This is a genomic window from Lysinibacillus sphaericus OT4b.31 (genome assembly GCF_000392615.1).
Lineage (GTDB): Bacteria > Bacillota > Bacilli > Bacillales_A > Planococcaceae > Lysinibacillus > Lysinibacillus sphaericus_B.
In genome coordinates, this window is the sequence record NZ_KB933398.1 from 3,209,705 (window position 1) to 3,325,047 (window position 115,343).

Sequence of the window (115,343 nt, forward strand, 5' to 3'; positions counted from 1 at the left end):
GTCGCCACGGACACCCTTGCTCTTGGCTAACCTCTACTTCTGTCTTCGGAGTTCGGGACTTGCACCCTATAGTTCATACGCATGCCGGGCGCACATCAAAAGGTTTCGAGAATGCTGAGCACTCTCGAAACCTTTTTTCTTCAAACTGAATTTAAATCAGATTGGGCAATTTGCTATTTGGTGTACGGGGAAACCATTTTTTGGAATTCCGCAAATGATGTTTTTTGATCGCTATACAAACGTTTAATTTGATAGGCATCATCATATGGATTATTATAGCCAGGCATTGTTGAAAACGCCATTGAAAATCCAGCTTCTTTTACAGCGTAAATCGTATTGGAATTGTATTGACCAAAAGGATAGGCAAATGCCTTGGCACCAGGAATGATCGTTAAGCTACGTTTTAAATCCTGTACCACTTCATGATATGGAATGAGCAACATTTTTCCTTTATTCCCCACAATATCATGTAAGTTATACGTATGTGACTCATACGTAAAAACATCTTGCATATTAGCCATATCTTGTCTTGAGATTGCCTGTAAGTCTGTATAATCAAACATTTGCTCCGCTGGCGAATGTTCATTACGATACGTAATTAAAAATTGCGTCGCTTGAAAACCATGTTTTTTTAGCACAGGATATGCATATTCACGTGTTGATAATAAGCCATCATCAAATGTTAATACGATGGAATACGCAGGCAATGTAATTTCATTTCGCATAAAACGTAATAATTCATCTATACTTACTGTTTCATAATTTTTACTTTTTAAATACTGCATTTCATTGGCAAACTGAACGTCTGTCATCGTTGTACTAACATTTTTAAAGCGACCAAGCTCATGTTCTTTTAAAAAATGGTGATACATCATCACAGGTACTCCTCGGTCTAATGCTACCTTTGAACTGTGAATATAGCCTTCACGTCCTCCAAGCGTAGTCACATACCAATTCGCTTCTTTTCGCAAAATCGGATATCGGCGATTTACATCTAGTTTCGCAAATGGTTGTAATTTACCTGAAGAACGATCATAAATATCACTATTAGCAGAAATAGGAATGAAATATTGGTTTTGCACCACATTATCTTTCCCTATATTTTTATAGGCAGGTGTATGAACAAATTTCACTTTCGATCTTTCAGCATAGACGAAGGTTTTGCCCCAACGCACTTGTACATAGGTCGCATCTTCCGCATTTGTCACCTCTAGCTGTTGTCCCTTTAATAAAGTAGCTATTGCCATCACATGATTTTCTCGACGCAAATCATAGAGTATGGTGTTTTCTAACGCTTCAATATAGCCATTTTCTTTACTTGGCAGTGTTGGCGTAGGTTTCTCAGTCGGTTTAGTCGATGGATTTGTTGTGTCTTCACCTTTTTCTTCTTCAACAAACTTACTATGTACATATCCAAGTCGGCCGTTCACAGCAATACCATACCAACTGCCCATCTTACTATAAATAGGGAAACGAACACCTTCTGACAGTGTTGCAAACTGTACCAGCTTGTTACCAGTATTATCATAAATCGGCGTGACGCTCGTAGCCACTATATAATCTTTTATCTGTACAACTGATGGTACGGTATTTTTATAGGTTGTAGTTGGCACAACTGTTGTAATACGTTTATCAACATACCCATAATTACCGCCCCATCTAATTTGCCACCAATTGGCTCCGTAATCTTTTGTTACAACAAAGGTTTGTCCAGCTGATAATGTTCCTACTTGTACAAGTGAGCCTGAACGATTATCAAAGACTGTTGCTTCCTCATTTACCTGAATGACCGTATTATTTGCATGTACTTCTTGCGCTAACGGCAAAAGCAGCATAAATAGGAGCAATAAAACGATGCGTTTCACTTTCTTCACCTCATAAATCTTTTATTTAATTACTTTCATCCATAAAATTATACGGTGTAACACCATCCATTCCAATCATTGGATGAATATGTGGCATTGTGTCTACCGTGAGCTGTGTAGGACCAGATTGCTTCTCTTCCTGCACAGTTGCATCAGTTGGAGATGCTTCTACTACTTCAATCATTTCCTCAGTTGCTTCCATCGGATTAAGTCGGGCACGCAACGAGGTAAAACGTTGTAAATCATCTGTACGCTGTAAACCACGCGCTAACACATCAGGTTCCCCACATAAAATGAGAAAATTTTTCGCCCGTGTAATGCCCGTATATAACAAATTACGACGTAGCATTTTCGAATAGCCACGCACTACCGGCATAATAACTGTTTGAAACTCCGAGCCCTGCGATTTGTGAATAGAGCAGCAATAAGCAAGTGTCAATTGGTTAAGATCACTACGTTGATAGGTCACTTCAATACCATCGAAAGACACAACGAGTAAGTCTTGCTTGTCGATCGTTTCCTTTGCTTTAATGATACTAATCACTTCACCCATATCGCCGTTAAAGACATTACTTTCCGGTTGATTGACGAGCTGAAGCACTTTATCCTTTATCCGATAGGTTACATCACCAAAGACAAGTTCTTTTCTTGAGCCTGTATCATTTGGATTAATAAGCTCTTGAATCATTTTATTTAAATTATCAATTCCCGCTGGTCCTTTATACATTGGCGCTAGTACTTGAATATTTCGAATTTCTTGCCCTTTTGCCACAGCACTTTTGACAACCTGTGTGACGACATTTGCCACTTGCTCTGATGAGGCTTTAATAAATGAACGATCTGATGTTTTAACTGTTAAATCATGTGCTATCGTGCCGCGTTTTATTTGGTGGGCTAGTTCAATAATTGTCGAGCCTTCTGCTTGACGATAAACGTCTGTTAATTCTACGGTAGGAATTTGCTGAGAGGCAAGTAAATCCTTTAAAACTTGTCCAGGCCCTACTGGTGGCAACTGATCCTGATCACCTACAAATACTACCTGTACGTCCTCATGTAATGATTTCAACAATTGATGAGCAAGCCATGTATCAACCATTGACATTTCATCAACAATAATAAGCTTACCTGTCACTTCACGCTCAGTTTCCTCTTCTTTTTCTTGCCCTGTAAAACCTAATAAACGATGAATCGTCATTGCAGGTAGCTCAGTCGACTCTGATAAACGCTTCGCTGCACGGCCAGTAGGTGCACATAAAATAATAGGAAAGGGCTCTTCTTTTTGCGCGTACTCTTTTGGATTAAGTGATAGCCCATGTAGTTTTGCATAGACCTCCACGACACCTCTTACAACGGTTGTTTTCCCTGTTCCTGGTCCACCTGTTAAAATCATCACTGCTGAATTGAGGGCTTGCTCAATCGCGAAGGCTTGTGTTTCGGCATATGTGACGTTTAGTAACTCTTCCGTTTCACCGATTGCCTTACGAATCTCATCCTTACTAAAATGTTCAGCCTTACTGTTACGTTCGGTTAACGCTAAAATTTTGGAGGCAATACCGACCTCTGAAAAATATAAGGATGGCAAATAAAGCCTCGTTTCTTCGCCATAAATCTTACTTTCCTCTCGCATTTCAATACAAGCCCTTGAAATTGCCTCAAAAGGAATTTCCTCACGTTGACTTTGTTCCAGCATGTCTTTTACTTGTGGTAATACATGCTCAGCATCTAAATACACATGTCCATCTGATAGTGCTGCTGTATTTAAGATGTGTAAAATCGCAGCCTTGATACGGTCAGGGTGATTGCCCTTAATACCTAATTTTTCACCAAGCTCGTCCGCACGTAAAAAGCCAACACCCTCGATATCTTCAATAAGGCGATAAGGATTCTCTGTTAATAATTCAATTGCTTCGGTACGATATGTTTGGTAAATTTTCATTCCGAGCTGTGGTCCAAAGCCCCAGTCATTGAGCTGAATCATGACACGTTCTAAACCAAGATTTTGTTCAATTGTACGATGGATAATCTCTTTTTTTTCAGCGGATAAACGAGGTACGACATCGAGTGCACTTGGATCCTCTAGAATAAGACGCAACGCATTGGCACCAAGCTTTTCAACAATTGTTTCTGCTGTTTTTCTACCAATACCAACAAATAGGTCACTTGATAAGTAATGGACAATCCCCTGTTCAGTGGCTGGCACTTCTTTTGCAAACGTCTCAATTTGAAATTGTACACCATATTTTGGATGTTGTCTCAATATTCCAGTAAATCGGTACTGTTCATCCATTTGCAGTGGCGGAAAATAACCGACAACTATAATTTCCTTATCGTCATATTGTAAATTCGTTTCTTGAATTTTCACACGGACGATGGAATACATATTTTGCGCATTATGAAAAATTGAGACGATAGGACGTCCGAGAATAAAAAATTTATTCAGCTCAAATAAATCTAGGTTTTCTGCCATTTGTCGTTCGTCCCTTTCTCGTTCATTTCAATCTTTTTATTTTACCACAGCATGCCTAGAAAAATCGTTTTAAGATAGAAATCCGTAAAATCTTTTATCATTATTTTGACAAATGACAATTCACGGCTATTTTAACAATTTCCATGCTATGATATAAAGAATGAAAGTGTTGTACGGGAAGGATTGTGGAACTATTGGAATTTAGACCTTGCATTGATTTACACGATGGCAAAGTAAAGCAAATAGTTGGCAGTACACTTGGACATGAAGATCAAGCAGTTGTTGAAAATTTCATTTCTACGCATGATTCTCATTACTATGCCAATATGTTTGCGAAAGACCAGTTAACGGGTGGTCATGTCATTATGCTTGGTAGCGGGAACGAAGAAGCCGCGTTTGCAGCGTTAAGTGCTTATCCCGGTGGTTTACAGGTTGGTGGTGGCATAAACAGTAAAAATGCACAACAATATATTGATGCAGGTGCTTCACATGTGATTGTGACTTCATTCATTTTCCATGATGGCAAGCTCGATATTGGCCGCCTAGAACAATTAGTAAACGCTGTGGGAAAAGAACATCTTGTTATCGATTTAAGCTGCCGTATGCGTGATGGCAAATGGTTTGTTGTCACTGATAAATGGACGAAGTTTAGCGATTTTGAAGTGAATGCTGCTTCCATTGCATATATTGAAGGCTTTTGCGATGAACTTCTAATTCACGCTGTTGATGTAGAAGGAAAAAAAGGTGGCATGCAAGAAAGCTTAGTACATGATTTAGCGGCTTGGACTTCGATTCCAACAACCTATGCAGGGGGTGTTCGTTCTCTAGACGATTTGGCAACCTTCGAGAAAATCGCGAACGGTAAGCTGCATGTGACAATCGGTAGTGCCCTATCTATTTTTGGAGGAGACTTACTTTATTCAGATGTTGTAAATTATTGTGAAAAGGCGGGCTATGATGAAACTAATATATAAAGATTATGTTTTTCCATTCAAAGAAACCAATTTAGAGCGCATCATTGATGGCAAGTATTTTAAAGTGAATACTTTTGATGATTCTTTATCCTTACACGTACAACTTGATAACGAGCAAATGCTGTTAGAATTTTCGAAATCATTAAAAGCGACATGTGGTTTCTTGCGTGATCAAGAAACTGAACCTTATATCGGCACCTATATCGATTTACAGTTATTTGTCGAGGAGTTTAATAAACGATACAACTTAAATGCTGAAATTATCGTATAATGCGAGAAAAACCTATCTTCCCTGTTGAAGATAGGTTTTTCTGTTTGGAGCACTTATTTCTAATTTCATGTAAATTTTGTTAAGCTTAAAAGTGGGAAGTTTAAAGGACTAGCGAAAACTGATGAAATGTACAGCTAAATAAAACCACCATAAGCAACCTCGTAACTCGATACATTAATTTACTACGTGTGGGACTCCCACTACCAATCGTTTATTTTATCTTAGAAAGGATTTCACAATATATGAAAAACGAATTCGAAACAACTACCTTAAAAACCTTCCAAACAGAGCTAACGCGTTTCTTTTTAGGATATAAATTTGCACTGAATGAAATTGAGACGAAAATAAACATATTAAAAGAAGAATTTAAGCTCATTCACGACTATAATCCGATCGAACATGTGTCAACTCGAATAAAATCACCAAAAAGTATTTTGTTAAAAGTGAAGAAAAAGGAATTAGAGCCTTCAATTAACGCTATTCGCGAAAATATTCGTGACATTGCTGGCGTACGTATTACTTGCTCATTTGTGGAGGACATTTATAAAGTGAGTGCTATGCTTCAGGCGCAAAGTGATATTGAAGTCGTTGATGTAAAGGATTATATTGCCGAACCAAAAGAAAACGGCTATCAAAGCTTACATCTCATCATTACAATTCCTATATTCATGTCGGACCGTGTGGAAAAAGTATTCACTGAAATTCAAATCCGCACAATTGCGATGGATTTTTGGGCCAGCTTAGAGCATAAAATCTATTATAAATATAATAAAGAGGTCCCTATGCATATTCGGACGGAACTAAAAGATGCAGCACTTCAAGCAGCTGAACTTGATCGCAAAATGGAACGTCTTAATAAGGAAATAAATATATTAAAAGCCAATGAAACAGAATCATCGTTTATAGACGAGACACCTGTTGCTCATTTAGCAAAATATTTGTCTCTTTTAATATCTGACCAGGAAGTCGTTGAATAATGCAGAAAGGAATTTCCTATTATGCAAAAAACCCTGACCTTTTTAAAGACAATTGATACTGAATTATATCGCTACATTGTTGAATACGGTATCGTTATGTATATCGTGTTATTTTTCATCATTTATGCCAAAACAGCATTTATCTTATTAACCTTTCTCCCTGGTGATTCTACAGTCTTTGCCAGTGGTACAATTGCTGCGATTGGTCATTTAAATATTTGGTTGTTGTTTCTATTATTTTTCATCGCTACCGTTGTAGGTGATGCACAAAACTATACAATCGGTAAATTTTTAAATAATACAAAAGCAAAATCATGGCGTTTTTCTCCACTTCGCTTTATTCCAGATAAGACAATTTTGAAGGCTACAAATTTTTTAGAACGCTATGGGAAAATTGCCATTACTTTTTCCCGCTTTGTGCCATTAATGCGCACCACCGTACCGTTTGTAAGTGGTTTTACTTCCTACAGTTTTCAAAATTTCTTTATTCACAATTGTCTAGGTGCACTTATTTGGACAATCGTATGGCTGTTTTCAGGCTTTGCACTCGGCAATATCCCATGGATTGCAGATAACTTATTTTTATCTTTAATGTTTATTTCATTAACAGCTTTTATCCCTGCAATTGGCGCTTTTATTTTTGAATATATAAGAAAGTACACAAAAAAAACTCGTCATCTACAGTAGTAGAGACGAGCCAGACTCACGACAAAAGGTATTCGAACTGATCACATTCCGAATACCTTTTGAAATTTCATCAGAAATAGTAGTTACAAATAATCCCTATGAACGACAGGAGTACGCTACGAGCAACTGTTTTCTGACATTCGGTAAACTTTACCATGTTCAATTAGATAGCTTCTTCAAACTCATGGCAAAAAGTAAGCATCGCCTGCATGAAAAAATATTTATCCATAGTAAAATTTTCAGACGTATACCATGATTTTCTTTCACAAAACACGTTTAATGATTTTCTGATGTCAGCATTTCTAATGGATGTCGTTCATTATTACTATTTTTCGTCATCCTATCCATCACCTCAATCATTTATAGTTACACTCGTTGATTGGAGCGCAGGCGGCGACTTCTGCGGGAATCGCATGAGCTGAAGGCCTCGCAGGAGCGTAGCGACGAGGAGACTGAAGCCATGCCCGCGAAAAGCGTCCGCCGTAGCGGAAATCAACGGGTTCATATAAATATTTCTATTTTTAAAAGAAAACAAACTGTAAACAACTCAATTTTTTGAGTTGACTACAGTCTGACGAGCTTTTTCATTAATTAAATCGTTGTGCTATCATGTCGTAAATATAACGTGCCTGTTCGTATTCAGGCTGTAACGTAAAGGCTTGTTTTAAGTGATACATGGCATCTTCTGTTTGCTCTGTCGATACCGCGTAAAGTACACCTAAATTGTAATGCGCATCTGCATTATTCCAATCCTGTTCGATTAAGAAGTCCAATTCTTTTTTACCTTCGTCGAACATTTCTAATGCACAAAGTACAATTGCGTAAGCTAAACGAATTTGTGTATCCTCTGGCGAAAGCTCCGCTGCACGTTGTAAATATGGTAAGGCTAGCTTGGGATTTTCCATACGTTCAAAGCATTTACCCATCATGTAATACACGTCGGCACCCTCGATTTTATGTGTCACCGCTTGCTCATAAAGTTTCAACGCTTCGGCAAAACGCTCGGCATTAAAATATAAATTAGCTAAGCCGTAGTAAGCCGTTGCAGCCGAATTATCCACTGTAATAGCCTTTTGGAAAAAACGCTCTGCGCGCTCTGTGTCCTCTAGTACCGCTAACAAATTACCAAAATTCACATATCCAATTGCATTTTCAGGCTCAGCTTCTATTGCCTGTGTAAAAAGCTGGGCCGCATCTTCATAACGTTTTTCTTGAAATGCTAGAATGCCCTGTTCATTAAAATCCATTTTTTCACCTCTATGTAGCGAAAGACTGCTCGTTCATTACCTACGGATATTAAACTATGCAAGCACTGTTCAATATCCGTGGCATTCACCAGAGAGTATATCACTTAACTCAATTTTGTACCCTTCCACTGAATGAAAACACATATCATCAATAGTTGGGAAATATATACTACATCAGGTTAACGGCAGCCTAATCACAAGTTATCCAACATATGTTAATTTTTCATTATTTTTAAAGACTTCATCTATTGTCCCGCCGCCTAAGCACACTTCACCATCATATAATACAACAGCTTGTCCAGGCGTAATAGCACGTACAGGGTCAGCAAATGTAATATGTGTACGACCGTCCTCTAAAATTTCCACTTCTACTGGTGTATCCGTTTGTCGATAACGGAATTTCGCCGTGCATGAAAATTTCCCGGGCAATTTTTTTGTCGAAGTATAGCTCATTTTTACAGCTGTTAGTGAAGTAGAGTACACTGCATCATGGTGGAAGCCTTGTCCAACAAGTAGCACGTTTCGTTCTAAGTCTTTGCCGAGCACAAACCAAGGTTCACCGTCTCCACCAATACCAAGGCCATGACGTTGACCTAGTGTATAATACATTAAGCCATCATGTTGACCCATTACAACGCCATCCATCGTTTCCATTTTACCAGGTTGAGCGGGTAAATATTGACTTAAAAATCCTTTAAAATTACGCTCACCGATGAAACAAATGCCTGTCGAATCTTTTTTCTTGGCAGTAGCAAGACCAGCTTCTTCTGCAATTTTGCGCACTTCTTTTTTCTCAATATCACCAATTGGGAACATTACATGACTTAGCTGTTCCTGAGATAATTGGTTGAGGAAATAAGTTTGATCTTTATTGTCATCAACACCACGAAGCATTTGAACTTCGCCCTCACCACTACGATCGATGCGTGCGTAGTGCCCAGTCGCCAAATAATCTGCACCCAAATTCATCGCGTGCTCAAGAAAAGCTTTAAACTTAATTTCCTTATTGCACATGACATCAGGATTTGGTGTACGCCCTGCTTTATATTCTTCTAAAAAGTAAGTGAAAACCTTATCCCAATATTGCTTTTCAAAATTCACTGCATAGTAGGGTATACCGATTTGGTTACATACTTTAATGACATCATCATAGTCTTCTGTAGCTGTACAAACACCATTTTCGTCTGTATCATCCCAGTTCTTCATAAAAATCCCGATTACTTCATAACCTTGCTGCTTTAACAAGTATGCCGCAACCGAAGAATCTACCCCACCCGACATGCCGACAACGACTCGAATTTGTGATGGGTTACGTGTTTCTTTCATTTGCTGTCACCTTTTCTTTCAATCAATTTCACCACAACGAACAACAAAAGTGATATTCGTCAGAGTTGTTAAATTATCTGCTCATTTTAAAAACAGTGTAGTTGTCACTTATTAATTTGCGAGTCTTCGTACAATTGTTGCTGTTTTTTCTGCGGCTTGTCGTACATCATCTTCCGTTAAACCTTCACCAAAGCTAAAACGAATTGAATTGCGTAATTCCTCAGCGCCTTGCCCAAACATCGCAACTAACACATGTGAAGGTTCAATTGAGCCCGCTGTACACGCTGAACCACTTGAGGCACAAATGCCCGCCATATCAAGATTTACTAAAAATGATTCTACTTCCATGCCTGTAAAGCTTATATTCAATACATGTGGTAGTACATCTTTTGTATCTCCATTTACATGGAATGACAGTTTTCCTTGTGTGAAAACATCAAGCATAATTTGCTTAAAGTGATTGTACAGTGCACGCTTGTCTGAACGCAACTCACTTGCACTTTGGACGGCTGCAGCAAAAGCAAGAACAGCAGGTACATTTTCAGTACCCGCACGACGTTTTTTCTCCTGTGAACCACCAAGTATATAACTAGCGAGCGGCGTACCTGTCTTGTGATAAAGGAAGCCAATTCCTTTAGGTCCATTCATCTTATGTGCAGATACACTTAACAAATCAACTTGTAACTCTGTTACATCAAATGTCTCTAATCCATAGGCCTGTACAGCATCTGTATGGAATGTCGCTTGATGGTTGCGTAACAACTCACCAATTTCAGCAATTGGTTGAATGGTACCAACCTCATTATTACCGTACATAATCGTTACTAGTATCGTTTCCTCACGGAGTGCCCTCTGAACCGCTTCTACAGAAACGCGCCCCTCGGTATCTACTGGTAAATATGTCACATCAAAGCCTTCTCGCTCAAGCTTTTCGCACGTATGTAACACTGCATGATGTTCAATTTGTGTTGTAATAATATGCTTACCTTCAGTAGCGCGTGCATAAGCTGTACCTAGAATCGCTGTATTATCAGCTTCTGTGCCGCCACTTGTTAGAATAATTTCACCTGACTTTGCACCGATGGACTGCGCCAGTACTTCACGTGCATCATCTAATTGTTTGCGTGACTCTCTACCTGCACCATGAATGCTTGATGCATTCCCATATACCGCACGCATCGCTAAAGTCATAGCGTCAATTACCTTGTCATTCATTGGTGATGTCGCTGCATGATCAAGATAGATGTATGAATTCATGTTGAAAACTCCTTTATACGAAAAGCGCTAAAGTGCCCTTTTACCCTCGACGATCAGTTGCCATAAAAACATCACACCTTGGATGATTACCGAACTCCCAGCATGTCGAAAAAATCACAGTAAAGTGCGAATTCACACTTCTACAGGGGATTTCTTGACACCATGAGTCCACAGCTATGTGGCAACAATTAACATCTCGAAGGGTGGCGCTTTAGCCTAGACTTTTTTAAATATAGAACATATAGCCATCTACTACATTTCCTTCTGTGTATTGTGCTAAATCTTCAATTGTCGTTGTATCTAAAACATTTTTTACAGCGTCACGGATTCGAAGCCACAACTCACGTTGAGGTGCTTCTTCATTTTCGATTCCTTCTACCGGCTGGATTGGACCTTCTAAGACACTAATAACACTCGCTGCCGAAATTTCACTTGGTGGATTCGCTAACATATAACCACCGTATGCACCGCGCACACTTTTTACTAAGCCTGAGTTACGTAATGGCGATACTAATTGCTCTAAGTATGCTTCAGAAAGTTCCTTTTCTGCGGCAATTTTACGTAGTGGAATTGGACCTTCACCATAATGTTTTGCCAATTCAATCATAATTGTCAGCCCGTAGCGGCCCTTTGTTGAAATTTTCATTTTATCACCCTCATTAGTCTAGTCAAAATACTAAAGACAGTATATCATAATATCCGCTCGTAGAACTCGGAAATAGTCCTATAACGATATGATATACTATAAATTAGAACAAGCGTACGAACGGAGGATGACTTTTGCATAATGAACCACTTGCTTATCGCATGCGACCACATACACTCGATGAAATCGTTGGTCAACAAGATTTCGTCGGACCTGATACCGCTCTTTATAAAATGATTCAAAATGGACATGTCCCGTCCATGTTACTTTATGGTGAACCAGGTATTGGCAAAACGTCAATTGCCAATGCAATTGCTGGTAGCTCGCAGCTGTCATACTTTTCTTTAAATGCGACTCGCGCAGGGAAAAAAGATGTGGAGGACATTGTACAGGAAGCAAGAATATCCGGTAAAGTCCTACTTTTTTTGGACGAAATTCATCGCTTTAATAAATTACAGCAGGATACGTTATTACCACACGTTGAAAACGGCTCCATCGTGTTGATTGGAGCCACTACAGAGAATCCATATCATGATGTGAATCCAGCTATTCGCTCGCGCTGTGGGGAAATCCACCAGTTAAAACGGCTAACTACTGAGAATTTAGTTGAGCTCATCAAAAAGGCCCTTACTGATGAGAAGCAAGGGCTTGGTAAATATGAATTTGTGCTATCGGAAGAACAAATTGAACAAATTGCAACAGCGGCTAATGGTGATGCTCGTAAAGCACTTACTTTACTTGAATCGATTTACTATGCGAGCGATGAAGTAAATGGACAAACAATTGCCTCAAACCATATCATCGAACACCTCATCGGGCGAATAGGTGTATACGGTGATAAAAACGGGTCTCATTTTTATAATTTACTGTCCGCCCTGCAAAAATCAGTGCGTGGAAGTGATACGAATGCCGCATTATATTATTTAGCACATTTGTTGGAAAGCGGTGATTTAGTAGCTGTTAGTCGACGCTTACTCGTTATGGCTTATGAAGATATCGGACTTGCTAATCCAGATGTCGGTGCCCATATGCTCGCCGCCGTGCAAGCAGCAGAACGGCTCGGCTTACCTGAGGCCCGTATCCCCCTAGCAAGTGCTGTCATTGAAATGTGCCTTGCTTCGAAATCAAATTCTGCCATTTTAGCAATTGATGCGGCCATTGCCAGCATCAACGAGGGGAAAACAGGTGATATTCCACTTCATCTACGTGACGCTCATTACAGTGATGCACAAGATTTAGGTCATGTTGGCTACAAATACCCTCACAATAGCCCTCTCGGCACTTTCGGCGGCTGGGTGGATCAGCAGTATTTACCTGACGCACTGGTTGACACAGAATTTTACAAGCCCGTTATTGCAGGCGAAGAGAAACGAATGGCAGGTATCTACGAAAAATTGAAAACGTTTCAGCATAATAAGAAGTGATGCCGCTGGAAGTCGCATCACTTTTTTTACTATTTAACTTGTAATTTTGATACTGAGTGGGCAAGCGTACCGATCACAAGTGATACACGTTCCATATCAAAACGCACGTGTTGAATTTGCGCCATCATCTTCCTCCTTTGACTTTGATACCAGATTGACAACACAGACATTAAAAGGTATCCAATCAAAAGTACCACTCGTGAAGTCGCCGTCTTACGCTCCATCAAAAAAATTAATTCACATAACAACGGATTAATTTTTCTGATAATAAGAAAAACAGGATAACTGTTTTTGGCAATCATCCTGTAAAACCTGCTTTATTGTTTGTGTATCGATTACTATAAAATAAATTTAATGTTTCGGCTACATTTCGCATTGAAGGTAATGTTGTCATTTCTTTGGCATCAACTTTTTCATGTAAATAGTTAACAAAATTATATGTTTGAAACAGTAAGCTAGCAAACTCTTGATTATTATTCTGTACCTCTAAGCGTATTGATTTCACTGCAATTGCTTGAGCCACTGCCTGTTCTCTCGTTATGGAAGTTTGGTCGTCATCAGCATTATCATCTGTCGTTCGATATAGGAACTTTAAAGCATCGTAAACCGCCTGATTGTCGCTAAATCGCTCCTTTAGCCACTGCATCACAAATTGTAAAAAGATAACGGCATAAATGAGTGAAAGACATTCATTTTCACGAGACTTTGCTGCCAAACGTTTAAAGTGCTCCTCTTGCGTCACTAACTCGAAAAGAATCAAACGAATCGGATACAACATTGCATGTCCGCTATTGATAAATAATTTTTCAAGGTCTTTGTACATTGCCAGCCAAATATCCCTCACCAACGAAATAGATTTTCTAGTAGATAGCGCCAATTGACATTGTATGAGCCCCTGTTCAAGCGTTGGTTTTATAAGTTGATTAAACAATAATTCATCCTCTTTGCTGACTAATAGAAGCGGTTTTTCTAAATCAAACAAATCGATTTCAATGCCGTTTACTAACATTGCTAAGCCCCCTTCCTACAAAGTGATATGTTGAGCTCTACTACTTTTTCACATTTCTACTTCATGCATTTATCCTATATTAACCTTGTTGATTGGCATCTTTCTGCTTTTTTTATCTATATTTCGACATAAAACTTTAAATACCTCTATTGGCTGTAGCTTACATATCAGCAAAATTCCTTGCCTTACAAAAAGACCGTACGCTAATTTTAAAGATAAAGTGAAACTTCAAGCAGTGGGAGTTCTTCATCCCCACTGCTTGTTTCGGGCTTTTACGGTCAGTTGATCGTCCACCCCGTTCACTTATTGTCATCTTTCCACTTGGCGTCGGCTTACTGACCGTTATGGCGGGATCAAAAAAACCATTGCCTCTTTACTAATGACAATGGTAAAAATTCAATATTATTCAGTGGTTTCCTTCTCAACAAAGACTTTAAATTGATGTAAACATTGTTTCACATCACCTTTTTGCGCTAAAACTCCTTCGCGCAGTGCAGTAGTCTTTTCATCATCTCCAACAACTTCATGATAGAGTGCAAAAATAGCTGTCAAAAATTCTTCATTTTCTTCCTGTTCAATACTTGGTAATGAGTAGGCAGCAATAGCCAATAATCGCTCCACTTTTTCTGGTGTTTTTTGCAGCTCATTTGTTGCATAATAGGTAGATGCTGCTAAAAAATAGCAAAGCTTTGCACTACAATCTATAAACAGGTGCCAATACGTATTCGCAGTCGGTAATTCACCAGCCAGACCAGCCACATGCTCTTTATAAAAGGTTGTTACTTGTACATATAAAGGTTTTAGTCCTCGCATTGCCTTTGTATAATTGTTAGATGTGTCCAGATAGTCAAATACAATACTATTCATTTTGTCTTGGAGTTTTACAATATCTAAATGATCACGAATTACTTGTATTTCCATTTTCCCACTCTCCCATGTTCTCATTTGTTTTATCAAACGCCAGTCCAACTTCCCCTAAGTAGTCCTGTACATTCCAAACAAATTTACTACTTGTGTATATATATTGGAATTATTCAAATTATAGCAATAAACCAAAAGAAGAAGTGAGCTCATGAAAAAAATAAGGCAATTTCGTGAATTCTTAGCATTTTGCGAACGTGAGATTTATTATCTTGGTAAAATTAAACTCTTTGCACGTAGACATCAAACAGGAATTGTTCTTTTTCTCCATCAATTATTTCTACGATACAGCCATTGACATACTTTTTAATTCTATGTTTTGGACTATAAAAATACGCATTATTGGAAATTAGCCATTCGCTTAACGTCAGTTCACTGGCAGGTTGTTGCTCTGTTAATATACGTTTATGACGAAGTATATCAGCCATTTTATAAAAACCATCTGATAATTCATAAGCAGATACATCAAAATTGAAAATAGGTGTCACAACCTGTCCAACATCAAAAATATGTATTGTCCGTCTAGCCTCATCAATTGCTAACTCCACTGTGCTAATTTCATCGAATAGATTCAAGCCTCTATATTCCATTTGATAAATTTGCTCCATTATAATGCCTCCTCATTTTTCAACTGTCCTATTGTAACATAGAAAAAGTAGCCGTCTCTAAAGTCACTTGAGACGACTACTTTCTGTTTCAAAAAAACTCCAGTATATAGCACTTACTTTTTGGAAAGCACTCCTCATCAAAACGAAATGACTCATCATTTTTCAGAAGTTAATACTAAAAGAAATATTGTTTGAAGCTATATACTATAGAACACTGAATTAGCCTTGCACACGTGTAATTTTCACATCTGCTAAAATGGTGTTCACTACCCAACTTGCGGCAATTAAACCTGCAACTGAGGGTACAAAGGCATTGGAAGATGGGGGCATTTTCGCCTTACGAATGGCTGCATCAGGTTTTCCTACATGTTCTACAACATCTGGACGCACCACAATCGGACTTTCATCGGAGAACACGACAGTTATGCCTTTATGAATGCCATCTTTCCGTAGTTTTGTGCGTATGACTTTTGCCAATGGATCTGTATGTGTTTTAGAAATATCGGCAATTTTGAAGCGTGTTGGATCCATTTTATTTGCCGCTCCCATGCTTGATATAATAGGGATATTACGCTTTAGGCATTCTTTCATAATATGGATTTTATACATCACTGTATCACTCGCATCAATGACATAGTCAATGCCCTGTGCAAAGAATTCCTCATATGTTTCTTCCGTATAAAACATATGCATATCAATCACTTCACACTCTGGATTAATATCAGCTATGCGCTCTTTCATGGTACCTGATTTTGATTTACCTACCGTTGAAAGATATGCGACTAGTTGACGATTGACGTTCGTAATATCTACATTATCCTTATCTACTAAAATGATACGGCCAATACCACTGCGTGCACATGCCTCCGCTGCAAATGACCCGACACCACCAACACCTAAAATGGCCACTGTTGTATTTTTTAAAAGTTCGAGTCCCTCTGTGCCAATTGCGAGCTCGTTACGTGAAAATTGATGTAACATTCCTACACTCTCCATTTATTGAAATTTTTATTAGTAAACCTAGTTATATACTAAGATAAAATCAAACCTATATTACATTTTATCACGATATTCATCAAGTGAAAATTACTACGAAAATAAGTTGTTAGGCAAATTCGATAAAAATAGCGCTTTTTTCATATTAAATAAACGAGAATTGAAATTCGCCCGATTCCCCAAATGTGGGAAAATGGGACTTTTACATTCAGCATTTTAGCAGTAATAATCTTTCTTCCAAGAGTACAAGGCTTTGATAAGTCAGTTCTTACTTTTAAAAACCTTTTTCGCAACTGCAAGAAATTCTCTAACTGCAGGGGACGCTTCTTTTACAGAAGGACAAGCTAAAGCCACATGACGCCAATGGGTTAAATTTAAGGTACCTAATTGAACGTTTGGCTGCGTTTTTAAAAATAACTCCGGACCAATTGTAATGCCAAGACCTTCCTGTACCATATTTGCTATTGTATTACAATCATGCACTTCAAAACGAATAGTTGGGTGTATATTTTCTTGCTTAAACAAAGCTTCAATATGCCGTTGATACATCCCTGTTGGCATAATAAAAGGTTCTTTTTGCAAATCTTGAATATTTATAATTTCTTGGTAATTCAACATATGATTACGGGGAAATGCTACAACCATTTTATCTTTAATAAGAGGTATTATTTCAAATGTCGAAGTTGAATCCATTTCTACAACAAACCCAATGTCAATAATACCAATATTTAGCCATTCTGTTATTTCCTCATATGAACCCTCATAAAATTTAAACTCTATTTGTGAATGCTTTTTCTGAAATTCAGAAAGTATTTTCGGTAATAAACAGGATGATGCACTGGCAAAAGTACCGATACGAATCGTACCTATTTCTAGATTTCTAACTAATGCAATCTCCTGATTAATATGTTCCATTCTATTTAAAATTTCTCTGATGTGAAGAAGTGATTTTTGCCCTATCTCAGTCAGTGTAATCCCCTTTCTTCGATCACGATTTATTAATAAAACTCCCCACTCTGATTCTAAACTCGTCATAGCATGACTCACTGCAGACTGGGTCATATTTAATTGTTGAGAAGCTTTCGTAAAGCTTCCAAGCTCTGCAATTTTACTAAATACTTCAAAACGCGCAAAACTCATGAGTAAACGCTCATCTCCTTTATGAAAAATATCAATTTTACTCATGATATCATGTTAGATAAAATAAAAAACACGATAGAAAAAGGAGTGGAGAATTTTGAATCATTTTGCCATATATTTATTAACTTTAGGTGCCTTTGTAACAGGGACAGCGGAATTTGTAGTATCAGGAATTTTAGAAATAATTTCTTCTGATTTAGATATATCTGTTTCAGTCGCTGGACAATTAATCACTATATATTCCTTATGCTATGCAATAGGTGCCCTTATTTTAGTAATGGTCACTTCTAAGTTTGATCGAAAAAAAGTTCTACTCTATTCCATGGTTATCTTCTTAACAGGAAATATCATCGCATACATTAGCCATAATTACACAATTCTAATGTTTTCCCGAGTTGTGCTAGCTTTGAGTGGAGGATTATATATTGTCGTAGCAACGAATTACGCAGCTCACCTTGCTCAACCTGGCAAGCGCGGAAGTGCAATGGCAACCGTCATTACAGGATTTACTGTTTCTTTAGCGTTTGGAGTCCCGATTGGAACTTTTACTGCAGCATATATAGACTGGCGGAATATCTTTCTTATTATCGGAGTTGTAACATGTCTCAATATCATGTTACTTCAAAAATTTATTCCTAAATTAGATGGGAATAAACCAATGCCCATAAAACAACAATTGATTCTAATAAAAGATAAACGATTACTCATTGGGTTATTTATTACAGCTTTTTGGATTCTCGGATACACCCTTGTTTTCGCTTACATTTCTCCTATTCTAAGCCTGTATGCAGGTTTTTCAATAGAAATGATAAGTATGACTCTTTTAATTTTAGGAGTTTCTGCCTTTATCGGTTCACGTTTTGGAGGGTATGCTGTTGATAAGTGGGGATCGTACCTAACAATAACTATCAGTTTAGTAATTCATACAATAGTGCTAATGGTTTTAACATTTACTATACACTCTACTATAGGAACACTAATCACTATCATGATTTGGGCAATTGCAGCTTGGACAACAACTCCAGCAAACCAATTCTATCTGACTTCTTTAAAACCACAATCGTCAGAAATTATTTTAAGTTTCAATACCGCCATTATGAACATTGGTATGACATTAGGAGCTGGATTAGGTGGATTGGTAATAGAATATACAGAAATTATTTACTTGATATGGTTAGGAGGCCTAATGGTATTCATAGCCTTAGGAATAGCATGTTATTCCTTTAAACTGGGTAAAAAAACAGCCTAGTACTAAAAATCATATCATAACTTTTTTATTAAAATTTATATCTCCTAAAGATAGAATACGGAACTTGTAAACTAAAATCTAAATTCGATAAATTATAAGTAATACTAATCAGGTCCGGAAAAGCCACCTGTTTTCCACTGACGAGCCAGCTAGCCTCCGCTTACTTGTGTTGCAATGAATTTGAAAAAACTCGCTACTTGGACATGGCGAGATACACAAACAGCGTAAGCAGCACTCGTAAGAGACACTAACTCTACAGACCAACACGTGTTTTGTACAAAAAACCACAGAAAAAACTAAAAGGTATCGGGAATACTGGGCATTTCCGATACCTTTTAGTTTTTTAACTACCAGTCACCTTAACTTCTCCATTGTTTATAATTTTTTTGAAATGCTTCTACAAAATAGGAATCGAGCTGGACATTCATCTGTTTAAAAGCTCCTATGACTGCCCCTCCAATTGGTTGTAAAACCGGTATCATAAATCGCAAAGGTAGTGCATCCTCTTTTGCGAGTTGCTGTAATTTTGGCATAAAATAGGCTTCATTGGTAAAGACCCCACCTGCTAAAACAACAGGCACATCCTTTAGCCCCCATATCATGCGAGTGTAACATGCTTTTATCGCCGTGTAATATTTTTCACATGCACCCTCAATTATGCTAACTGCAACATTGTCCCCCTTGTCTGCCACATCAAAAACATATTGACTTAACGGTGCAATCACTGTTCGTGGATGATCCTTACCATAAATACACTCTATTAATTGCGGTACATGTTCAACAGAAAAATGATGCAATATGACATCGGTTAAGGCTGTTGGCTTCGCCCGCCGATCATAGCTTTGAAATACGGCCTTGAGCGCCTGATTGCCTAAGTCATAACCACTCCCCTCATCATCAAAAAGGTAACCCCAACCACCAACACGATGATAATTCCGCTGACTATCGTAGCCCATTGTGATAGCACCTGTCCCGGCTATTTGTACAATGCCCTCCTGTCCGAGTGTACCTGCATACAGGGCAATACAAGCATCATTTTCAATCACAATAGCCGTCGTCTTGTCAACATACTGCTGCATAATCGCTTTCACTTTTTGCTCAGCTTGTCGCTCTTTCACCCCTGCCATACCTGCAAAACAACTATGTAGCGCAGCAAATACTTGTGGATTTTGTGCCTGTAATTGTTGTAATAAATCATGAATCGTTGACTCAAAGCTATGGGCATCCATCGCAGTTGGGTTGCTTCGTGACGTGACTACTTTGGCATAAATACTGCCATGTTCATCACAAATAACTGCAGATGTTTTTGTGCCACCGCCATCAATTGCCAGTATATACATCCTCTTCTCCCCTTAAAAAAGGATTGAGCGCAAACGCTGTTGGCTCAATCCTTAGTCCAGTTTTCAATTATTTCGTAAAGCCAAATGACGCCCACGGTTGAATCTGCTTTATTAAAAATTGCTCTTCTTCTACAACTCTCGCTACTACATTTGTTGAGCCCGCATTCGGTATTTCTTTTAAGACTATTTGTAGCTCCCCTTTATAGCGAACATCCAAATTATTATCAATTGTGATATCACCTGGCTTCAATGGTTGCGTATCATGGACTTGAAAATCTCCATTTTTATACTTAACACGAGACTGTGTACTACGAATAACATATTCTGAAACATCTCCACGGTTAAAATGGGGTTCTTTATATAGTATAGCTTGCTCTAAAATACTTGTTTCGGGTGCCTGCACAACTTTCAGCTCTAGCTTGTGTCGATTCAATTGCCCTAATGCCCGTATCTCTTCTTCAGAAGCATACATATTGCCGATAATACAATCATCGATTAAACCAGTGTGCCATAAATCTTTCGCTTGCACAGTAATTGGCAGATGACGATGCTCCTCTAATGTTGGTAAGCCATGCAGTGTTTTTTCCCAAGGACCAAATATTGCATGCTGAGAGGAAATCATAGCAGCTGTACGAACGTGATTTGCTTTAAATAGGTTGGAGGTCTCTAAAAAATGCTGACGTGAAAGACCTGTAAACTGTCTAGGATAAAAATTATGGCAACCAATAATATTATCTTTATTCGGTTGGTAGGATAATATATTTTCTAGATATTTTGTGCCATTACTAATATTTAACTCTATTTTCAAATTACTAGCATCTAGTGACATAAATGCTTCCTCTTGACCTGAAAATCCCATGTCTAAACGCAATGCCGCTAGATGATATTGTTCTTTGAAAACAGCTATGTCTTTATACGTTAAGCCAAGCTCCTCAAAAACGGCAGGTGCGATATCAGCAGATATATCAAATCCCAGTTGCTTTGCAATAGCATTAATTTGCTGTAATTTTATTCGTTCATCCTCATTGTTCAAGGACATCAGACAAGTAAAAATACGATCAAAGCCATTGTCATGCGCTAGCTGTACATACTGTTTCATTTCTTCTAATGTACTATGCTGAGGATATAGTGAAATACCTAATCGTCTCAATTCAAATACCTCCATCACTAAGCTTTTACACTTCTACATTTTGAGTTTCTGATTCCGGTTTTTGTTCTTGCTTTGCTACGCGATTTGCCATCGCTAGGAATGGTAAGTAAATACAAACTGCTACAACAATCAGTATGATACTTAATACAGCCCCACGCCAAGATTGAGTCACTAAGAAACCATTGATAATCGGTGGTGTCGTCCACGGTACTGGAACCGTCGCCGCTGGAACCCAACCCCATTTTGTGGCAAAGAAAGCAATTGTTACATTAATCATCGGTGTTAAGATAAATGGTATAAATAAAATGGGGTTTAATACGATCGGTAGACCAAAAAGCAACGGTTCATTAATATTGAAAATACCTGGTGCAGTTGATAATTTTCCAACCGTATTATATTGTTTATTCTTTCTTGCAATAATGAAAATAGCGATAATAAGTGCAATTGTCGTACCCGATCCACCCATATTGATAAAAGCATCAAAGAATGGTTTATTTACGATATACGGCGCTGCTTTACCAGCTGAAATCGCTGCAACGTTCGCATCGATTGCCGGTAGATTAATAGATTGCATAAATGGTTCGATGATGTTCGCACCATGAACACCCAATGTCCATAAAAACGTAGGAATAAACGCTAATATTAGTGCTGCAACCCATGTATTCGTTAAGCCCATAAATGGCTCTTGAATTGTTGCGTAGAATGAACCCACAATATCAGGAATATCAAAGCCAGCCGAAATGATTGTACGCACTAAAGCAAATATGCCAATTGTAATAATAGCAGGTAGTAATGCTGCAAACGATTTAGAAACAGCTGGTGGTACACCATCTGGCATTTTAATCAGCAGTCTACGATTGCCTGACAATCTACAAAATACTTCAGTAGAGAGTAATGCAATGATAATGGCTATAAATATACCACCTGTACCTGTTGTTAAGCCTGTTAAACCACCCTCACCAAAAGTACCGAAAGTCATGTAACTTGAAAGACTGATGACCCCTGCTGACAGTCCATCCTTGTCATAACCTTTTGCGAGGTGATAAGCAATAGAAAAGGCTAATAATAGTGAGATTATTCCGAATGTTGCTCCCCACATATTGCCGCCCCATTGTGTCCAAGTTTCATGTTTCCAAATGGAGTCAAGTGCATTTTGATACAGGTCTATAGGTAGGTTATTAATTAATACCGCTAGCGATCCCACTATTGTCAATGGCATTATCGTGATAAAACCGTCACGTATGGCAACTAAATGACGCTGATTCCCAACTCTTGCAGCTACCGGAACAAATTTTTCTTCTAAAAAACGGAACATTTCACACACTCCCTTTTGCTTTTTATTGTGACATCAAAAGTTGATGCTACTCCCCTGTGATACGTTCATATAGCTCTATCATTTCTTGCGCTAAATCACGGAATGTAATGGCATTCATTAAGTGATCTTGTGCGTGAATTAAGAGCATCGAGACTTCCACTTTTTCTCCCCTTGCTTCTTGCGTCAATAAAGCTGTCTGTGAATGATGTGCTTCTGTAAGCGCTTCATTCGCCATGTTTATTTTTTCCTTTGCTTCACTGATAAGCCCCTTTTTTGCTAACTGAATGGCTTCCATACATTCACTCTTCGTATTACCACTATGCACAATTAAGCCCATAATGGCCTGCATCATAACTGTTTCTTCCATTGGTCAGCCTCCTTCATCCAATCAGCTTTAGTGCCTGTTTTAAAACATTTTCACCATTCATCATGCCGTAATCAGCCATATTAATGACATCGATTGGGAAATTCTTTTCCTTATATTTTGTTTCAAATGACCCCTTTAAGTAACGCACTTGTGGGCCCAGTAAAAGTACATCAGCCGCTTTATTTGCTAATACTTTTTCAACCTCACTTTCAGCAATGGCATAAATATCAGCCTCAATATTTTGTTCTTGTGCTGCCTTCTGCATTTTTGACACTAGTAAACTCGTACTCATCCCTGCTACGCAAACTAACATAATATTTTTCATCGTTCGCACTCCTTTTCTTTTCTCAAATTGTCTGCTCGATTGAACGCCATTTTACAACTATCACATGTCATGTAATCGCTTTCTTAATATGAGAATAGCACCAATTGGTATATACCACAATATACTTTTTACATGCTTTTCTTTACTTGAAATGGGTATTAATAATTGGGCTATCGCTTCATAACTTGCTAATAAATGGATTAACCAAACTGGTATAGTCCAGAAAAAACTTTAAAAATTTTTTGATATTTTAAAAATATTCATAGAATACTGGTCGATTACGCGGAATCGCTTGTCGCCACGTATCCACCACTTCTTTTATAGCATCCTTTTTTGCATAAATTAGCGCTTCCTGAACCGGAAGATAACCAACCATCATTGCAGAAAATAGATTGATTGGTAATGCTAGCATATGCTTATCCGAGATCGAATTTGCCTCGATTATGGAGACATTACCATCTTTATTTATTTTGTATACACATTCATTCCAAGGACAAAAAGCATCCTCTAAAGACACATATAGTGGTTCTTGTATGTCCTCCCACGGATAACGCTGCATAAAAGCAAAAGCATCGACTATTCTTACCATTACATCCATTTTGACTTCTCTTTTAAATTGTGGTTCCTGAAATTGAAAACCAAAATGATGGTCATTTGCAGTGATACCTTCAATCGTGTATACGCTTGATGCATGTGACGTTATAAAACGCCAGATTGCCTGTTCTGCTAGCATATCCTTAGCTATAAAATCATGAATCATAAATGTTTCCTCTTGCATTGTATAGCGAATATAGCCTGCTACTTTATCTTCTTGAAAATACGCAGCGAAATGGCTATCAGGTGCTCTTCTCTCAATTCTTTTCCACCAAGCTTCGTCGCGCAGCATACTACCATTGTTAAGCAGTGCTTGTGTATTATGAAAACCCTGAATAGCTTGGAAGAGATCTTCATCTCGCCATTCAAAACTCATGCGTTTCACAATATCTACTTGTTTTCCTAGGTTTGGAAACAAGGAATGTGGAATTGAATAGTGAAGTTTCTCAAAGAATAGTTCCCAGCCAAAATAACGATAGAAGGATACTGAAAATGGTGCTAATACAGAAATGGCTTGCCCATTTTGTCGCATTTCCTTAAGCGCTTCTAGCATAAGTTTTTTAATAATCCCCCGCTGACGATACTCAGGATAAGTCGCCACAAATCCAATACCACCCATTTTATAACTCTCACCATGCACCGTCATATTTAGCGGAAGAATGAAGAGCTGCCCGACAACTTTATCCCCATCATAGGCTCCAAGTGTTGTACTTTGCTCAATCCAATATTGAAAATCCTCACGGCGAGTGCCAACATATTTATTCGGAAAACAATAATCCCTTAGTCGATGTACTTGCGTATAATCTTTTGGAGGAATTATTTTTATATCCATAACCTATTCACCCTTATCTAATTTTAGAATATTCTAACTATTAATCATGTTTTAATAGGGACTTCCTTACATATTCTTCCACATCTGACGCAGTAGCTAGCATTAAAATTTTTTCAACATGTTGTTTAAGTTGCTTTTGTGAATAGTTAGAAATTTGTGCACGTGTTTTTAAAATTGAAGACGCAGTCATGGAAAACTCATCTAATCCAAGCGCCAGTAATATCGGAATTGCTATTTCATCTCCTGCCATTTCGCCACACATACCGACCCATTTGCCGTGCTGATGGGCAGCATCAATAACATTTTTAACCAACCTAAGAATCGCTGGATGGTATGGCTGATAGAGGTACGAGACGTTTTCATTCATACGATCTGTTGCCAATGTATACTGAATTAAATCATTTGTCCCTATTGAGAAAAAATCCACTTCCTGCGCAAATAAGTCCGCAATCATTGCTGCTGATGGGATTTCAATCATAATGCCAACTTCGATTGTATCCGATACGATGAATCCTTCGCTTTTCAACTGGTCCTTTTCCTCAAGCAATAATGTTTTCGCCATTCTAAATTCATCTATTGTGGCAATCATCGGAAACATAATTTTCAAGTTGCCGTATGCACTTGCTCGTAGTAATGCGCGTAGCTGGGTACGGAACATTTCTGGATGCGATAAACATATACGAATCGCACGATAGCCCAAAAATGGATTCATTTCAACGGGTAGTTTAAAATAAGGAAGGTTCTTATCGCCACCGATATCTAGTGTACGAACAATTGTTGGTTTACCCTGCATTTTTTCAAGTACTGTTCGGTACGCAACGAACTGCTCTTCCTCATTCGGTAACTCCTGACGCTCCATATATAAAAACTCTGTTCGAAACAAGCCGATGCCATCGCCACCAGCGCTATTTACCATATCTACATCATCAGGTTTTCCGATATTGCCAGCAATTTCTACACGCAATCCATCAGCGCTTATACTTGGTAGTGACCGAAATTGCTCAAGCTCGCTTTGTCCCTGATTATGTATCTGTTGCTGGCGGACATAAAATTGTGATATTTCTGGCGTAGCATCAATAATGATTTTGCCGTTTATGCCATCAATGATAATAGGTGTTCCCTGTGTAATAACTTGTGTGGCAGTTTTTGTTCCTACTATCGCTGGAATTTCTAATGTACGTGCGAGAATCGCAGAATGAGAAGTCCGTCCGCCAATATCCGTAACAAATCCTTTGACATGCTTTGTATCTAACTGTGCTGTCATAGATGGCGTTAAATCTTCAGCTACGATAATTACATTCGAAGATAACCGACTAATATCCGGCATTTCTACACCTAATAGATTGGCTAATACTCGCTTCGATACATCTCGTATATCTGCTGCTCGCTCCTTCATATAGTCACTGTCTATTCCTTCAAACATCGCTATAAACATCTTAGTTGCTTCATCCAATGCAGATTCAGCATTAATGCCTGTGTTAATTTTGTTTTCAATAGTAGCTAACATTTCTGGATCCTCTAACAATAATTGATGTGCAGCAAAAATAGACGCTTCCTCATCACCAAATTTCGTCTGAGCGCTTGTATAGATTTCTTGCAGTTCTGCTTTCGATTGAACTACTGCTGCTTTAAATCGCTTAAGTTCTGCCTGTATATCCGTGATTGTTATTTTTTCAAACGATAGATCTGGTTCCATTAAACAATAGGCATTTGCAAAGGCAATGCCCTCAGAAACGGCAATTCCCTGTATTTCTAGCATTCTTCACCAATTCCTTTAGTTATCATAACGTCTGTTACCGTTTGGAAAAGCTTGTCAGCATCTGTCCCTTCTGCTGAAATATCAACAATGCTTCCTGGCGTTATGCCTAGTGCCATGACACCCATAATGGATTTTAAATTGACGGCCTTTTCCTTATAGATTAGCTGAACGTCACATTCGAATGCTGTTACGGCAGTTACTAGTAAAGCTGTTGGTCGCGCATGTAGACCTTCCGGTGTTGTAATTTTATATGTCTTCTTCATCTTTACCCCTCCAATTTTCACTTGAAATTAATACGTTTTTGATAATTCGCAATCATGACTTCGTTATGATGCAGATTAGCTTCTACATTGTTACTTTCAAAAACAGGCAAGATGCCATGTTCATCTGCCATTTGCTCAATGACTTGACTAAAAATAGCATTCAGTATAGCCGAGCCAATAACCGTTGAAGCGGGAGCATACTGCATATTTTGGCGATGTAACAAACCATCACCAACCGGTATATGTGTATTTATGATGACATCGACCACATCTTCTAAACGCTTCCCACTACTGTGGCGTGACTGCTGCTCTTGATAAGCAAGTGATTGTAGCGACATGACAAGTACATCTGCCTCCTTTGCTAGCAATGCAGCATCTATAGGTGCATAATTTCGTCCCGAAGTCGAAATCACGATGAAAACATCATGTTCTTGAAAATCAAAATAATGTTTATGTCGTTCGATTATAGTAGGATCTTTTTCATTTTTTGAAGAAGTTAATGCCCCTGCATTTAATGTTAATGGCTCAATCGTAATTGGATGTACAGGTACAAGCCCACCTGCACGGTAAAATGCATCTTGTGCTAACAGGTGAGAATGGCCACAACCAAATAATTGAACAATTCCACCACGTTGAATTCGTTGAACGATCATTTGTGCAGCATCTGCTATATGCGCTTGCTCCTGCACAATCACCTCTTGTAAAAGTCTCTGTATTTCCAGAAAATAATCATGCATAGTATCACCTTTTAATTTCACTAATGAATTTGTATCGATCTGCACGATAAGTACTACGCACCAGCTCAAATGGAACACCATCTGCTAAGTAACTTATTCGTTTAATAATTAAAACTGGAGCTGTACCATTAATTTGTAAATACTTACTATCTTCCTTAGCGACAATGGCTGCCTCCATTTGTTGAATGGCATTGCCAATTTTTTGATGAAATTTAGCTTCAATCAACGCATATAGCGAGCCCATAATTTTCTTTTCATCTAATTCAGGATATACTTTTACAGGAATATACGTTCTTTCAATTGCCATAGGCTTTGAATCAGCGTTACGTATCCGCACAACAAAGAATACCTCTTCACCTGGTGCTATCAATAAATCTCCTGCTACATCTACGGGTGGAATAATTTTTTCAAAGCGTAAGACCTTACTACTTGGCTCCATTCCACGCGCACGCATATCCTCAGTAAAACTCGTTAATCCCATCAGTGGTTGCTCTAATTTTGGATTGGCTACATAAGTACCTCTCCCCTTTTCGCGGTACAAAAGCCCACTGTTCACTAAATTTGTAATGGATTGACGTACTGTCATGCGACTAACATCAAACTGCACTGAAAGCTCCCGCTCAGAGGGAATATTTTCGTCGATTTTGTATTCCTCTAAATAAATGCGCTGCTTTAAAATTTCTTCTATTTGTATATAGATTGGTATATGAGAATTTTTATCTAACAAGCCTTGCACCGTCCTTATCTACTCCTACTTTGATTTCTCAAATACAACTTTACCTCGACAAATAGTTTTTTGTACATTTAATTTTCCATCCAGTAATACAAAATCTGCATCATAACCTTCTGCAATTCGCCCTGTTGTTTCTAGTTGTAATTGTTGAGCTGCATTTGCAGATGACATGGCGACAAGCTCCTGTAAAGAACAATTTGTTACCGCTTTCATATTTTTCACGGCTTGTTCCATCGTCAAAACGCTACCGGCGAGGGCTCCATTCGATAAATGTGCGCCACTTTCTGACACATGAACCGTTTGACCACCTAAATCATAATCCCCATATTGAAGCCCCTTTGCACGCATTGCATCGGTAATTAATATAATCCCTGTCGCTCCTTTAATACGATAGGCTAGTCTCACAGACTGTGGATGACTATGCACAAAATCTGCAATTAACTCAACCTTCACCCTATCTTCTAAGAAAACGCCCCCTACAACGCCTGGACTCCGATGATGGAAAGGACGCATTTGATTGTATAAATGAGTCGCCTGTTTTACCCCCAATGTTATCGCCCTGTTGACCTCTTCTATTGTTGCATCAGAATGTCCAATCGAAACGAGCACCCCTTGTTTACTTAATTCTTCAATAAATGCAAATCCACCCTCTACCTCAGGAGCTACAGTCATTTGTTTAATGCGTTTTTTACTTAGTTGTTGCCAGTGAGTAAATTGCTCAATAGAGGGTAAAATGATATGTTCTACTGGCTGTGCACCTGCACGTTGCTTTGACAAATATGGTCCTTCAACATGTATGCCTAACATTCTCGCTTCTTCAGCACCAGTTTCGAATTGAGCTAAATTAACGAATACATTTTCAATCGTTGGAATAGATTGTGTCATTGTCGTAGCAAGGAAACCTGTAACACCTTCTTTTACTAATGAACGAGCCATTTGATGAAGCGATTTCTGAGTAGCATCCATCGTATCATGTCCTGCAGACCCATGAATATGCATATCAATATATCCAGGAAGTAGCAACCAGTTTTGATCCTTGCCATCAATATATTGCTCCGCCTTGTCGGTTAATTCATGACTTATTTTAATAATCTGACCATTCTCAATAAATAAATCACCCTTAAATGGCGTCTCATCATGATTAACAATTGTGACATTGGAAATTAACAACGTATTTCCCAACCGTACACCCCCTCAGCATTTATTTTTTAGAAGGCATTCTTTAAGGTAAAGACAAGCTATTTACTCAGTTGGTATAGTTGTCTATACCAATTATATAATGTTCATACAAAAATAAACAGATAATTTTTCTATTTTTCTAATTTTTTATCTTAAGGTTACATTTCTATGTATCTTGAAAAGCTGCTTTTGTTCTAAAAAAAGAAGCATCTTTATGAGTCCGTTGATTTCCACTTCGGCGGACGCTCTGCGGGGCCTTCAGCTCATGCTATTCCAGCAGAAGTCGCCGCCTGCGCTCCAATCAACTAGTGTACGTTTATAAATGATTGAGGTGATGGATAGGTTGACGATCAAAAGTAATAATGAACGACATCCATTAGACATGCTGACAATTGACCAAATGGTGCCTGAAGACCATTTAGTTCGCAAATTGGAATTTTCTTAAGTATTTATATGAACCCGTTGCTTTCTACTACGGCGGATGCTTTTCGCGGGCACGGCTTCAGTCAACTAGTGTATCCTATTCAACGACAACGAAAAAAGGCAGAAGACATTATAAATCCTGTCCATTTCAATGCGCAAGTTCTCCGTTATTGGCTCCATGTACGACGAATAATTCGGAAAATCATTGAACGTAATATTTGAACACATCATGTGGAAGAACCCGATCATTTATTTCAACAAAGTGACATGTAACAAATCTATGCACGACGTAAAGAGACGATTGAACGAGTAAGTGTGGATGCTAAAGAACCTTACGAAGGATTAAAAAATTGTCCATCCAGACAATGCTTAATGCCATGAATTTGAAGAAGCTAACTAATTGGACGTGGCAAAGTCCAAAAATGGCAGAAAATAGTTGATTGTAGCGTACTACTATCGTTAAGAGGGGCTATTTGTTACGAATATTACTCCATAAAAATTTCAAAAGGTATTCGGCATGTGATCATGCCGAATACCTCTTGTCGTAAATCTGAAGTAGCCATAACATTTAAAGGCTACTGATTTCTTATGTATGGACGAATCCCGATAGTGCCGTAATGCCGATGAAACATTCGTTTTGAACCCGCAATTTGCAGGTGGGTGCCCGCTTCATAGCGTTAAACTTCCCTCTCCGTATGGGGCATGTTTGCAACTACAAAATGGAAGGCTCCCGACGATATAGTGTTGGTCAAAACTGTTTAATATAGTTAGCAGTTAGACAAACACATCAGGATTCGTGTTACAGTTATAATAACATCATATTTCAGATAATTCAAACGATTTTCTATTAAAAATTTAAAATTCTTGCAAAAACGCAAAAAATACCTAGATTTCCAACAACTTTTGCTAGAGAATCAAGGTATTTAGCATTATATAACTCCGGTTTTGATATACTTCTGTAAACTTTATAGCTGGGTTAATTGGCGTGCCTACAACTCGACTCCAAGAGGCTTAGCTGCAGCCTCCAGGAAAGCGAGCGTATATAGACACGAAAATCCACAGTTGGAAGATACCTGAGCTTATTTTTTAAACGGTTTGATCGCTAAACTTAGCTCACTCAATTGGTCAGGAGATACTGTACTTGGTGCATTTGTCAGTAAGCAGCTTGCACTTGCTGTTTTCGGGAATGCAATTGTATCACGCAAGTTTGTACGACCCGCAAGTAGCATCACAAAGCGGTCAAGACCAAATGCAAGACCAGCATGTGGCGGCACACCGTATTCAAATGCTTCTAATAAGTAACCGAATTGTGCTTGTGCTTCCTCTACTGTGAAACCAAGTAATTCAAACATTTTTTCTTGTAGTTCACGCTCGTAAATACGTAACGAACCACCACCAAGCTCATAACCATTTAACACGATATCATAAGCTTGTGCACGAACTGCTGCTGGATCTGTATCCATTAATGCAATATCTTCATCAAATGGACGTGTGAATGGGTGGTGCGCTGCTTTGTAGCGACCATCTTCTTCAGAGTACTCCAATAATGGCCAGTCTGTAATCCATAAGAATGCAAATTGTGATTCATCAATTAGTTCTAAATCTTGACCCAATTTTGTGCGAAGTGCACCAAGAGAAGCTGCAACAACAGAAGCTTTATCGGCAACAAATACTAAAATATCGCCAACTTCAGCACCCATACGTTCGACTAATGCTGCTGCTAATGCTTCATCAAAGAACTTTGCGATTGGACCATTTAAGCCTTCATCCGTTACTTTTAGCCATGCCAGACCTTTAGCACCATAAATACCAACGAATTTTGTTAACTCATCCATATCCTTACGTGAGTATTTGTCTGCTGCACCTTTTATGTTGATACTTTTTACTTGTTTGCCCTGCGCCACTGTATCAGCAAATACTTTGAAATTACAGCCATCAAAAATATCGTTAAGCGCCACTAGCTCTAAACCAAAACGTACGTCAGGTTTATCTGAACCATAACGATCCATTGCTTCTTGATATTTCATACGTTGGAATGGTGCAGGGATATCGATGCCTTTTACATTTTTCATAACGGCTTGGATAAGACGCTCGTTCATTTCTAAAATTTCTTCCTGTGTGAGGAAGCTTGTTTCGATGTCGACTTGTGTAAATTCAGGTTGACGGTCAGCGCGTAAGTCTTCATCACGGAAACAACGTGCAATCTGGAAGTATTTCTCAAACCCAGCAACCATTAATAATTGTTTAAATAATTGAGGTGATTGTGGTAATGCATAAAATTCACCTTCATGTACACGAGATGGCACTAAATAGTCACGTGCCCCTTCAGGAGATGATTTCGTTAAAATTGGTGTTTCGACTTCTAAGAAGCCTTCGTTTTGTAAAAAGTTACGAATGGTACGCGTTACGTCTGAGCGCATTTTGAATGTATCAAACATTACAGGGCGACGTAGGTCAAGGTAACGGTATTTTAATCGTAAGTCCTCTGATACATCCGTACGGTCTTCAATTTGGAACGGTGTTGTTTTCGCTGTATTAATAACGACTAAACTTGTCGCTTCCACTTCAATTTTTCCGTTTGGCACATTTGGGTTAATTTGATCTTCTGAACGGAGAATTACAGTCCCTTCAATTTCGATAACGTACTCACTACGTACTTTATCAGCTAAAGCATGCGCTTCTGCTACATCCGGGCTAAAGACAACTTGTGTAATACCTGTACGATCACGTAAATCAATGAAAATTAAACCGCCCAAGTCACGGCGACGTTGCACCCAACCTTTTAATACGACTTTTTCGCCTTGTAACGCTTCCGATAGCTCGTTACTAGCATGTGTTCTTGTTGCCATTTGTAATTCCTCCAAAGATTATTTATTTAATAGATAGTTAACTAATTCTGAGAAAGCAATCTTTTGTTGCTCCCCTGATTCCATGTGTTTTACAGCTGCTACTTGCTCTTCTAGCTCTGTTTCACCTAGGACAATTGTAAATTTAGCGCCTAAACGGTCAGCTGATTTCATTTGAGCTTTCATTTTACGGTCTAAATAATCCATCTCCGTCGAAATACCTTTTGCACGAAATGAACTTGTTAACTCTACCGCTTTTCGTTTCGCTTCATCACCCATAGCAATCATGTAGACGTCAAGTGCCGAGGCTGTTTCCAGTTCTACATTCTCTGCTTCAAGTGCTAACAATAAGCGTTCGATACTCAAGGCAAAACCGATTCCTGGTACGTTTGGTCCACCGATTTCTTCTACTAAGCCATTATATCGACCACCACCACAAAGCGTTGTAATGGAACCGAAACCTGCAGCTGTTGACATAATTTCAAATGTTGTGTGATTGTAGTAATCTAGACCACGTACTAGGTTTGGATCTACTTCATACGTAATACCAAGCGTATCTAAATACGTTTTCACCTGTGCAAAATAGGACGCTGAATCCTCTGTTAAAAAGTCTGTTAAAGCAGGAGCAGTGAACATTAATGAATGCTCACGATCTACTTTGCAGTCTAAAATACGCAGTGGATTTTTTTGTAGACGGTTTTGGCAGTCAGCGCAAAATTCCTCTATATGCGGCTCAAAGTGGTTGATCAATGCTGTACGATGTGCATCACGCGTTTCTTTATCTCCAAGTGAGTTAATCACTAATTTTAAGTCCTTTAAACCTGCTGATTCGTAAACATCCATCGCCAGTGCAATAACTTCCGCATCGATTGCTGGATCTGCTGACCCGATAGCCTCAACTCCAAATTGCACAAATTGACGATAACGTCCAGCTTGTTGACGCTCATAACGGAACATTGGTCCTAAATAGGAAAGCTTTACGGGTTGATCTGGCGCGCCAAACATCTTATGTTCCACATACGCACGAACAACACCCGCAGTATTTTCTGGTCGAAGCGTTAATGAACGACCGCCACGATCTTCAAATGTATACATTTCCTTTTGTACAACATCCGTTGTTTCACCGACACCACGAGCAAATAATTCTGTTTGCTCGAAAATAGGTGTACGAATCTCGTTGTAACGATAAACCCTACATAAATCACGTATAATGGCTTCAACCTTTTGCCATTTTTCTGATTGGCCTGGCAGGATATCTTGGGTACCACGTGGCACTTTAAAACTCATGGAAATACCTCCTTTATTGATTGCTTATGAGCGAGTTTACCTTACTGGATTGAGGGGATCCTTCGCACGGATCTTTCCAAACCAATAAAAAAAGCCCTCGCCTCCTTGCATAATTGCAAGGGACGAGAGCTATATAAGCTTCCGCGGTTCCACCCTAGTTGACGCATTAACTGCATGCGCCCTCCTCATAATCGGATAACGGCCGATTCCGTTTTTTCCTACTAAGCATCCCTTTTCAGAAAAAAGCCTCACAAGTGTTGTTCACGCTATACATTTTTGTAGGAAAGATTGCAGCCTAGGTCTTTCCCTCTCTTTTCCAATAGAGGTATACGCTACTCGCTTGGTCATAAGCGATTAATCATTTTTTGATTACCTTTTATGTTAGTCACAACAACAGGTAATGTCAACTATTTTCGTATTTTTCATGCAACTGTTGTCAAAATAACGAATTCCATTACCTTTTTCCCACGAACAAATTAATAAAATCATGGTAAAATAGCTCAAGAATAGGAGGAATCTGATGACGACGAAACTTTTACACTTAACCATCATCTTCGTACTATTGTTAACAATTACGATTCCAAGTATACATGATGGTCAAAGAGCTCTTGCCGACACCAGTGATTTAAAAGTATCAGGGACCATTCTTCATCTGCGCGAGGGACCAGGACTTTCTTACCCGATTATCACGACATTAGAAGAAGGTGACTCGCTAACCTCTATCGGTCGTGAGGGTGATTGGATTCAAGTAAAAACAGAGGATTATGAAGGCTGGGTAGCATCATGGCTGACAACTTCTACAAACGCTAAACAGACCATTGAAAAAACAGTCATCTCGCAGGTTGATCGTCTGAATATACGAACAGAACCAGATATTTCTTCAGCAGTTCTTGGCCAACTTTCAACTGGTAATCAAGCAATTCTAATAAAGGAAAGTGGCGAGTGGGCAAAAATCAATTGGAATGGACTAGTCGGTTGGGTATCCTCAAGCTATGTTACGATTAACGAAACAACAGAAAAAACAACTGCGAAACCAAAAGTTGAAGTATCTACTGCCAGTAAAGATAAAAGTACAACCTTTACCGTTTTAGTTGATTCGCTTAACATACGTAAAAAGCCGGATTTAACAGCTAAAAAAATAGCGACCGTTTCAAAAGGGCAAAACTTTAAAGTACTTGCTCAAGAACATAACTGGGTACAGATTCAGTACAATGATAAAAAGTCAGGATGGGTATATAGTTTCTATGGTACGTTTTCAAACATAGTGAACACACCCTCTAAAACTTCATCTGCTAAGGAACTAGAATCTGTAACAATTATTTATAATGGGACAAACCTACGAACTGACGCTACAACAGCAGCAGAAGTGGTTGAACGTGTAGATGCTGGTGAATCTTTTCAAATTGTGGGCACTAAAGATGATTTTTATGAAATTCAATTAGATGACAAAACCGCCTTTGTGGCAAATTGGGTCGTTTCTACTTCCAAAAATAAATCGATAACAACAGTAGAAAAGACTGAAACACGTAAGAAAGGAACATTAAAAGGCATTACAATCGTCGTTGATGCTGGACATGGTGGTAATGACCATGGTACGACAGGGCAACGCGGGACCGATGAAAAAAACATCACTTTAAAAACAGCATCGCTATTAGCCTCAAAATTAAGTGCCGCTGGAGCAAACGTCGTCATGACACGTGAATCAGACGAATATGTCGCGCTGCGCAAACGGGTTTCAGTTGCTCATCAGCATGAAGCCGATGCATTTATAAGTCTACACTATGATGCAACTGATAATAGTTCCATTTCTGGCTTTACTACTTATTATTTGAACGGCAATCAGAAAGGACTTGCGGATTCTATACATAATGGACTTGCAAGTAAGATTGATTTAAAAGATCGTGGTACACAGCAAGGGAATTACTTAGTACTACGAGAAAACCGTCAAAAAGCAGTATTAATTGAGCTTGGATTTTTAAGTAATGCGAATGAGGAACGTGTTATTACAACAGAAAAATTCCGAGAACAAGCAACACTTGGTATCTATCAAGGCATTCTTGATTATTTTGAGGTAAACGAATAAGGGGAAACAATCGAGTAGGAGGGAGTGATTAACTCCCGACCTCTCACACCACCGTACGTACGGTTCCGTATACGGCGGTTCAATTAAGATGAATAACGCAAAGTTTCGTAACGAACTTGCAGACTTTTCAGCCCTTGGCCATTCCAATAGGAATTGCCGAGGGTTCTGTGTAATATGGGGCTTTTTGAGATGCGCCAGTATCCTTTTCGGGTATTACCCCATTCGTACGCTTTTCCGTATGGAACTTTTAAACGAATGAGATTTCTGACTCTCGTTCGGGGTTTCTTCCAATTTTTTCAAACTCCTCTGGCCCAATACCTGGTGCAAATTCTTCTGGCATCTCGTCTAAATTTGGGATATCATAGCCCTTTGGCGAACCTTCCTGTACATATAAACGTTGACCAGAGGTAGGATTTGTTCCTTTCCATATTCGATCGATATCTTTATAATCACCAACATTATTCCAGGTAAACAGGACATTGCCATAGCCCATATCCTCGTATTTTCGTGCATAATCGAATACACGATTATCAAGATTTGGAATTGGAATTAACTTAGAGACATTGACACCTGTAGCCATTTCAAGCGCCCTCGCATAAGCAAGTACATGCGTTCCACCACGGACAAGTAAATAGCCAATCATTTCTCTTGCTGTTGGATGATTGGTCATTTCATAAACACGCATTTTATGGGTTCTAGCACCGCATTCCAAAAAGAAATTATGCAATAAATCTAACACTAAATTACCACTCGTAAATACATTAGAACCTGTCCAAGGCATCCCCATAGAATCAACAGCAAGTGATGTTTGAGCAGAGGCAATAAATGCTGCAGTTGAGCGCATATCCTTGCCGTTTTCCAATGGTGTTAAATCAGGTGGAGCCGTAAATGAAGATCCTTTGTTCAACAAGTTTATTGTATTCGCCACCAGCTCAACATGCCCAAATTCCTCAGCGGTAATACTTGCCACCAAATCGTAAAAAGGCTTTAACTTCTTTTTTCCTCTAAAATTAAAAGATTGGTACATATAGTTATTTAATGTCGACATTTCTCCAAATTTCCCACCAAGTAACTCTTGTACCGCACTCGCTGCATTTGCATCACCATATTCGACTTCAGGTAAATCAATCACCAATTTGTTTACACGTTGAAACAAAAAAAGCACCTCCAATTCACATTATGTGAACATGAAGGTACTTATGCACTTATTTTCTTCTCGTTGCCAATGTAACCCATACAATCTCTTCCATACGAATAAAGAAGGGTGTACGACAAACCTCTACAACGATATGGTCAGGTAAAACAGAGGTTAAAATACCTTGCTGAATATTTTTCACCGTTTGAACGACAATTGCCTGACCAATCATCATTCTTATTGTTTCATATAAATATGGATTCGATATGCTTCCCAACTGCGACATTACATATGCACTTCCTTCCAACAAACTAACCATTCATTTTTAGTGTATGAAGGAATTACAGGAAATGTACCATTATTTTGACTCTAGCAGTATTGTTACAGGCCCATCATTCGTAAAAGCAACGTCCATCATGGCACCAAAAACACCTGTTTCAACCCGCAACCCATGTTCGCGCAAGGTATCGTTAAAGGCCACCCATAATGGTTGTGCTACTTCTGGTCTTGCTGCGCCCGTAAAGCTCGGACGATTTCCTTTTTTTGTATCCCCATACAAAGTAAATTGTGAGACGGATAGTATGGCTCCTCCGTGCTCTAAAATGGAATGATTCATTTTTCCTTCAGCATCTTCCCATAAGCGCAGATTAGCGATTTTCTTTGCTAAATAGGCTACATCCTCCGTTGTATCCTCATGTGTAATGCCAACAAGAAGTACATAGCCTTTATCTATAGCGCCTGTTACTTTTCCGTCAACAGTAACAGATGCCGCTTTACTACGTTGTAATACCACTTTCATTTTTTAAAACCTCTATTCTACCAAGTTCTGTACCAGCCACTTTATCAGTACATAAAAGCTCCGTGTCCCTGTCACTAAAACTCATCATAAATATCTGCAGCATGCATATCAGTGACTTACTATACATCACTAGCTCTACTGCATGATATTAATTGATGACTCGCTGCACAGAGTATATATCCGGCGTTTGTTTAATACGTTCTACAACCTTATGCAAATGCGAAATATTAGAGATCGAAATTGTTAAATGAATCGTCGCAATTTTATCGCGATCTGCACGACCACTAACTGCTAAAATATTTGTTTTTGTTTCACTCACAATATGCATGACTTCGTTTAAAATGCCAGGTCGATCAAAAGCAGATACTTCAATATCAACAGGGTACTCTTTTTTCTCAGGTGTTAGTCCATGCTCCCATTCAACCTCGATTAAACGCTCTTGCTCATCTTCCACTTGGATATTCGGACAATCTGCACGATGCACAGAAACGCCTCTTCCTTTGGTAATAAAACCTACAATATCGTCACCCGGCACTGGGGTACAGCAGCGGGATAATCGAATGAGCATATTATCTATGCCTTTCACGATAACGCCTGACTCCGTACGTTTTTGCGGAAGTGGATTTTTCATTTTTTGCTCAATTTTTTCAAGCGCTTCTTCCTGTTCACGCTCTTTACGGCGTTTTTCTGCCAAACGATTGACCACTTGTTGTGCAGTAATACCATTTACACCAACAGCTGCGAATAAATCATCTTCATTAGTGTAGTTAAATTTATCGAAAACACGTTTAAAGTTTTCTGCTGACATTGTTTCTTTTATGTCAAAGTCTTGTGCACGAATTTCCTTTTCAATCATCTCTTTACCTTTGATGATGTTTTCTTCACGAAGATGGCGTTTGAAAAATTGCTTAATTTTATTCTTCGCTTGGGATGATTGAGCAATTTTTAGCCAATCACGGCTCGGGCCAAATGATTGTTTCGATGTTAAAATTTCGATAATGTCACCTGTTTTCAGTGGTGTATCGAGCGGTACCATTTTGCCATTAATTTTTGCACCGATTGTACGATTTCCGACCTCTGAATGCACGCGGTATGCGAAGTCGATAGGTACTGAACCAGCCGGCAATTCAATGACATCCCCTTCAGGCGTAAAAACATACACCATATCAGAGAATAAATCGAATTTTAAAGATTCCATAAACTCCTCTGCATTGGAAGACTCGTTTTGGAATTCTAAAATTTCCCGGAACCATGTTAATTTTTGATCGACATTTTGTTTTTCGCTATCAATATTTTTACCTTCTTTATATGCCCAATGTGCTGCAATCCCGTACTCCGCAATTTTATGCATTTCCTTTGTACGAATTTGCACCTCTAGTGGGTCACCATAAGGACCAATTACAGTCGTATGCAGGGATTGATAAAAGTTTTGCTTCGGCATCGCGATATAGTCTTTAAATCGTCCAGGCATCGGCTTCCATAGCGTATGAACAATTCCTAACACAGCATAGCAATCTTTAATGCTATCAACGAGGACGCGTATAGCTAATAAATCATATATCTCGTTAAATTGTTTCTTTTGCAACACCATTTTACGATAAATGCTGTAAATATGTTTGGGACGACCATAAACATCAGCATCAATTTCGACATCTGTCAGCTGAGATTTCATTTCACCCATGACATTGTCTAAATAGGCTTCACGTTCATCTCTTTTCTTTTTCATAAGACTCACGATACGATAATATTGCTGTGGGTTTAAATAACGAAGTGCTGTGTCCTCAAGCTCCCATTTAACGGTTGAAATTCCCAGACGGTGCGCAAGTGGTGCGAAAATTTCCAGCGTCTCTTTGGAAATACGGCGTTGTTTTTCAGCAGGTAAATGCTTTAACGTGCGCATATTATGCAGGCGGTCTGCAAGTTTTATTAAGATGACACGAATATCCTGTGCCATTGCAACAAACATTTTTCGATGATTTTCTGCCTGTTGTGCTTCTTTCGATAAATATTTAATTTTCCCCAGCTTCGTCACGCCGTCTACGAGCATTGCAACTTCTTCACCAAATTCACCTACTAAGTCATCACGCGTAAATTCCGTATCTTCGACAACATCGTGTAAAAAACCTGCTGCTACTGTTTCAGGATCCATTTGTAATTCTGCTAAAATTCCGGCTACTTGCACTGGGTGAATAATATACGGTTCACCAGAGCTACGGAATTGCTCAATATGCGCATCTCGTGCCAGTTCATATGCTTTTTTCACGAATGCGACATTTTCATCATTCATGTAGGATTTGACTAAATCAAAAACGTCTTCAGGAGTCAAAATTTGCTCTTTCGCCATAATATGTCCACCTTGCCCGTCAAATTTTTCAGATTAGATATAAATTTAATTGTATAAAAAATAGAGGTCGATTGTAAAGGGACTGTGTCATTTAGTTTAGTTAATCTCGTGAACAGCTTACTTCAATGGAAAATTTATTCATTTAGATAAATAAAAAGACCCCCTGCTACGCCGGTAAGCTTCACAGAGAGTCGTAATATGTTTAGTTTGCTTTATTATAGGCTACGGCAATTTTTGAACCGATTACTGCATTGTTTTTCACTAATGCGATATTCGCATCAAGGCTCTTACCTTCTGTTAGTTCTTTCACTTTACCAAGTAAGAATGGCGTTACGTTTTTACCCTGAATACCATTTTCCTCAGCTTCTTGTAAAGCCTTTTCAATGATGTTAGTGATGAATTCGTGCTCTAGCGCTTCAGCTTCTGGTATCGGGTTTGCAATAACCGCTCCACCACGTAAACCTAATTGCCATTTTGCACGAAGCATTGCTGCAACTTCTTCAGGTGTATCGGCCTTGAAGTTTACTTCAAAACCACTTTGGCGTGTATAGAATGCTGGAAGTTCATCCGTACCATACCCAACTACTGGTACACCTTTTGTTTCAAGATATTCAAGCGTTAAGCCAATATCTAAAATTGACTTCGCACCTGCACAAATTACCGCTACATTTGTTAGCGATAATTCTTCTAAGTCTGCTGAAACGTCCATTGTAGTTTCTGCACCACGGTGTACACCACCAATACCACCTGTAACGAAGATTTCAATGCCTGCAAGCTCTGCACAAATCATCGTTGCAGCAACCGTTGTCGCGCCTAATTTTTTTGTTGCTAGTAAGTAGGCTAAGTCACGGCGAGAAGCTTTTGCCACACCTTGTGCATTGCCAAACATTTCAAGTTCTTCTTCTGATAAACCGATTTTAATTTTCCCATCTATTAATGCGATAGTAGCTGGTACTGCACCGTTGTCGCGAATAATTTGCTCCACTTCACGCGCTGTTTGTACATTTTGTGGATATGGCATACCATGCGAAATAATTGTTGATTCTAATGCAATAATTGGTAGACCTTTCTCTTGACCTGCTTTTACCTCTTCTGATAATACGATGAATTCTTTCATGATGTTATTCCTCCATTTCATTTTTCAATAATTCTTCTGATAATTCAGGTCTTACTGTGTACGGAGACGCCAATGTTTTTTTGGCGTTTGTTAAGCCCGCATCTATACATGTTGCTAAGGGTTGTCCCCTTAACCAACTGTGTATGACCGCACTCACAAAGGCATCGCCCGCGCCAGTAACATCTTCAATTTTTTCTATGGCCTTAGCCGCAAAATGACTTGGTGCAATTGAAGTTGACGCTGCAAATACACCTTTTCCACCTGCTGTGATAATCACATGTTCAGCGCCTAGTTGCAGAAGCTGCTGAAGCGCTTTTTCATAATGTGCTGCGTTGTCAATTGCATGACCGACAATCGTCTCTGCCTCATCTGTATTGCAAATAAACCATGTGACTCCTTGCAATGTATCCGGAAGTCGATTCATTTTCGGAGAAGATACTGGCACAATTACTAGTGGAATTCCACGAGCAATCGCTACTTGCTGGATGTATGCAACTGTTTCTTTTGGACAATTTAAGTCCATAATAAAGCTGCCGGCATTCATAAGCATTGCCTCGTGTTGCTTTAACAAACTTGGCACCAATAAGTCATAGACTTCCATATTGGCAACAGCTAAAGCTAGCTCACCCTGCTCGTCCATAATTGCGGTATACGAGCCTGTTGCAGCATCAGGTAGCTGTTCGACATAGCGTAAATTCATGAATGGTTCGGAAGCTTCTTGAATCACCAGCCAGTCGGCATCCTTTCCAGCTGTCGTCAGTAGCGTAACCCCATGATTAAGTCGGCCTAAGTTTTCAGCAATATTTCGACCTACGCCACCTACACTAAATGAAGAACTAGCAGGGTTTGATGTTCCGAGTTGCACGGTTCCCTTTACATGAAATTTACGGTCGAGATTTGCGCCACCGATGCAAATAATTTCATTTTCCTCAGGTAAAATATATGCACGTCCAACAATTTTGCCTTGCTTTGTTAAGCTCGACACTAAATTTGCAAGTACTGGGCGAGACAAGTTCATTTTATCTGCCATCTCTTGTTGAGACATAAACGGATTTTGGCGAATTAATGCGAGTACCGCCTGTTCTCTTTCATTCATAGCATCACCTTTTGTTATATTTGTTTATATTATAAACTTTTGTTTAATTTAAGTCAAAAGTTTTCTTTGCATAAAGCAAAAACACCCGTAAAATTTAGATTCGATCTAACTTTTACGGGTCAGTTTAATTCGCTTATTCTGTTAAACTTTCATTTACACTAAATTCACAGTATTTGGTTGTTGTTTTTTAACAACTATTACAAATAGACTTGCTAAAACACAGAAAACGCCTGCTAAGAAAAATGCCCATGTGTAAGAATCGAAATATTTATAGATAAGGCCGCCGCCATATGCAGCTACCGCAGCACCCGCCTGATGAGATGCAAAAATCCAACCGTAAATAATTCCACTTTTATTCGTACCAAAAATCTGCCTTGAAATACTGATTGTTGGTGGGACTGTAGCAATCCAATCTAATCCATAAAATACTGTAAAAATAACGAGCAAGGTAAATGAACCTTGTACTAATGCATAAGGTAGCAAAACGAGAGAAGCTCCTCTTAAAAGATAATACCAAAATAATAACCATCGATTATCGAAACGGTCAGATAGCCACCCTGATAAAGTTGTGCCAACGAGATTAAAGATTCCCATAAAAGAAAGAAACGAAGCAGCTGTCACTAAAGGAACGCCGAAACTAATACAGTATGAAACAAAATGAGTACCAATTAAACCACTAGTTGAAAGCCCACAGATAAAGAAGCTACCGGCCAATAACCAAAATTCTTTCACTTTCACTGCGCGAAAAAGGCCGTTGAAAGCAATAATAATAGGATTATTCTTTTGCGCTACATCGTTAACTTTTAACTCCTTTTCACGCCCATAAGGAAGAATGCCCACATCCTTTGGTTTGTTTTTCATAAATAATAAAATAATGATAAACATGATGGCACTTAGAACCATAATTAATGCAATCGCCCATCGCCAGGAATAATTCTCTATAATCATCGCCAAAATGGGTAACAAAATTAACTGGCCTGTCGCTGTACTTGCTGTTAAAATTCCGACGGCAAGCCCTCTTCTTTTTTCAAACCAATTATTAGCCACATATGGACTTAGAACTGTTAAAAAAAGGCTTGCACCTAGACCGATGATAAAGCCCCAAATAATGGTTAACTGCCATGCTTGATTCATGAAAAGAGTAAGCATAATACCTATTATTAATGTCGCCATCGCGGCTAACATCATTTTCTTTAAGCCAATTACTTCAAGCAACGCTGCCATAAAAGGACCTGATATGCCATATAAAAAAAGACTGATTGCAAAAGCCATTGCAATCATTGAACGATCCCAGCCAAATTCTTTTTCGAATGGGCCTATAAAAACGCCTGATGATGACAAAGTGATACCAGCTACAATTATTGAGAAAAATGTAATGACAAGGATAAACCAACTATAGTGAATACGTTTCATAACTCCACCTACCTTTCTCCAAAGTATCTTAAAACAATGATTTTCTAAGTTACATTATTAAAATCCCATCCTTTTCTCAGCATTATTTTCCACATCACTAAAATACATGTATATACATATATTTGTTCAAAAAAATATAGAATATCCATTTCTTTAAATTATATGTATCTACATATATAATGATATGAATAGCGTTTTCTACTGTCAAGAAATAAATTTATGTTCAACGATGAAACAAATTGAGTTTTCCTTAACTTGAAATAACGCAAAAGGAGTTTTTTATGGATAAAGAATACACTAACATAGACTATACACAGATTTGTGTATGTGCGAACCTTAGAAAAAAGACAAGAGTCGTTACACAAATATATGACAAATTGCTCCAACCTACCAATTTAAAAATCACCCAATATTCTATGTTGGCCAATATCGATCATCAGAAAGCTGTTTCAATAAGCAAATTAGGGGAGATTTTGTTACTTGATCAAACTACAGTTACGCGTAATGTCAATCTACTGAAACAAAGTGGCTATGTTGCTATTACTAGAGATCAACAAGATGCTAGAACAAAAATCCTTTCGCTTACCGATGCAGGCATTGAAAAATTACATGAAGCTGCGCCTATTTGGCGTGAAATTCAGGAAAGAATTATCAATGATATTGGCCTAGAGAAATATAAGGACTTCTATGAAACGCTTAGACACATTCAAAAAATAATTAAATCCTACAATTACTAATACGTAGAAAAAAACGACTGTCTATAAGTTTTTCACTTATGTAGACAGCCGTTTCATTATATTAGTATTGAATCAATGTTTTCATATTTAGATCGCCCAGTTTTGCACGACCGTTTAGTTCAGTCAGTTCGATTAAAAATGCACAGCCAACAACTACACCACCCAATTCTTCAATTAAACGAACAGTTGCTTCCACTGTACCACCCGTTGCAAGTAAATCATCACAGATTAACACTTTTTGGCCTGGCTTAATAGCATCTTTGTGCATCGTTAATGTATCCTTACCATACTCAAGGCCATAGTCTGCACTGACCACCTCACGAGGTAATTTTCCTGGTTTACGAACAGGGGCAAAGCCAATTTCAAGTGCATAAGCAACTGGGCAACCAATGATGAAGCCACGCGCTTCAGGACCTACGATAATTTCCGCGCCCATCTCTTGTGCGTAAGACACTATTTGATCTGTCGCATATTTGTATGCTGGTCCATTATCCATAATTGTTGTAATATCCTTGAAGCTGATGCCTTCTTTAGGCCAGTTCTCAACTGTTGTCACATATTGCTTTAAATCCATTTAGATGTTCCTCCTACGAAACTTTTTTCGTATATTAATGTATTCGTTCATCAAACCATTGCTTTAACTCTATATAAGGTGCATAGACAAGCTTTTGCTCCATATCAATCTGTTCTGAACGTTGTTTGTAAGACGGTGCCTCCGTAAGCGCTGTTTTTGGTGCATTCACGTGGACAGTCGTCAGTCCACTGTCCATTTTAACAAAATCAAGCTCAAAAAACACCTGTGTCATAAATTTTAATGCATCTAACGGCCAGCCTGTATGCTTTGCTAAATCTGGCAAATGCATATTCAACGGGAATGCTGGGCGGTTTTTCAAAAATTTATAATACCAAGCAAATTGCTCACGCGTAGGCATACCGTTGAAATACTGGGAATCCGGCATATAAAAATGTGCATAAATGCGAGAAGGCGCTGTTTTTTGTAAAACATTTTCTAACAATTGAACATTTTGTGGCAAATCAAGTAACACAATATAATTTGTTTGCGCTATATTTGAAAGTGCTGCATCAACAAACACAATTGGTACACCAAGAAGTGATTGATAATAGGTACCCGTTTCAGGACGGAACGCTAAAAAAGTTGCTTCCTCTTTCGGTACTGTATTTAACCAACGCGAAGTTTGACGAATGCCACGAATATCAAATAATTGCCACTCTGTCGTCTGTACGTCCTCAATCATAAACTGTGGCTTTTTACGGCCTTGCCACTCATTAATTTGCAAATCCCCAATGAAGGATACTTTAATTCCATGCGTCAGTTCATCGTGTAGATGTCCTTTATTAAAGCCGACACTATCCAATGTTTCATAGCCATCAGTTAATTCCATTTTAATATGATTTTCAGCTGCACCAATTTTACGCATTGTCGCTATTTCAACATCTTCTAGCACATAGACAGGTTTCGGAAAATCCGTGCCAAACGGTCCAAGATTGGCAATTTCCTCAATAGCGTCTGCTGAAATTTCATCAAGCTTTAGTGGAATATCTATATTGAGGACTGGTGTCAATTGCTCCTCTGTTAAACAAGCTCTTGCCTGGGCGTCTAACCTTGCTCGTAATTCATCGACATGCTCAATTGGCAAGGTCATACCTGCCGCCATCGGGTGCCCACCAAAATGCGGTAAAATATCTCGATTGTTGGCCAGTTCATTAAACAAATGGAACCCTTCGATACTACGTGCCGAACCTTTCGCTGTACCTTTATCAAAGTCTAGTGATAGAACAATAGTCGGACGATAATATAGCTCAACAAGACGAGATGCTACAATCCCGACAACACCCGCATTCCAGCCTTCTCCAGCAACAACTAATACCAGTGATTCTCTAATTTTTTCGTCCGCTTCAATTAATGCTACAGCTTCATCTGTAATACTTTTCACAATATCTTTGCGCTCACTATTACAAGCATTCAGTTGTTTCGCTAATGAAATGGCCTTTGTACTATCCTCTGCCATTAGAAGCTCAACACCTGGGGCTGCTTCTCCTAAACGGCCAACTGCATTTAAGCGCGGACCAAAGTAAAAACCAATTGTTTCTTCATTGATTTTGGATTGTTCAGCACTTGCTACCTCACACATTGCCTGTATCCATGGGCTTAGTGAACGGCGCATTTCTTCAATACCACGCTTGACTAGATAACGGTTTTCATCGACTAATGGCACTAAATCCGCCACTGTACCAATCGCCACAAACTCAAATAAATGCGTTGGTAGCTCCCCGTATAAAGCATGCGCCAATTTAAATGCCACACCCACGCCTGCTAGTTCACCAAATGGATAGTGTCCCTCTGGCACCCGCGGATGTAAAATAACATCCGCAGGTGGTAGTTCCTCACCAGGTTCATGGTGATCTGTCACAATGACATCCATACCAAGCTCTTTCGCCACACGAATGGGCTCAAGACCTGAGATACCGTTGTCTACAGTAATAATTAATTGCACGCCCTCTGCATGTGCCTCACGAAATAATGCTTCATTCGGGCCATAGCCGTGCAAGAAACGGTTTGGAATTTTAAACGATACATCTGCACCAAGATCTAATAACACATTAAACATCACCGTCGTACTTGTGATACCATCTGCATCATAATCACCATATATTAATATTTTTTCTCCGTTCTCAAGTGCATGTTCGATACGTGCCACTGCTTCTGCCATACCATGCATTAAAAACGGGTCATGAATATTTATGTCTGTCATATTTAGTAAACTCTCTGCTGCAGCAGGCGTTTCGCAGCCACGTGCCGCTAAAATTTTTGCCGCAATCGCAGAAATTTGCAAGTCATTTTGTAATGCTTGTACCAGTTGTGCGTCTGGACGCTCTACTAGCCATCTCTTTTTTGATAGAATCATTTTTTCACTTCCTCACGAAGGTTATTATACCGAAAATCAAGCAGGGACGCTATCTGCTAGTTTCTATGGAAGTTATTAGTCAGTCTGAGTGTGCTATCCGTCACTTTTGCAATTCTATCCGTCAGTTCGAGTGTGCTATCCGTCACTTTTCTAGTTCTATCCGTCAGTTCGAGCGCGCTATCCGTCTACAGCATAAAAAAAGCCTACTCTAATTAAAGAGTAGACTTCTCTCGCATATTTTTAGAGGCAGCGACCAGTGCTTCAACTTTGGCAAAATCGCTTTCATGTAATGCCGCAACAATCGCACTACCTACGATCACCCCGTCACCTAGTTCACCCATGCTCACCACTTGTTCAGGTGTGGATATCCCAAAACCTGCTAACACCGGAATATGGCTCGATTCACGTAATCGTGCAAAATGTCCTGCTAATTCATTAGCAAAACTTGTACGTGCTCCTGTAATACCATTTACCGTAACAGCATAGACAAAACCTTGGCTTGCTGTGACGATACGTGCAATTCGCTCAGGCGGGCTAGTTAATGATACGAGCTGTACAATATCCACGCCATGTGGATTCAACTTTTCGCGTAAAATTGCACTTTCCTCTAATGGTACGTCAGGTACAATTAAACCCTTAACGCCAGCTGCAACACAAGCCTCCGCAAATGATTCTAATCCATAAGCCAATACAGGGTTAAAATACGTCATCACCACTAACGGGACTGTTATCTCTTCACGAAATGAGGCAAGTGTTTCGAACACTTTGCGCAATGTCACCCCATGCGCTAAAGCGCGCTCACCTGCCTGTTCAATTGTAGGTCCATCTGCTACAGGGTCAGTAAATGGAATGCCCACTTCAATCGCAGTGACTCCCATTTGTTGTAGCTTCAAGATAGTTGGTTTTACGGTTGTAAGTCCTCCATCGCCTGCCATGATATACGGCACAAATGCCTTATTGCCTGCTATCTTTGCTCGTTCAATTGCCTGCTGTAATGTTGTCATGATACCTCACCTCCAAGTACTGCGTGTACTGTATGAACATCCTTATCACCGCGACCAGATAAACACACAACAATGATGTCGTCCGCACTCATCGTTTTGGCAAGCTTTGCTGTATATGCAATCGCATGAGAACTTTCTAATGCGGGTAAAATGCCTTCCGTCCGGCTTAATAATAGCAAACCTTCAAGCGCCTCACTATCTGTTATCGAATCAAATTTTGCTCGACCAATATCATGTAAATAACAATGCTCTGGCCCCTTCCCTGGATAATCAAGACCAGCTGAAATAGAATGCGCTTCCTGAACAAAGCCATTTTCGTCCTGCAGCAAATACATGTAAGCACCATGTAATACCCCTAGCTGTCGACCTGCAATGGCGGCTGCATGCTTGCCAGTGTCAATTCCATTACCTGCCGCCTCGACACCATACAAAGCAACTTTTTCATCATCTACAAATGGGTGGAACATCCCAATGGCGTTACTCCCTCCCCCAATACAAGCAACAACGGCATCAGGTAAACGCCCTTCTTTTTCTAACATCTGCGCACGTGTTTCCACACCAATAACGCGCTGAAAATCCCGCACAATCTTCGGAAATGGATGCGGTCCCAAAGCTGAACCTAAAATATAATGTGTATCCTCGACATTCGTTACCCAATAGCGCAAGGCCGCATTGACTGCGTCTTTCAATGTTTTTGAACCAGTTTCAACAGATTCGACTTTTGTACCGAGCAGCTCCATCCGGAAAACATTTAATTGCTGGCGTTTTATATCCTCGGCTCCCATAAAGACAACGCACTCGAGATTTAATAATGCACAAGCCGTCGCAGTGGCTACACCATGCTGGCCTGCTCCTGTTTCAGCTACAATTTTCTTTTTCCCCATACGTTTTGCTAGTAACGCTTGCCCGATAGCATTGTTAATTTTATGGGCACCTGTATGGTTTAAATCTTCACGTTTTAAGTATATTTTTGCACCGCCAAGTTCTTTCGTTAAATTTTCAGCAAAGTACAGTGGCGTTTCACGACCTACATATTCTTTTAAATAATATGCTAGCTCATCTGTAAACGCTTTGTCCGCCATTGCTTCTTCATACGCCATTTCTAGTTCCAACAGTGCTGTCATCAATGTCTCTGGAACATACTGCCCACCAAATTTTCCATAACGCCCTTCCTTTGTCGGCACGCTATTTGCAATCGATTTCGTCATTTTACGCTCTCCTTCTTTGCTACCTGTAAAAAGGCCGTTATTTTCGCTCTATCCTTGACACCATCTGTCTCGACGCCACTTGAAACATCCACCATTGACGGCAACACAAGTGACACTGCCTCCTCAATATTTTCTAACTTCAAGCCACCTGCAAGAATCAGTTTTTCATGAGGAATGCCTACCGTTTTAAGTAGCGCCCAGTCAAATGTATGGCCACTGCCTCCTTTAAAATCCGTGCCCGGTGCATCGAACAAATAATAATCGACATCATAACGTGTAACTTTTTGTACATCTTCAGCACAACGAACGGATAGCGCCTTAATAGCAGGATACCCTTGCTGACGAATAAACTCAGGTGTTTCCTCCCCATGATATTGCACATAATCTAATGGCACTTCTTGCACTGCCGCCTGTAGTTCCTGTGAGGTTGGATTGACAAAAACACCAATTTTCAAGACCCCTTCCGGCACATGCTTTGCTAATTCCTGTGCCTGCTCAATTGACACCCGACGCTTACTCGGTGCAAATACAAAGCCAATTGCATCTGCTCCTGCCCGCACAGCCGCTTGCACATGCTGCACTTCTTTCAGCCCACAAATTTTCACTTTCGTCATACAGATGCACCCGCTTTCCTTACTTGTAAACTCTGTAGTGCAGATCCTGCATTACCACTGCGCATTAACGACTCACCCACAAGAACACCACTAGCCCCCATCGCCGCCACTGCCTGCGCATCGTCTGTCGTCCAAATACCACTTTCACTAATGAGCACGCGCTCTTCTCCAAATGGAAAGGCTTCGGCAATTTCACGTGTACGCTCTAGACTCACTTCAAATGACCGTAAATCGCGATTATTGACGCCAATTAATCTAGCACCGACAGCGATAGCTCGTTCAAGCTCCCCGATATCATGTACCTCTACTAATATTTCTAACCCTAAGCTTGTGGCATAGCTATATAGATCACATAAAAGTTCATCTTCTAAAGCTGCCACAATCAGTAAAATAATTGATGCACCTGAGGCTTTGGCAAATCGAATTTGTACACGATCAATCATGAAGTCTTTACAAAGTATGGGTATGTCGACTGATGCTGCTACGGTTGCCAAATCATTAAACGAGCCTTTGAAAAACTCTTTATCTGTTAATACAGAGATTGCTGCTGCCCCAGCCTCTGCATAAATTTTTGCCTGTTTGACCGGGTCTGCTCCTTCGGCAATTAAGCCCTTCGAAGGCGATGCACGCTTCATCTCAGCAATAACTTGCAATGTTGCCGATTCTCGTAATGTATCAAACAATGATCTACGTTTTTTTTCGGTGAAATTTGCTAATGGATCTGGCAGTTCAAGTAAAGCCCCAACTTCTAATTTTTTTTGTTCAAGAATTTTGTGTAAAATATTCATTGCCCTACCTCCACTTCTTTAATTTGCTCACTATAGGCAACGACCGCCTCTAATTTTTGTAATGCGCGTCCGCTAAATATACTTTCCTTCGCCATGTCGACACCTTCTTTAACGGTTAGAGCACTACCATAGCTGAACAATCCGATACCAACGTTTAACAAAACCGTATCAAAGTAAGCACTTTGTTCACCAGCTAGTAATTTACGCATAATAGCAGCATTGTCGTCTGCATTTCCTCCGCGAATTGCTTCTAATGGCGCATAATTTAGTCCTGCATCCTCAGCCGTTAATGCAAACGGAATTAAATCTCCCTTATCCACTAAAACAAAGGTGTTTTGCCCGGCCAAAGATGCCTCGTCTAATCCTTGTGGACCGGAAACCACCATTGCTCGTTCACGACCTAGCATTTGCAAAACGGAAGCATACTCCATCACAAAATTTGGTCGATTAATGCCCGTAAATTGTGTGGATAACGTCACTGGATTTGTTAACGGACCAACAAGATTAAAAATGGTTGGTTTGCCAAGGGCACGACGCACTTCACCGATACGTTTTAATTTTGGATGCACATTTGGCGCATATAAAAATGCAATGCCTTCTTTTTCTAAGAGCGCTATCGTTTGGTCGACAGAAATATTTGTATGAATTCCAAGAGCCTCCAAAACATCAGCGCTACCCGATGCAGATGAAATTTTACGATTGCCATGCTTTGCCATCTTGACACCTGCACCAGCTAATACAAATGCAGATGCAGTACTAATGTTAAATGTATTTAAGCCATCACCACCGGTACCGCAATTATCCATATAAATAGCAGATTTTGCTGGCACATCTAGTGCGAACGACCGCATGACTGTTGCTAGTGCAGCCACTTCGTGTGCCGTTTCACCTTTTGCTAACAAGTCCGTTAAAAAATTGGCCATTTCATCCTTTGATGTGTCATCCTGAAACATCCATTTTGCTGCATCTAACATTTCCTCAAACATTAAATGTTCACATTGCCGTACTTTTTCACGTATTTTTTCCATTAATTTGCGCCTCCTTCTTTTGCAAGTAGGTGTGAAACTAATTCCCCTGCCTCTTCCACTTTGCGGCGTATTTCTTTTACATTGCTATATTTTGTAACCGTTGCCGTCGTTTGCATATGCATGATTTCGTTTTCTACGACGATAGATTGCCCTGTTAGCGCAAAATCTAGATATCCATTAAACCCGATAAATCCTAGCGCACCACCGAAAATACCAGCTGGTTGAGTCGTGATCTTTAACTGATTTTGTACCTGTTCCTTTGGTATACCTGTAGAAACGAATGGTGGTAAAGTTGCAGCTAATACATCTAAAGCATGGAGCATCGGTAAAATTTGACCCTCGACACGTGAAGTCATATGCAAATCTTGCTTTGAACACTCAATTCTCATGGCATCAATCACCTGAATGGAATCGCGCAAACAAACAGATCGAAGCGCTTGTTGCATCGCAGTAACGACTACAGCATGTGATTTCCTCACCTCCACGTTTTCATATAACATCCGTTCATTTTCTAAGTCCTCTACTTTTGTATACCCCCGTGAATATGTCCCTTCACTAGGTGTTGTAATTACACGTTCCCCCTTCACTCGAATTAGACTTTCTGGTGATGTTCCCAAAACAATATGGTCATCAAACGTTACATAATACATATAGGGGGCAGGATTTTTTTTACGCAGTAGACGATATAGCGCAAAAGCGTCCCCTTCTAAAGTTGCTAAAAATTGTTTCGATAGTACAACACGTGCATGCTCTTTATCTAAAGTATCTTTGATCTTTGTTAAAGACATTTCAACGTGTTCACTCGATGTTGAATCCCGTATTTGATAGCTACAAATTGTATCCTCACACTCTCTACCTTTTAACAGTTGCTCAGCTAATTCTTCAAGATTGGGCTCTTTTTTCTCTGCATCAATATTTGTATGAATCAATGTCACTTCGTCTGTTACATGGTCAAAAACAATAATCGTTTCATATACATGAAAATGCACATCAGGGAGCTGCATTTTTTCTTGGCCGGCTGCTAATATTGTCGTTGCACCATGACCAACATAGCCAACTGCCCCACCTGAAAATGGGAATTGTGTTGTAGTGGAAATGCGCGGCATTAAGCGCTTTAATAATACGAATAGGTCTCCCTTATGCGTATAGCTTTTCTCTGTTTTATAGGAGAATTCTTGTATTTCATCGCCTACTCCTTTATACGTTTTCCGCGGGTTGGCTCCGATGAACGAGAAACGTCCTGTACTCTCATGCTGTGCGGAACTTTCAAGCAAAAATTTGTGCGTACCTTGTAACCGTCTAAAAATTAAAATAGGTGTGAGTGAATCACCGTTAATCGTTTTCATCTTTGTTCTTGAACTCGTTGTTTGCATATCGACTAAGCTCCTTTATTCAAAAAAATTCGTACTAGCGGCTTAAAAGCCCCTAAAAACAAAAAAAGCCCTCTGCAAAAAGGATTTTCCTAATTGCAGAGGACGATCATGACCGCGTTGCCACCTCATATTAGAGCTATATGCTCTCACTTGTGTGCTCCATCAAAAACTGCCTCAGCGAAATTGTACCCGTCATTTTTCCGTACAATAGTTCAATCTGCGACTGTCACTTTATTCAACGGCTATTTAGTAAACCGCAAAAATAAAGTCAAAGCACACCCGATAACGTGGGAATCCGTTCGCTATTATAAATAGCGACTCTCATAAGTCCATTCACATAAGCTACAAATCAGTTTCCACCACCCACTGACTCTCTTATATTGCACACCTATGCTACTACTCTTATTCAACAATTTCTCAGCTATTCTCGTCTACACTCGGCTCATCTGTTCTAAGGCTGATCTCGCTCCCGAGACCTTCTACCTTGTATCGAACGAAAAGTTAGCCTTATTCTATGCCAATCCATAACAATTGTCAATTAATTCTGATGAGAATAGGCTATCGCCATGTAAAATGTGAAATGTGATGACAGGGGGAATAAATACCTCCACTATGTCCTAAGAAAGTCGGTTAAATATCTTATTATTGAATAATTTCCATGTATTGACCTTATAAAAATATCAAGTTATAGTAATTTTAGAACATAGATTCTCTAATAAACATAGAAAGCAGGAACGTATATGTCCGTTCGCAAAAAGTTAAATATTGGTTTTAGCGCCCTCACAGTATTATTATTAATCTCCAGTATCATTGCATTTATTCAATTTAAAGCGGTTGAGAGCGACCTTGTTGAGGTGCTTGATCATCGAATTGTACAAATTCAACTAACTGAAGAAATTCAACAAGAACTTGCTTCTCACGGTTTGTTTTTACGTTCATATGTATTAAATAATGAAGATGCTACTACCCAAAAAAACTTACAGCGTTATGAAACCCTTTTACCAGAGACGATTCAACAACTCTCAGACATTGTTCGTTCTGATTACACAACAACTATCATGCAGCAAATAAATGCGTTAAATAAGGATCTATTAACAAGTTCTACTAAGGCTGTACAAGCATTTAACGATGGTGATACTGAATTAGCCTTATCTTACATAAATGGTGACGTCACAAAATTTAACAAGGAAATTTACACGCTTACAAATGATTTAATCAACTATCATGATGAACAGCTGCAACAAGTTAAACATACAGCTAAACAAACCGTCACACGTGCGATTATTATTTCTATTGCATTACTTATTTTAAGTGCAATTGTTGGTTTATATTTTATGTACTTTGTGAAAAATTCAATCGTTCAACCGTTGCGTAAAGCGATTGACGCAGCACATACATTAGCGCAGGGTGATTTAACAATTGCACAGCTCAAGCATCGTTCAAATGACGAGATTGGCACTCTGGCATCTGCGGTAAATACACTAAAGCAAAATTTATCTGTGTTGATTAAAAAAGTACAGGATAACGCTTCTCATTTATCGGCTGCTTCTGAAGAACTTTCAGCAAGCACTGAAGAAGTGACAGCAACTTCAGTAGATATTGCGCAGCGTGTGCAAGAAACTACTACACATTTAGCTTCTTCTGCGAGTACTTCCAAGGAAAGTGCTGTGGCAATGGAAGAAACAGCTGGTAGTGTACAACGTATTGCTGAGGCTACACAAAATTTACATCATGATGCCATGAAAATGACGCAAACTGCCAATGATGGTGGTCATACGATAACAACAGCGAAAGAGCAAATGGAGACCATTTCTGTCTCAACTTTACGTATTGCCAAATTAACACAGAAGTTAAGCAAGCAATCCGAAGAAATCGGACAAATAACAAAGGTAATTACAGCAATTACAGAACAAACGAATTTACTAGCACTGAATGCAGCAATTGAAGCCGCACGAGCAGGTGAGCATGGCAAAGGCTTCGCAGTTGTAGCCAATGAGGTACGTAAGCTTGCCGAAGAGTCCAATCAATCTGCTGGGCAAATCGTTGCCCTTACTACTGAAATTCAAGTAGATACACGTAATGTAGCAACTGCGGTTGATGAAGGCTTATCATCTGTACAAGATGGTGTCACAATGATTCACGAAGCTGGAGATGCCTTCAACTCCATTGCCTCTTCCGTTCAGGCATTTACTGATCAAATTGAAGACATTTCTGCAACTACCGAACAAATTTCTGCAAGTGCGGAAGAGGTAGCTGCTTCAGTAACAGAGATCGCTAGTGGTGCTGGCATTTCTGCTAACAATTCACAAATGATAGTAGAGGCTGTAGATGAACAAGCAGCTACGATGCAACAAGTAAATGTAGTGGCTGAGGAATTAAGCAACAATGCACAGCAACTACAATCCTTACTGCAACAATTTAAAATATAGCAAAAGGCGACCACAGAGAATACTTCGTTTGTGGTCGCCTTTTGTTTTTTTGTGAAGAAAGTATAAATACTTTATTTGCCCTTTTGTGGCTATAAACAACCTTTAAGCGTACATGTACTTGTTTCAACCAACACGTTCTACAATTCCTCTCATGGCCGAACAACACAGCCTTATCTAGTAAAGTAACAACCTTATAAGTCAGCTTCATAGATGAACCCATATTTATTATTTCAATGAAATCTCAAATTTGGAGCCAACTTCTCCTGCAAATACTACTCTACCGTTCTCTGGTAACAGAACTTCATTGTTACCGCTGACCACGGTATAGTTAATGCAAACACCTGCTTGATCATATACAGCAAAAGAGCCCTTCGTAGGCATCTTAACCGTCATAACCTTTCCTTTTGCAGCCTCAGGCACTGAAAACCAGTTCGCATAGCCGTCCGCTTGAATCGTTGTCGAAGACGTAAATTCTTTACCAGTGTAGAGCGGTTTTACAAGTTGCTCACTTGCGTATAAGTTTCCTCCTGCCGTAACATACTCTAATCCATTCTTCTTAAAGAAATTGATTTCCAGAGTATCTCTCCCAGCCATGCTAGGGATTTGCAGTTGGTTAGCTGCATTGTTTTCTCCAATAATCTTATTATTTAAAAAATATCCAGGAACTTCTTTAACCATATCAATAGGTATCATTGATCCAGAATTGAAGTAAAGCATCGATGTATATTTCTCACTCACCAAGTAATATTTTTCACCTTCACGTTTCTCCCATGCGGCAGCTACGCCATTGGGTAATACATTGGCTTCGAGCTTTTCAGCATTATACCCTGAGACAGCTGTTTGTCCTAGCCCCGGGACGGTTATATATAAGCTGGACCATAAGTAAGTGCGCCCATTTTTCTCAACAACGAATTTTAATTTTTCTGTGCCTTCAGCGTTCACAAAAGAACCATCAGCCGTATACATATACTGTTGAACTGGATTGTCCGGAGCCGTTACCGTGGAAACAGACAATTCGCCTACAAGATTAATTTCTACCTTCATTAAATTACCAGAACCACCGCCGTAAATACCTGTATACTGAGAAAATTCCTGCGGCATACTCGCCTTTATAGGCAAACCATGCAACTTGTCTGGCATCCGTTCATGAATAACCCTCTTCTCCTGAAGTGCACTAAGCAGCAGTTCATTCGCTAACAATTGATTTACTACGCTGGAACCACCTGAAGAAATAACAGCCGCAGCCATATTGTGTTCTGGAAGCACGACTAACGAAGAGTGATAGTTCATCGTATCTCCACCTTTCGTAAGTGCCTTGATGCCGTATTCATTGTATGGGAACAAATTCACACTATCCCAGCCTAGTCCGTATGCGATGGAAGAAGGATCAGTTTCCTCTGGCCACATGCCTCTTTTATACTCTTCTTGTGCCATAGCTTCCACCGACTTCTTAGAAAGAATATCATCTGCATGTCCAGTGAAAATTTGTGAGAATTTAACGAGATCTTCAGCTGTAGAATACATGCCACCTGTTGCAATAATATTGTAATTCTCACTTGGGAGTTGTCCATTATAAGCAGGGGAATAGATCCCGGCCATTGTCGCTGAATCCACTCGATCCAGCGGTGTTTTCGTATGATTCATTTTTAGAGGCTCTGTCAAATACTTGTGTATAAAAGCTGTAAAAGACATGCCACTTACTCTCTCTACCAAAATCTCAGCTAATGTAAAACCATCGTTGCAATATACCGAGTACGCTCCTGGCTCTGCCTTTAAATTTTGAGTCGCCAATTGCTCTAACAAATTATCGTGTGCATAAGTATCATTATCCCCATACAAACCTGTATTACGGTACGAGGTTCCAAGTAGACCAGAGGAATGATTCAGCAGCATACGTGGTGTAATCTGTTTATAACGATCGTCTTTCATCTTAAAATCAGGTATATATTTTACAACGGGTAAATCCAAATTTACCTTACCTTCGTCTACAAGCTTCATAATGGCAGCCGTGAGTACCATTTTGCTTGTAGAACCTATACCATACATTGTATTTGAAGTAAGAGGTATATTGTCCTTTATGTCGTTTTTGCCTGCATGCCCTGAGATGACAATTTCTCCATCATCAATGATCGCATATTGCGCACTTGAGATGCCGTAAGTTTCTGTTATCAGCTTGGCTTTCTCGGTCGCTATTTTCTTAGTCGCATCAAATGTAACAACACTGCTATCGGTGGTTGTTGTGGCCATTGCAGACATTGGAGCAAGCATTGTTAGCATAAGGGTTAAAGCGACGATTGGAGTTCGTTTTCTACCTTTTCTCGGGCCCATCTTCAATTTTATTTCTTCTCTTGATTTCACTCGTATCCTCTCCTATCATTATCTGTTTATTGGGCTACCTTAACGGGCCCTAAGAAAAAGCCTATACGACGAAAATATTCTACCAGTGACGACAGTATGAATGGAGTATGAACAAATGAAAAAAATGCTACGGCGCACATGCCAGGAAGCTTGCACATAATGCCGTAGCATGGATAATACGAGGACTGTGTTTAGATAATGCGAATGAGAGCATGTTGTTACATCAAATAGTTACAAACAAACTTTCATTTTAAAAATTATCTACTGTCTTGCTTTACTTCTTCCATAAACGCCCTGAAGTTTTCAGCGATTTCTTTTGATTTGGTATGGTGTAAATAATGTGTTCCTTCAAATGTCATCACTTTTCCATATACAGAATCTTTTACTTGCTCTTCATGTAGTGTTGACCATCCTTCAATTCCAGTACTATTCGGTTGTAAAAAGAAAATAACAGGAAGGTTTTTTGGGAATGTTAAATTTTCAGCTGCTTTAAAATTAGAAAACCTATTTTCTATTTCATTCACAATGGTGGGATTTCTAAAGTTTTTGTAAGAAAGAATTCTCATTTGTTCTTTTGTTTCATCATCAACTGGTAGAGTAGCATATGGGTCAGCACTTAGTTTCATTACTAATCTGCCTAAACCTGATTCTTTGAGTAGTGTAATTACTGAATTAGGTATTGGAGATTCAACAACCTTATCACCATATTGCCTTGGAGCACTGCTATCGATCCCGACAAATGCACTCACTTCGTGTTCATATTTGTTCACATAATCTAGTCCGTAAATGCCCGCAATGGAGTGACCCATTAGAATATAGCGGTCAATTTTAAGAATCTGTAAAGCTTCATGAATTTCACTTACAATATTTTCTGTGCTTCGTTCTTTTTCGGTTATATCACTTAATCCATAACCAAATGGCTCAATCACTACGACTTTGTAAAATGGCGATAACTCTTCTACTAGCGGCTTAAAATCAAGTGCTGGTGTTCCTGTTCCCAAACCTGGTAGTAGCACGACGGTTTCTTCGCCTTGTCCTTGAATCAAAACATTCATATTTTTCCCATCTACTGTTACAGACTGACCATAGGGTTTTATTTTTCCTTCCTCTGATTTGCTAATGATCTTATCAACGACAAAAACGATGGCTATAAAAACGACGATTGCTATAACTAATGCTGCTAATATTTTAAGTAAAATGATAAGCATTTTTTTCATCTTATTAGCTGGTTTTTTGCCTGTTGTTGTGTCCAAGTCCATTTTCTTCACCTCTCGTATTTTCACTCACATCTTCTCCTATCGTTACCTCTCTATTGGACTGCCTGCCTTATCGGGCAGTTAAGACAAGCATATACGGCGAAGATGAACTCACTGTGACGTCAATATGAACCGAGTATGAACAAGCAAAAAAATGCCACATCATCATATGTACAGTGAAAAACCGCCCCAAAGGACGGTTTTCATATCACTTATGCACACTTACTTTGCTTCTTTCATAAATTCTCTAAAGTTTTGAGCGATTTCTTTGAATTGGGTATGGTGTAAATAATGTGATCCCTCCATTGGGATCATTTTTCCATGTACAGAATCTTTTACTTGCTCTTCATGTAGTGGAATCCATCCTTCTACGCCTGCATTATTCGCTTGTACAAAGAGAAGAAGAGGAAGGTCTTTAGGGAATGACAAGTCTTGAGCCCCTTTAAAATTAGAAGATATATGTTCCATTTCATTCAAGGTAGTGGCATTATACATGTTTTTATTCGAAATCATTTTCATTTGCTCTACAGTTTGAGCATCAAACGCTAGTCCAGCATAGGGGTCACCACTTACTTTCATGATCAATCTTAAGAGGCCTGATTTTTCGACAAATGCAAACGTTTTTACTGGCAATTCGACATCCATACCCGGTTGTGTTGGAACACTGCTATCGATTCCGACAAATGCACTCACTTCGTTTGGATATTTGTTGACATAATCAAGTCCATAGATACCTGTAATGGAATGGCCCATTAGCGTAAATTTGTCAATATCAAGCTGTTGTAAAGCTTCATGCATCTCACTGACAATATTCTCAGTGCTTCGTTCTTTATCGGTCTCATCACTTAATCCATATCCGAAAGGCTCAATCGCAACGACTTTGTAAAATGGAGATAACTTATCGATAAGCAGCTTAAAATCAAGCGCTGGTGTAGCTGTTCCATAGCCAGGTAGGAGCACGACGGTTTCTTCTCCTTCACCTTGAATGAAGACATTCATATTTTTTCCGTCTACTGTTACAAACTGACCATAAGATTCTATTTTTCCTTGCTCCATCTTATTGCAGATAATATTAACTAGAAAAACAATAGCTAGAAAAAGCACTAAGACTATAGCTAAAACTGCTATTATTTTACCTATGATGGTTAACGGTTTTTTCATTATGTTTGCACGAGTGGTGTAGAGCGGCAACTGCAGCTTGTTTTCTACCTTTACTCGTGCCCCCCTCCCTTTCATTCTCTATTCGCATCTTCTATCCACATCCGTATATTCCGGCTACTTTTACAAACCTAAATACAGCTTATACAACAAAAGTGTACTATCTATGACAACAATATGAACGGAGTATGAACAAATAAAAAAATTTTACAGCGTCACATGCTAGAAAACTTTAATGGTAGCTTGGAGAATGTGGCTTAGACAATGTAATTGATACAAAACTATTACAATAATTGTGACAGGAATTTTTTCACTACACTTATTTTATTTCATCCATATACGCCCTGAAATTTTCAACAATTTCTTTTGCTTTAGTACGATATAAATAATGATCCCCTTCAAATGTCATCACTTTCCCGTGTACTAAATCTTTTATTTGTTTTTTATGCTCTGGTATCCATCTTTCAGTTACTTTATGATCTGCTTGTATAAAGAAAATAACGGGTAGATTTTTTGGGAATGATAAATTTTCAGCTGCTCTAAAATTAGCATACATATTTTCAGCTTCATTTAATTGGTTGGGATTAAACCTGTTTTTGTGTATAAGAATACTCAATTGTTCTTTTGTTTTATCATCATATGGTAGTGTAGCGTATGGGTCATCGCCTAGCTTGATTTGCAATCTGGCTAAACCTGATTTTTTGAGTAGTTTTAAAGTGCCTATTATTGGAGATCCAATCTTTTTCTCGCTTATCGTTGGCACACTGCTATCGAGCCCGACAAATGCACTCACTTCGTTTGGATATTTGTTCACATAACCCAGTCCGTAAATGCCAGAAATGGAGTGGCCCATTAGAATATAACGCTCAATATTTAGCTGCTGTAACGCTTCATGTATTTCACTGACAATATTCTCTGTGCTTCGTTCCTTTTCGGTCAGTTCACTTAATCCATAACCAAAAGGCTCAATTACAACGACTTTGTAAAATGGAGATAACTCATCGATAAGTGGCTTAAAATCGAGTGCTGGTGCTGCTGTTCCATAACCTGGTAGGAGCACAACCGTTTCTTCTCCTTGCCCTTGAATGAAGACATTCATATTTTTCCCATCTACGGTTACAAACTGACCATAAGATTCTTTTTTTCCTTGCTCCATTTTGTTGCAGACAATATTAACTAGAAAAACAATAGCTAGAAAAAGTATGATGGCTATAGCTAGAGCCGCTATTAATTTACCTATAATGGTTATCGTTTTTTTCATGATGTTTGCACGAACACGAGGGTGTAGCGCGGCAATGGAAGGCCGTTTTCTCCTTTGGTCTCGTGCCTCTCCTCTCTTTCATTCTCTATTCGTATCTTCTATCCACATCCGTATATTTCGGTTACTTTTACAAACCGTTAAGGACAGCTTATACAATGAAGGTGTACTCCCTATGACCACAATATGAACGGAGTATGAACAAATAAAAAAATGTTACGGCGTCATATGCAACAAAGTTTACACATGACGCCGTAACATGGAGAATACGAGGTTGTTACCATAATTCGAATGTAAGATTTGAATGGCGTTACTCTTTCGGTGTTACGATTGGCAAAGTGACAATGAACGTCGTTCCTCTGCCGGGTTCGCTTTCCACGCGGATGTCACCTTGATGTAGCGATACAATCTGTTTAACGATGGCAAGTCCCATACCACTACCAGCATACTTACGACTGTGTGAACGATCCGCCTTAAAAAACCGCTCGAATATACGCTTCTGGTCCTCGTAGGAAATACCAATACCTTTGTCGGATATTCGTACTGTCGCATTTTTGGTATCTTGTTTGATGCTAACGTTAATAACGCTGTTATCCTTGGAAAATTTGATACTATTCACGAGAATGTTTGTCCATACCTGGTTTAATTGATCATAATCAGCTTCTAGACGAACGGCTTCCAAATCAAGCTCAAAACGGATGTTGCGAGCCGTCCACTGCGGCTGAATTGCCACGATGGCTCGTCTGATTTGTTCATCAACACTGAATGTGACCAACTGCAATTGCTGCGACTGCGATTCAAGCATACTCAATTTTAAGAGACTATCGCTCATTTTGGACATCCGATGTGCTTCAGCAATGATAATATCGAGATAACGATGTCTTTCGTTATGTGTGATGTCTTCTTGCTTGAGCGCTAGAGCATAACCCGCTATCGAGGTAAGCGGTGACTGAACTTCATGTGACACATTGGATACGAATTCCCTCCGCATCTGCTCAAGTTGCTGCAGATCGTGCGTCATTTCTTCGAAGCTGCGCGCTAAAGTACCTAGCTCGCCCTTTTGCTTAATATTCAGCTTGACGTTAAAATCGCCACCTGCTATATGCCTAGTTGCATTTGTCAGCCTTTTGATCGGTTTGACTAGGAACATGGCAGCAACCAGTATCAATAGGCTTCCCGCTATCAACGAATAGCTTGAAAAGTTCAAAATCCACTTTATTACAAAAGAGGAGGAGGGGAGGGCAATCGGTTCTATAAACATCGCTTTCGTTCCCATTTCGGTTGTCAATGGCAACCCTAAGAGAACCGTAGAAATACCACTTTTATTGATTTGAACAGTTTCCCCATCTAGTACTTTTTTTACTTGTTCCATCGTCACAGTAACAAGCTTGTGTCCGTTCAGCTCTCCGTAAGACTGGAACTGACCCGTTTCTTCGTAAATTCGAATATGATAGGAATTGAGTTGATTCATGCCACTTATGAATGTGTCCGCTTCACGTAACGGTAAAGTCTCATAAATCCGAGAAATGTCCTGACCAAAGTTAAATAAGGGGATTTGCAGATTTTCATTCAATTTCTCTTCAAATACCCAAACTGCCAGAAAAAAAGCAAAGATTGTGCCCACGATAACGGACACTAAATATGTCAAGACAACACGTGTATATAAGGACTTAATCATTCGACGACCTCAAGACGATAACCAAGCCCACGTACCGTTTCGATACGAAAATCGGTTGTATTCGAGAAGCGTTCACGCAGGCGTTTAATATGTACGTCTATCGTTCGATCATCTCCGGCGTAATCAATCCCCCAAATTTGATCGATCAACTGCTCGCGTGTATAGACTTGTCCAGGCGTTCCAGCGAGCTTATATAGTAATTCAAACTCCTTCAGCGGCAACATGAGCGCCTCCGTCCCTCGCATCACCTTATAGGTCTGTCGATCTAGAATGACATTGCCTAACTGAATTGTCTGCGTGGAGCCAATTCGGTATCGTTTCAATAGTGCCTTAACACGAACCGACAACTCCAACGGATCGAATGGTTTCGTCAAATAATCATCCGCTCCAAGTTCAAAGCCTTTCACTTTCTCCCATGTTTCGCCCCTTGCAGTCAGTAAAAGTAACGGTAAATCAGGGTTGGCCCTCCGGAGCTCCTTGCATAACGTCCACCCATCCATCGTCGGCATCATGATATCAAGCACGACAAGATCGACTTGCTCCTTAGTATAGACAGCCAGTGCTTCCTTGCCATCCGCTGCTTCTACTGTTGTGAATCCGTCCTTGCGTAAAAATAAACAAACGAGTTCGCGAATGTTCGTATCGTCGTCAGCAACCAGTATAGTAGTCATGCGTTTCATCTCTCCCTGTTTCCCATCCCATATTTGAAGTAATCATTATACTATAACTAAAATAGAATTCCCTCTAATTTTCCTATAATCCTGAACTGGCCTATTATTAACTGTGCCATCGTTCAGTATTCGAAACTCGGAACGCTGAATCTCTTTCACTCTCAACTATTCTTGAATCTAATGATTTACGCTAATTATTATGATGTTTTCTATCGGATTTAAAAAAGATGCCGTCTGTAAATTACAGACAGCACCTTCTTATGTTACCTAGAGCTTTTTAAATGTCCTTTAAAGGATACACTTTATCTAGCAAGGAAGTTTATAAATATTTATTAAACAGTAGGTTCGTCAGTTCCCCATTGTTTTTTCTCTTTTTTGTGTAACTGACCATCTGATTTTTTCATCTCACGAATTTTTAGTGAGTACCAGATTTGTGCTGCGATACAGATAGAAGAGTACATACCTGTGAATAAACCAATTAATAACGCAATTGAGAAGTTTTGAATAGAAGGTGCACCAAAAATTAACAGAGCCACAACGACGATAATTACTGTTAATACCGTGTTCACAGAACGTCCCATTGTTTGACGTAATGATTTATTAACAATATTCGCCAACACTTCACGATCTTTAATTGTTTCATATTGATTTAAGTTTTCACGCATCCGGTCAAACGTAACGATTGTATCATTGATAGAGTAACCGACTATCGTCAGTACAGCGGCAATGAACGTAATATCAACCTCTAAACGCATAAAGCTAAATACAGCAACGATTAAGAATACGTCATGGAGCAACGATACAATTGCCCCTACACCCATGCGCCATTCGAAACGAACCGCTACATAGATAATGATGCCAAGAGCAGCTAGTGCTAAGGCTTTAATCGCATTTTTCACAAGCTCTTTTCCGACTGTCGCTGAAACAGTACTTACAGTCGGTTCATGACCATATTTTTCTTCAGCATCTTTTTTGAATTTTAAGATCTCATCTTGTGATAAGTCATCTTTATAACGGATAACCGCCGAAGTGCTTTTTTCACCAGAAAGAACGATATCCTCTGATGAGAAGCCAATGCTATCGATATATTTAGAGACTTCTTCTTTGCTTAATGTTTGGTCTGCTTCAATCTGTACACGTGTACCACTTGAGAAATCAATGCCAAGATTTAAGCGGAAGATACCAAGGACCACTAAGCCAGCTACTAAAATAGCTAATGAGAAGGTATAGAATTTTTTACGATTATGAACAAAGTCAAAACGATCAAACTTCGTCGATAAATCTAGCGTACCTATATTTTCGTCTAAACTATGCTGTTTAGATTTTGCAATTCCAAACAAAGCTGGGTTATTGACGTAACCACTGTTCACAAGTAATCCCAATAGTACTCGAGATCCCCAAACAGCTGTTAGGAAACTTAGTAAAATCGAAATAATTAATGTTGTAGCAAAACCTTTAACAGAGCTTGTCCCAAATTGGAAGAGTACAGCTGCTGCTAATAACGTAGTTAATTGCGCATCGATAATTGCAGATAACGATTGTTTCGAACCTATTTGGAACGCCTGCTTAACCGAGTGTCCCACGCGAAGTTCCTCTCGGATACGCTCCGCAGCTAAAATATTGGCATCTACTGCCATACCAATACCGAGCACGATGGCTGCGATACCTGGAAGTGTTAAGACAGCATTAATCCAATCGAATACGACAAGGACTAGGAATGTGAAAATACATAGTGTAATAATTGATATGAAGCCAGGTAAACGATAGTAGAATAGCATGAAGAGGAAGATGATTACTACCCCTACAATTCCGGCAAAAACTGTACTTTTCAATGCTTGGTCACCAAATTGTGCGCCGACTGAAGTAGAGTAAGTTTCCTGTAATTTTACTGGGAGTGCCCCAGCATTTAATATGCCTGCTAAATTTTTTGTTTCTTCAACTGTAAAATTACCACTAATCATTACATCTGTAGTGTTTAATGTTTGGCTTACTGCGGCTGCTGATTCATAGCGAGGATTTGCTTTTTGTGATTCCGCTTTATACGAATCGACACCCTCCTCAAAATCTAACCATACAACAAGTAAGTTTTGACCTGCTGGTTTGGCAGCAATTTCACTTGTAATATCCGCAAATTTTTTCGCATCTTTTAATGTAAGTGAAACAATTGGACGATTTTGTTGGTCAAAGGAATCACTCGCTCCATTTCCCTTTAAATCATCACCGTCTAATAATAAATTATCATCGACATCACGAAATGTTAAATTCGCTGAAGTTGACAATAATTTACGCGCTGATTCTTGGTCTTCGACACCCGCTAATTGCACACGAATGCGGTTCTCTCCTTCGACCTGAATGCTTGGCTCACTTACCCCCATTTTATTAATACGGGTACCAAGAGCCTTTGCAGTAGCTGATACAACTTCTGGTGTAATTTTTTGTCCTTCTTTTAATTCTTGTACTTCATAAAGAACCTCAAACCCGCCCTGTAAATCAAGGCCAAGCTTAATGTCCTTTAAGACGCCTTCTACAGTCGTACTCATGGTTGATATAAATAACACCAAAAGCAGCACGAATGCAACAATACGACTTCTTAATTTCATCTAAAAATCCTCCTCGAAATGGTGCAAGGTCATCCCTTACACTACAAACAAGTATACTTGCAATACTTTTGAAGCGTTTATTCCTCCTTTTCTTCTAGAATAATGTTACGTGTGCTTCAAAAGAGATTGCTCACCTTATTTCAATCGTTCAATAACGCGCAAATTTGTCCCATACTAACGGATGCTAAGACTCCCGCTTGGCAATAAAAAGTAAGCGGAAGAGCAAGTACCCGTAAGTACCCGATTCGTTCAACTACTAATCTGAAGGAATAAAGCCCCTCCGATTAAAGTTTCACTTTGTACAGTCAGATTTTGACGAAACTTGTACAAAGTAAAAAAGCGCAACACACTCATTATGAAACACGTTGCGCTTGGTGTCAATTCTACACTGTAGTATTCTTTTAATCTTTTACAAATCCTACATATTCTGGTTCGTTTCTAACAGGACCAAGCAATGATTTTAGCTCGTCCGCGTTCACTTCTGTAAACCAATCATTACTTTGTAAAAACTCCACTTGATTAAACGATACGATATCGGACGGTCTTACAGCAAAAATAGTAGCGATTACTTCATAGAGACGTAATTGCTCAACATTTTTTTTCCGCCATTTCTTTTCTACACAAAAACGCCATAGTTCCTCCGCTGTTATAGCATCGTACTGAAAATGCTTAAATTCTGCTATCTTACTATCAATTGCCGGACGAATTTTTTCAAATAGTTGCGCATGTTGCATACTCATTTTGAATCATCTCCAATCAAAGTTGTATCGTAAGACGTGTTTGCATACAAATAGTGTAAATGAATTTTTGCGGCTTGAGAAGGGACGGATGGCATGAGTTCTTTTGTACGGGGTACACTATTTTTAATGTTTGTCATTTTTTTATCTAAACTCTTTGGCTTCTTTTATAGAATGCAATTTATGCGTATTGCTGGAGAAGAGGCTGTCGGCATTTACATGACCGCCTACCCTGCTTTTATTTTCTTCATCTCACTCATTCAATTGGGACTACCTATCGCTGTAGCTAAAATTGTGGCAGAATTACTAGCAAAAAATAAACGAGAAAGCATTTTCGGTGTTATGCGTACGGCCATTCTTTGGTCGCTTATTGGTATGATTGTTTTTATGCCACTCGTTGCACTCACTATACCATATATCTCTTCTACACTTTTACATAATGAACAAACAACATTTACACTATGGATTGCTCTCTTTGCTGTGCCAGTATCTGTAGGCTCTGGGTTATTGCGTGCTTATTTACAAGGTGTCGCAAAAATAACACCAACAGCTTGGGCACAAATGCTTGAACAGATTGTACGTATTGGTTTTATTACCTTTATGCTACCATTTGTAGCTACTTATAATAATGCTGCAGTGACTGCAGCCTCTGCAATGGGTATTACGCTGCTAGCTGAAGTGGTTGCTTTCTTGTATTTATGGCTCCACTATATTGTTTCAAAGAAAAAATTATTGACACGAAAAAGCAAAATTGAGTCCTACCCTGCTACCCCCATGCTACGAGTTGCCCTGCCATCTGCGGGTAGTAAACTTTTTGGCTCCTTCACTTGGTTTCTAGAGCCAATTATATTTTTAAAAGCATTAACGATGGCAGGTCTAACTGCTTCTGCGGCAACCATTTTATACGGGGTCATTTCGGGTGTTTTAGTGCCACTTCTATTATTCCCAGCCTTCGTTTCCACAGCACTGTCAATCGTACTGATACCAGCTGTTAGTGATGCCGTAGCACGTCAACATACGTCTCTCTTACAGGAAAGGATTTCTGTGTCATTACGCCTTTCTTCTCTGGTAGGTTGCTTTGCCGCTACGTATTTTTTTATTCATGGTGACGAACTGGCGATGAAGCTCTTCCACTTAGAAGAAAACCGTGGTTATGTGAAAATTTTAGCGCCGATTTTTTATTTTTATTATATTCAAAGTCCATTACATTCGATTTTGCAAGCCATTGGTGAGGCTCGAGCTGCCATGATGAACTCCATTTATGGTGGCTTAGGTAAATTATTTGTTATGTTTGTTCTTGCTTCACAAGCGGGGATACAGGAAAAAGGTGCTGTTGTAGCCATTGGCTTTGGTGTCTTGCTCACTTCTTTCTTGCATATTGCCACTGTACGACAACGCAAAAACTTACGTGCTGGCTTCCGTATGTTTGTTGTTCCTTATAGCTGCTTTATAGCTGTTTGTATCGCTCAATATTTTATCATGCAATTCATGCCACTTCCCTTTATTTTAAGTAGCTGTGTAACCCTATTTTTACTGTTCACGTTCTTATTATTTTCCAATCAGTTACGCATGACCGATTTACGCTATATTCGTAAGCTGGCAAAAAAAGTTTAGGATTCTTTCAGTTGGATATGAAGTCGATTGTCTTCCCATATACAGAAAAACACAGTGTTACTATCCTTAATGTTATTTTTACCTAGCTCTGCCATTAACCATTCAACATCCTTATGCAGGATCATTAAATGCCTTTCCTGAATATCACCATCGATAATAAGTGGATAGACAAAAGCCTTCTCGTCTTTCTTATAAACGGAAAGATTACCAGAAGGCTCTAAATATGCAAAAGCAATTTCAGTAATCGAAGCGATACCATTTTCTCGTAATTGCTGACATAAATCATCTAAATTATAACGTTGCTTGCGCATCTCGCTTTCTAAGATAACACCATCTCTAACGAGTAATGCTGGTTCGCCATCAACCAAATCACGTATTTTTTTATTTTTCAACGACAAATAGGCACTTACAATTTGAATGACAAGTAATATGAGTATTGGTAAGATGGCATTAAATAATGGGTTTTCATAGTCATCTAGCGCAAAGGCTGCTACTTCTGCAATTAACACAAAGACAACTAGATCAATCACGGATAACTCACCAACTTCTCGTTTACCCATCAAACGAAAAACAATTAGTATGAACACGTATAGAAAACATGTTCTAAAGATAATCATGAAATATTCTTCCATACAGACACCCCCATACTATCAAGGTGACCGTGAAAGCTACTTTTTATACAAAAAAAGCTGTGTTAAAAATGTATCACCATTTCACGACATAGCTTCCTGAATTACATAAGGCGCTGTCCAAATAAGTTTGGGACAACGCCTTTGAAAATTATTTTTGATCATTTGCTACACGTCCGATTGCTTGACGGTCAAATTTCACACGTACATTATCAGCTATGATTAATGTGACAGATGTGTCCTCGATTGAGTCAACAACACCATGTAAGCCACCGATTGTAATAATTTTATCACCACGCTGTAAGCTACTTTGCATATTTTGCGTTTCCTGCTGTCTTTTTTTAGCAGGACGGATTAAAATAAACCACATCGCAACGAACATTACTAAAATCATTATTAAGCCAGAATATTGCTCCATAATTCTTGCCCCCTTTCCAAATCTCACTTTTTTAGTATAGACTATTCCACCCTAAAAAAGCGATGGACAAGCCCAAAATTTTTCTATATTATCAATAGTTTTTCTATTACAGGTAAAATTTCGCTAAGCTGCATTCCAAATTTAGAAGTTTTTTGCATTCGGTCCGTTAAAGCCATACTTCTCGAAAAATTCTTCACGGAAATCGCCTAGGCGGTCCTCACGAATTGCTTCACGCACTTGTTCCATTAATTTCAAAAGGAAGTGCAGGTTATGATAAGACGTTAAACGAATTCCAAATGTCTCTTCCGTACGAATTAAATGACGTACATACGCACGAGAATAGTTTTTACAAGTATAGCAATCGCAGTTTGGATCGATTGGACCAAAGTCACGAGCATACTTTGCGTTTTTCACGACTAGTCGACCTTCAGATGTCATTAATGTTCCGTTACGTGCAATACGTGTCGGTAATACACAGTCAAACATATCGATTCCACGAATAGCTCCGTCAATGAGTGAATCTGGAGAGCCAACACCCATTAAATAACGAGGTTTATTGTCAGGCATTAATGGTGTCGTGAATTCTAAAACTTTGTTCATGATATCTTTTGGTTCACCCACCGATAAACCACCAATTGCATAGCCTGGGAAGTCCAGCTCTACTAAAGCTTCAGCTGAGCGGCGACGTAAATCTTCGTATTCCCCACCTTGAATAATCCCAAATAAACCTTGCTCTTCTGGTCGAGCATGGGCTTCTTTACAACGCTTCGCCCAACGCGTTGTACGATCTACCGATTTCAACATATATTCATGTGTTGCAGGGTATGGTGGGCATTCATCAAACGCCATCATAATATCTGAACCAAGATCATTTTGAATTTCCATTGCTTTTTCTGGACTTAAAAATAGCTTGTCCCCGTTTAAATGGTTACGGAAATGTACGCCTTCTTCTTCAATTTTACGGAATTGGCTAAGTGAAAACACTTGAAAACCACCTGAATCCGTTAAAATTGGGCGATCCCAGTTCATGAATTTATGCAAGCCACCTGCTTCCTTTACGATATCATTACCTGGACGAAGCCATAAATGATACGTATTAGATAGAATAATGCCGGCATTCATTTCTTTTAATTCCTCAGGAGACATCGTTTTAACAGTTGCCTGTGTCCCGACTGGCATAAATGCTGGCGTTTCAAATGATCCGTGCGGTGTATGCACGATGCCAAGACGTGCCCCTGTTTGCTTACAAGTATGGAGTAGCTCATAACGAATTGCTGGTTGTGTCATATAATAAATAATCCTCTCTTATCTGAAGTAAAAACAGTACTTCGATTTGTTTCCTTTACAGTCCTTTTGGTCGAATAAACATCGCATCGCCAAAGCTAAAGAAGCGATATTTCTCTTCTACAGCTTGTGTATAGGCACTTAAAATAGTATCTCTTGTCGCAAGTGTACTAACAAGCATCACAAGTGTAGATTTAGGTAAATGGAAGTTTGTAATTAAGCCATCTACTACTTTAAAATTATAGCCCGGATAAATGAAAATGGATGTCCATCCTTGTTCTGCACGCACTTCGCCTTCATATTTTGAGCCGATTGTTTCCAATGTACGTGTAGACGTTGTACCTACTGCAATGACATTGCCACCGTTCATCTTCACGCGGTTTATGGTCGCCGCTGCTTCTTCGGTAACACTATAAAATTCAGCATGCATTTCGTGGTTTTCAATGGCGTCTACATTTACAGGGCGGAAAGTTCCAAGACCAACATGTAGTGTGATGAAAACGATTTCTACACCTTTCGCTTTCACTTGTTGTAATAATTCTTGCGTAAAATGTAGACCCGCTGTTGGTGCCGCCGCAGAGCCACGTTCCTTTGCATATACGGTTTGATAACGCTCCTGGTCATCTAATTTCTCACGAATATATGGTGGCAGTGGCATTTCTCCTAACTGCTCCAAAATTTCGTAAAATATACCTTCGTAATTGAAGGCAAACAAACGTCCTCCATGATCGAGTTCACCTGTACAAGTTGCTGTCAGTAAACCGTCTCCAAACGTCACAACTGTGCCGACTTTCACACGTTTGGCAGGCTTTACAAGTGTTTCCCATTCATCCGTTCCTGTGATTTGCTTTAATAGCAACACCTCAATATGAGCACCCGTTTCCTCTTTCACACCCATTAAGCGCGCTGGTAAGACACGTGTATCATTTAACACAAGGCAGTCTCCTGCATTTAGTTCATCTAAAATATGTGCAAAATGATGATGCTCTACTTCCTCTAATCCTGGTGTAACCATCATTAATCGGCTCGCTGTACGGTCAACAAGCGGTGTTTGCGCTATAAGCTCTTCTGGTAATTCAAAATCAAAATCTTCTACACGCATTAAAAAAACTTCCTTCTTCTATGTTTGTTGGGGATAATCATATCCAAAATGTTCGTAAGCTAGATGTGTCGCTACTCGACCACGTGGGGTACGTTGAATAAAACCAATTTGCATCAAATACGGCTCATACACATCTTCAATCGTCACACGTTCCTCGCCTATAGAAGCAGCGAGTGTATCTAAGCCTACTGGACCTCCACGGAATCGCTCAATCATATTGGTCACAAGTTTATGGTCAATATGGTCTAGCCCTCTAGGATCGACTTGTAGTAATTCCAGTGCTTGCTTCGCAAGATCCTCCGTTATCATACCATCTCCAAGGACCTGTGCATAATCTCGCACTCGTTTCAGTAAACGATTGGCAATACGGGGGGTACCACGTGAACGTCTTGCCATTTCACCGGCAGCGACTTGCTCAATATGCACAGCAAATAAATGTGCACTTCGCACAACGATTTCAGCGAGTGACGTATCATCGTAGTATTCTAAGCGCAGCAACACCCCAAAACGATCTCGAAGTGGTGCTGACAATGCGCCCGCTCTTGTGGTAGCACCAACAAGTGTGAATGGCGGTAAATCAAGGCGGACAGAACGAGCTTCAGGCCCCTTACCCACAACGATATCTAAACAAAAATCCTCCATCGCTGGATACAGTACCTCTTCAATCGCGCGTGGCAGACGATGTATCTCATCAATAAATAACACATCTCCCGGTTCGAGTGAGCTTAATATCGCCGCTAGATCTCCTGGTCGTTCGATAGCAGGGCCACTCGTCATGCGCACATTGACATTCATTTCATTGGCAATGACTGCAGCCAAAGTTGTTTTTCCAAGCCCAGGAGGACCGTATAACAGCACATGATCTAAACTTTCTTGACGAAATTTGGCCGCTTCAATGAAAATTTGTAAATTCTCTTTTACCTTATGCTGCCCAATATATTGCGCTAATCTTTGTGGTCGAAGAGATAATTCAAACTGGTCATCATAACTTCCTGCTTCACTTGCCATCATTCGTTCTGACATGTACTTGCCCTCCTTCCCTTATTTTATCTTCAATAGTAATTGCAATGCTTGTTTCATATAGGCGTCTGTCGTTTCAAGTTTATCATTATCCTCAAGCTGTGGACGAATTTTTTCCAGTTCCTTTTCAGAATAACCAAGTGCCATAAGCGCAAGTAGAGCTTCTTCAAGTTCATGTTTATGCGGATTCACACCAAATAATGGTAACTCATCATCTGTACTAGGTAAATCGATGGTATCTAGTAAAGAACCAAGCTTGCCTTTTAAATCTAAAATCATTTGACGGGCCGTTTTTTTGCCCACACCTGGGAATTTCACTAAAAATGTCTCATCTTCCCGTTCTATTGCACTTATCACCTGTTGCGGGTTACCTGTTGCCAAAATCGCAAGCGCACCCTTTGGCCCAATACCTGATACTAAAATAAGCTTACGAAATAGCTCTCGTTGATCTAAATTTGGAAAACCATACAACAGTTGTGCATCCTCACGAACATGCAAATGGACATATATTTGTTGTTCAGTTGCCGTTGTACGAAACGCGAATGGATTAGGTGTATTCAACTGCCACCCAATCCCTTGTTGCTCAAGCACAATGTATTCTGGGGTAATACGCATTACTTGCCCTTTTAAATAATCATACATATAAAATCCCTCACATTCATCGTCTTCGATTATAGCATATAGCGAACGAATGCTCGACTATATTAAATGGTGATAGTGGGCGTTCACACACAAAAATGACCGCCCATAGACGGTCATTTTTTCATGAATCTATCAATATCGTACCACAGTTTCGGCCAGTATGTGAGGGCACGTTTAGTAAACGGTATTAAATAATCTAAAAATACAAGCTGTTGCTCTAAAGGTAAGTCCACTGCAAAAAGCCATTCTCGTAGTAACTCATTAGGAAATTTTAAACGATGGTATTTTCTTTTATCTAAATCCTTGAGCTCAGGTAACTCAGCTAAAATTTTACCTAGGTCATAATCTACTGCTGGTAATACACGATGTAACCATAAAATATATTCATCATCAGCTTCTCCTAGATGTGCTAAATCAAAATCGATTAAGCGTAATTCTCCGTCACTACACCATAAAAAATTATGATGCACGACATCGCCATGTAATAGCGTAATATCTTTTTCTGGCACATCCTCCATAGCAATTAACTGTAATGACTTTTCACTATAATGTACTATTTGATTTACTTCTTCTTTCGTTAAAAATGCACGAAAATCATTTCGTCTGCTTTTAAAACGCATGTGACGCATTTGCCATTTTAAAAGCTGTGAATAGGTGTGCAAACCTGGCACTCGTTGCCATGCGATTTTTTTATGTGTCTCATGTAAAGCCATTAATAGCTTAAGTGATTGCTCACGATCTATTTTATGTGCAAAATTCGCACTATGACTCCCCTCTTGCCACAATTGCACAATAAGCTGCTCATCATCACTTTGCACTAAAGGTAGGACGAGTGAGGGTTCAAGACGTCCAAGTTGTCGATGAATTGCCCTCACCTTTTCTGCTACTTCTAATTGCTTCGCCCTTTTAACAAAGTAATTATTCGATCGGTAATTATATTTCCAAATATTAGGCTTTACTTCCTCTACAATGTAGGCTTTACCATCGATAAGGCGTCATCCCGCCTGGGAAAAAATGCGGGGACATCCATGGTCCACATGTTGGGCACGGCGGCGAACATGGTGGTGGACATGGTGGTGGACATGGTGGCGGACATGGTGGCGGACATGGTGGCGGACAGTTGCATTGGTCAAATTGCCAATTTGGCATCATCGCTGGCTGTGAACCACAACCACAGGACTGCCCCATCTGCATCTCTGGCATTGGCTCAAAATGATGCTGAACATGTGCATCATTCACAGGGAAGAATGGAGATGTGCTTGACTCTAAGAAATGACCTGCACCAGCAACGTCACTTGCAGGCATTGGCATTGGGCAAGGTGCTGGTTGCTGTGGCATTGAACATGGCTCTACTTGTGGGTGCATGTGATGCATTGGCATTTGATGCATTGGCATTTGATGCATTGGCATTTGATGCCACCACATTTGATGATGCACCGGCTGATGGCAACTCGGACAATGTGGGACCATTGGCATTTGTGGCATGACATGAATAGGCGGTGCTGGTGGCGGTGTCGGTTTGGCTACTGGTGGCGGTGGCGGCGCTGGTGGTTGAATTTGAATTGGTGGTATAACAGGATGCTCAACTTGCGGCATGACTAATTGTTGATTCCAATTAAGCTCTACTGGTTGAGGCACCCACATTGGTTGCTGTGGCATTGGTTGTGGCATAGGCATAGGTATTGGATATGGTATTGGAATCATTTGTGGCTCTGGCATTGGCATCGGTGGCGGTGCGACAATAGGAGGCGCTGGCATAGGCTTCTGCACCTCTTTTTTGACACTTTCTTTCACAGGCTTATGAGTAGGCATCTCTTTATGGATTGGTGTTTCCTTTTGCTGTCCTTTGTTATGTGCTCCTTGGTTATGTGTTTCCTTGTGTATTTTTTCAGGCAGAATAATTTCCATGCCCGGTACAATATAATCAGGGTTGGCAAGATGGACATTGAGCCGCTTCAAATCTTCAAACGAAATGCCGTACTCTTTCGCAATCTTCCACAATGTATCTCCCTTTTGAACAATATGAATACGCAATTTTTTCCTCCCTTCTTCTCTTCGTATCATATGTTCAATGTTTCATTTGGATACAAAAAATTCACGCATGTTGTAAAAGCTTCATGGTACACTAATGCTTAAGGAATACGTTTCCTTCATTACAGGCAGAGGTGATCTCTTATGAAAAAAATGTTAGGCGAAGAACGCCGACTGCAGATTCTAGCACAACTAAAAAAAAGCAATACACCTATAACAGGAACAGACTTAGCTAAATTTGCAAACGTTTCAAGACAAGTCATTGTCAATGATATAACTTTATTAAAGGCTAGAAATGAACCCATTATAGCAACGAGCCAAGGCTATATTTATATGCACCAAGACCAACTATACCAAACTGTTGAACGTACCATTCCATGTTTTCACACGCCGGAAGAAGCAGAAGATGAGCTTCTGGTGATTGTGGATTGTGGAGGTACAGTGAAGAATGTAATTGTTGAACACCCCATTTATGGAGATATTACAGCTTCCATTATGGTATCTAATCGCCATGATGTTAAAAAATTTGTGCAACGTGTTAACGATACACAAGCGAGCTATTTATCTGCGCTAACAGGCGGGACACATCTTCATGTCATTTCTGCTCCATCTGTAGAAATTTTAGATTTAATTGAACAAAACTTACAAAAAAAGGGCTATCTAGTAATAGATTAAATAACATGAAATTGAATGTTTTCTAAAAAAGAGGGATCCCAAAAGCAAATGGGACTCCTCTTTTTAACGGTTATTTTCAGGTGTATGAATCCTCTTGCCAAGCGCATCTACCAGTAAATCATTATCATTATTAAATGACATACTATAATAAGGAGCCATCTTAATTTACAGACCGATCATCACACAAAAACGGAGCTGTCCAAAAAATTGGACGCTCCAGCGTAATTAGAGAAATCTTTTTCGTTGAGTAGGTGTTGGTAATAGACACGCTTCTTTTTTACCGAAAAGACGATAGCGATTTTTAGCAAATTTTCTATAGACGACATTTCGGATAAAAGGAGGGATGACAATGAAAGCATAACAGCTAGGCCACAAGCCATCTAAACGCCGACTAATTTTAAGAGCTGCCGTGGATTCAAAATAAGCTTTCCCATGCTCTACTAAAATAACACTATCTATGTTTCCCGGAACTTTATATGTTGCCAGAATCTCCTGTCCAACCTCACTTTGAATAGAGGCAAACTGAAAATAAGCAGCCTGATCACGTTTAATAACAAACTGTACACTGCTATGGCAAAAATTACAAACTCCGTCAAACAAAATAACACCAGCCACTAAAATCCCTCCTAACCAATATTAAGCCTCGTCTGATGTTAGATACGTAAAGTATGTACCAAGTGACTTCACTTTACAGCCTAGAGCTGCTAACTCTTCCATAGCACCTCGCATCATTGGTTCTTTTTCATCCGCTAATACATCAATCATAAAGAAATAATCACCCAGTCCTGTTTTTAATGGACGCGATTCAATTTTACTTAAATTTAGCTGGCGCCATGCAAATACTGAAAGTACCTGATGCAACGCCCCTGAACGGTCCGTTGGCAAAGTAATCATGAAGGTTGTTTTTGCCTGTCCATCTGATAATTCCTGCGGCAATCGCTTGTTTTGTTTTGATAATACAAAGAAGCGAGTATGGTTAAAATGAAAATCATGAATATTTGATTGCACGATGTCTAAGCCATATCTTTCAGCCGCTACCGCGTTACCCACTGCTGCGATACACTCAGTCGGATTTTCAGAGACATACTTTGCCGCTGCCGCTGTTGATGTTGTTTGATGTAACGGAACATCACTGAAACGATAGAACAAGTACTTATGACATTGAGCTAGCGCATGAGGGTGCGAATATATACCCTCGATGGACTCCCAGTTGTCCTGTTGTGCTTTGTTCACCATTAAATGTTGCTGAATTTTCAGTTGTAATTCACCTGTTACATAAAGTGTCGCCTCATGGAATAAATAATCAAGGGTTAATGGCACTGAGCCCTCTAACGCATTCTCTAGTGGTACAACTGCTAAATCAACTTTTCCCTCTGCTACTGCCTCAATACACTCTGGAATCGATGCACAAGGGACTAACCATTCAGTAGGGAAAATAGCTTTTGTTGCCAAATATGTAAAAGATGCCTCTGGTCCTAAATAGGCGATTCGTTTCTCCCAATTTTGCTCTGTCATTGAATTTACCTCCTTCGCTACGATAGGTAGCTATACATCCGTCTTAATTTTTCGAAAACTCTTGCTAAAAAAGAAAGGGGCCTATGACAAGCCCTTTCTTTGAAAAAGTTTTCATGCCTACAGAACGAGGTGACTCAGATATAACTCTGAGCCACCCCTTTTACAATGCGCCAGAACTAATAACTTCCGCAGACTCTACAAAATCTAAACGCTTTAGCTGATGCATTAAATCATCAAGCTCACAGCTCATACTTGTTACATCTAAAGACAGTGTAACATTGGCACGACCTTGAATTGGAATCGTTTGATGGATTGTCAGTATATTGCAATGCGTGTTTGTTACAGTTTCTAAAAGCTTTGCAAGTGTTCCTTTACGGTCCTGAAGCTGTAAAAAGACTGTTAAAATCCGTTCTTGCACAATAGAGTGGAAAGGAAAAACAGCATCACGATATTTGTAAAACGCACTACGCGATAAATCCACTTGTTTTACCGCATCCCATATGGAAGATACCGTACCACTTGAAAGTAAGTGTTTCGCCTCCAAAGTTTTTTGCATAGCATCTGTCAAAACGTCTTCACGAACTAAATAATATCGCTGGTTAGCAACGTTTTTCATACTCTTCCCCCTAAAACCTATTCTTAGTCGACAAATTCAAATTCGAATTCTAATAAGCGTACAATATCTCCATTTTGTGCACCACGTTCACGCAATGCTTCATCGACACCCATACCACGTAATTGGCGTGCAAAACGACGTACACCGTCCTCGCGGCTGAAGTCTGTCATTTTGAAGATACGCTCAATAGCATATCCACCAAGAATGAATGTACCATCAGGATCACGAGAGATTTCGATTGAATCTGCTTCAGATTGGTGTTTGTAAAGTACCGTTGCATCAGATTCTTCATCTAGCTCATCGAATAATGGGAATTCAGGAGTCACTTCCAGTAAGTCTGCAATTTCAAATAATACCGGCTTTAAGCCTTGGCGTGAAACTGCAGATACTGGGAAGATTTTTACATCTTCGCCCACTTTTTCTCGGAAAATTTCTAAGTTTTCCTCTGCATCTGGCATGTCCATTTTGTTTGCCACAATAATTTGCGGACGCTCTGTTAAACGAAGATTATATTGTTTTAACTCATCGTTGATTGTTAAGTAATCTTCATAAGGATCGCGACCTTCCATGCCTGACATATCAATTACATGCACGATAACACGTGTACGTTCAATATGACGGAGGAATTGGTGACCAAGACCTACACCTTCGTGCGCACCTTCGATTAAACCTGGTAAATCGGCCATTGCAAAGCTACGATGATCATCTGTTTCAACCATACCTAAATTTGGCACGATTGTTGTAAAATGATAGGCACCTATTTTTGGCTTTGCCGCAGAAACAACAGATAGTAATGTTGATTTACCTACACTTGGAAAGCCTACTAAACCTACATCTGCCAGTACTTTCAACTCTAATATAACATTTAATTCTTGTCCTGGCTCACCTTTTTCAGAAAGTTCTGGAGCAGGATTGGCTGGTGTTGCAAAGCGAGAATTCCCTCGACCACCACGGCCAGCTTTTGCGATAATCGCTTGTTGACCATGCTCGACTAAATCGGCAATAACAACGCCTGTTTCCTCGTTCATTACGACTGTGCCTGGTGGTACTTTAACGATTAAATCGTCTGCGCGTCTACCATGCATCCCTTTACTCATACCATGCTCACCACGGTCAGCCTTGAAGTTACGTTTGTAACGGAAATCCATTAACGTACGCAGACCCTCTTCAACTTGAAACACAACGTTCCCACCGTGACCGCCATCGCCACCAGCGGGACCACCATTCGGTACAAATTTTTCACGACGGAAGGCTACCATTCCATCCCCACCGTCGCCACCTTTTACATAAATCTTGACGTGATCGACAAACATTTAATTCACTCCCTGCTTGCACTCAATACATATATCCAAGACGTATTTGTCTCTTCCACTGTTTGAATGTCGAATTGTTTCAAACCTTTTTCGGTGAATGCATCAGCACTCCAGCGTCCATTTAGGGTGAACGTTACAGCAAATGTATGAGCGTCAACACGCACATCAATCGCTAAGCTCTGTTCGGTAAATGGATCTAATGTATCATAAACATGCATAACTGTTTTATTTAAGTATTCTACAACTGCCGCATCTATATTATTCGTGACAGGTTTGTTAATCTCACCACTTATTTTCATTGGTAACGAAGGATAGCACCAATTTGCTGTTTGTAGCCACTCCATCGTTTGTGGTAACTGTAGTCGATTTATGCTAGAAAGCACCCGTAATTGTTCAGAAAAATTTTGAATAAGTTTCTTTGATTCATCGATTCTACCTAAATCTAAATTCATGCGAATTAGTTGAAGCTGATTCACATAATCATGATTTGCAAAACGTAATACTTCACTAATGGTTAGTGATTGACTGTTCATCCCATTCACTCCAATAAAGTTATCTTCATTAGTATAACAAGTTTTGACGTTTTTTTCTCTTAATTCCTCATAACAATTATGCTTTTTGAAGAAAAAAAAGGACTGCAATATATGCAGCCCTCCGCTTTATGATCATATTTATGAAAATTAAGCTTGTTGAGTTTCTGGGTATACAGATACTTGTTTGCGATCGCGACCTAAGCGTTCGAATTTAACAACGCCGTCAACTTTAGCAAATAGTGTATCATCACCACCACGACCTACGTTTGTACCTGGGTAAATTTTTGTGCCGCGTTGACGGTAAAGAATTGAACCACCAGTTACGAATTGGCCATCAGCACGTTTAGCGCCAAGACGTTTAGACTCAGAGTCACGTCCGTTTTTAGTAGAACCTACCCCTTTTTTCGATGCGAAAAGTTGAAGGTCTAATGCTAATAACAATTTCATTCTGTTCCACCTCCTACTTGGTTGTAGTTGATTTGGATATATTGCCCGTAATTTTGCACCATAGAATACACTTGAGCTGTCATTACTTGGACAATTAATTGCAGTTTTGCATCAATTTCAGGCTCTAAATCTGTTGGTAAATCTACCTTTAGATAGCCTCCACCTTCAGCTGCTTGTTCCACTTCCGGTTGTAATTGTAGTAGTGCATAAATAGCATTTACCGTACCAATAGCAATGGTAGATGCCCCCGCACATACTAAATCTTTACCAGATTCGTCGTACTCAGCATGTCCTGAAAATTCAAATGCAGACACATGTCTATTTTCATCATGATGTATCGTAACTTGTATCACTCGTTACACCTCACAATTAAGCGTTGATAGACTCAACAACTAATTTTGTGTAAGGTTGACGGTGACCTTGTTTACGACGGTAGTTCTTTTTAGCTTTCAATTTGAAAACAACGATTTTCTTTTGACGGCCTTCTTTCACAGCTTTAGCTGTTACTGTAGCGCCTTCTACGAATGGAGCTCCAACTTTAACGTTTTCGCCACCTACGAATAAAACTTTATCGAAAGTTACAACTTCGTCAGCTTCTACGCCTAATTTCTCAACATAGATTTCTTGACCAGCTTCTACTTTGATTTGTTTACCACCAGTTTCAATAATTGCGTACATTTTACTGCACCTCCTCTTAGACTCAGACTCGCCTGTATATGAAGGTGATCATACGATACTTTAACCTTCCCAGAGCGGTTGTAGTAGCACGGGTGCTACAAACAATAACATTAAAATATTACCATATGGAATTTCTCAAGTCAACCTGTTCATAACATATTTCTCAAAAGCTAAACGATATTTTCGGTAATTCCATTCTTTGATTACTTGAAGCCATATAAATAAACAAAGAACAGCTAAAAAAATAGACTGTGGCAAGTAACCTAATGTGATGATAAATAATAGCGTCACAATTGCAAGACAAAACGAGTAGTAATGTTCAAATGCTCGCACAGTCGGATAAAATAAAAATAAACATGCTATCATTATTCTTCCGCCATCTAGCGGAAGAATGGGTAATACATTTATAGCCAACAATACAAGCTGTACCTCGATAAGTTTAGTAGCAAGTAGCTCGGGCATAAAAAAAGCGAGACCAATCCCTAATAACGTAGCGATTGGTCCTCCTAATGCAATCCATAGTAGTGATGTTGCCTGCACAACCGCTGGATTATCAAATTCAATCTCCCCCCCATACGGTGTAATGACACACGATTTTACCTTTACACCACAAATTTTTGCAGCCAATAAATGCCCTACTTCATGCCAGAGTAACGAGGATAGAATAATAGCATAGTAAGCAATTTGACCACTTAAAATCATGACAAATACCAGAGGGATACATAATATATGCAATTTAATCTTCATCTTTTTCTGTTTGAAGCCACTGTACTATTTGTTCTAAACTATAGTGAGTATCATCTTTTTCTATCGATAAGTACAGTTGCCCAGCCTGTTTCATGCCAATTAAATCATTTGCCTGCACCGTTGTATACGGCAATTGAGCTAAACTATCGAGCATCCCATAGGATACCGTTGTGCCATCCTCATAGCTTATGGTCATCGTTTTGCCTGTATATTTTGTATGACCTGTAAAAACAACTAGTCCACTCTGCCCAGCATACACAGGAAGCCCGACATCATACTGCATCATAAAACCTTCTTTGAAAACCTGTGCATTGGTGAAAGTTAATAGTTCAGTTTGCCCTACATCACTGGATACCATAATGGTTTCCTCTTCTTTATTTAACCAACTTTTCCCAAGCTCACTTAAATAGGTTATATCTGCTGATGTCGTTACAAGCTTTCTCACAGGTGTTTCTAATACACCTTGATCTTCTAAACGAATAACGAGCATGATTGCAGCTACGAGTAATATCATGACAATCCATTTCCATTTTTTAAACAAGCCCTCATCCTTTTTTCACACTATATGAGGTTGCATGTCCGTTCATGCACAAAAAAGCACATTCACACGCGATTGTTGCTAACAAAAAACTTGTCCTAAGGTAACGAATGCTTGCAAGAAATCAATACGCTAAAGTACTCGTACACACTCGATAGTTCCTTGTTTTGTAGTTCCTAAACAAGAAAAAACCTTTCGCGCAATTGCACGAAAAGGTCTTCGTTATCTTGAAAATAATGCTTTAAATTTTGAAAACATCCCTCTATGCTCATCTTCAATTGCCATAAGCGGCACCGATTCTCCTAATATGCGTCGTGCAATATTACGATAACCTAAAGATGCTTTATTGGCAGGGTCCATCACTACTGGTTCCCCTTTGTTTGATGACGAAATAACACCCTCACTATCGACGATGATACCTAATAAATCAATCGACAAATGAGTTGTAATTTCATTAACATCCAATGTATCACCGTTTTTCATCATATGCTGACGAATACGGTTGATAATTAGTTTGGGTGCCGTAATTTCCTCTTGCTCTAGCAGCCCAATGATACGATCTGCATCACGCACAGCTGAAATTTCAGGTGTCGTTACTACAATTGCATGATCTGCACCCGCTACAGCATTACGATAGCCTTGTTCGATACCTGCTGGACAGTCTATTAAAATATAATCATAGTCTCTTTTTAATTCCTCTATTAAGCTCTTCATCTGCTCAGGTGTCACAGCATTTTTATCTGTTGTTTGAGCAGCAGGTAGTAAAAATAGTTTGTCATCAACACGTTTATCTTTAATTAAAGCTTGATGTATCTTACAACGTCCTTCAATCACATCAACTAAATCATAAATAATACGATTTTCCAGACCAAGAATTACGTCTAAATTTCGTAATCCAATATCCGTATCAACCAAACATACTTTTTTCCCTTGTAGAGCCAATGCAGTCCCAAGGTTAGCCGTTGTCGTCGTTTTCCCGACACCGCCTTTACCTGAAGTTATGACGATCGCTTCTCCCACACTAGCTTCCTCCCTTAGACACATTTAACAATGGTCGAATATTTTTTAACGCATGAATTTGATCGTACGTAATACGCCCATCATAGCCGATAAAAGCACAAGCCATCTCTGCTTGATTGATAGCTTTTACATGCTCATCTGACATTGCCTCAACCTGATCGGCAATCATTATATGTGTGGCTTCTAAACGAGAGGCAGCAATGATTGCTTCCTTATTACCATGTACACCAGCATGCACAATTCCCTTTAGTTTGCCTAGGACATACACATTGCCACCAGCTTCTACACGTCCATTCGGATTGACATTGCCAATAATAATAATGTCCCCGGAAGAACGGAGTATTTGCCCCGATCTGACCACACCTATATATGTATCTTGTTGACTTTCTATCATTTTCTGGTTGCTTTCATGGACAGTCAGTACATCACTTTGCACTTTAGATACGATTAGTTGTTCCGTTTCCTGAACGATTTTCACGAGCTCTTTTATTTGTTCATCAGAACAGTATCGATTGCCTAAATGTAATTGTACATCTACTTTACCATCGATACCGCCTTCTGAAACTTTTCTCTTTAACTCTTCTATTATTTCGGTATACGCACACTGATCGTCTAAGCGGAGAACAAAACCATCTTTTGTCCCCTTCATATTAACTAATTGTTTTTTCATGAATGCCTCACCTCACGTTGCTCTTATTAAGAAACTTCACGTGCTCTCTGTAAGACACGCGCATTAATTAAATATTTGAAGGCCCAACCAAGAATCATTAAAAATAACGCATTTGCAATGATCGTTGGTAGTAGTCGTGAACGTAAGAAATCCGTTAATGGTATCGTTGTAAAATCTATTAGATAAAAGAATTGATAAAGTACAAACTCTAAAATTGCTACTAAAACAACTGAAATCGTCGTTGTCACAACTAAGTGCTGATGAATAATTTTTACAATAGAACCAGCTAAAAAACAGATTAGTGGATAAAGCACAGAATATAATCCAATAATATCAATGTAAAACACATCATACAAGACACCAAAAAAAAGTCCATACATTACCGCTCTTTGACGGCTGTAATAGATGGATATAAATATTAAATATAAGATTAAAAATCGAGGAACTAAGTAAAAAATGTGCCCCTTCAATTCAATTGGTGAAAGCATAGCAAACTCTGGTTCTAGTAAAAATAACAAAACCGCCACAGAGGGGATGAGAAATCGAACCATCATTCAGCCTCCTCCTCACTCGCCTTTTGCGGATTTGATAAATCCTCATTCGTTGCCTTGCCATCGGAACCATCAATTACTGTCGTTGTACGTTTCGCAATGACAACATGATCTATAATTGAAAAATCAGCAGATGGTTTAACATAGGCCATTTTCGTTAAGCCAAAATCATCTGTACTTACTTCAGTAATTTCTCCGATTGGCACTCCTTTTGGGAAAATACCGCCAAGTCCTGATGAAACTACCTGCTCGCCTTCTTTAACTGTTAAACTTGAATCGATTCGCTTCATAATGAGTTCATTACGCTCTTTATCAAAGCCCTCGATTAAACCGTATGCTTCTTTTTCTCCTAAAACCATCGCAGAAACACGATAGTTTGGATTATTTGTATATAAAAGCTCTACCTCAGAGGTGAAAGGAGTCACTAAAGTAATCTTACCGACTAATCCTTTCGCTGTCATAACTGCCATATTTTTTTCCACACCATGAGAGGAACCCTTATTTAAAATAATCTTCTCTTCCCACTGATCAGGATTTCTAGCAATAACCGTTGCTTGAATTGGATTAAATGCATTTAAACTTTCCTTTTTATCGAGGAGCTCTTTAAGTTTATCATTATCTTTTTTCATAGCCAATGCTTCGGTTTGTACAGCTGCAAATTCTTCTAAGCGCGCTTTTAAACGTTTATTTTCTTCGTACGTGTTTAAGAGGGAGTCAATATCGTTAAAAATACCCGTAATATAATTCGCCGGCTTCGCAACAATGGATTGTGCGACGCCGACAGTATCTTTAATAATTTGCTCTGGTAAAGTTGCATTCGTTCGATCACGTAATGAGAAGCTAATCAATGCCACAAGAAAAACCATGCCCACGAGCAGCAATATTAATTTCTTATTGAAAAAAAAATGTGGCATTGCCTAAACCTCCTTAACCTTTTACTTGTTGTCGACGAATCAAATCAATATTATCTAAAGCCTTACCTGTACCAATAGCAACACAGTCTAATGGATCTTCTGCGATAAATACGGGCATATTCGTTTCACGGCTAATGACTTTATCTAAATTAGATAAAAGTGCTCCACCACCCGTTAGCACGATGCCGCGTTCCATCACGTCTGCAGACAATTCAGGTGGAGTTTGTTCTAGTGTTTTTCGCACACCATCAATAATGGATGATACTGCTTCACGTAATGATTCTGAAATTTCCTGAGATGATATTTCAATCGTTTTTGGTAAACCAGTTAATAGGTCACGACCTCTAATCTCCATTTTCTCTTCAGGACCCTCAGCAAATGCTGTACCAATCTCGATTTTGACAGCCTCTGCAGTACGTTCCCCGATTGTTAAGTTATATGATTTACGGATATATGAAATGATTGCTTGATCCATTGCATCCCCGCCGACACGTACCGATTCACTTGTTACGATACCACCTAACGAAATAACAGCTACCTCTGTAGTACCACCACCGATATCGACTACCATTGAACCCGTTGGATCCCATACTGGTAAGTTCGCACCAATAGCTGCCGCAAAAGGTTCTTCAATCGTGAAAGCCTCTTTTGCACCCGCTTGACGTGACGCATCGATGACCGCACGTTGTTCCACAGAAGTAATTCCGTAAGGCACGCAGATCATTATATTCGGTTTCTTCCAATTCCCACCAGAATTTTTAGAAGCCTCTTTTAAATAATACTCAATCATCGCTGTTGTAATATCAAAATCAGCAATAACGCCATCTTTCATCGGACGAATGGCTACAATTGAGCCAGGTGTACGTCCTATCATATTTTTTGCATCATTACCAACTGCGACGATATCGCCAGTTTTCGTATTTTTTGCTACGACTGAAGGTTCGCGTAGAACGATTCCCTTCCCTTTAATAAACACTAATGTATTCGCTGTGCCGAGGTCAATCCCGACATCTTTACTACCTAATCCAAACAAATTGTGTACTCCCTTTCTATTTAAGCCATACTTTCGTTGACATAAAATCATACCGTTCATTATAACGGAAAAACCCAAGAATTTATAGTGCCATACACCTCATCTTGCGGAAAATATACTATTTTCATCCCTCTTAAACTTAAAATAGTACGTATAGATTAGCATATAATTTTTATTCATCTAAGACAACGTCTAATAGGCTACCAATTTTTGTGAATCATAAAGTTATTTCTACCAACTACATTAACGTCATTCATCAAAAAAGGTTCGCAATTAAATTAATGACCATTAATTTTCATTGTCTCAAGAACATCAGACTGCCAACAAGGACTTGCGCAAATTGCTTAGGCTTGAGAGGCGTGACAAAATATTGCTAGAAATTTAAGTTCTTCCACATCAGTGTTATTTCTTCTTAGTTAATGACCTCAAAAAGCTCTGCAAAATTGCTTGCAGAGCTAAAAATACCCTTTTTCTTTTAAACTTATATATTGATGATCACCAATGATAACATGATCAATCAATTCAATGCCAATAATATAGCCCGCTTCCTGAATTCTCTTTGTTACCTCAATATCTTCTGGACTCGGTGTCGGTACGCCGCTAGGATGATTGTGCGCGCAAATAAGAGAAGCAGCTGAACGTTTTACAGCCTCTCGGAAAATTTCTCTTGGATGGACGATGCTGGCATTTAAGCTACCTATAAAAATTGTCTGTTTATGAATAATTTGATTTTTCACATTTAGAAAGAGCGCAACGAAATGTTCTTGGTTAAGGGAAGTCATATCAGGCATCAAGTACGCAGCGGCATCTTGCGGGGATCGAATCGTATATTTTTCATCATTGTGCTTTTGAGCTAAGCGTCGGCCTAGCTCAATCGCAGCTAATAACTGAATTGCCTTCACCTCTCCAATTCCTTTAATAGCCACCATTTCTTCAATCGTCGCATGCTTTAAATGATGTAAATGCTCGAAAGCACCTAATACACGATTCGCAAGGACAAGAACCGACTCTTCTTTCGTTCCTGTCCTTAGTAAAATAGCCAGTAACTCCTGATTCGATAAGCTCATGGCTCCTTGTCTTAACAGTCTCTCACGTGGTCGATCTGCAATATGCACATCTCGTATCATCATGCTTGGTAATACATCTGTTGGCAAAAATCTTCACTCCCTCGCAAATTGGATAATATGAAGTGCTACCAATTGCGTAAACAACGCTGCAAGTGGTAAGCCAACAACATTGTTATAATCACCTTCAATTTGCTTAACTAAAAGGGTACCAGCAGTTTGAATGCCATAACCACCCGCTTTATCAAAAGGGTCTCCTGAGGCTACATATGCTTCGATAAGCTCCTGTGATAATTCGTTAAAGACAACAGTTGTTTGTTCTACAAATGTTGTTTCTTGTCCATCAGGATTAATAATAGCAACTGCTGTCATAACCGCATGACGGGCACCTGATAATCGTGTTAAGTGAGAAATCGCTTCCTCACGTGTTTTTGGCTTATGCAGTAGCTCATTGTCAAAAACTACGATAGTATCTGCACCAATAATCGTTGCATTCGGCACTTTTTTTGCTACATCGCGTGTTTTTAAAAGTGCTACACCTTTTACATAATCTTGCATTGTTGCTGCTTGGACGCTTGTCTCTTCTACTTCACTCGTAACAATATCGAAGGGAAGCGCTAGCATAGCAAGCAATTCCTTTCGGCGTGGTGAAGCAGAGGCAAGTACTAGCTTGTGTCTTGTTGTAAACATTATCTCACCATTCCTCCTTATACTTATCATAACGGAGAATTAGGTATTTGAAAATTTTCAAAAAATGAAGATAATGCCTATTTCACTATATTTCATAGTCAAAATTTAATTTGGAGACAAGTATTATTCTTCTTATAATGAGCAAATAAATGTAAGCGAATGATGTTTATATCGTTGGAAATAGAAGAAACTGCTGCACCTACAGTTTGCCAATCAGGAGGCAGCGTTGAATCTTTTGCGTTGTCCTTAAAATTTAATTTTGTAGCCTTTTTATCAGCAAACACGACCGGAAGTTCTTTAATCGTTGCTTCTTTACAGCTATCACCAGTAACACTAAACACTTTTTTAAATGTGGCAGGAGCTTCTAAAAAAACGAGTTGACTTTCCTCTATCGCAATACTTGTCCAAACATAATATTTGCCATCTACCTCTACAATGGCGCTTTCTTTTAATGCTGGATATTCTGCTAAAAATGCACTTGCACTTTCATAATTAGAAAATACACCTGCTTGACTTGCATACAGCATCGACGCGTTTGCGGTACCACCTGCTGTCGGAATTGTCTCTTTCTGTGCACCTTCACTTGCTACTTCACTATCCTGCTTTAAAGAAAACTGAGTACTTGCTTGGAGAATTCCTAAAAATATGGCAACACCAAATAGTCCTACAATACCCCCAATTAGCATTGCGCGAAATACTTGTTTTTTTATTACCTGACTAACAATTTTCATACGTCCTTCACCTCTTCCTTAACGTATCAAAATAAACATAAAAAAAGACAAGACTATTGTCGTCTATGATTTCATATTAGTATATGTTTAAAAATATGTGAAAATGCTAATTTACTGCATTTCAATTAATAGTATTTTTGGAGGTTTCAACATATAAATTGCCTACAATGTTGGCAAAAGTTTTACCACAGCCTATCGTTGTTACGCCACATTTTCATGAAGGCATCCTCTCTTTTGCACTTTTAAAAATAAATTTCAATATGAAGATGTGTGTAATTACCTCCTTGCAAAGACCTTTTAGCCTTCCACAGACATATTGTGGAAGGCTAAAAACTATAGAAAGTAAGAATATTCAAGTCCGGAAAAAGCCACTCGCTTTCCAAACTGCCTTAACGCTCGGCTACAAGCTACATCCGCTCGAGTCAAGTAGGAGAATGCCATTTTCTGAACTTAAAAAATGACAAAAGCCTTCCACAGACATATTGTGAAAGGCTCAACATAAAAATTGAGGGTGCATTTAATTGTAAAAGGTGCTGCTTCTCATGATGTGTGGCTACAGAACCACACTTTAGCTGTTTCCAATTAATCTGTTACGTACTTCTGTTAATAAGTACAATGAACCAGATACTACAGTTCTGCAGTTATTTTCCGATTGTGTTTGTAAAAATTGAACATAATCACTTAACACTTCTGTTTGAGAAGCGCTAGAGAGTTCCACCATATCTTTTGCCGACATGGCACGCGGATTGTAGAAATCAACAAAATAAAAGCAATCACTCACTTGTTCTAACTGATTGAGTACCTTTTTTACATCTTTATCTGCAAGAATGCCCATAACGAAAGTAATCATCTCCTCTGGGAATTCCTGCCGAATTGTAGCGACCAATTTTTCCGCACTCGCTGGATTGTGTGCACCGTCTAATATAATATAGGGCATGATTTCTTCAAAGCGCCCTAATATTTTCGCCTCATTAATACCATTTTGAATACCTTGTATACTTATTGGTACATCCAATGCAGTTGCCACTTCAAAAAACGCAGTAATGGCTAGGGCCATATTATTTGCTTGATGCGGCCCTTTCATTTTTCGCAATAGATTGGCTATACGCAAACCGTTTTCATCATTCGTATAACACTCACCATGCTTCGTATGCTCTACATTAAATTGATGACCTAGTTCAAGAACAGTCGCTTGTTTCAAACGTGCTTTTTCATAGATAACTGCCTTCGCTTCAAGCGGTAGATCACCGATAATAACAGGCTGGTGCTGCTTAATAATACCTGCTTTATGATGAGCAATACTCTCAATAGTATTACCTAAATAGGTCGTATGCTCTAACGCGATGCTCGGAATAATCGAAACAATTGGCGTCACCACATTCGTACTATCCAATAAACCACCCATCCCTGCTTCGATTATAGCCACATCCACATTACTATTAACAAAATGTAAAAATGCCGCAGCAGTAAGGAGCTCAAAATCTGTTAACTTACCACTCAGTCCCGCTAATTGCATTTGTTGAAACACCCGGTCCATCTCTTCAGCTGAAATAGGTCGATTCGCTACTTGAATTTGGTCATGAACATCTAAAATGCAAGGAGACATAAATTTGCCAACACGTAATCCATGCTCCTTTAAAATTGACTCTATGAATGTAAGTGTTGAGCCTTTGCCGTTCGTGCCAGCTAAATGAACAATTTGCAGATTTTTCTCTGGACTGCCCACAAGCGCCAATGCTTCTTCAATCGCAGCAAGACCTGGTTTGATGACATCATCGCTTTTTACAGCCCACTTTTCTTTATAAATATCAAATTTTGGAATCATCGCTCTTCCTCCTGTAGCCATTGTCGAACTTCAGCTATGAAATAGAGCGAACCTGTAATGACCACAATATCTTGTTCCTTCTTTTTTTGTATAACTGCACGGACCATATCCCGCCAATTTTCACTATATTCCTTATCGGGATATTGTGACAAAGCAGCTAATTTTACTGCAGGCATAGCATTCGGTAGGTCTATTTGTGTAAATGACATAGCTGTTGCAACTGCATCCATTAAAGCAATACTATGCGCATGATCTTTATCAGATAACGCTGCGTAAATAAACCGATAATGTTGATTGGGATATACAACTTGTAGTGTGTGAATTAGAGCAGCTGTGCCTTCTGAATTATGGGCGCCATCTAGTACAATATTGTCGGTAAATTGTTCAAAGCGGCCTGGCCATTGCGTTTTTTGCAATGCATGAAGTATGGATGTCTGTGATACTTCAAGATGTCCCTTTTCCTGTAATAATAGTATAGCAGTGATTGCCAGGCTGGCATTAGCTACTTGATGTGGTCCAGCCATTTTCAACTGAATATCATTTATCTCAACATCAGCTTTGCGGTAACTAAAGTGCTGCATAGCAACTTCTTGCTTATTTGCATTTACGATAAAGTCCTTTCCAATAACGTGACATTCAGCATGACGTTCTAGTGCAGCTTGTTTAATAACTGCAAGTGCCTCGCCATTTTTTACACCTACTACTACAGGCACGCCTTCTTTTATAATGCCTGCTTTCTCAAAGGCTACTTTCGCAAAAGTATCTCCTAAAAACGCTGTATGTTCCAATGAAATGGTCGTAATGATTGACACTAATGGCGTAATAACATTCGTTGCATCTAAGCGGCCACCAAGACCCGTTTCAATAAGTGCAAAATCAACGGCTTCCTCCGCAAAATACTGGAACATGATAAGTGTTACGACCTCAAAAAAACTAGGATAGTCCCCATCATAATTCGTCTCAACGATTGCAGCAATGTTGTTCATATACCTTAAAAATTGTGCGTCCGGAATCTGTTTTCCATTAATAGTCATTCGTTCATTGACACACTCTAAATGTGGAGATGTAAAAGTCCCTACAGTGTATCCAGCCTCTATTAATATTTCCCGCATCATAGTTACCGTTGAACCTTTGCCGTTTGAACCTGCGATATGAATCGTTTGTAGCTTTTCCTGTGGATTATCCAAACGTGCTAAAACTTCGCGCATCATAACGAGTGGCGCACGCTTATGGTCAACTGCCTTTAATGTAAAAATAAAATCTGTACAAGCTTTCATCGATGAAAACACAAGAAACACTCCCTCTAACTGCGATATCTCTATTTTAGTACAAAAGGTGCCTGGCACCCACACAATTCGTACACAATTTAAAAACACACAGAAAATCACTACTAAAGTGAGTTTGTGTGTGTTTTACAAGTTACTATGAAAGTATATATTTTATAAATATCTCATCAATTGGCAACTAGGCGATCCTAGCATGAAAGATTGTATATCTCTTCGCTTTAGACCCTAGGTTTTGCATCCCACCCTTTCGAATGGTTTGCCTTCACTTATTATACTAATCATTTTAAATGCCACTATTTAATTTACCCAAAATCATTATGTATCTTTTGATTCAAAAAAAGAAAAAACAATGGATGACTTTATTCGTCATCCACTGCCTTATATGATTACATATTTTTTAGTTCTTCTAAGCGTTTTAATACTACAGCATGTTTATCTTCATAGTCTGCTAATTTTTCACGTTCTGCATTGACTAAAACTTCTGGGGCTTTTGAAACAAATTTCTCATTTGACAACTTACCACTAACAAGCTTCACTTCTTTTGCCCATTTTTCTAATTCTTTTTCTAGACGGTTGATTTCTTCTTCTAGGTTAATGAGACCTACAAGTGGAAGGAATAGCTCAGCACCAGTCACGACTGCTGTCATAGCTTGATCAGGAGTCTCTAAGCCTTCACCGATTGTTAACGACTCAGGGTTACAGAATTTTTCAAGATATGCTTTATTTGCTTCAAGAACGGCAACCGTAGCTGCATCCTTTGCAGAAATGAATAATGGTACTTTTTTGCTCATTGGCGTATTTACTTCCGCACGTATATTACGCACTGAACGTATAATATCCATAAGGAGCTTCATATTGTCCGCTTCATCCGCAAAATGAAGATCCGTGCGTACAGTTGGCCATGCAGCCACTGTAATAGACTCACCTTCATGTGGTAAGTGTTGCCAGATCTCTTCCGTGATAAATGGCATAAATGGATGTAATAGACGCATTGTTTGATCTAATACGTAAGCTAAAATAGAACGAGTAGTTTTCTTCGCTGCTTCATCTTCACCATTCATTGGTAATTTCGCCATTTCAATATACCAAGAACAGAAATCATCCCAGATGAAATTGTAAAGCTCGCGGCCTACTTCACCGAATTCATATCGCTCAGCAAGCGATGTCACACGTTCAATTGTCTCATTTAAACGAGTTAAGATCCATTTATCGGCCACTGATTTTTCGCCAGTTAAGTCGATTTCATCATATGTCATGCCGTCCATATTCATTAACGCGAAACGAGAAGCATTCCAAATTTTATTAGCAAAATTCCAAACTGATTCTACTTTTTCTGTTGTATAACGTAAGTCTTGCCCTGGTGATGAACCTGTTGCTAAGAAGTAACGTAACGAATCGGCACCGTATTTTTCAATAACGTCCATTGGATCTACACCGTTACCTAGCGATTTACTCATTTTACGACCTTCTCCATCACGTACTAAACCGTGGATTAATACGTCTTTAAATGGAAGTTGATCAGTAAATTCAATACCTTGGAAGATCATACGAGATACCCAGAAGAAAATAATGTCATAGCCTGTTACAAGCGTACTTGTTGGGTAGTAACGCTTATACTCTTCATTTGCCTCGTCTGGCCAACCCATTGTAGAAAATGGCCATAGTGCAGCTGAGAACCATGTATCTAAGACATCTTCATCTTGCGTCCAATGTTCTGCGTCTGCTGGTGCTTCTTTACCCACATAAATTTCACCCGTTTCATTGTGATACCAGGCTGGAATTTGATGGCCCCACCATAATTGGCGTGAAATACACCAGTCACGGATATTTTCCATCCAGCGAGAATATGTGTTTTCAAAGCGAGCTGGAACGAAATTCACTTTGCCTTCTTCGTCTTGTTGTAGCGCTAATGAAGCATCAGCAAGTGGTTGCATTTTAACAAACCATTGTGCTGAAAGATACGGCTCTACAACAGCACCAGAACGTTCAGAGTGACCTACTGAATGCATATGCTCTTCGATGTTGATTAACACACCAGCCTCTTGTAAGTCGGCAACAATTTGCTTACGGCATTCAAAACGATCCATTCCGTTATATTTGCCAGCGAGCTCATTCATTGTCCCATCTTCGTTCATCACAAGAATGCGTTCTAAGTGATGACGGTTGCCGACCTCAAAGTCGTTAGGATCATGGGCTGGTGTCATTTTTACTACCCCAGTACCAAATTCCATATCTACGTAGTCATCTGCTACGATTGGAATTTCACGGCCAATGATCGGTAGAATAACTGTTTTTCCAATTAAATGTTGGTAGCGCTCGTCTTTCGGATGCACCGCAATGCCTGAGTCACCTAGCATTGTTTCTGGACGTGTTGTCGCTAATTCCACGTATCCTGAACCATCTGCTAATGGATATTTCATATGGTAGAATGCACCTTGAACATCTTTGTAGATAACTTCAATATCTGATAACGCTGTTTTTGCAGCAGGATCCCAGTTAATAATACGTTCACCACGATAAATTAACCCTTTTTCATATAATTGAACGAATACAGTTTTAACAGCATCCGATAGGCCTTTGTCGAGTGTGAAACGCTCACGAGAATAGTCTAACCCTAGGCCAAGCTTCGCCCATTGTTGACGGATATGTCCTGCATACTCTTCTTTCCATTCCCATGTTTTTTCGAGGAATTTTTCACGCCCTAAATCATAACGTGTAATACCGTCTTCTCGCAGTTTGGCCTCCACTTTTGCTTGTGTTGCAATCCCAGCGTGGTCCATACCCGGCAACCATAGTGCATCATAGCCTTGCATACGCTTCATGCGAGTCAAAATATCTTGTAAAGCTGTATCCCACGCATGACCAAGGTGCAATTTCCCTGTTACGTTCGGTGGTGGGATAACGATTGAATATGGCTCTTTCCCACTGTCTGGTTGTGCTTCGAAAAATTTACCTTGTAACCACCATTCATAGCGCCCCGCTTCAATTGACTGTGGATCGTATTTCGTTGGCATTGAAATGTTTTCTGTCATCTTGACTCCTCCTGTTGACTAAAAATTTTTGATATACATCAAATTAGCTAAAACGATTTTGCTGTCCAGATTTTCCATTGTGTTTACACAATGAACTCCTTTGAAAATCTGAATATCTACTAGAGGCTTTATTGCCAAGAAATGTTTAAACATGATTTTTGGACAATAAAAAAAACTCCTAGCGTCTACAAAAGGACGAAGGAGTTTAGTTCGCGGTACCACCTTTAATTCCAGCAGGGCTAAGTTAAGCGATCGCGTACATCCTCATTTCTTGTCTGACAGCGCTTTTTGCTAGCCCTAGTCACCAGAAATGGAATGATATTTGATTTACTTATGCTTACTTCTACTGGCTCTTAATTCGATAACGGTGTTTAACCGGCTTTAACTACTGTTAGTTCACTAAAGCTGCTCGAAGGCTACGTTCAATTATGCACAAATAGAAACTTTTCAGCTACCGTTTCCTCTCTAAAAATGTGCGAATAATTTACTCTTCCCTGTCATAGCATCTATATTCGACTTTCCACATTGTAACGCAAAATCGTGCACTTTTTCAAGTGATTTAGTTATTTTTAGCTAGTCTGTAAAAAGTAAATAGAAAAGGAAGTGAATATTCATATGCGACGACGTAAATACAATCCCTGGTTTTTACCACCTTGGCTACGACAAATTCGTTTCTACTGCAGAACGATTATTATACCGATTTGTGCATTTCAGTTTGTGCGTATCATCATCGTACCAACTTCTGGCGATTTAATCTTCTTATTGCTACTGCTTCTTCTTTGCTATTTACTTTTAAATGATATCATTTGAAGCGCGGACTTTTAACGGTGTGTAATTTTCTGTTAAATCCCAAATCATTGTTGGCACTTCATCCCAAGAGCTGGACTCGCGCACAGCAGTGTGACTAGAAGATTCCCTTAACACTATCTTTTGCTCAACAGGAGCAGCCTTCTCTACATGAACAGCCACTTCTACAGGAGCAACCGGTTCTTCTAAAACTAAGGCTTTTTCTACTACAAGCTCTGGTTCACTAAAAATACTTGTAACTGTCCATTCCAACTGACACATTTGATTGGCCAGTGTCGGACGAACGTCTTTCACCATTAAATCTTCAATAGCGGCATCTTTCGGTAAATCGACATGTAATGGTACAGCATACTCAAAATATCCTGTATCTCCTTGAATATCAAGTGCATCAATTTTAACTAGATCTTCAACATCCATAAAATTTTGCAAGTCTTGAAAATCAAAGCGAACATGTGAAGTAATATGGTAAATACCGACTAAACGTACTGAATCATCTAGCTGCGTAGCTTGCCACTGTGGCTTAATCTGTACAGCTGCAATTTCTGTTGGGCAACCATACCCTGGAAAACAAAATGTCTCACGCATATTCCAAGTTTTCTGTTCGATAATAATCCCTCCCTTTGCATCATATGACTTTCAAGAAGGTTGTATGCTTTAGATGAAGCTAGATATTGTTGTTTCGCGATATTTTTTCCGTTCAAATGTTGCTTTTTCTTTCGGATACAGTGAAACTTCACTCAGTGGGGGGTTCTTCCCCCCACTGATTATTAGTTGAAACCATCGGGCTTTTACGGTCAGTTGATTGGCCTCCTGTTGTCATCTATCATCTTGAGTGGGGAAAGTCCCTCAAACAATATGATTTTGCTTTACTTTTGCCGTGAGCAAGGCATGAGCGGCATCAGAAGTCTCCGTGGATTTTTACCTTTATATTAAAAAATAGCATACTAGGAAGTACTCCTAGCATGCTATTTTCACTTTTCGAACAGCTCTGTTTTATACTTTGTGCGTACAAAATATTACCATGACTTCTAATGTGGCATAAAGGCAGTATGAGATTTCGACACCTACTGCAATAACAACATAAGCATGTGCTTGGTGATCGGAAATCTCCTGCGAGTAAAGTTTTTCTTTATACGTTTACCATTTTTATTTTATTAGCTACTCGATCTGTTAACATTTGAGTTGCTTTCGGTACAATTGGTTTAAAAATTGGATTTAAAACAGGTCCTGCCAATCCGCCTGCTGTTACTTCTAAAAAGCCTGTCATTCTTGTATTTTGTGCGTCGATGCTTTCAGCAAGGAAATAGCCGTTTCCTGTGAAATTATCAGAGATACCTTTTAATTCAAACGTTACTTTTGAAGGTGCTGCCCACTCTAAAATAGTAATCTCTACTTCTACTGTTTTTTTCAGTACACCAACATTACCTTTAAATGTCCATGTAGAATTTTTATCATCTATCATCGTATGCGCGCTATAACCTGGGACAAGCTTTGCCCATTTTTCCATATCACTAACGAAATCCCATACATTTTCAATCTCTACGGGTACTTCTACTATATGTGTGCCTGTTGCCATTAAAACCACTACTTTCTTTTCTGAATAGCTTTATTATATATGATTTTGTCCACAAATTGGCTATGCTGAAAGTTATAATTTTGACAAAAAAAAAGCCACCCAAAATGGATGGCTCTAAGTACAAATTATTTTGCTAGTTGTGCAAAGACTTTATGGAAGGCATCAACGGTTTTTGCGATATGCTCTTCTGTATGCGCTGTAGAAATAAATAAGCCTTCAAATTGAGAAGGTGGTAAGAAAATACCTTCTTCGGCCATTAATCGGAAATATTCAGCGAATAATTGTAAATCAGCCGTTTTTGCTGAGGCAAAGTCAATTACTTCTTCATTCGTAAAGAAGAAACCAATCATTGAACCAGCACGATTTACCGTATGTGGAATATTGTATTTCGTCGCGGCAGCTCGGAAGCCTGTTTCTAGTTGATCACCTAATTTTTTAAAGTACTTATAAGTGCTTTCATCAAGTCTAGACAAAGTTTCATAACCAGCTGTCATCGCTAAAGGATTACCTGATAATGTCCCAGCCTGGTAAATAGGACCTATTGGTGCCACTTGCTCCATAATTTCTTTTTTACCAGCGAATGCACCAACAGGAAGACCTCCGCCAATAACCTTACCTAGAGTTGTCATATCTGGTGTTACATCAAAATACCCCTGTGCGCAGCCATAGTCCACACGGAATCCAGTCATAACTTCATCGAAGATTAGGAGTGCACCATGCTCTTTTGTTAAATCACGTAAACCTTGCAGGAAGCCTGGTTGTGGTGGAACGACACCCATATTTCCTGCTACTGGTTCTACGATGACTGCCGCAAGTTCAGCACCGAATTTTTCAAAAATTTGTTTTGCACCGTCTAAATCGTTGTATGGCACTGTTAATGTGTTACGAGCAACGTCTGCTGGTACACCAGGGCTATCAGGTAAACCTAATGTTGCCACACCAGATCCTGCCTTAATAAGTAACGAGTCACCATGTCCATGATATGAGCCTTCAAATTTTAATATTTTATCGCGCCCTGTAACACCACGTGCTACACGTAGAGCTGACATCGTTGACTCTGTCCCTGATGACACAAAACGAATCATTTCCATTCCAGGTAAACGATCCAACACTAATTTTGCTAGTCTATTTTCCGTATAGCTAGGTGCTCCAAAAGAAGAGCCTTTCGCTGCTGTTTCAGCAATCGCTTTTACTACTTCGGGGTGAGTATGCCCTAAAATTAGCGGGCCCCATGATAATACATAGTCGATATATTCATTACCATCAATATCTTTTATAATCGCACCGTGACCAGATTCCATGAAAATTGGATCCATGTTTACAGATTTAAATGCTCTGACTGGGCTACTTACACCACCTGGCATTAAATTTACTGCTTCTGCGTATGCTTGTTTTGATTTTTCATAAGAACGCGCCATTTATTTTCCCTCCAACCAATTTGCTACATCTTTTGCATGATACGTAATGATTAAATCAGAACCAGCACGTTTCATACTAAGTAATGTTTCAAGCACTACTTTTTTCTCTTCAATCCAGCCATTAATCGCTGCTGCTTTGATCATTGCGTATTCACCTGAAACATTATAGGCAACAATCGGTAATGGGTAGTTATTTTTCACATCACGAATAATGTCTAAATAGCTAAGTGCTGGCTTAACGATTAAGAAGTCCGCACCTTCTGCAATGTCTGATTCTGCTTCACGGAATGCCTCCATACGGTTCGATGGATCCATTTGATATGATTTACGATCGCCAAATTGTGGTGCTCCGTCAGCTGCATCACGGAATGGGCCATAGTAGCTTGAAGCATATTTTACTGCATATGACATAATCGGCACATTTTCAAAGCCCGCTTCGTCTAAACCTGCACGAATTGCCGAAACAAATCCATCCATCATATTAGAGGGTGCAATAATATCTGCGCCTGCTTTTGCTTGAGATACCGCTGTGCGCGCTAAAACATCTAGTGATGGATCATTTAAAATTTGTTCGCCTTCAATTAATCCACAATGACCATGATCGGTAAATTCACAAAGGCATGTGTCCGCAATAACTAAAAGTTCAGGATGACGCGCTTTAATAAGACGTGTAGCTTCTTGCACAATACCATGATCATGGAATGCACCTGTACCAACCGCATCTTTTTCAGCTGGTAAGCCGAATAAAATAACTGCTGGAATCCCCAAAGTCACAACTTCATCAATTTCAACACCAAGGTTGTCTAATGAAAATTGGAAAACTCCCGGCATAGAAGGAACTTCTTTTTTAATATTTTCGCCTTCAATGACAAAAATCGGATAAATTAAGTCTTCTTTGTGTAAGTAAGTTTCTTTTACCATAGATCGCATCGCTGCACTCGAACGCAAGCGACGATGTCTTTGAAATTGTAATTGTGTCATTTTCTTTCCTCTTCTTTCATTATTTCCTCGATGACTGCTTGCATTGTATACACACTAGGCATAACATCCACATTAGCACCGTGGTTTAAAATTGCTGCCTCTGTAATATGACCGATTGCCGCCACACGGGTGGCCTCCCAGCCAATTACAGATGCTACATCCATCGCATATACATCAACAGCAGATGGACTAGCAAAAATCACTGTTACATCCTCGTGTGAACGAATAGTGTTGATAATTACTTGTTTTTGGTCGTGACGTTCAATTGTTTCATAGACCGTCCATTCCTTAAGTTCCAACGGTAAACCTTCCTTTAATGTCTTTTTCGCTTTTTCACCGCGAATAAATAAACATGTTGGATTGCCTACCGCCACACTTGGAAATTCTTTGACAAAAACATCAGCACTAAACACTGAAGGCATAAAGCTAACATGGAACCCTAGCTGCTCTAATGCTTCAGTTGTTTTCGTACCAATGGATGCAATTTTCCCTTGAAAATGCCTTGCGTTTAAATTAAATCGTTTCATTTTACTAGCAAAAGCATCAACTGCGTTTTGACTCGTAAAAATTAACCACTTAAATTGACGTGCAAACTCTAAATGCACATCATCATTTCTATCTATGAGTTCGCAGGTTTCAATCAATGGGGTAATGACTACTTGGCCACCTAAAGCTGTTATGTCATCAATAATTGTTGAAGTTTTAGATGTACCTGTCAAAATTATTTTTTTACCTTTTAAAGGTAAATTATTTTGCATCTTGCTCTGCCTTCACACGTTGGATTAAATCAAAGGCTCCTTGCTTCGTTAAAATAGCAGCAAGCTCTTTTCCAGCCACTTCTGGTTTTGAACCTACTACCGTTTCTTTATAAATTACCGAAGCATCTGGCGCTGCAACTAAACCTGTCAGTGTAATTTTTTCCCCATTCCATTTAGCATACCCTGCGATAGGTACTTGACAGCCACCATCCATAGCCGCTAAAAAGGCACGCTCAGCATGTGCTTCTTGCCATGTAGTGTTATCTGTCAATTTAGCTAGTTCAACTAATAGCTCAGCATCATCTTCGCGACATTCAATGCCCAAAGAGCCCTGCGCTACTGCTGGCAAACAATCTTCTACAGATAAGAATTCAGTGACAACATCTTCGCTCCACCCAAGGCGTTTCAGCCCTGCAGCCGCTAATATAATGGCATCATATTCTTCTGTTTCAAGTTTCGCCAGACGTGTATCCACATTTCCACGAATCCATTTAATCTCTATATCTGGGCGCACCGTTAAGAGTTGAGCACTACGACGAAGGGAACTTGTACCAACAACAGATCCTGCTGGCAGATCTGCAAATTTTATATGTCCTTTTGAAATAAAAGCATCACGTGCATCTTCACGCGGTGGAATACATCCAATTACTAATCCTTCCGGCAGTACTGCTGGCATATCCTTCATTGAATGCACAGCAAAGTCAATTTCTTTGTCATATAGGGCTTGTTCTATTTCTTTTACAAAAAGCCCTTTGCCACCAACTTTAGAAAGTTGAACATCTAAAATTTGATCGCCTTTTGTGACAATTTCCTTTATCTCAAATTCAAATGGCACACCTGCTGCCTTTAACTCATTAATGAACCAATTCGTTTGTGTTAATGCTAGCTTACTTCTCCTAGAACCTACAATAATTTTTCTCACAAGTCTCCAACCTTTCTTCTAATACCATAAATGGAATCGCGATAAACTACTTCCTAAAAAGAAATTGGTCACAACTAACAAATAAGCATAAATATGCACCCATGCATAATTTGTACCTGTCAGCTTACCTTTACGATTCACATATAAAATACAGCAATATAATACTAAAATGATAAAGGACCCAATTACCTTCGCATCAAAAATAGATAGACGCTCTAGCGTTAGTAGTGCCCATTCTACCCCTAAAATTAAACTTATAAATAACATTGGAATCCCAATAAAAAATGAAACATTCATCCAATTGCTCGTTTGTTGTAAAGATGGTAAACGCGTCCATAAATGCGACCATTTTTTTTGTTTAAGTAAACGATATAAAACTAAATATAATATCGCAAAAACAAATGTCAGCGTAAAAGCGGCATACGACAAAATCGCAAAGGAAATATGAATAAAGAGCATTTCCGATATTAATGTTTCTTCTACTGCTCCAGTCGGTCGTTTCGGCATAAATGTAAAAATACTAGCGAACACAAATCCTAGTATATTAATGATAAATACCGGCAAATCAACTCTCGCTATACAATGCAGAATAATCGACAGCGTCACAAGTAGCCATGAGTAAAAAAGAATTCCTTCATACAAGGATAGTATCGGAAAACGCTTCGTCTCCACAAAAATTAATAAAATAATGGCACTTTGAATTACCCATACAAATGAAACTAGCCAAAAAGCAATTCGCCTTGCTTTCACTTGTTTATAAAAATAATCAGTAAAGTAAAATACAAGACTGATCGCATACAAGACGATCATCACTTCGTAGAGCCTTGTCATTGTCAAATCAGCCAATAGACATCCCTTCTTTATATCGAAAATTGCTAAAGTAACTTCAAATAGTACTTCAGCCTAGAAAACAAAGACGTTTTCGTATCCTTAGTTTACCATACAGATACGAAAACGCCTCATGAAATTACAATTAGAAAAGGCGCTTTCGCGCCCGTTTGTACCTGCCGCTGACGCTTTCGGCACGGAAAAAGATTTACTACTGTCGCTTCGCTTTCGCACTCAAGCTGTTATTAGCACTTCAGAAAGAGTATTTTGTCTCAGAAGAAGTTTGTGTTTGCTGTAATCGTTCCTTACGCTCGATTTCTTGCTTACTCATCGCTTCGACTTCTGCTTCCACAGCATCCTCAATACCAAAAATCTGTTGGAATAAACGTAACTGTTCATTCGCTTTTGGTGAATTTGCCATTTCTTTAGCTTGTAAAATAGGCTCTTTTAACAACTGATTTATAATGGATTTTGTATGCTTACTTAAAATTTTACGTTCACGATCCGTTAAATCCGGCATTTTATTTTCAATACTTAACATTGTTTCTTCTTGAATATAGTTCGCTTTTTTACGTAATGCAGAAATGACTGGCACGACACCAAGCGTTGCAAACCAATCTTTGAATTGCACAACTTCTTTATCAATCATTTGTGTAATATCAGCTGCTGCTCGCTCACGCTCAGCTAGGTTTGCCTCTACAATGCCTTGTAAATCATCTATATCATATAAAAAAACGTTCGCTAAATCCCCAACTCGTGGGTCAATATCGCGAGGCACCGCAATGTCTACCATAAATAAAGGTTTACCTTTACGTAAACGTTCAACAAATTGCATTAATTCATAGTCAATGACGAAATCTGTTGCGCCTGTAGACGTTATTAAAATATCTGCCTCTAATAGTGAACACTGTAATTCCTTCATTGATTTTGCTTCACCTTGGAATTTTGCAGCTAAACTTTCCGCTTTTTCAAACGTACGGTTAATGACTGTTACTTTCCCTACGCCACTTCCGTATAAGTTCTCAATTGCAAGTTCACCCATTTTACCTGCACCTAAAATGGCAACATGTTTTCGCTGTAAAGATCCGAAAATTTTCTTAGCTAGTTCTACTGCTGCATAAGAAACTGATACCGCATTCTCACCAATAGCTGTTTCATTATGTGCACGCTTCGCAAATGTGACTGCTTGTTTAAATAACTGATTGTAAACCGTTCCTGTCGTCCCAATCTCTTGTCCATTTAAGAAGCTTTTCTTTACTTGTCCTAAAATTTGCGTTTCACCAAGAACCATTGAATCAATTCCAGCTGTCACTTTGAATAAATGTTCTAATGCCTCATCTTCTTCACGAATTGTTAAATAAGAAGAAAATGTCTCCACAGGCAAGTTGAACCACTTAGCTAAAAATTGTTTTACAAAATGACGCCCTGTATGCAATTGATCCACAACAGCATAAATTTCTGTACGGTTACATGTCGAAACAATGACGTTTTCTAATATACTTTTTTGTTTTTGTAGCGCTTCCATTGCTTGTGGTAGTTCACTCTCTATGAATGATAACTTTTCACGAATCTCAACTGGCGCTGTTTTATAATTCAGGCCTACTACGATTGTATGCATGAATAACACCTCACACGTTCTAATTCACAAATCTCATTATAGCACAATTCGACAAGAGTTCCTCTAAAATTTGTGAACATGTCATGAAGAACTATAATTCAACTTTCTACATTAGAATTATTATAAACTAAGTGTAACAAATAATACGTGTTGTTTCAAATTAAAAAACTGCTGCTAGAATCTAAGAGCAGTCAGACCGCAGACAAACTCAAAAATTTGGGTTTGTTTACCGACTCTTTTCTTTTAAATATAGAAGTATCTAGTATGAAGCCATTGCTTTTCGCTACGACGGACACTTTTCGACGAGCATGGTTCAGTCTCCTCATCGCTATGCTCCTGCGGGGTCTTCTGCTCATGCTATACTTTGCAGAAGTCGCCGCCTGCGCTCCAATCAACTAGTTTACGTTTTTATATAATTTGAGTTGATATAGGATTACGGAAAATTTAAATCATGAACATCATCAATATGATAGTAATTAAATCTACACGTGTCACTAAGAAACAATTCAACGCGTTTTTGCAATTGTAAAGGAAAAGCATAGTATGCGTTATCCTACCCGCAGAGGGCTTAATAAATTGTTCATGCAGGTAATGCTTGCTTTGGCTGCCATGCCATTTGAAGAAATTTGCTAACTGAACATGACGAAGTCCAGTAATGACATAATAGATGAACTCGTAGCGTTCTACTCTCATTAATCATGGCTGATTTTGTGCAATTTTAAACGAAATGGAAAAAGGCATTCAGAATATAATCATTCTGAATGCCTTTTGTCGTCAAGCTGATTCCCTCTATAATCTAAGAGCTGTTTATCTCTTAATTGGTAATAGTAACAGTTTTCATAGCTAGTAACTTACCTTCATTATCATAAGCTAAAAACTCTATCTCGGCATTTACTTTGAAATCCTGCATTGTCTGAACTGACTTTGTCAGCATATAGACACTATCGCTACGCTTCGTCAAATCAAATTTAACATCCCCACTAACAGAAGAGTAACGCACACTGACACTTGCTACACCAGGGCAATTGCCATCAATTCTTGCATTCATCGTAATATAGCCTTTACGTAGAGATACTGTTGATTCTTCAAATAAATCCTCAGGATTAATGCAACTTGAAGGTGTTGTTTTACATAAAATTGCATCAATTAGTTTTTGATACACTTGATGTAATTGTAGATTATCAATTGCATGATAATATGCACCACCTGTTTCTGACGCTAATTGTGTTAGTATTGCCTCATTAATTTGATTTTTCTTGCCCATACTAACTGTGTAAACTTTAACGCCTTTCTTTTTCGCATCATTCAGTACTTTTGTCATTTTTGCTTTACTCGTTTTACCGTCTGAAACAACAACAATAGACTTGGAAGTTTTTGTATCATTCGAAAATTTTGATAGTGCTATCTCAATGCCAGCAAAAATATCCGTTGCCCCTTTGTCATTCGATGTGCGATAGAGGTCTTTCTTTAAGACATTTTCGATAGTACCTTCTCCTAGTACATTCGCACTCGTATTTGTTTCAATTACAATATTATTTTTCGCCTTAATTTGATCGATTAATTCAATTGTTTTCTTACCACGATAATTTGTTTTATCTATACGTTTCATAGAAGATGAATAATCGACTACATAAGCAACTTCTGTTGCTAACGAGCATGCATTTTTACTAAAGTAAGGATTTGTGAAAATTTCTTTCGTAATCGTTTTATCTGTTATGTTCTTTAAAATGGTTGCATAACGTGGATCTACTTTATTGACTAGCGTAGCTTCTATTTTAGATTTCCCATAAATAATCGAGTCAAAATACGCTACAGCAGTTCCCGGACTACCAGTATTGTCTACAGAATTTGAAGTATTTGTGATAAAGGACGCCGTTTTTTCAACACCATCAAATTTGATTTTAACTGTTCCCTGATAGTCTGTAATAATTTCGCCACCTGGACTTACGAGTGTTACCATAACTTTTGTATAACGGTCTTTACCCGATGGTCTCGATGCTTCTTCTTCACTTTCCTTTAATGCATCCACGCGCTTTTTATAGGCCTCAACTTGTCCAAGTAATTTACCGCCTTGATATTTCAATAACACTGTACGGTCATAATTACTTAAACTTGTTAAAATTGCATAAATTTTCATCACACTATCATAGTGTTCCAGAGTTAGTTGTTTTTCCTCTGGCATATAGCTCATCAGCTGTATGATAGACCCAACTGGATTAATGTTTTCTACTTGCGATGCGATAGCATCATCAATTCCTTGAATGCGATAGATTGGGCGACCATCTTCTGAAATCATATACATGATTTCAATTGTATTATCTTTATTTACAGAATTGTCTAATCTCTTTTGAATGATTGTTTCAAAGAGCCAAACTGAAATATTATAGTTTTCAAATTGTAAAATCGCATTTTCATAGCCTAACGCAGGATATTTTGTATCACTACCCCCGTATTGTAAGTACATATTTTGAACATTTCCTAAAGGCGTTGTCACATTTGTTTGCTGTCCAATACTGAATACCTTTTTATCTGGGTCAATCCAATGGACGTTAACGATGTTTTCTGTAAAGAATTCTGGTAGTTTTTCGTATGGTACATATGGTGGAGTTACATTGCCATCACCATCATCTAAGTTCGCTGGGTCATACACTTCAAAATTTATGCGCATTTCCGGCTGAGGTGAGTAGCGAACTTGTGCATTTAATTTTTCTCCAACAAGACATTTCATGCTCGGATCAGTATTGTTAATAAGCTCAAAAGAAATTGTATCACGCACAGATTTTGTTAGTTTAGGAGCTACTACTATTGCTGATACTGTAGAGCCATCCGATTGTACGTTTCGAACAGCTTCACCGGCAGTGTCAACAATTTTCGCACCATACGATGAAGTTACTCGGAATGTGTAGGATTTATCATCCGCAATTGGATCTCCATTACAAGCCTTTAATGATACAGTAATGAGTGTTGAATCTTGATCGTTGGCAATTAAATCTGGTTTTTCAACTTCAATACTTTGTAATGCATTATTGACATATTCAGGACCCGTAAAATCATTGTTATTATCCTTTGGTTCCTCAAATTCTGAACTATTTGAACCCATAAAACCTGCAGGTAAAGTAATTTTGTCATTATCACGGCCTGCTGTTGTACGTTTTAATCCTTGTACCGCAAATGAATCGCTTTGTACACTACGATATAAAAATTCTGCTGCATCACTACGCGTAAGCTTCGTAGATGGATTAAAATCAGCAAATGTTTTTTTACCCGTGCTACCAGTGGAAATATCATTTGTATACAAAAATTGTACTGCTTGAGGCTCGTCTAAATCGAAACCTTTAAATGCTGCATATATACGAGCAAATTGTCCGCGTGTAATCGTTTTTGAACGATTCGTTGCTACATAAGTTCCTTCAAACGGTAAATAAAATTCACTATAAAAATTATAGGCTACACTTTCGTTATATGTTAATGCATAGTTTTTATCAAGCTTTGCAAACATTGTTACAAGATCTCGTTCTGCTACCTGTTCGTTCGGTAAGAAATTATTTGCACCATTTAATGATAGTAAATCATTATCGACAGCCCAAGAAATCGCTTTGTACTTACTATTATTCGTCGGAACATCCTGAATCGTCGTGGCAGCTAGAGTAACTGGCGTAGCTGTCATTAAGACGAGTACAAAACAAGCAAGTATTAGCACTACTTTTTTAGCATATGTCATTCGTTTCAGTCCTTTCTTTAGTTAAAGAACAATACATCGTCTCGATAGTTTTGTTTTAAGTCATTTTCTAAATAATTTAGGAAGCGATCAAGCATAACAGATGCTTGTGCCCGTGTTAACGGTTGATTTGGATTAAATCGACCTGTTACAGGATCACCTGTCATTAAACCTAACTCATTGACGATGTATATACCATCTCGGGAATAGTTTGGTATTTGCGCATCATCAACAAATTTCGTAATATAACCAGGGTCTGGTGCTTTGTTTTCTAACCCCAATGCACGTACAAATATTGCAGCAGCCTGTGCGCGTGTAATCGCATTGTCAGGCTTGAAGTACTCTGATGTTACCCCTCTAATAATGCCTTTGTTTACTGCCGATTCAATGTATGGGTAATCTTTTACGGTGCGCTTTACATCTTTAAAAACACTCGTTGTTGATGTTTTCTTCGTTTTCTTTTCTTCCATAACACGTAAGTCTACTGCCTTACCAATTGCTATTGTAAAATCAAGTCGCTTCATTGGTGTGTTTGGTGAGAAGAAATTACTTGCATCCGTATAAATACCTAAAGAGTATAGTTTATCGACTGCATCTTTCGCATAATGATTTGTTAAATCACGGAATTTAGGGATGATTAAACGTTCAATTGTTGGCATATATTCTGTATCTAAATCAACTGTTCCCTTTGCCCCAGATGCTAAGTCATAGGTATATTCAGAGATAACATCCTTTTCACTAACAACTGCATAGCCTCCATCAAAGCTTGCTAGACTAGCTGGATTTTCCTCATAGTTTATGACACGAGATTTACTTGTAGATAAACGATTTTTCACATGACTCGTCGTACCATTGCTATACGAATAAATCGATTCTGTAATTTGTGTTTCTGTTGCCCCCCAGAAGTTTTCGTACCCAACGTGGCGACTATCTGTATCCACCGTTACCGTATTTTTTTTCGCATTCTTGCCGGTTCCCGTTTGATACGTATAGGTTTTTCTTGAAATCACATTTCCTGAAAAATAATCAGAGGCTGCACGATTGTCAGTCACAGTTCCTTGAGAGAATTGGAAGTCTACCAAAGTGTAAGTTATATTACCTGCAACTATTTTCTCTGAATACTTTTTCACAACACCATTTGATGTCTTTTGACCAATCGTTGCATAATCAACTACATCTGATTCGTAAGCCATATTTCGTGTAAGTGTAGCTCCATTGCTTGCTGTTAGTTTTAGGCTAAACGTTTCTGTTAATTTACCTTTTGTTTCTTTTTGTGTAATTTTAATGTCTTTACTAGTGCCTTTAAATACTATCGGTGTTCCTGTAATGAAAACAGCTTCTTCATATGTATATTCATTTTTTACAGCACCTGTCGTTTCTGCTGATGCAGCAGAAGCATCTACTGGTATATTCGCCACAATAACAAATACTACAAGAAATGCTAACATTACTTTCGATATATGTTTTCGCATTCGTTTTTTGTCCCTCTTTTCTAAAATACATAAATGTGGCTTTCTTATAAGACTAGCACATGCATAAAAAACAAGAATCTGCTCACAACCACGGGGTAAGCGCAATCCACAACAGCCGCTTCTTGCTTGGCTTACTTTCCCTCAGGAGTTGCGCAGATTCTTTTACTTTTTACGATTCCTATTAAAACAACTCTTCTACTTTATCAATCAACTAAAATGAAATGTGCTTTGACAAATCGGTCAGATAATACAACTAAACGATCAGATGGTTTTAGATCAGATGGTTGAATGACTTTACCCGCTTTAATTAGCGTAGCTTGATCAATATTCATATCAATCATTTCACCAGCCTCATACCAACGCCCATTTTGCCATTGACTAACGCTCTTCACGTTGATAACTGCTGGATATGTTGATTTTACCGATTGCAGCTTACCTGCCAACATTAATGGTGCCACTGGTTTTGCATTATTTAAAATATGAAGAGCTTGAACATGCCCATCTTTCACATAGAAGTAACCATAATCCCCTTCAGATAAATAAAGTTCAATATCCGGCATCACAGTGTATGTTTTATTACCATCATCAACCTTTGCCTTTGTCGTATTGCTAACGGACAGTACTACTTTATCCGTAGTATTCTTAAAGACATTCGATTCTATTTTTATGGCATCATCAATTTCTATTAAGTAGCCATCTGCTTGTGATAAACGACCATAGTATAAATCGTGCGTTGCTAAGTTTGGTGACATAAAGCTATCACTTGCCACTTGTACTACTTGTGCATAGTGGTCGCGAGCAGCACCGTCGGAAATAACAAACGCTGTACCGTAAGCTAGTAATCCTGTTGGTTCGATTAAACGATTATTACGAATTAAAATTGTTCCATCATGGAAGTACATCGTGCCAGCTGTTTTTAGCTTTAAGAATTGATAGTTTGTATCAACAGCGAGCATCGGTTCATAGTAAGTACGTTCATTGTTTTTTAATAGGACAATTTTTTCTATTACTTCTTTGCCAAACTGCTTGACAGTTGCATAATACGCTTCACTGCCAATGTAATTTTTCAATTGACCTTTTTCAATTTTGGTATTACCTACGTAAATTGGTACTTTTGAAGAAAAATTCATCGTTGTTAAAGCAGTCGTTGTCTGTGCCCCGAATTGCCAGTTCACAAAGGCATGCTGATTTTTTACAGTTAATTTATTTGCATTAGCATTAACTGCCTGTATTTCACCTTTATAGAGATTTTCGACTAAAGTGCCCGACTCACTAATATTTACTTTTGTCACAATCGAGGTACTTGTGTTTTTAAGATTTAGCTTAACACGATCACCTACATACATCGCACTAATATCAACAGATGAAGAATTTTTTTGATAGGTTGTATCCTTGTTAATATAGTATGTTGTCTCTTGCCCGATATCAGGCTTCACCATTATAAACATCCCATTAGGGTCGATGCTTGTTACTACCCCAGCAATCGTTGTCGCATTTTGTACAACCGTTGTAGTTTCTTCAGAAGTATTGGAAGTACCATGAAGCTCAACGACATTACGAAGTGAGACATTAGCTTCTACTTTCATGCCCATCTTAAAGCCCTCGATAGATGTCTCTGTGTTATTAATATACAGACGGGTATTATTATTAATATTGTACGTTACTGTTCGACCGCTATCATTTTGCAACGTAATTTTACTTAGCACCTTCTCTAATTCTCCGTTGGCATTCGTATATTCAGAATATGTTACATCAACGAAGGTTCCTGTTACTAACTGCGCAGCTTGTGCACTTTGCCCTGATGGAAACACAAGAGCAATTAGCAACAAAACCATAAATATGTATGGAATCTTTTTCAACAATTCCCGCCTCCTTAAAAATTTGTTATTTATGAATAGTATATCGCATTATTGGTAGTTTTTCTTATTGAAAAAGTTACATTTTAACACAATTCTATTTAAGATTGAAATTATCATTAAACATAAAGACGGAGGTAGCTTCCAAATTTAAGCTACCTCGCCATTATCATACTTGGATGTCAATTGTATGTCCGGCTGTCGGATGTGGAGCGTCTAACATTTCTACTAACTGCTCTGTATTTTGTTGTTGCATATCCATTGCTTGCTTCGTAACTGCTAAAGATACATTTTGCATGAGACTTGCTTGATTCATTGCGATAGATAAAGCTGCGATATCCATTTAGTCCACCTCCTATCTAATTTATCGGACAAAAATTTCGTTCATCAAGTTATTTCCCCATATTTCTACACAACTTTCGTGTGACGTATCAAGAAATAAATAGATGTCACATCTATGCAAAGTTAGCAATATGAAATGATGGCCACAGATGCATGAGCACACTGTGATTGACCTATATTTATGCACATACTGTAATATGAGGACAAATAAAAAACATCTACGGCCCTAGCTTTAGACGCAATAGATGTTTTTTCACTACATTTTATTTTCGATGAGACGCCAAGCTTCTTCAAAACCAATTCCTTTTTCAGAAGAGAACACAACTAAAGGATCATTTTTATCCATATCCAGTGTTTCCTTGACTACTTTCTTGTGTTTATCCCATTTACCTTTTGGAATTTTATCTGCCTTCGTAGCAATGACAATACATGGGATATTGTAATGCTTTAAGAAATCATACATCATACAATCATCATCAGTTGGAGGATGACGTAAATCAACAATTTGCACAACGGCCTTTAATTCTTCACGGCCAGTAATATAGCGCTCAATCATTTTCCCCCACGCTTCACGCTCCGTCTTAGAAACCTTCGCATAACCATAGCCTGGAACATCGACGAAAAAGAGTTGTTCCTCGATTTTATAAAAGTTTAGCGTTTGTGTTTTCCCCGGTTTAGAAGAAATACGCGCTAATGCTTTTCGACCAATCATACGATTAATGAATGAAGATTTCCCAACATTTGAGCGACCTGCTAATGCAAACTCTGGCAGTCCATCTTCTGGATATTGGTCCGGTCTTACTGCACTTATGACCATTTCGACGTTATGGACTTTCATTTCTTTAAAAACCTCCGTCCAGTGCATATGCTAAAACTTCATCAGCAGATGACACTAGTTTAAATGTAAGTTGCTCGCGCACACTTTCAGGAATATCTTCAATATCGCGCTCATTATCTTGTGGACAGATAATTGTCGTTAATCCTGCTCTATGGGCACTGAGCGTTTTTTCTTTCAAGCCACCAATTGGTAGCACACGACCACGTAATGTAATTTCACCTGTCATACCAACTTCACGACGAATTGGACGGTGTAAAATCGCAGACACAATCGCTGTAGCCATTGTAATACCAGCTGAAGGTCCATCCTTTGGCACAGCGCCTTCAGGTACGTGAATATGAATATCATGCGTTTCAAAATATTCTGCATCCACATCTAGATCCTCCATTTTTGTACGTACATAGGATAGAGCTGTTTGCGCTGATTCCTTCATGACATCTCCGAGCTTCCCTGTCAGCTGTATTTTCCCCTTACCAGGAGTTAATGAAACCTCAATTTGTAAGGTGTCGCCACCAACAGTCGTATAAGCAAGTCCAGTTGCCACGCCAACCTGGTTTTCTTTCTCAGCTTGACCATAACGGAAGCGATGCTTGCCAAGTAAATCTTCTAATGATTTTGAACTTACCGTCACACGTTTCTTTTCGCCTGAAACAATGATTTTTGCGATTTTACGGCATAGTGTTGCTATTTGACGTTCTAAACCGCGGACCCCTGCCTCACGCGTGTAATAACGAATAATATCTAACACAGCTTCATCTTTTATGATGACTTGTGTTTTCTTCAGGCCATGTTCTTTTAATTGTTTTGGAATCAAATGATTGTTTGTAATTTGGGCTTTTTCAATTTCTGTATAGCCTGCAATCGATATAATTTCCATACGATCTAGTAACGGTGCAGGAATTGTGCTCAAATCATTTGCCGTTGCAATAAATAACACATTCGATAAATCATAAGGTTCTTCGATATAGTGATCACTAAATGTATTATTTTGTGCAGGATCCAGTACTTCTAGCATGGCAGCTGCAGGATCTCCTCTAAAATCATTAGACATTTTGTCGATTTCATCCAATAAGAAAACTGGATTAATGGTACCAGCTTTTTTCATGCCTTGAATAATACGACCTGGCATAGCTCCTACGTAAGTGCGTCGATGCCCTCGAATTTCAGATTCATCACGAACGCCGCCTAATGAAATACGAATAAATTTACGATCTAGACTTTCAGCAATTGAGCGAGCTAAAGAAGTTTTTCCGACACCTGGAGGGCCAGATAGACATAAAATTGGCCCACGCAATGAGTTTCTCAACTGTCGTACCGCCAAATATTCCAGTACACGTTCTTTTACTTTTTCTAAACCATCGTGATCGCGATTTAAAATTTCCTCTGCATGTGCAATATTCATGCGGTCCTCGGTTGCTTTTGTCCATGGTAACGATACAATCCAATCAATGTAATTACGGATAACACCACTTTCGGCACTAGCTCCTGGAACCTTTTCATAACGGTCGAGTTCTTTAAGCACGACTTCTTTTGTCGATTCAGGCATACCCGTCTCATCAATACGTT

The 115,343-nt window shown here is 39.0% G+C and carries 103 protein-coding genes, 1 other RNA gene, 1 pseudogene, 1 riboswitch and 4 other annotated features (1 of these 110 cut by a window edge); of the genes and pseudogenes, 12 read left to right on the plus strand and 93 right to left on the minus strand.

Translation table 11 applies throughout. The features are described from left to right. Positions 1-173: 173 nt before the first annotated feature. On the minus strand, positions 174-1,865 hold the full coding sequence (locus H131_RS14785) for a polysaccharide deacetylase family protein (RefSeq protein ID WP_051112151.1): 1,692 nt from the start codon (positions 1,863-1,865) through the stop codon (positions 174-176). Positions 1,866-1,890: 25 nt separating this feature from the next. Further along, complete coding sequence (gene recD2 / locus H131_RS14790; protein ID WP_036130376.1) at positions 1,891-4,332, minus strand: SF1B family DNA helicase RecD2; 2,442 nt, start codon at positions 4,330-4,332, stop codon at positions 1,891-1,893. Positions 4,333-4,526: 194 nt separating this feature from the next. Between recD2 and hisA the strand changes: the two genes are divergently transcribed. From hisA to H131_RS14810, 4 genes are all read left to right on the plus strand, one after another. Beyond that, positions 4,527-5,306, plus strand: a complete 780-nt coding sequence (gene hisA, locus H131_RS14795) for a phosphoribosylformimino-5-aminoimidazole carboxamide ribotide isomerase (protein ID WP_010859987.1) — start codon at positions 4,527-4,529, stop codon at positions 5,304-5,306. Further along, on the plus strand, positions 5,290-5,577 hold the full coding sequence (locus H131_RS14800) for a hypothetical protein (RefSeq protein ID WP_010859988.1): 288 nt from the start codon (positions 5,290-5,292) through the stop codon (positions 5,575-5,577). The genes hisA and H131_RS14800 overlap by 17 nt, the downstream gene beginning before the upstream one ends. Before the next feature lie 242 nt (positions 5,578-5,819). Beyond that, positions 5,820-6,554 (plus strand): GTP pyrophosphokinase, encoded by a 735-nt coding sequence (locus H131_RS14805; protein WP_010859989.1) that lies wholly within the window; start codon positions 5,820-5,822, stop codon positions 6,552-6,554. Positions 6,555-6,575: 21 nt separating this feature from the next. After that, the gene (locus H131_RS14810) at positions 6,576-7,241 is read left to right on the plus strand and encodes a DedA family protein (protein WP_010859990.1); all 666 of its coding nucleotides are present in this window, start codon (positions 6,576-6,578) and stop codon (positions 7,239-7,241) included. A gap of 587 nt (positions 7,242-7,828) precedes the next feature. Here H131_RS14810 and H131_RS14815 read toward each other — a convergent pair. The 4 genes from H131_RS14815 to cymR form a co-directional block, all read right to left on the minus strand. Beyond that, positions 7,829-8,488: a tetratricopeptide repeat protein gene (locus H131_RS14815; RefSeq protein ID WP_036130382.1), complete on the minus strand. Its 660-nt coding sequence runs from the start codon at positions 8,486-8,488 to the stop codon at positions 7,829-7,831. Positions 8,489-8,689: 201 nt separating this feature from the next. Beyond that, complete coding sequence (gene mnmA / locus H131_RS14820) at positions 8,690-9,814, minus strand: tRNA 2-thiouridine(34) synthase MnmA (protein WP_010859991.1); 1,125 nt, start codon at positions 9,812-9,814, stop codon at positions 8,690-8,692. A 111-nt stretch (positions 9,815-9,925) separates the two neighbouring features. Further along, a complete protein-coding gene (locus H131_RS14825; RefSeq protein WP_036130385.1) occupies positions 9,926-11,071 on the minus strand; it encodes a cysteine desulfurase family protein in 1,146 nt (381 codons plus the stop codon). 226 nt (positions 11,072-11,297) lie between these two features. Next, entirely contained in the window at positions 11,298-11,717 is a 420-nt protein-coding gene (gene cymR / locus H131_RS14830) for a cysteine metabolism transcriptional regulator CymR (protein ID WP_010859993.1), read from the minus strand. Positions 11,718-11,851: 134 nt separating this feature from the next. On the opposite strand from cymR, the gene H131_RS14835 reads away from it, so the two are divergent. Next, on the plus strand, positions 11,852-13,141 hold the full coding sequence (locus H131_RS14835) for a replication-associated recombination protein A (protein ID WP_010859994.1): 1,290 nt from the start codon (positions 11,852-11,854) through the stop codon (positions 13,139-13,141). A gap of 29 nt (positions 13,142-13,170) precedes the next feature. On the opposite strand, the gene H131_RS25015 is transcribed toward H131_RS14835, so the two are convergent. The 6 genes from H131_RS25015 to H131_RS14860 form a co-directional block, all read right to left on the minus strand. Further along, positions 13,171-13,443, minus strand: a complete 273-nt coding sequence (locus tag H131_RS25015; RefSeq protein WP_196228892.1) for a hypothetical protein — start codon at positions 13,441-13,443, stop codon at positions 13,171-13,173. Further along, positions 13,440-14,150 carry a hypothetical protein gene (locus H131_RS14840; RefSeq protein WP_036130390.1) on the minus strand — a complete coding sequence of 237 codons (711 nt, stop codon included), beginning with the start codon at positions 14,148-14,150 and terminating at the stop codon, positions 13,440-13,442. The genes H131_RS25015 and H131_RS14840 overlap by 4 nt, the downstream gene beginning before the upstream one ends. A 402-nt stretch (positions 14,151-14,552) precedes the next feature. Next, entirely contained in the window at positions 14,553-15,071 is a 519-nt protein-coding gene (locus tag H131_RS14845) for a hypothetical protein (protein WP_036130393.1), read from the minus strand. Between the two features lie 221 nt (positions 15,072-15,292). Next, a complete protein-coding gene (locus H131_RS14850; protein WP_036130395.1) occupies positions 15,293-15,679 on the minus strand; it encodes a hypothetical protein in 387 nt (128 codons plus the stop codon). Between the two features lie 219 nt (positions 15,680-15,898). Continuing rightward, positions 15,899-16,660, minus strand: a complete 762-nt coding sequence (locus H131_RS14855) for a tRNA threonylcarbamoyladenosine dehydratase (protein ID WP_036130398.1) — start codon at positions 16,658-16,660, stop codon at positions 15,899-15,901. A gap of 276 nt (positions 16,661-16,936) precedes the next feature. Beyond that, positions 16,937-17,815 (minus strand): LysR family transcriptional regulator, encoded by an 879-nt coding sequence (locus tag H131_RS14860; protein ID WP_036130400.1) that lies wholly within the window; start codon positions 17,813-17,815, stop codon positions 16,937-16,939. 97 nt (positions 17,816-17,912) lie between these two features. Between H131_RS14860 and H131_RS14865 the strand changes: the two genes are divergently transcribed. After that, positions 17,913-19,064 carry an MFS transporter gene (locus tag H131_RS14865; protein ID WP_010859997.1) on the plus strand — a complete coding sequence of 384 codons (1,152 nt, stop codon included), beginning with the start codon at positions 17,913-17,915 and terminating at the stop codon, positions 19,062-19,064. A 359-nt stretch (positions 19,065-19,423) separates the two neighbouring features. Here H131_RS14865 and H131_RS14870 read toward each other — a convergent pair whose 3' ends face one another. The 14 genes from H131_RS14870 to hisS all read right to left on the minus strand — a co-directional run bounded on the left by H131_RS14870 (position 19,424) and on the right by hisS (position 34,214). Then, positions 19,424-20,404 carry an N-acetylglucosamine kinase gene (locus H131_RS14870; protein WP_010859998.1) on the minus strand — a complete coding sequence of 327 codons (981 nt, stop codon included), beginning with the start codon at positions 20,402-20,404 and terminating at the stop codon, positions 19,424-19,426. A 67-nt stretch (positions 20,405-20,471) separates the two neighbouring features. After that, positions 20,472-21,554, minus strand: coding sequence for a DUF871 domain-containing protein (locus tag H131_RS14875; protein ID WP_010859999.1), 1,083 nt, complete (start codon positions 21,552-21,554; stop codon positions 20,472-20,474). Between the two features lie 25 nt (positions 21,555-21,579). Further along, positions 21,580-22,869: a PTS sugar transporter subunit IIC gene (locus H131_RS14880; RefSeq protein WP_036130403.1), complete on the minus strand. Its 1,290-nt coding sequence runs from the start codon at positions 22,867-22,869 to the stop codon at positions 21,580-21,582. A 46-nt stretch (positions 22,870-22,915) separates the two neighbouring features. Next, complete coding sequence (locus H131_RS14885; protein ID WP_010860001.1) at positions 22,916-23,236, minus strand: PTS sugar transporter subunit IIA; 321 nt, start codon at positions 23,234-23,236, stop codon at positions 22,916-22,918. A gap of 13 nt (positions 23,237-23,249) precedes the next feature. Continuing rightward, positions 23,250-23,561 carry a PTS sugar transporter subunit IIB gene (locus H131_RS14890; protein ID WP_036130405.1) on the minus strand — a complete coding sequence of 104 codons (312 nt, stop codon included), beginning with the start codon at positions 23,559-23,561 and terminating at the stop codon, positions 23,250-23,252. A 250-nt stretch (positions 23,562-23,811) separates the two neighbouring features. Beyond that, the gene (locus H131_RS14895) at positions 23,812-24,987 is read right to left on the minus strand and encodes a GNAT family N-acetyltransferase (RefSeq protein WP_010860003.1); all 1,176 of its coding nucleotides are present in this window, start codon (positions 24,985-24,987) and stop codon (positions 23,812-23,814) included. A gap of 40 nt (positions 24,988-25,027) precedes the next feature. Continuing rightward, positions 25,028-26,746 carry a phosphoenolpyruvate--protein phosphotransferase gene (ptsP, locus tag H131_RS14900; protein WP_010860004.1) on the minus strand — a complete coding sequence of 573 codons (1,719 nt, stop codon included), beginning with the start codon at positions 26,744-26,746 and terminating at the stop codon, positions 25,028-25,030. Next, positions 26,740-27,009 carry an HPr family phosphocarrier protein gene (locus H131_RS14905; RefSeq protein ID WP_010860005.1) on the minus strand — a complete coding sequence of 90 codons (270 nt, stop codon included), beginning with the start codon at positions 27,007-27,009 and terminating at the stop codon, positions 26,740-26,742. The genes ptsP and H131_RS14905 overlap by 7 nt, the downstream gene beginning before the upstream one ends. A 17-nt stretch (positions 27,010-27,026) precedes the next feature. Beyond that, entirely contained in the window at positions 27,027-27,746 is a 720-nt protein-coding gene (locus H131_RS14910; protein ID WP_036131555.1) for a sugar isomerase domain-containing protein, read from the minus strand. 4 nt (positions 27,747-27,750) lie between these two features. After that, positions 27,751-28,473, minus strand: a complete 723-nt coding sequence (locus H131_RS14915) for a GntR family transcriptional regulator (protein WP_036131557.1) — start codon at positions 28,471-28,473, stop codon at positions 27,751-27,753. 24 nt (positions 28,474-28,497) lie between these two features. Beyond that, positions 28,498-29,661 carry an N-acetylglucosamine-6-phosphate deacetylase gene (gene nagA, locus H131_RS14920; RefSeq protein WP_010860008.1) on the minus strand — a complete coding sequence of 388 codons (1,164 nt, stop codon included), beginning with the start codon at positions 29,659-29,661 and terminating at the stop codon, positions 28,498-28,500. Between the two features lie 1,025 nt (positions 29,662-30,686). After that, a non-coding RNA gene (ssrS, locus tag H131_RS23815) (6S RNA) lies at positions 30,687-30,878 on the minus strand. Between the two features lie 282 nt (positions 30,879-31,160). After that, positions 31,161-32,930 (minus strand): aspartate--tRNA ligase, encoded by a 1,770-nt coding sequence (aspS, locus tag H131_RS14925; RefSeq protein ID WP_036130409.1) that lies wholly within the window; start codon positions 32,928-32,930, stop codon positions 31,161-31,163. Positions 32,931-32,948: 18 nt separating this feature from the next. Then, entirely contained in the window at positions 32,949-34,214 is a 1,266-nt protein-coding gene (gene hisS / locus H131_RS14930; RefSeq protein ID WP_010860010.1) for a histidine--tRNA ligase, read from the minus strand. 115 nt (positions 34,215-34,329) lie between these two features. Continuing rightward, positions 34,330-34,571: a binding site (T-box leader), on the minus strand. A gap of 163 nt (positions 34,572-34,734) precedes the next feature. Between hisS and H131_RS14935 the strand changes: the two genes are divergently transcribed. Then, a complete protein-coding gene (locus H131_RS14935; protein WP_036130413.1) occupies positions 34,735-36,297 on the plus strand; it encodes an N-acetylmuramoyl-L-alanine amidase family protein in 1,563 nt (520 codons plus the stop codon). An 83-nt stretch (positions 36,298-36,380) separates the two neighbouring features. Here the strand turns inward: H131_RS14935 and H131_RS25470 are convergent. From H131_RS25470 to H131_RS14970, 8 genes and pseudogenes are all read right to left on the minus strand, one after another. Continuing rightward, positions 36,381-36,593 (minus strand): annotated as a pseudogene (locus tag H131_RS25470) (group II intron reverse transcriptase/maturase); the annotation flags it as partial. Next, a complete protein-coding gene (locus tag H131_RS14940; protein WP_036130416.1) occupies positions 36,545-37,453 on the minus strand; it encodes a manganese catalase family protein in 909 nt (302 codons plus the stop codon). The pseudogene H131_RS25470 and the gene H131_RS14940, both read right to left, overlap by 49 nt. Positions 37,454-37,502: 49 nt before the next feature. Beyond that, positions 37,503-37,718 carry a DUF2642 domain-containing protein gene (locus H131_RS14945; RefSeq protein ID WP_036130420.1) on the minus strand — a complete coding sequence of 72 codons (216 nt, stop codon included), beginning with the start codon at positions 37,716-37,718 and terminating at the stop codon, positions 37,503-37,505. Positions 37,719-37,790: 72 nt separating this feature from the next. After that, positions 37,791-38,231 (minus strand): D-aminoacyl-tRNA deacylase, encoded by a 441-nt coding sequence (gene dtd, locus H131_RS14950; RefSeq protein WP_010860014.1) that lies wholly within the window; start codon positions 38,229-38,231, stop codon positions 37,791-37,793. A 148-nt stretch (positions 38,232-38,379) separates the two neighbouring features. Beyond that, on the minus strand, positions 38,380-40,575 hold the full coding sequence (locus H131_RS14955) for a RelA/SpoT family protein (protein WP_010860015.1): 2,196 nt from the start codon (positions 40,573-40,575) through the stop codon (positions 38,380-38,382). A gap of 202 nt (positions 40,576-40,777) precedes the next feature. Next, positions 40,778-41,692 (minus strand): pseudouridine-5'-phosphate glycosidase, encoded by a 915-nt coding sequence (locus H131_RS14960; RefSeq protein ID WP_036130423.1) that lies wholly within the window; start codon positions 41,690-41,692, stop codon positions 40,778-40,780. A 4-nt stretch (positions 41,693-41,696) separates the two neighbouring features. Then, positions 41,697-42,788 (minus strand): carbohydrate kinase, encoded by a 1,092-nt coding sequence (locus H131_RS14965; RefSeq protein WP_010860017.1) that lies wholly within the window; start codon positions 42,786-42,788, stop codon positions 41,697-41,699. Between the two features lie 153 nt (positions 42,789-42,941). After that, positions 42,942-44,201 (minus strand): MFS transporter, encoded by a 1,260-nt coding sequence (locus H131_RS14970; RefSeq protein ID WP_010860018.1) that lies wholly within the window; start codon positions 44,199-44,201, stop codon positions 42,942-42,944. 281 nt (positions 44,202-44,482) lie between these two features. Between H131_RS14970 and H131_RS14975 the strand changes: the two genes are divergently transcribed. Beyond that, on the plus strand, positions 44,483-44,938 hold the full coding sequence (locus H131_RS14975) for a MarR family winged helix-turn-helix transcriptional regulator (RefSeq protein ID WP_010860019.1): 456 nt from the start codon (positions 44,483-44,485) through the stop codon (positions 44,936-44,938). A gap of 61 nt (positions 44,939-44,999) precedes the next feature. Here H131_RS14975 and H131_RS14980 read toward each other — a convergent pair whose 3' ends face one another. The 8 genes from H131_RS14980 to H131_RS15015 form a co-directional block, all read right to left on the minus strand. Further along, positions 45,000-45,512 carry an adenine phosphoribosyltransferase gene (locus tag H131_RS14980; RefSeq protein WP_010860020.1) on the minus strand — a complete coding sequence of 171 codons (513 nt, stop codon included), beginning with the start codon at positions 45,510-45,512 and terminating at the stop codon, positions 45,000-45,002. A gap of 34 nt (positions 45,513-45,546) precedes the next feature. After that, a complete protein-coding gene (gene recJ, locus H131_RS14985) occupies positions 45,547-47,865 on the minus strand; it encodes a single-stranded-DNA-specific exonuclease RecJ (protein WP_010860021.1) in 2,319 nt (772 codons plus the stop codon). Positions 47,866-48,077: 212 nt separating this feature from the next. Further along, positions 48,078-48,869 (minus strand): tryptophan synthase subunit alpha, encoded by a 792-nt coding sequence (trpA, locus tag H131_RS14990; RefSeq protein ID WP_010860022.1) that lies wholly within the window; start codon positions 48,867-48,869, stop codon positions 48,078-48,080. After that, entirely contained in the window at positions 48,866-50,077 is a 1,212-nt protein-coding gene (gene trpB / locus H131_RS14995) for a tryptophan synthase subunit beta (RefSeq protein WP_010860023.1), read from the minus strand. The genes trpA and trpB overlap by 4 nt, the downstream gene beginning before the upstream one ends. After that, positions 50,074-50,691 (minus strand): phosphoribosylanthranilate isomerase, encoded by a 618-nt coding sequence (locus H131_RS15000; protein ID WP_010860024.1) that lies wholly within the window; start codon positions 50,689-50,691, stop codon positions 50,074-50,076. Before H131_RS15000 ends, trpB begins: the two co-directional genes overlap by 4 nt. Further along, positions 50,688-51,479, minus strand: coding sequence for an indole-3-glycerol phosphate synthase TrpC (gene trpC, locus H131_RS15005; protein WP_010860025.1), 792 nt, complete (start codon positions 51,477-51,479; stop codon positions 50,688-50,690). Before trpC ends, H131_RS15000 begins: the two co-directional genes overlap by 4 nt. After that, on the minus strand, positions 51,476-52,507 hold the full coding sequence (gene trpD / locus H131_RS15010; protein ID WP_010860026.1) for an anthranilate phosphoribosyltransferase: 1,032 nt from the start codon (positions 52,505-52,507) through the stop codon (positions 51,476-51,478). The genes trpC and trpD overlap by 4 nt, the downstream gene beginning before the upstream one ends. Further along, a complete protein-coding gene (locus tag H131_RS15015) occupies positions 52,507-53,880 on the minus strand; it encodes a chorismate-binding protein (RefSeq protein WP_010860027.1) in 1,374 nt (457 codons plus the stop codon). Before H131_RS15015 ends, trpD begins: the two co-directional genes overlap by 1 nt. A gap of 95 nt (positions 53,881-53,975) precedes the next feature. Next, positions 53,976-54,299, minus strand: a binding site (T-box leader). A gap of 321 nt (positions 54,300-54,620) precedes the next feature. Here H131_RS15015 and H131_RS15020 point away from each other — a divergent pair. Then, positions 54,621-56,309, plus strand: coding sequence for a methyl-accepting chemotaxis protein (locus tag H131_RS15020; RefSeq protein WP_010860028.1), 1,689 nt, complete (start codon positions 54,621-54,623; stop codon positions 56,307-56,309). A 225-nt stretch (positions 56,310-56,534) separates the two neighbouring features. On the opposite strand, the gene H131_RS15030 is transcribed toward H131_RS15020, so the two are convergent. The 8 genes from H131_RS15030 to H131_RS15065 form a co-directional block, all read right to left on the minus strand. Next, positions 56,535-58,637, minus strand: a complete 2,103-nt coding sequence (locus H131_RS15030) for a serine hydrolase domain-containing protein (protein WP_036131561.1) — start codon at positions 58,635-58,637, stop codon at positions 56,535-56,537. Positions 58,638-58,924: 287 nt separating this feature from the next. Next, positions 58,925-59,926, minus strand: coding sequence for an alpha/beta fold hydrolase (locus H131_RS15035; protein ID WP_036131564.1), 1,002 nt, complete (start codon positions 59,924-59,926; stop codon positions 58,925-58,927). 219 nt (positions 59,927-60,145) lie between these two features. After that, positions 60,146-61,084 carry an alpha/beta hydrolase gene (locus tag H131_RS15040; RefSeq protein ID WP_051112207.1) on the minus strand — a complete coding sequence of 313 codons (939 nt, stop codon included), beginning with the start codon at positions 61,082-61,084 and terminating at the stop codon, positions 60,146-60,148. Between the two features lie 316 nt (positions 61,085-61,400). Beyond that, a complete protein-coding gene (locus H131_RS15045) occupies positions 61,401-62,342 on the minus strand; it encodes an alpha/beta fold hydrolase (RefSeq protein ID WP_010860032.1) in 942 nt (313 codons plus the stop codon). 307 nt (positions 62,343-62,649) lie between these two features. Further along, a complete protein-coding gene (locus H131_RS15050) occupies positions 62,650-64,017 on the minus strand; it encodes a sensor histidine kinase (RefSeq protein ID WP_010860033.1) in 1,368 nt (455 codons plus the stop codon). Next, positions 64,014-64,688, minus strand: a complete 675-nt coding sequence (locus H131_RS15055; RefSeq protein WP_036130433.1) for a response regulator transcription factor — start codon at positions 64,686-64,688, stop codon at positions 64,014-64,016. The genes H131_RS15050 and H131_RS15055 overlap by 4 nt, the downstream gene beginning before the upstream one ends. A 332-nt stretch (positions 64,689-65,020) precedes the next feature. Continuing rightward, on the minus strand, positions 65,021-67,288 hold the full coding sequence (gene secDF / locus H131_RS15060; protein WP_036130435.1) for a protein translocase subunit SecDF: 2,268 nt from the start codon (positions 67,286-67,288) through the stop codon (positions 65,021-65,023). A 401-nt stretch (positions 67,289-67,689) separates the two neighbouring features. Continuing rightward, positions 67,690-68,028 (minus strand): post-transcriptional regulator, encoded by a 339-nt coding sequence (locus H131_RS15065; RefSeq protein WP_051112152.1) that lies wholly within the window; start codon positions 68,026-68,028, stop codon positions 67,690-67,692. Between the two features lie 93 nt (positions 68,029-68,121). Between H131_RS15065 and H131_RS15070 the strand changes: the two genes are divergently transcribed. Continuing rightward, positions 68,122-69,639, plus strand: coding sequence for a putative polysaccharide biosynthesis protein (locus tag H131_RS15070; RefSeq protein WP_010860037.1), 1,518 nt, complete (start codon positions 68,122-68,124; stop codon positions 69,637-69,639). On the opposite strand, the gene H131_RS15075 is transcribed toward H131_RS15070, so the two are convergent. The 8 genes from H131_RS15075 to H131_RS15110 form a co-directional block, all read right to left on the minus strand. Then, positions 69,636-70,271 (minus strand): DUF421 domain-containing protein, encoded by a 636-nt coding sequence (locus H131_RS15075; protein WP_010860038.1) that lies wholly within the window; start codon positions 70,269-70,271, stop codon positions 69,636-69,638. The two genes, H131_RS15070 and H131_RS15075, sit on opposite strands and share 4 nt — an antisense overlap. Before the next feature lie 148 nt (positions 70,272-70,419). Continuing rightward, positions 70,420-70,686, minus strand: coding sequence for a preprotein translocase subunit YajC (gene yajC, locus H131_RS15080; RefSeq protein ID WP_036130438.1), 267 nt, complete (start codon positions 70,684-70,686; stop codon positions 70,420-70,422). A gap of 141 nt (positions 70,687-70,827) precedes the next feature. Continuing rightward, positions 70,828-71,973 carry a tRNA guanosine(34) transglycosylase Tgt gene (gene tgt / locus H131_RS15085; protein WP_010860039.1) on the minus strand — a complete coding sequence of 382 codons (1,146 nt, stop codon included), beginning with the start codon at positions 71,971-71,973 and terminating at the stop codon, positions 70,828-70,830. Between the two features lie 55 nt (positions 71,974-72,028). Further along, entirely contained in the window at positions 72,029-73,072 is a 1,044-nt protein-coding gene (queA, locus tag H131_RS15090) for a tRNA preQ1(34) S-adenosylmethionine ribosyltransferase-isomerase QueA (protein ID WP_010860040.1), read from the minus strand. Between the two features lie 18 nt (positions 73,073-73,090). Further along, positions 73,091-74,095 (minus strand): Holliday junction branch migration DNA helicase RuvB, encoded by a 1,005-nt coding sequence (gene ruvB / locus H131_RS15095; protein ID WP_036130443.1) that lies wholly within the window; start codon positions 74,093-74,095, stop codon positions 73,091-73,093. 18 nt (positions 74,096-74,113) lie between these two features. Then, a complete protein-coding gene (gene ruvA, locus H131_RS15100) occupies positions 74,114-74,734 on the minus strand; it encodes a Holliday junction branch migration protein RuvA (RefSeq protein ID WP_010860042.1) in 621 nt (206 codons plus the stop codon). A 113-nt stretch (positions 74,735-74,847) separates the two neighbouring features. Next, positions 74,848-75,723 (minus strand): phosphotransferase, encoded by an 876-nt coding sequence (locus tag H131_RS15105; RefSeq protein WP_329600454.1) that lies wholly within the window; start codon positions 75,721-75,723, stop codon positions 74,848-74,850. Further along, a complete protein-coding gene (locus H131_RS15110) occupies positions 75,713-76,768 on the minus strand; it encodes a LysM peptidoglycan-binding domain-containing protein (protein WP_010860044.1) in 1,056 nt (351 codons plus the stop codon). Before H131_RS15110 ends, H131_RS15105 begins: the two co-directional genes overlap by 11 nt. Positions 76,769-76,909: 141 nt before the next feature. On the opposite strand from H131_RS15110, the gene H131_RS15115 reads away from it, so the two are divergent. Next, the gene (locus tag H131_RS15115) at positions 76,910-77,440 is read left to right on the plus strand and encodes a transcription repressor NadR (RefSeq protein WP_010860045.1); all 531 of its coding nucleotides are present in this window, start codon (positions 76,910-76,912) and stop codon (positions 77,438-77,440) included. A gap of 225 nt (positions 77,441-77,665) precedes the next feature. Here H131_RS15115 and H131_RS15120 read toward each other — a convergent pair whose 3' ends face one another. From H131_RS15120 to H131_RS15225, 21 genes are all read right to left on the minus strand, one after another. Then, complete coding sequence (locus H131_RS15120) at positions 77,666-78,055, minus strand: thiol-disulfide oxidoreductase DCC family protein (RefSeq protein ID WP_010860046.1); 390 nt, start codon at positions 78,053-78,055, stop codon at positions 77,666-77,668. A 21-nt stretch (positions 78,056-78,076) separates the two neighbouring features. After that, positions 78,077-78,955, minus strand: coding sequence for a prephenate dehydratase (gene pheA, locus H131_RS15125; RefSeq protein ID WP_010860047.1), 879 nt, complete (start codon positions 78,953-78,955; stop codon positions 78,077-78,079). 160 nt (positions 78,956-79,115) lie between these two features. Further along, positions 79,116-79,571 carry an ACT domain-containing protein gene (locus H131_RS15130; protein WP_010860048.1) on the minus strand — a complete coding sequence of 152 codons (456 nt, stop codon included), beginning with the start codon at positions 79,569-79,571 and terminating at the stop codon, positions 79,116-79,118. A 23-nt stretch (positions 79,572-79,594) separates the two neighbouring features. Further along, complete coding sequence (obgE, locus tag H131_RS15135; RefSeq protein ID WP_010860049.1) at positions 79,595-80,884, minus strand: GTPase ObgE; 1,290 nt, start codon at positions 80,882-80,884, stop codon at positions 79,595-79,597. Between the two features lie 5 nt (positions 80,885-80,889). Continuing rightward, positions 80,890-81,417, minus strand: a complete 528-nt coding sequence (locus H131_RS15140) for a Spo0B domain-containing protein (RefSeq protein WP_036131575.1) — start codon at positions 81,415-81,417, stop codon at positions 80,890-80,892. Positions 81,418-81,564: 147 nt separating this feature from the next. Then, positions 81,565-81,864 (minus strand): 50S ribosomal protein L27, encoded by a 300-nt coding sequence (rpmA, locus tag H131_RS15145; protein WP_010860051.1) that lies wholly within the window; start codon positions 81,862-81,864, stop codon positions 81,565-81,567. Beyond that, positions 81,861-82,217 (minus strand): ribosomal-processing cysteine protease Prp, encoded by a 357-nt coding sequence (locus tag H131_RS15150; RefSeq protein ID WP_036130449.1) that lies wholly within the window; start codon positions 82,215-82,217, stop codon positions 81,861-81,863. The genes rpmA and H131_RS15150 overlap by 4 nt, the downstream gene beginning before the upstream one ends. A gap of 16 nt (positions 82,218-82,233) precedes the next feature. Then, entirely contained in the window at positions 82,234-82,542 is a 309-nt protein-coding gene (rplU, locus tag H131_RS15155) for a 50S ribosomal protein L21 (RefSeq protein WP_010860053.1), read from the minus strand. Between the two features lie 14 nt (positions 82,543-82,556). Next, positions 82,557-82,632: a sequence feature (ribosomal protein L21 leader region), on the minus strand. A 45-nt stretch (positions 82,633-82,677) separates the two neighbouring features. Next, on the minus strand, positions 82,678-83,277 hold the full coding sequence (locus tag H131_RS15160; protein WP_230491857.1) for a site-2 protease family protein: 600 nt from the start codon (positions 83,275-83,277) through the stop codon (positions 82,678-82,680). A gap of 1 nt (position 83,278) precedes the next feature. After that, positions 83,279-83,830 carry a M23 family metallopeptidase gene (locus H131_RS15165; protein WP_036130452.1) on the minus strand — a complete coding sequence of 184 codons (552 nt, stop codon included), beginning with the start codon at positions 83,828-83,830 and terminating at the stop codon, positions 83,279-83,281. A gap of 219 nt (positions 83,831-84,049) precedes the next feature. Next, the gene (gene minD, locus H131_RS15170) at positions 84,050-84,847 is read right to left on the minus strand and encodes a septum site-determining protein MinD (protein WP_010860055.1); all 798 of its coding nucleotides are present in this window, start codon (positions 84,845-84,847) and stop codon (positions 84,050-84,052) included. A 1-nt stretch (position 84,848) separates the two neighbouring features. Beyond that, entirely contained in the window at positions 84,849-85,517 is a 669-nt protein-coding gene (gene minC / locus H131_RS15175) for a septum site-determining protein MinC (protein ID WP_010860056.1), read from the minus strand. Positions 85,518-85,543: 26 nt separating this feature from the next. Beyond that, a complete protein-coding gene (gene mreD, locus H131_RS15180; RefSeq protein WP_010860057.1) occupies positions 85,544-86,068 on the minus strand; it encodes a rod shape-determining protein MreD in 525 nt (174 codons plus the stop codon). Next, positions 86,068-86,982: a rod shape-determining protein MreC gene (mreC, locus tag H131_RS15185; RefSeq protein WP_010860058.1), complete on the minus strand. Its 915-nt coding sequence runs from the start codon at positions 86,980-86,982 to the stop codon at positions 86,068-86,070. Before mreC ends, mreD begins: the two co-directional genes overlap by 1 nt. 13 nt (positions 86,983-86,995) lie before the next feature. Beyond that, positions 86,996-88,015 (minus strand): rod shape-determining protein, encoded by a 1,020-nt coding sequence (locus H131_RS15190; RefSeq protein WP_036130458.1) that lies wholly within the window; start codon positions 88,013-88,015, stop codon positions 86,996-86,998. A gap of 455 nt (positions 88,016-88,470) precedes the next feature. Further along, positions 88,471-89,142, minus strand: a complete 672-nt coding sequence (gene radC / locus H131_RS15195) for a RadC family protein (RefSeq protein WP_196228928.1) — start codon at positions 89,140-89,142, stop codon at positions 88,471-88,473. Positions 89,143-89,175: 33 nt separating this feature from the next. Further along, entirely contained in the window at positions 89,176-89,769 is a 594-nt protein-coding gene (locus tag H131_RS15200; protein WP_010860061.1) for a Maf family protein, read from the minus strand. Between the two features lie 98 nt (positions 89,770-89,867). Next, the gene (locus tag H131_RS15205) at positions 89,868-90,500 is read right to left on the minus strand and encodes a hypothetical protein (RefSeq protein ID WP_036130461.1); all 633 of its coding nucleotides are present in this window, start codon (positions 90,498-90,500) and stop codon (positions 89,868-89,870) included. 568 nt (positions 90,501-91,068) lie between these two features. Next, positions 91,069-92,325 carry a bifunctional folylpolyglutamate synthase/dihydrofolate synthase gene (locus H131_RS15215; RefSeq protein ID WP_010860062.1) on the minus strand — a complete coding sequence of 419 codons (1,257 nt, stop codon included), beginning with the start codon at positions 92,323-92,325 and terminating at the stop codon, positions 91,069-91,071. Beyond that, complete coding sequence (locus H131_RS15220) at positions 92,322-93,614, minus strand: bifunctional folylpolyglutamate synthase/dihydrofolate synthase (protein WP_010860063.1); 1,293 nt, start codon at positions 93,612-93,614, stop codon at positions 92,322-92,324. The genes H131_RS15215 and H131_RS15220 overlap by 4 nt, the downstream gene beginning before the upstream one ends. A 167-nt stretch (positions 93,615-93,781) precedes the next feature. Next, a riboswitch (cyclic di-GMP riboswitch) is annotated at positions 93,782-93,882 on the minus strand. Positions 93,883-93,997: 115 nt separating this feature from the next. Further along, a complete protein-coding gene (locus H131_RS15225) occupies positions 93,998-96,643 on the minus strand; it encodes a valine--tRNA ligase (RefSeq protein ID WP_036130467.1) in 2,646 nt (881 codons plus the stop codon). 188 nt (positions 96,644-96,831) lie between these two features. Then, positions 96,832-97,153: a binding site (T-box leader), on the minus strand. A 105-nt stretch (positions 97,154-97,258) separates the two neighbouring features. On the opposite strand from H131_RS15225, the gene H131_RS23825 reads away from it, so the two are divergent. Further along, entirely contained in the window at positions 97,259-97,453 is a 195-nt protein-coding gene (locus H131_RS23825) for a hypothetical protein (RefSeq protein WP_080647676.1), read from the plus strand. Here the strand turns inward: H131_RS23825 and H131_RS15230 are convergent. The 14 genes from H131_RS15230 to lon form a co-directional block, all read right to left on the minus strand. Further along, positions 97,436-98,035 (minus strand): hypothetical protein, encoded by a 600-nt coding sequence (locus tag H131_RS15230; protein ID WP_036130471.1) that lies wholly within the window; start codon positions 98,033-98,035, stop codon positions 97,436-97,438. The genes H131_RS23825 and H131_RS15230 overlap by 18 nt on opposite strands. 544 nt (positions 98,036-98,579) lie before the next feature. Further along, the gene (locus tag H131_RS15235; RefSeq protein ID WP_010860065.1) at positions 98,580-99,026 is read right to left on the minus strand and encodes an SRPBCC family protein; all 447 of its coding nucleotides are present in this window, start codon (positions 99,024-99,026) and stop codon (positions 98,580-98,582) included. 125 nt (positions 99,027-99,151) lie between these two features. Then, positions 99,152-100,444, minus strand: coding sequence for a glutamate-1-semialdehyde 2,1-aminomutase (gene hemL / locus H131_RS15240; protein ID WP_010860066.1), 1,293 nt, complete (start codon positions 100,442-100,444; stop codon positions 99,152-99,154). Then, a complete protein-coding gene (gene hemB / locus H131_RS15245) occupies positions 100,445-101,425 on the minus strand; it encodes a porphobilinogen synthase (RefSeq protein WP_010860067.1) in 981 nt (326 codons plus the stop codon). After that, on the minus strand, positions 101,422-102,183 hold the full coding sequence (locus H131_RS15250) for a uroporphyrinogen-III synthase (RefSeq protein ID WP_010860068.1): 762 nt from the start codon (positions 102,181-102,183) through the stop codon (positions 101,422-101,424). The genes hemB and H131_RS15250 overlap by 4 nt, the downstream gene beginning before the upstream one ends. After that, positions 102,173-103,105, minus strand: a complete 933-nt coding sequence (gene hemC / locus H131_RS15255; RefSeq protein ID WP_010860069.1) for a hydroxymethylbilane synthase — start codon at positions 103,103-103,105, stop codon at positions 102,173-102,175. The genes H131_RS15250 and hemC overlap by 11 nt, the downstream gene beginning before the upstream one ends. An 18-nt stretch (positions 103,106-103,123) precedes the next feature. Further along, positions 103,124-103,951 (minus strand): cytochrome C assembly family protein, encoded by an 828-nt coding sequence (locus H131_RS15260; protein WP_010860070.1) that lies wholly within the window; start codon positions 103,949-103,951, stop codon positions 103,124-103,126. A gap of 235 nt (positions 103,952-104,186) precedes the next feature. Further along, positions 104,187-105,551, minus strand: coding sequence for a glutamyl-tRNA reductase (gene hemA / locus H131_RS15265; protein WP_010860071.1), 1,365 nt, complete (start codon positions 105,549-105,551; stop codon positions 104,187-104,189). A gap of 814 nt (positions 105,552-106,365) precedes the next feature. Then, entirely contained in the window at positions 106,366-109,272 is a 2,907-nt protein-coding gene (locus H131_RS15275; RefSeq protein WP_010860072.1) for a vWA domain-containing protein, read from the minus strand. A 17-nt stretch (positions 109,273-109,289) separates the two neighbouring features. Then, the gene (locus H131_RS15280; protein ID WP_010860073.1) at positions 109,290-110,741 is read right to left on the minus strand and encodes an S-layer homology domain-containing protein; all 1,452 of its coding nucleotides are present in this window, start codon (positions 110,739-110,741) and stop codon (positions 109,290-109,292) included. Positions 110,742-110,944: 203 nt separating this feature from the next. Continuing rightward, entirely contained in the window at positions 110,945-112,600 is a 1,656-nt protein-coding gene (locus H131_RS15285) for a hypothetical protein (protein WP_036130479.1), read from the minus strand. A 166-nt stretch (positions 112,601-112,766) separates the two neighbouring features. Then, entirely contained in the window at positions 112,767-112,940 is a 174-nt protein-coding gene (locus H131_RS23830; protein ID WP_080647677.1) for a YjfB family protein, read from the minus strand. A gap of 255 nt (positions 112,941-113,195) precedes the next feature. Continuing rightward, positions 113,196-113,777 (minus strand): ribosome biogenesis GTP-binding protein YihA/YsxC, encoded by a 582-nt coding sequence (gene yihA, locus H131_RS15290; RefSeq protein WP_036130482.1) that lies wholly within the window; start codon positions 113,775-113,777, stop codon positions 113,196-113,198. Positions 113,778-113,781: 4 nt separating this feature from the next. Then, a protein-coding gene (gene lon / locus H131_RS15295; RefSeq protein WP_036130484.1) for an endopeptidase La crosses the window boundary here: on the minus strand, positions 113,782-115,343 show its 3' portion. It continues 763 nt past the right edge of the window; only the last 1,562 of its 2,325 coding nucleotides appear in the window; its start codon lies beyond the right edge, outside the window; it ends in the stop codon at positions 113,782-113,784.

Coding starts and splice junctions, on each gene's coding strand:
- recD2 (WP_036130376.1), bottom strand. CDS start 4,332: ATGGCAGAAAACCTAGATTTATTTGAGCTGAATAAATTTTTTATTCTC.
- H131_RS14800 (WP_010859988.1), top strand. CDS start 5,290: ATGAAACTAATATATAAAGATTATGTTTTTCCATTCAAAGAAACCAAT.
- H131_RS14805 (WP_010859989.1), top strand. CDS start 5,820: ATGAAAAACGAATTCGAAACAACTACCTTAAAAACCTTCCAAACAGAG.
- H131_RS14810 (WP_010859990.1), top strand. CDS start 6,576: ATGCAAAAAACCCTGACCTTTTTAAAGACAATTGATACTGAATTATAT.
- H131_RS14815 (WP_036130382.1), bottom strand. CDS start 8,488: ATGGATTTTAATGAACAGGGCATTCTAGCATTTCAAGAAAAACGTTAT.
- mnmA (WP_010859991.1), bottom strand. CDS start 9,814: ATGAAAGAAACACGTAACCCATCACAAATTCGAGTCGTTGTCGGCATG.
- H131_RS14825 (WP_036130385.1), bottom strand. CDS start 11,071: ATGAATTCATACATCTATCTTGATCATGCAGCGACATCACCAATGAAT.
- cymR (WP_010859993.1), bottom strand. CDS start 11,717: ATGAAAATTTCAACAAAGGGCCGCTACGGGCTGACAATTATGATTGAA.
- H131_RS25015 (WP_196228892.1), bottom strand. CDS start 13,443: ATGATTGCCAAAAACAGTTATCCTGTTTTTCTTATTATCAGAAAAATT.
- H131_RS14840 (WP_036130390.1), bottom strand. CDS start 14,150: ATGTTAGTAAACGGCATTGAAATCGATTTGTTTGATTTAGAAAAACCG.
- H131_RS14845 (WP_036130393.1), bottom strand. CDS start 15,071: ATGGAAATACAAGTAATTCGTGATCATTTAGATATTGTAAAACTCCAA.
- H131_RS14850 (WP_036130395.1), bottom strand. CDS start 15,679: ATGGAGCAAATTTATCAAATGGAATATAGAGGCTTGAATCTATTCGAT.
- H131_RS14855 (WP_036130398.1), bottom strand. CDS start 16,660: ATGTTACATCAATTTTCACGTAACGAGCTCGCAATTGGCACAGAGGGA.
- H131_RS14860 (WP_036130400.1), bottom strand. CDS start 17,815: ATGAGTTTTGCGCGTTTTGAAGTATTTAGTAAAATTGCAGAGCTTGGA.
- H131_RS14870 (WP_010859998.1), bottom strand. CDS start 20,404: ATGTATATACTGGCAATTGATGGCGGTGGCACAAAAACATCTGCAGTT.
- H131_RS14880 (WP_036130403.1), bottom strand. CDS start 22,869: ATGTTCCGTTTTTTAGAAGAAAAATTTGTTCCGGTAGCTGCAAGAGTT.
- H131_RS14885 (WP_010860001.1), bottom strand. CDS start 23,236: ATGGAAGAAACAGTTATGATGCAGGCCATTATGGGCTTAATTGTGCAT.
- H131_RS14890 (WP_036130405.1), bottom strand. CDS start 23,561: ATGAAAAATATTATGTTAGTTTGCGTAGCAGGGATGAGTACGAGTTTA.
- H131_RS14895 (WP_010860003.1), bottom strand. CDS start 24,987: ATGGATATAAAAATAATTCCTCCAAAAGATTATACGCAAGTACATCGA.
- ptsP (WP_010860004.1), bottom strand. CDS start 26,746: ATGCTAGAAATACAGGGAATTGCCGTTTCTGAGGGCATTGCCTTTGCA.
- H131_RS14905 (WP_010860005.1), bottom strand. CDS start 27,009: ATGAAGAAGACATATAAAATTACAACACCGGAAGGTCTACATGCGCGA.
- H131_RS14910 (WP_036131555.1), bottom strand. CDS start 27,746: ATGCATGATTATTTTCTGGAAATACAGAGACTTTTACAAGAGGTGATT.
- aspS (WP_036130409.1), bottom strand. CDS start 32,930: ATGGCAACAAGAACACATGCTAGTAACGAGCTATCGGAAGCGTTACAA.
- hisS (WP_010860010.1), bottom strand. CDS start 34,214: ATGAGTTTTAAAGTGCCACGTGGTACCCAAGATATCCTGCCAGGCCAA.
- H131_RS14935 (WP_036130413.1), top strand. CDS start 34,735: ATGACGACGAAACTTTTACACTTAACCATCATCTTCGTACTATTGTTA.
- H131_RS14945 (WP_036130420.1), bottom strand. CDS start 37,718: ATGTCGCAGTTGGGAAGCATATCGAATCCATATTTATATGAAACAATA.
- dtd (WP_010860014.1), bottom strand. CDS start 38,231: ATGAAAGTGGTATTACAACGTAGTAAAGCGGCATCTGTTACTGTTGAC.
- H131_RS14955 (WP_010860015.1), bottom strand. CDS start 40,575: ATGGCGAAAGAGCAAATTTTGACTCCTGAAGACGTTTTTGATTTAGTC.
- H131_RS14960 (WP_036130423.1), bottom strand. CDS start 41,692: ATGAAAGAATTCATCGTATTATCAGAAGAGGTAAAAGCAGGTCAAGAG.
- H131_RS14965 (WP_010860017.1), bottom strand. CDS start 42,788: ATGAATGAAAGAGAACAGGCGGTACTCGCATTAATTCGCCAAAATCCG.
- H131_RS14970 (WP_010860018.1), bottom strand. CDS start 44,201: ATGAAACGTATTCACTATAGTTGGTTTATCCTTGTCATTACATTTTTC.
- H131_RS14975 (WP_010860019.1), top strand. CDS start 44,483: ATGGATAAAGAATACACTAACATAGACTATACACAGATTTGTGTATGT.
- H131_RS14980 (WP_010860020.1), bottom strand. CDS start 45,512: ATGGATTTAAAGCAATATGTGACAACAGTTGAGAACTGGCCTAAAGAA.
- recJ (WP_010860021.1), bottom strand. CDS start 47,865: ATGATTCTATCAAAAAAGAGATGGCTAGTAGAGCGTCCAGACGCACAA.
- trpA (WP_010860022.1), bottom strand. CDS start 48,869: ATGACAACATTACAGCAGGCAATTGAACGAGCAAAGATAGCAGGCAAT.
- trpB (WP_010860023.1), bottom strand. CDS start 50,077: ATGACGAAATCGATTGCAAATAGCGTGCCGACAAAGGAAGGGCGTTAT.
- H131_RS15000 (WP_010860024.1), bottom strand. CDS start 50,691: ATGACGAAAGTGAAAATTTGTGGGCTGAAAGAAGTGCAGCATGTGCAA.
- trpC (WP_010860025.1), bottom strand. CDS start 51,479: ATGAATATTTTACACAAAATTCTTGAACAAAAAAAATTAGAAGTTGGG.
- trpD (WP_010860026.1), bottom strand. CDS start 52,507: ATGGAAAAAATACGTGAAAAAGTACGGCAATGTGAACATTTAATGTTT.
- H131_RS15015 (WP_010860027.1), bottom strand. CDS start 53,880: ATGCAAACAACGAGTTCAAGAACAAAGATGAAAACGATTAACGGTGAT.
- H131_RS15020 (WP_010860028.1), top strand. CDS start 54,621: ATGTCCGTTCGCAAAAAGTTAAATATTGGTTTTAGCGCCCTCACAGTA.
- H131_RS15030 (WP_036131561.1), bottom strand. CDS start 58,637: ATGGGCCCGAGAAAAGGTAGAAAACGAACTCCAATCGTCGCTTTAACC.
- H131_RS15035 (WP_036131564.1), bottom strand. CDS start 59,926: ATGGACTTGGACACAACAACAGGCAAAAAACCAGCTAATAAGATGAAA.
- H131_RS15040 (WP_051112207.1), bottom strand. CDS start 61,084: ATGAAAAAACCGTTAACCATCATAGGTAAAATAATAGCAGTTTTAGCT.
- H131_RS15045 (WP_010860032.1), bottom strand. CDS start 62,342: ATGAAAAAAACGATAACCATTATAGGTAAATTAATAGCGGCTCTAGCT.
- H131_RS15050 (WP_010860033.1), bottom strand. CDS start 64,017: ATGATTAAGTCCTTATATACACGTGTTGTCTTGACATATTTAGTGTCC.
- H131_RS15055 (WP_036130433.1), bottom strand. CDS start 64,688: ATGACTACTATACTGGTTGCTGACGACGATACGAACATTCGCGAACTC.
- secDF (WP_036130435.1), bottom strand. CDS start 67,288: ATGAAATTAAGAAGTCGTATTGTTGCATTCGTGCTGCTTTTGGTGTTA.
- H131_RS15065 (WP_051112152.1), bottom strand. CDS start 68,028: ATGAGTATGCAACATGCGCAACTATTTGAAAAAATTCGTCCGGCAATT.
- H131_RS15070 (WP_010860037.1), top strand. CDS start 68,122: ATGAGTTCTTTTGTACGGGGTACACTATTTTTAATGTTTGTCATTTTT.
- H131_RS15075 (WP_010860038.1), bottom strand. CDS start 70,271: ATGGAAGAATATTTCATGATTATCTTTAGAACATGTTTTCTATACGTG.
- yajC (WP_036130438.1), bottom strand. CDS start 70,686: ATGGAGCAATATTCTGGCTTAATAATGATTTTAGTAATGTTCGTTGCG.
- tgt (WP_010860039.1), bottom strand. CDS start 71,973: ATGACACAACCAGCAATTCGTTATGAGCTACTCCATACTTGTAAGCAA.
- queA (WP_010860040.1), bottom strand. CDS start 73,072: ATGCGTGTAGAAGATTTTGATTTTGAATTACCAGAAGAGCTTATAGCG.
- ruvB (WP_036130443.1), bottom strand. CDS start 74,095: ATGTCAGAACGAATGATGGCAAGTGAAGCAGGAAGTTATGATGACCAG.
- ruvA (WP_010860042.1), bottom strand. CDS start 74,734: ATGTATGATTATTTAAAAGGGCAAGTAATGCGTATTACCCCAGAATAC.
- H131_RS15115 (WP_010860045.1), top strand. CDS start 76,910: ATGAAAAAAATGTTAGGCGAAGAACGCCGACTGCAGATTCTAGCACAA.
- pheA (WP_010860047.1), bottom strand. CDS start 78,955: ATGACAGAGCAAAATTGGGAGAAACGAATCGCCTATTTAGGACCAGAG.
- H131_RS15130 (WP_010860048.1), bottom strand. CDS start 79,571: ATGAAAAACGTTGCTAACCAGCGATATTATTTAGTTCGTGAAGACGTT.
- obgE (WP_010860049.1), bottom strand. CDS start 80,884: ATGTTTGTCGATCACGTCAAGATTTATGTAAAAGGTGGCGACGGTGGG.
- H131_RS15140 (WP_036131575.1), bottom strand. CDS start 81,417: ATGAACAGTCAATCACTAACCATTAGTGAAGTATTACGTTTTGCAAAT.
- rpmA (WP_010860051.1), bottom strand. CDS start 81,864: ATGAAATTGTTATTAGCATTAGACCTTCAACTTTTCGCATCGAAAAAA.
- rplU (WP_010860053.1), bottom strand. CDS start 82,542: ATGTACGCAATTATTGAAACTGGTGGTAAACAAATCAAAGTAGAAGCT.
- minC (WP_010860056.1), bottom strand. CDS start 85,517: ATGAAAAAACAATTAGTTAATATGAAGGGGACAAAAGATGGTTTTGTT.
- mreD (WP_010860057.1), bottom strand. CDS start 86,068: ATGGTTCGATTTCTCATCCCCTCTGTGGCGGTTTTGTTATTTTTACTA.
- mreC (WP_010860058.1), bottom strand. CDS start 86,982: ATGCCACATTTTTTTTTCAATAAGAAATTAATATTGCTGCTCGTGGGC.
- radC (WP_196228928.1), bottom strand. CDS start 89,142: ATGATACGAGATGTGCATATTGCAGATCGACCACGTGAGAGACTGTTA.
- H131_RS15200 (WP_010860061.1), bottom strand. CDS start 89,769: ATGTTTACAACAAGACACAAGCTAGTACTTGCCTCTGCTTCACCACGC.
- H131_RS15205 (WP_036130461.1), bottom strand. CDS start 90,500: ATGAAAATTGTTAGTCAGGTAATAAAAAAACAAGTATTTCGCGCAATG.
- H131_RS15215 (WP_010860062.1), bottom strand. CDS start 92,325: ATGATTCCAAAATTTGATATTTATAAAGAAAAGTGGGCTGTAAAAAGC.
- H131_RS15225 (WP_036130467.1), bottom strand. CDS start 96,643: ATGACAGAAAACATTTCAATGCCAACGAAATACGATCCACAGTCAATT.
- H131_RS23825 (WP_080647676.1), top strand. CDS start 97,259: ATGCGACGACGTAAATACAATCCCTGGTTTTTACCACCTTGGCTACGA.
- H131_RS15230 (WP_036130471.1), bottom strand. CDS start 98,035: ATGCGTGAGACATTTTGTTTTCCAGGGTATGGTTGCCCAACAGAAATT.
- H131_RS15235 (WP_010860065.1), bottom strand. CDS start 99,026: ATGGCAACAGGCACACATATAGTAGAAGTACCCGTAGAGATTGAAAAT.
- hemL (WP_010860066.1), bottom strand. CDS start 100,444: ATGGCGCGTTCTTATGAAAAATCAAAACAAGCATACGCAGAAGCAGTA.
- hemB (WP_010860067.1), bottom strand. CDS start 101,425: ATGACACAATTACAATTTCAAAGACATCGTCGCTTGCGTTCGAGTGCA.
- H131_RS15250 (WP_010860068.1), bottom strand. CDS start 102,183: ATGCAAAATAATTTACCTTTAAAAGGTAAAAAAATAATTTTGACAGGT.
- hemA (WP_010860071.1), bottom strand. CDS start 105,551: ATGCATACAATCGTAGTAGGCCTGAATTATAAAACAGCGCCAGTTGAG.
- H131_RS15275 (WP_010860072.1), bottom strand. CDS start 109,272: ATGACATATGCTAAAAAAGTAGTGCTAATACTTGCTTGTTTTGTACTC.
- H131_RS15280 (WP_010860073.1), bottom strand. CDS start 110,741: ATGCGAAAACATATATCGAAAGTAATGTTAGCATTTCTTGTAGTATTT.
- H131_RS23830 (WP_080647677.1), bottom strand. CDS start 112,940: ATGGATATCGCAGCTTTATCTATCGCAATGAATCAAGCAAGTCTCATG.
- yihA (WP_036130482.1), bottom strand. CDS start 113,777: ATGAAAGTCCATAACGTCGAAATGGTCATAAGTGCAGTAAGACCGGAC.